Source organism: Stieleria marina, assembly GCA_007741555.1.
GTDB lineage: Bacteria > Planctomycetota > Planctomycetia > Pirellulales > Pirellulaceae > K23-9.
The window spans coordinates 7,035,922-7,151,264 of sequence record CP036526.1; the positions used below are offsets into that span (position 1 = coordinate 7,035,922).

General features: G+C 54.7%; 84 protein-coding genes (2 of these 84 only partly in view). 41 read left to right on the top strand and 43 right to left on the bottom strand.

Annotation, left to right across the window (positions count from 1 at the left end; translation table 11 throughout):
• A protein-coding gene (locus K239x_RS24940) for a sulfatase family protein (RefSeq protein ID WP_145421027.1) crosses the window boundary here: on the bottom strand, positions 1-958 show its 5' portion. The gene continues 494 nt to the left of window position 1, outside the view; only the first 958 of its 1,452 coding nucleotides appear in the window; the start codon lies at positions 956-958; the stop codon falls past the left edge of the window.
• Positions 959-1,088: 130 nt separating this feature from the next.
• Here K239x_RS24940 and K239x_RS24945 point away from each other — a divergent pair, with 130 nt between their 5' ends.
• The 4 genes from K239x_RS24945 to K239x_RS24960 all read left to right on the top strand — a co-directional run bounded on the left by K239x_RS24945 (position 1,089) and on the right by K239x_RS24960 (position 6,951).
• Positions 1,089-1,889, top strand: a complete 801-nt coding sequence (locus K239x_RS24945; protein ID WP_145421028.1) for a GDSL-type esterase/lipase family protein — start codon at positions 1,089-1,091, stop codon at positions 1,887-1,889.
• Between the two features lie 284 nt (positions 1,890-2,173).
• Positions 2,174-5,416 (top strand): LPS-assembly protein LptD, encoded by a 3,243-nt coding sequence (locus K239x_RS24950; RefSeq protein WP_145421029.1) that lies wholly within the window; start codon positions 2,174-2,176, stop codon positions 5,414-5,416.
• Complete coding sequence (locus K239x_RS24955; protein WP_145421030.1) at positions 5,416-5,835, top strand: diacylglycerol kinase; 420 nt, start codon at positions 5,416-5,418, stop codon at positions 5,833-5,835. The genes K239x_RS24950 and K239x_RS24955 overlap by 1 nt, the downstream gene beginning before the upstream one ends.
• 141 nt (positions 5,836-5,976) lie before the next feature.
• A complete protein-coding gene (locus K239x_RS24960; RefSeq protein WP_145421031.1) occupies positions 5,977-6,951 on the top strand; it encodes a sterol desaturase family protein in 975 nt (324 codons plus the stop codon).
• Between the two features lie 42 nt (positions 6,952-6,993).
• Here the strand turns inward: K239x_RS24960 and cutA are convergent, their stop codons facing one another.
• Positions 6,994-7,338: a divalent-cation tolerance protein CutA gene (cutA, locus tag K239x_RS24965; RefSeq protein ID WP_419189368.1), complete on the bottom strand. Its 345-nt coding sequence runs from the start codon at positions 7,336-7,338 to the stop codon at positions 6,994-6,996.
• A 235-nt stretch (positions 7,339-7,573) separates the two neighbouring features.
• Between cutA and K239x_RS24970 the strand changes: the two genes are divergently transcribed.
• Entirely contained in the window at positions 7,574-8,515 is a 942-nt protein-coding gene (locus K239x_RS24970) for an efflux RND transporter periplasmic adaptor subunit (RefSeq protein ID WP_145421033.1), read from the top strand.
• 45 nt (positions 8,516-8,560) lie between these two features.
• Here K239x_RS24970 and K239x_RS24975 read toward each other — a convergent pair whose 3' ends face one another.
• Positions 8,561-11,365 carry a TolC family protein gene (locus tag K239x_RS24975; RefSeq protein ID WP_419189369.1) on the bottom strand — a complete coding sequence of 935 codons (2,805 nt, stop codon included), beginning with the start codon at positions 11,363-11,365 and terminating at the stop codon, positions 8,561-8,563.
• Between the two features lie 308 nt (positions 11,366-11,673).
• Between K239x_RS24975 and K239x_RS24980 the strand changes: the two genes are divergently transcribed.
• The 8 genes from K239x_RS24980 to K239x_RS25015 all read left to right on the top strand — a co-directional run bounded on the left by K239x_RS24980 (position 11,674) and on the right by K239x_RS25015 (position 23,615).
• On the top strand, positions 11,674-15,192 hold the full coding sequence (locus tag K239x_RS24980) for an ABC transporter permease (protein WP_419189370.1): 3,519 nt from the start codon (positions 11,674-11,676) through the stop codon (positions 15,190-15,192).
• 42 nt (positions 15,193-15,234) lie between these two features.
• On the top strand, positions 15,235-15,957 hold the full coding sequence (locus tag K239x_RS24985; RefSeq protein WP_145421034.1) for a lipoate--protein ligase family protein: 723 nt from the start codon (positions 15,235-15,237) through the stop codon (positions 15,955-15,957).
• An 86-nt stretch (positions 15,958-16,043) separates the two neighbouring features.
• Complete coding sequence (locus tag K239x_RS24990) at positions 16,044-17,441, top strand: UTP--glucose-1-phosphate uridylyltransferase (protein WP_145421035.1); 1,398 nt, start codon at positions 16,044-16,046, stop codon at positions 17,439-17,441.
• A gap of 273 nt (positions 17,442-17,714) precedes the next feature.
• Positions 17,715-19,631 (top strand): efflux RND transporter periplasmic adaptor subunit, encoded by a 1,917-nt coding sequence (locus tag K239x_RS24995; RefSeq protein ID WP_419189371.1) that lies wholly within the window; start codon positions 17,715-17,717, stop codon positions 19,629-19,631.
• A complete protein-coding gene (locus K239x_RS25000; RefSeq protein ID WP_145421036.1) occupies positions 19,631-20,458 on the top strand; it encodes an ABC transporter ATP-binding protein in 828 nt (275 codons plus the stop codon). The genes K239x_RS24995 and K239x_RS25000 overlap by 1 nt, the downstream gene beginning before the upstream one ends.
• A 15-nt stretch (positions 20,459-20,473) precedes the next feature.
• Entirely contained in the window at positions 20,474-21,805 is a 1,332-nt protein-coding gene (locus K239x_RS25005; RefSeq protein ID WP_145421037.1) for an ABC transporter permease, read from the top strand.
• 50 nt (positions 21,806-21,855) lie between these two features.
• The gene (locus K239x_RS25010; RefSeq protein WP_145421038.1) at positions 21,856-22,731 is read left to right on the top strand and encodes an endonuclease/exonuclease/phosphatase family protein; all 876 of its coding nucleotides are present in this window, start codon (positions 21,856-21,858) and stop codon (positions 22,729-22,731) included.
• Positions 22,728-23,615, top strand: coding sequence for a DMT family transporter (locus K239x_RS25015; protein ID WP_145421039.1), 888 nt, complete (start codon positions 22,728-22,730; stop codon positions 23,613-23,615). Before K239x_RS25010 ends, K239x_RS25015 begins: the two co-directional genes overlap by 4 nt.
• Before the next feature lie 182 nt (positions 23,616-23,797).
• Here K239x_RS25015 and K239x_RS25020 read toward each other — a convergent pair whose 3' ends face one another.
• Positions 23,798-24,661 carry a formyltransferase family protein gene (locus K239x_RS25020; RefSeq protein WP_145421040.1) on the bottom strand — a complete coding sequence of 288 codons (864 nt, stop codon included), beginning with the start codon at positions 24,659-24,661 and terminating at the stop codon, positions 23,798-23,800.
• Positions 24,662-24,807: 146 nt separating this feature from the next.
• On the opposite strand from K239x_RS25020, the gene K239x_RS25025 reads away from it, so the two are divergent.
• The 4 genes from K239x_RS25025 (at position 24,808) to K239x_RS25040 (ending at position 28,870) form a co-directional block, all read left to right on the top strand.
• Complete coding sequence (locus K239x_RS25025; RefSeq protein ID WP_419189372.1) at positions 24,808-25,272, top strand: YkgJ family cysteine cluster protein; 465 nt, start codon at positions 24,808-24,810, stop codon at positions 25,270-25,272.
• Between the two features lie 111 nt (positions 25,273-25,383).
• On the top strand, positions 25,384-26,712 hold the full coding sequence (gene hisS / locus K239x_RS25030) for a histidine--tRNA ligase (RefSeq protein ID WP_145422570.1): 1,329 nt from the start codon (positions 25,384-25,386) through the stop codon (positions 26,710-26,712).
• A gap of 12 nt (positions 26,713-26,724) precedes the next feature.
• Positions 26,725-27,240 (top strand): CinA family protein, encoded by a 516-nt coding sequence (locus K239x_RS25035; protein WP_145421041.1) that lies wholly within the window; start codon positions 26,725-26,727, stop codon positions 27,238-27,240.
• Positions 27,241-27,301: 61 nt separating this feature from the next.
• On the top strand, positions 27,302-28,870 hold the full coding sequence (locus K239x_RS25040; RefSeq protein ID WP_145421042.1) for a sulfatase: 1,569 nt from the start codon (positions 27,302-27,304) through the stop codon (positions 28,868-28,870).
• A gap of 14 nt (positions 28,871-28,884) precedes the next feature.
• Here K239x_RS25040 and K239x_RS25045 read toward each other — a convergent pair whose 3' ends face one another.
• Complete coding sequence (locus K239x_RS25045) at positions 28,885-30,774, bottom strand: serine/threonine protein kinase (protein WP_145421043.1); 1,890 nt, start codon at positions 30,772-30,774, stop codon at positions 28,885-28,887.
• Between the two features lie 142 nt (positions 30,775-30,916).
• On the opposite strand from K239x_RS25045, the gene lnt reads away from it, so the two are divergent.
• Positions 30,917-32,626 carry an apolipoprotein N-acyltransferase gene (lnt, locus tag K239x_RS25050; RefSeq protein WP_145421044.1) on the top strand — a complete coding sequence of 570 codons (1,710 nt, stop codon included), beginning with the start codon at positions 30,917-30,919 and terminating at the stop codon, positions 32,624-32,626.
• A gap of 5 nt (positions 32,627-32,631) precedes the next feature.
• Here the strand turns inward: lnt and K239x_RS25055 are convergent, their stop codons facing one another.
• On the bottom strand, positions 32,632-34,662 hold the full coding sequence (locus tag K239x_RS25055; RefSeq protein ID WP_145421045.1) for an ATP-dependent DNA helicase: 2,031 nt from the start codon (positions 34,660-34,662) through the stop codon (positions 32,632-32,634).
• Positions 34,663-34,927: 265 nt separating this feature from the next.
• On the opposite strand from K239x_RS25055, the gene K239x_RS25060 reads away from it, so the two are divergent.
• On the top strand, positions 34,928-35,836 hold the full coding sequence (locus tag K239x_RS25060) for a hypothetical protein (protein WP_145421046.1): 909 nt from the start codon (positions 34,928-34,930) through the stop codon (positions 35,834-35,836).
• A gap of 29 nt (positions 35,837-35,865) precedes the next feature.
• On the opposite strand, the gene pgl is transcribed toward K239x_RS25060, so the two are convergent.
• Positions 35,866-36,567, bottom strand: a complete 702-nt coding sequence (pgl, locus tag K239x_RS25065) for a 6-phosphogluconolactonase (protein WP_145421047.1) — start codon at positions 36,565-36,567, stop codon at positions 35,866-35,868.
• Between the two features lie 27 nt (positions 36,568-36,594).
• Entirely contained in the window at positions 36,595-37,398 is an 804-nt protein-coding gene (panB, locus tag K239x_RS25070; RefSeq protein ID WP_145421048.1) for a 3-methyl-2-oxobutanoate hydroxymethyltransferase, read from the bottom strand.
• A 340-nt stretch (positions 37,399-37,738) separates the two neighbouring features.
• Here panB and K239x_RS25075 point away from each other — a divergent pair, with 340 nt between their 5' ends.
• Together K239x_RS25075 and K239x_RS25080 are read left to right on the top strand one after the other, a co-directional pair.
• A complete protein-coding gene (locus K239x_RS25075; protein WP_145421049.1) occupies positions 37,739-38,578 on the top strand; it encodes a hypothetical protein in 840 nt (279 codons plus the stop codon).
• Positions 38,579-38,897: 319 nt separating this feature from the next.
• The gene (locus K239x_RS25080) at positions 38,898-40,058 is read left to right on the top strand and encodes a TlpA disulfide reductase family protein (RefSeq protein ID WP_145421050.1); all 1,161 of its coding nucleotides are present in this window, start codon (positions 38,898-38,900) and stop codon (positions 40,056-40,058) included.
• Positions 40,059-40,119: 61 nt separating this feature from the next.
• Here K239x_RS25080 and K239x_RS25085 read toward each other — a convergent pair whose 3' ends face one another.
• Positions 40,120-41,847, bottom strand: a complete 1,728-nt coding sequence (locus tag K239x_RS25085; protein ID WP_145421051.1) for a hypothetical protein — start codon at positions 41,845-41,847, stop codon at positions 40,120-40,122.
• Entirely contained in the window at positions 41,844-42,692 is an 849-nt protein-coding gene (locus K239x_RS25090) for an ABC transporter ATP-binding protein (protein ID WP_419189373.1), read from the bottom strand. The genes K239x_RS25085 and K239x_RS25090 overlap by 4 nt, the downstream gene beginning before the upstream one ends.
• A gap of 302 nt (positions 42,693-42,994) precedes the next feature.
• Between K239x_RS25090 and K239x_RS25095 the strand changes: the two genes are divergently transcribed.
• Positions 42,995-44,164 (top strand): MFS transporter, encoded by a 1,170-nt coding sequence (locus tag K239x_RS25095; RefSeq protein WP_145421052.1) that lies wholly within the window; start codon positions 42,995-42,997, stop codon positions 44,162-44,164.
• 10 nt (positions 44,165-44,174) lie between these two features.
• On the opposite strand, the gene K239x_RS25100 is transcribed toward K239x_RS25095, so the two are convergent.
• The 5 genes from K239x_RS25100 to K239x_RS25120 form a co-directional block, all read right to left on the bottom strand.
• On the bottom strand, positions 44,175-45,638 hold the full coding sequence (locus K239x_RS25100; RefSeq protein WP_145422572.1) for an ammonium transporter: 1,464 nt from the start codon (positions 45,636-45,638) through the stop codon (positions 44,175-44,177).
• Positions 45,639-45,957: 319 nt separating this feature from the next.
• Positions 45,958-47,295 (bottom strand): ammonium transporter, encoded by a 1,338-nt coding sequence (locus K239x_RS25105; RefSeq protein ID WP_419190117.1) that lies wholly within the window; start codon positions 47,293-47,295, stop codon positions 45,958-45,960.
• Positions 47,296-47,522: 227 nt separating this feature from the next.
• Positions 47,523-48,947 (bottom strand): ammonium transporter, encoded by a 1,425-nt coding sequence (locus tag K239x_RS25110; protein WP_419189374.1) that lies wholly within the window; start codon positions 48,945-48,947, stop codon positions 47,523-47,525.
• Between the two features lie 518 nt (positions 48,948-49,465).
• The gene (lepA, locus tag K239x_RS25115; protein WP_145421053.1) at positions 49,466-51,265 is read right to left on the bottom strand and encodes a translation elongation factor 4; all 1,800 of its coding nucleotides are present in this window, start codon (positions 51,263-51,265) and stop codon (positions 49,466-49,468) included.
• A gap of 8 nt (positions 51,266-51,273) precedes the next feature.
• Positions 51,274-52,341: an ROK family protein gene (locus K239x_RS25120; RefSeq protein ID WP_145421054.1), complete on the bottom strand. Its 1,068-nt coding sequence runs from the start codon at positions 52,339-52,341 to the stop codon at positions 51,274-51,276.
• 125 nt (positions 52,342-52,466) lie between these two features.
• Here K239x_RS25120 and K239x_RS25125 point away from each other — a divergent pair, with 125 nt between their 5' ends.
• Positions 52,467-53,765 (top strand): glycosyltransferase family 4 protein, encoded by a 1,299-nt coding sequence (locus tag K239x_RS25125; RefSeq protein ID WP_145421055.1) that lies wholly within the window; start codon positions 52,467-52,469, stop codon positions 53,763-53,765.
• A gap of 106 nt (positions 53,766-53,871) precedes the next feature.
• On the opposite strand, the gene K239x_RS25130 is transcribed toward K239x_RS25125, so the two are convergent.
• The 5 genes from K239x_RS25130 to K239x_RS25150 all read right to left on the bottom strand — a co-directional run bounded on the left by K239x_RS25130 (position 53,872) and on the right by K239x_RS25150 (position 58,165).
• A complete protein-coding gene (locus K239x_RS25130; protein ID WP_145421056.1) occupies positions 53,872-54,330 on the bottom strand; it encodes a TadE/TadG family type IV pilus assembly protein in 459 nt (152 codons plus the stop codon).
• Between the two features lie 58 nt (positions 54,331-54,388).
• Positions 54,389-55,432, bottom strand: coding sequence for a vWA domain-containing protein (locus K239x_RS25135; RefSeq protein ID WP_419189375.1), 1,044 nt, complete (start codon positions 55,430-55,432; stop codon positions 54,389-54,391).
• Positions 55,429-55,857 (bottom strand): TadE/TadG family type IV pilus assembly protein, encoded by a 429-nt coding sequence (locus tag K239x_RS25140; RefSeq protein WP_419189376.1) that lies wholly within the window; start codon positions 55,855-55,857, stop codon positions 55,429-55,431. The genes K239x_RS25135 and K239x_RS25140 overlap by 4 nt, the downstream gene beginning before the upstream one ends.
• A gap of 62 nt (positions 55,858-55,919) precedes the next feature.
• Positions 55,920-56,369 (bottom strand): hypothetical protein, encoded by a 450-nt coding sequence (locus K239x_RS25145; RefSeq protein ID WP_145421057.1) that lies wholly within the window; start codon positions 56,367-56,369, stop codon positions 55,920-55,922.
• A gap of 269 nt (positions 56,370-56,638) precedes the next feature.
• Positions 56,639-58,165, bottom strand: a complete 1,527-nt coding sequence (locus K239x_RS25150; RefSeq protein ID WP_419189377.1) for a sulfatase family protein — start codon at positions 58,163-58,165, stop codon at positions 56,639-56,641.
• 264 nt (positions 58,166-58,429) lie between these two features.
• Here K239x_RS25150 and K239x_RS25155 point away from each other — a divergent pair, with 264 nt between their 5' ends.
• The gene (locus K239x_RS25155; RefSeq protein WP_145421058.1) at positions 58,430-59,323 is read left to right on the top strand and encodes an alpha/beta hydrolase; all 894 of its coding nucleotides are present in this window, start codon (positions 58,430-58,432) and stop codon (positions 59,321-59,323) included.
• A 22-nt stretch (positions 59,324-59,345) separates the two neighbouring features.
• Here K239x_RS25155 and K239x_RS25160 read toward each other — a convergent pair whose 3' ends face one another.
• On the bottom strand, positions 59,346-60,563 hold the full coding sequence (locus K239x_RS25160; protein WP_145421059.1) for a 3-keto-disaccharide hydrolase: 1,218 nt from the start codon (positions 60,561-60,563) through the stop codon (positions 59,346-59,348).
• Positions 60,564-60,811: 248 nt separating this feature from the next.
• Between K239x_RS25160 and K239x_RS25165 the strand changes: the two genes are divergently transcribed.
• Positions 60,812-61,744 carry a sugar phosphate isomerase/epimerase family protein gene (locus K239x_RS25165; protein WP_145421060.1) on the top strand — a complete coding sequence of 311 codons (933 nt, stop codon included), beginning with the start codon at positions 60,812-60,814 and terminating at the stop codon, positions 61,742-61,744.
• Positions 61,745-61,832: 88 nt separating this feature from the next.
• On the opposite strand, the gene K239x_RS25170 is transcribed toward K239x_RS25165, so the two are convergent.
• The 3 genes from K239x_RS25170 to hmpA are packed head-to-tail and all read right to left on the bottom strand — an operon-like array spanning position 61,833 to position 65,669.
• The gene (locus K239x_RS25170) at positions 61,833-63,104 is read right to left on the bottom strand and encodes a hypothetical protein (RefSeq protein WP_419189378.1); all 1,272 of its coding nucleotides are present in this window, start codon (positions 63,102-63,104) and stop codon (positions 61,833-61,835) included.
• The gene (locus tag K239x_RS25175; protein ID WP_145421061.1) at positions 63,101-64,405 is read right to left on the bottom strand and encodes a hypothetical protein; all 1,305 of its coding nucleotides are present in this window, start codon (positions 64,403-64,405) and stop codon (positions 63,101-63,103) included. The genes K239x_RS25170 and K239x_RS25175 overlap by 4 nt, the downstream gene beginning before the upstream one ends.
• Before the next feature lie 31 nt (positions 64,406-64,436).
• Entirely contained in the window at positions 64,437-65,669 is a 1,233-nt protein-coding gene (gene hmpA / locus K239x_RS25180; protein ID WP_145421062.1) for an NO-inducible flavohemoprotein, read from the bottom strand.
• A gap of 173 nt (positions 65,670-65,842) precedes the next feature.
• Between hmpA and K239x_RS25185 the strand changes: the two genes are divergently transcribed.
• Positions 65,843-66,268 (top strand): RrF2 family transcriptional regulator, encoded by a 426-nt coding sequence (locus K239x_RS25185; RefSeq protein WP_145421063.1) that lies wholly within the window; start codon positions 65,843-65,845, stop codon positions 66,266-66,268.
• A gap of 234 nt (positions 66,269-66,502) precedes the next feature.
• On the opposite strand, the gene K239x_RS25190 is transcribed toward K239x_RS25185, so the two are convergent.
• Positions 66,503-69,559 carry a protein kinase domain-containing protein gene (locus tag K239x_RS25190; protein WP_145421064.1) on the bottom strand — a complete coding sequence of 1,019 codons (3,057 nt, stop codon included), beginning with the start codon at positions 69,557-69,559 and terminating at the stop codon, positions 66,503-66,505.
• Positions 69,560-69,879: 320 nt separating this feature from the next.
• Here K239x_RS25190 and K239x_RS25195 point away from each other — a divergent pair, with 320 nt between their 5' ends.
• Complete coding sequence (locus tag K239x_RS25195; RefSeq protein WP_419189379.1) at positions 69,880-70,491, top strand: RNA polymerase sigma factor; 612 nt, start codon at positions 69,880-69,882, stop codon at positions 70,489-70,491.
• Positions 70,492-70,529: 38 nt separating this feature from the next.
• Positions 70,530-72,116: a sulfatase family protein gene (locus K239x_RS25200; RefSeq protein ID WP_145421065.1), complete on the top strand. Its 1,587-nt coding sequence runs from the start codon at positions 70,530-70,532 to the stop codon at positions 72,114-72,116.
• A 79-nt stretch (positions 72,117-72,195) separates the two neighbouring features.
• On the opposite strand, the gene K239x_RS25205 is transcribed toward K239x_RS25200, so the two are convergent.
• From K239x_RS25205 to K239x_RS25250, 10 genes are all read right to left on the bottom strand, one after another.
• Positions 72,196-72,648: a hypothetical protein gene (locus K239x_RS25205; protein ID WP_145421066.1), complete on the bottom strand. Its 453-nt coding sequence runs from the start codon at positions 72,646-72,648 to the stop codon at positions 72,196-72,198.
• The gene (locus K239x_RS25210) at positions 72,645-73,196 is read right to left on the bottom strand and encodes a prepilin-type N-terminal cleavage/methylation domain-containing protein (protein ID WP_419189380.1); all 552 of its coding nucleotides are present in this window, start codon (positions 73,194-73,196) and stop codon (positions 72,645-72,647) included. Before K239x_RS25210 ends, K239x_RS25205 begins: the two co-directional genes overlap by 4 nt.
• Positions 73,193-73,954, bottom strand: coding sequence for a golvesin C-terminal-like domain-containing protein (locus tag K239x_RS25215; RefSeq protein WP_145421068.1), 762 nt, complete (start codon positions 73,952-73,954; stop codon positions 73,193-73,195). The genes K239x_RS25210 and K239x_RS25215 overlap by 4 nt, the downstream gene beginning before the upstream one ends.
• A gap of 148 nt (positions 73,955-74,102) precedes the next feature.
• Positions 74,103-74,579: a competence type IV pilus major pilin ComGC gene (locus K239x_RS25220; protein WP_145421069.1), complete on the bottom strand. Its 477-nt coding sequence runs from the start codon at positions 74,577-74,579 to the stop codon at positions 74,103-74,105.
• Positions 74,576-75,673 carry a type II secretion system F family protein gene (locus K239x_RS25225; RefSeq protein ID WP_145421070.1) on the bottom strand — a complete coding sequence of 366 codons (1,098 nt, stop codon included), beginning with the start codon at positions 75,671-75,673 and terminating at the stop codon, positions 74,576-74,578. The genes K239x_RS25220 and K239x_RS25225 overlap by 4 nt, the downstream gene beginning before the upstream one ends.
• Positions 75,674-75,746: 73 nt before the next feature.
• Positions 75,747-77,507: a GspE/PulE family protein gene (locus K239x_RS25230; RefSeq protein WP_145421071.1), complete on the bottom strand. Its 1,761-nt coding sequence runs from the start codon at positions 77,505-77,507 to the stop codon at positions 75,747-75,749.
• Between the two features lie 70 nt (positions 77,508-77,577).
• Positions 77,578-78,165 (bottom strand): hypothetical protein, encoded by a 588-nt coding sequence (locus tag K239x_RS25235; protein ID WP_145421072.1) that lies wholly within the window; start codon positions 78,163-78,165, stop codon positions 77,578-77,580.
• The gene (locus K239x_RS25240) at positions 78,162-78,704 is read right to left on the bottom strand and encodes a GspMb/PilO family protein (RefSeq protein ID WP_145421073.1); all 543 of its coding nucleotides are present in this window, start codon (positions 78,702-78,704) and stop codon (positions 78,162-78,164) included. The genes K239x_RS25235 and K239x_RS25240 overlap by 4 nt, the downstream gene beginning before the upstream one ends.
• Positions 78,705-78,745: 41 nt before the next feature.
• Positions 78,746-80,221, bottom strand: a complete 1,476-nt coding sequence (locus K239x_RS25245; RefSeq protein WP_145421074.1) for a hypothetical protein — start codon at positions 80,219-80,221, stop codon at positions 78,746-78,748.
• A 202-nt stretch (positions 80,222-80,423) separates the two neighbouring features.
• On the bottom strand, positions 80,424-80,864 hold the full coding sequence (locus K239x_RS25250; RefSeq protein WP_145421075.1) for a type IV pilin protein: 441 nt from the start codon (positions 80,862-80,864) through the stop codon (positions 80,424-80,426).
• A 281-nt stretch (positions 80,865-81,145) separates the two neighbouring features.
• Here K239x_RS25250 and K239x_RS28950 point away from each other — a divergent pair, with 281 nt between their 5' ends.
• The 3 genes from K239x_RS28950 to K239x_RS25260 all read left to right on the top strand — a co-directional run bounded on the left by K239x_RS28950 (position 81,146) and on the right by K239x_RS25260 (position 86,437).
• A complete protein-coding gene (locus K239x_RS28950; RefSeq protein ID WP_419189381.1) occupies positions 81,146-81,310 on the top strand; it encodes a hypothetical protein in 165 nt (54 codons plus the stop codon).
• A gap of 106 nt (positions 81,311-81,416) precedes the next feature.
• Positions 81,417-82,661, top strand: a complete 1,245-nt coding sequence (locus tag K239x_RS25255) for a metallophosphoesterase family protein (protein ID WP_145421076.1) — start codon at positions 81,417-81,419, stop codon at positions 82,659-82,661.
• Complete coding sequence (locus K239x_RS25260; protein WP_145421077.1) at positions 82,658-86,437, top strand: AAA family ATPase; 3,780 nt, start codon at positions 82,658-82,660, stop codon at positions 86,435-86,437. Before K239x_RS25255 ends, K239x_RS25260 begins: the two co-directional genes overlap by 4 nt.
• A gap of 165 nt (positions 86,438-86,602) precedes the next feature.
• On the opposite strand, the gene aspS is transcribed toward K239x_RS25260, so the two are convergent.
• Positions 86,603-88,378: an aspartate--tRNA ligase gene (gene aspS, locus K239x_RS25265; RefSeq protein ID WP_145421078.1), complete on the bottom strand. Its 1,776-nt coding sequence runs from the start codon at positions 88,376-88,378 to the stop codon at positions 86,603-86,605.
• Positions 88,379-88,563: 185 nt separating this feature from the next.
• Positions 88,564-90,078: an MFS transporter gene (locus tag K239x_RS25270; protein ID WP_145421079.1), complete on the bottom strand. Its 1,515-nt coding sequence runs from the start codon at positions 90,076-90,078 to the stop codon at positions 88,564-88,566.
• A 223-nt stretch (positions 90,079-90,301) separates the two neighbouring features.
• On the opposite strand from K239x_RS25270, the gene K239x_RS25275 reads away from it, so the two are divergent.
• From K239x_RS25275 to K239x_RS25320, 10 genes are all read left to right on the top strand, one after another.
• Entirely contained in the window at positions 90,302-90,889 is a 588-nt protein-coding gene (locus tag K239x_RS25275; protein ID WP_145421080.1) for a glutathione peroxidase, read from the top strand.
• A gap of 266 nt (positions 90,890-91,155) precedes the next feature.
• The gene (locus K239x_RS25280; protein WP_145421081.1) at positions 91,156-92,478 is read left to right on the top strand and encodes an adenylosuccinate synthase; all 1,323 of its coding nucleotides are present in this window, start codon (positions 91,156-91,158) and stop codon (positions 92,476-92,478) included.
• Positions 92,479-92,758: 280 nt separating this feature from the next.
• Entirely contained in the window at positions 92,759-93,487 is a 729-nt protein-coding gene (gene uppS, locus K239x_RS25285) for a polyprenyl diphosphate synthase (protein ID WP_419190118.1), read from the top strand.
• A 6-nt stretch (positions 93,488-93,493) separates the two neighbouring features.
• The gene (locus K239x_RS25290) at positions 93,494-94,549 is read left to right on the top strand and encodes a phosphatidate cytidylyltransferase (protein ID WP_145421083.1); all 1,056 of its coding nucleotides are present in this window, start codon (positions 93,494-93,496) and stop codon (positions 94,547-94,549) included.
• 117 nt (positions 94,550-94,666) lie between these two features.
• Positions 94,667-95,653: a PhoH family protein gene (locus K239x_RS25295; RefSeq protein ID WP_145421084.1), complete on the top strand. Its 987-nt coding sequence runs from the start codon at positions 94,667-94,669 to the stop codon at positions 95,651-95,653.
• A 33-nt stretch (positions 95,654-95,686) separates the two neighbouring features.
• Complete coding sequence (locus tag K239x_RS25300) at positions 95,687-98,110, top strand: HD family phosphohydrolase (protein ID WP_145421085.1); 2,424 nt, start codon at positions 95,687-95,689, stop codon at positions 98,108-98,110.
• A gap of 29 nt (positions 98,111-98,139) precedes the next feature.
• Positions 98,140-98,724 (top strand): rRNA maturation RNase YbeY, encoded by a 585-nt coding sequence (gene ybeY / locus K239x_RS25305; protein WP_419189382.1) that lies wholly within the window; start codon positions 98,140-98,142, stop codon positions 98,722-98,724.
• The gene (locus K239x_RS25310) at positions 98,721-100,007 is read left to right on the top strand and encodes a hemolysin family protein (RefSeq protein WP_145421087.1); all 1,287 of its coding nucleotides are present in this window, start codon (positions 98,721-98,723) and stop codon (positions 100,005-100,007) included. Before ybeY ends, K239x_RS25310 begins: the two co-directional genes overlap by 4 nt.
• A 159-nt stretch (positions 100,008-100,166) precedes the next feature.
• Positions 100,167-100,736: an RNA polymerase sigma factor gene (locus tag K239x_RS25315; RefSeq protein ID WP_145421088.1), complete on the top strand. Its 570-nt coding sequence runs from the start codon at positions 100,167-100,169 to the stop codon at positions 100,734-100,736.
• Positions 100,733-105,847: an MG2 domain-containing protein gene (locus K239x_RS25320; protein WP_145421089.1), complete on the top strand. Its 5,115-nt coding sequence runs from the start codon at positions 100,733-100,735 to the stop codon at positions 105,845-105,847. Before K239x_RS25315 ends, K239x_RS25320 begins: the two co-directional genes overlap by 4 nt.
• 54 nt (positions 105,848-105,901) lie before the next feature.
• Here K239x_RS25320 and K239x_RS25325 read toward each other — a convergent pair whose 3' ends face one another.
• The 6 genes from K239x_RS25325 to K239x_RS25350 form a co-directional block, all read right to left on the bottom strand.
• A complete protein-coding gene (locus tag K239x_RS25325) occupies positions 105,902-107,521 on the bottom strand; it encodes a sulfite reductase subunit alpha (RefSeq protein WP_145421090.1) in 1,620 nt (539 codons plus the stop codon).
• Between the two features lie 156 nt (positions 107,522-107,677).
• Complete coding sequence (locus K239x_RS25330) at positions 107,678-109,507, bottom strand: NirA family protein (protein WP_145421091.1); 1,830 nt, start codon at positions 109,505-109,507, stop codon at positions 107,678-107,680.
• Between the two features lie 135 nt (positions 109,508-109,642).
• Positions 109,643-111,922 (bottom strand): molybdopterin oxidoreductase family protein, encoded by a 2,280-nt coding sequence (locus K239x_RS25335; protein ID WP_145421092.1) that lies wholly within the window; start codon positions 111,920-111,922, stop codon positions 109,643-109,645.
• Positions 111,923-111,953: 31 nt separating this feature from the next.
• Positions 111,954-113,711 carry a DmsC/YnfH family molybdoenzyme membrane anchor subunit gene (locus tag K239x_RS25340; protein WP_145421093.1) on the bottom strand — a complete coding sequence of 586 codons (1,758 nt, stop codon included), beginning with the start codon at positions 113,709-113,711 and terminating at the stop codon, positions 111,954-111,956.
• Positions 113,712-113,744: 33 nt separating this feature from the next.
• Positions 113,745-114,566 carry a GAF domain-containing protein gene (locus tag K239x_RS25345; RefSeq protein ID WP_145421094.1) on the bottom strand — a complete coding sequence of 274 codons (822 nt, stop codon included), beginning with the start codon at positions 114,564-114,566 and terminating at the stop codon, positions 113,745-113,747.
• Positions 114,567-115,343: the 3' portion of an ABC transporter ATP-binding protein gene (locus K239x_RS25350; protein WP_145421095.1), read on the bottom strand. Its footprint extends 81 nt past the window's final position; 777 of the gene's 858 nt are visible here — the last part of the coding sequence; the start codon falls outside the window, past its right edge — the gene reads right to left on this strand; it ends in the stop codon at positions 114,567-114,569.

Below are 115,343 nucleotides of genomic sequence, written 5' to 3' on the forward strand. Positions count from 1 at the left end.
TCGCGTTTGCATCAGCAAAAGTTGGCAGCAAGCTAACGCCCTGCAGTCGTGGAGATTTGTCCAAGCCAGCCAATTCAAGAATTGTGGGACCAAGATCGACGTTAACGCTGACAAGCGAGGTCGACACGCTGGGCTTGATTTTTCCGGGACAAAAAATGATCAGCGGAGATTTGACACCTGAATCGTAAAGCCTTGTTTTACAACGCGGGAACGGGCGACCGTTGTCGGACATGTAAATGACATACGTGTCACCCACAATGCCTTGGTTCTCCAATTCTTCGCGGAGCTTCCCGGCGTACGTGTCGCTCCGACTGACTTCGTGGTAGTAGTCGGCCAGATCTTTGCGAGTTGTCGGACTGTCGATCAAGTACGGTGGAACTGGAATCGAGCGGGGGTCGAACTCGGGCGCGTCATCAGTGATTTTCCAATCGCGATGAGCGTCGCTGGAAGCAAACCAGAAAAAGAACGGCTTGTCCTTGGGACGCTCTTGCAAAAGCGTCACCCAATCCTCCTGCTTGCCCGGGCCTTTGCCTTTGGAGATTGTGTCAAACGCATGATCAACGTTCTTGCCCATGTGGTGCTTGCCAGACAACGCGGTGTAGTAGCCTGCAGCCTTAAGAGCTTGAGGAAACAGGAAGTGTCCCTCCGGCAGTGTAGTATGCAATTCGCAGGCACCGGTATTGTGCGGATAGCGGCCTGTGATCAACGAACACCGACTCGGGCTACAAGAGGAACACGTGAGGTAAGCATTCGTGAACCGCAGGCCTTCGGCAGCCATCTGATCCAAGTTCGGCGTCTTGGCGGCAGCATTCCCATAGCAACCAAAGTCTTCCTGGCTGATATCGTCGGTGATGTACAAAATAAAGTTCGGCCGATCGGCGGCAAACGAAGGCGACTTGATTTCACCGGAAAAAATCATAGCGACCAGGACGACGGCGATTGTGCGGTACTTGTACATTTGTTCGTCGAGCAGGAGAGGGGAGAGATCGTAACGGCCACACTTCTTGGACGCGCCAGACTATGCTAGGCGACGCGGCAGAGCGCCGCGTTCTGGTAAGCAACACTGTTTCAACTTGGCGAGTTTTTCGATGCGTCCGACCATTCTACTCCTTTGCTTCCACTTGTTGTTTTCCGATCAAGTGATCGCTCAAGAATCAACAACCGCCCCGTCCGAAGCAGGGCAAACCGACATTCTTGCACCGTACCGAGATGCCGCAGTCAAACGTTGGCAGAAAACGATCGACGAATTTGATCAGCAAAACCAGACGGCACAGAATTCCTCGGATGCGGTCCTCTTTATCGGCAGCAGTAGCATCCGACGGTGGGAGTCGATGGAGACCGACATGGCCCCGTTTAAAACCATTCGCCGGGGATATGGCGGTGCCAAATTCACGGACATGGCAATTTTTGCAGATCGTTTGATCCAGCCGCATCAGTACCGGGCGTTGGTGATGTTTGTGGGTAACGGCGTGAACGGGAAACCAGACGACCACTCGCCTGATTTGATCGAAGCACTCACGCGACAGATCGTTGCCAAATCACACGCTCATCAGCCTGACGTTCCCGTCTTTTTGATTGAAATTACTCCCTGCAAGAAACGGTTTGACGCTTGGCAAAAGATCCGCGCCGTCAATGCTCGGCTTCGCGAAGTCGCCCTTTCGACCCCGCATACGTATTTCATTCCTACTGCCAGCCACTACCTCCGGCCTGACGGGACTCCCCGAACGGAACTGTTCGTCGAAGACAATTTGCACCTCAACGCCGATGGCTATCAACTCTGGTCGACGCTGATTCGCAGGCGTCTTAGCGACGTGATTCGCCAGATCGCTGGCACGACCGCCAGCGACCATGCCAAGTTAGTTTCCGAAGCTACGAATGGCGAAAATTAAGTTTCACAATCACAATTTTGTGTTCCACGAAAACGAAATCACGGAACGTCCTGTTTTAGAGACCTTTCGCTACGTTTTCGCGGTTGTGACCGCTTGAAATCAATTCGTACACTCTCGGCACTTCGCAGATACTGCGAATGGACCACTAACGGAGGGAAGCTGCGCACTTGGTCGGCAACAAAGCCACCGCTGATAGGCGATTTTCAAAGCGAGAGCCTTGGAACAACCGGACCGCTGCGCACCTACGGATCGGCCGGCGGATTGCCAAGCAGCTGATTCCAAACGTGGCTCGAATCGCGATCTTCTTCACTGCACTCGCGGCCATTAGCCACCGAGCCGCCACCCCATGTGCTGCCCAAGAAATTAGCGACAAACAAGTTCGCGCCAGCGGTGAAACGGTCTACCGCTGGAACATTGGCGACGCTCAAGCATCGCTCTTCGAAGGCAATTGCACCGTGGAGCACGATGGCAAGAGTGCGACCGCGCAGTCGGTTTTGATCGTCTCCGATGGGCCTCCCGGCCGAGTACGCATTCGTGCAGTGATCGACAAAGGCCGATCCAACGCAAACCAAAAACCCAATGTTGTCACTTTCCTGACGGCCGACGAACCGCGTCTGAATTCGCGCGGTTATCGTGGCGCGCCCAAGGAAACCCCCGATCTACTTCGCTACTTGCCGGATCTCAATCCGCAAAACTCGCTCGCATCCAACGCTCCTGCGGATGCGAAATCCAGCGGCATGGTCGCACCTGCGTTTCAAGCCACTCCGTCGCCACGGGGAACAAATCCTGGTGGCATCGCGCCGGGCAACGGCCCGTCCAACGTGGCTCAGGTGCAATTCGAGAGCACCGCACCTCTTGAAGGCGAAACGCTTCAGTACGCCATTCCACTTGAACCGCCCGCGCTATCGATGCCAAATCTGCAGGCACCGATTCGATCAGGCGGATCGATTCAGAATAGCTTCGCGCCACCGATTTTGTCCGCGCCCAACAGCGGGCTGATGATCGATACGCCGCCGAATTCTCCAACCACGTTTGCCGACGGTGCGACGACAGGTGGATGGCTCTTTACCGTCGGGGGAGGAACCCGAAGTGTCGAGATTTTGGCTCGCAGCGCTTCAATGCCGCCTCAAATCACCGCCACCAATCGCCCCGAATCCAACGAAACGATCGTGGTCGCACGTGGCGGCGTGACGGTTCTGGTCCGTGACGTGACAGCGCAGGCGCCCGACGGTCGAATGATGGATCTGGGGACGATATCACTGTCCGCCGATCGCATCGTTGCCTGGATGCCAACCTTTGCCGATATCCTGCGAAACAATGAACAGCTGTCACAGTCCGATGGCGAACTGTACTTAGAAGGCGACATCGTTTTCCGGCAAGGAAACCAGATCATCTATGCCGAATCGATGTATTACAACGTCAGCCAAGAGAAAGGCGTCGTGCTGGATGCGGAAGCGATTATTACGGTGCCTGAGTACGAAGGTGTCGTGCGTTTGAAGGCAGACGTGATGCAGCAGATTGCCAGTGGCGATTTCGTGGCATTCGATGCGGCGTTGACCAGCAGTCGATTGGGAGTTCCCCGTTACTGGTTGCAAAGCCAGCAACTGCGATTGAATCAACGTTCGCGCACCATCGTCGACCCCATCACGCGGCAGAGCAGTGTCAAACGCGAATCGTTTGTTTCCAGCAACGATAACTTTGTCTACTTTGGCGGCGTGCCGATCATGTACTGGCCACGGTTTGCCGCCAAGCTGGAGATCCCAACGTTCTATCTGACGGACGCAAAAATCCAAAGCGACAGTGCGTTTGGCGACCAGGTGCTACTGGACTTCAATGTCTTTCAATTACTGGGTATGGAGGGAGCGCCAGACGGATTGGAATGGGAGCTTTCGACCGACTACTTCAGCGACCGCGGTCCGGCAATCGGCACCAATTTTCAGTATCGCACGCCCGGTTTCCTTGGTGTTGCTGGTCCCACCAACGGCTTCTTTGACGCCTGGATTATCGACGACAAAGGCAAAGACCGACTGGGCCTCGATCGGCTGGCCTTGGAACCTGAAAAGCAAACTCGCGGCCGGGCACTTTGGCGCCATCGCCAGTACTTGAAGAATGATTTCGAGATGATCGCCGAACTGGGTTGGCTCAGTGATCGAAATTTCCTGGAACAGTATCTGGAAAACGAGTGGGACCAAGAAAAGGACCACGAAACTGCGGTTCGGCTGCGCAAGTACTTGGGCAACAACTTGATCGATCTGTCCGCCCAACTGCAAGTCAACGACTTCTATACCGAGACGGAACAACTGCCCTCACTGGACCACTACTTGATCGGTGGATCACTTGGGAATTTGATCAACTGGAACATGCACAACCGCGTTGCGTACGCAAAATTGAACGTCGCGGACGATCCGACCAATGCAGCCGAAGCGGCCGAGTATTCTGCGTTGCCAGGCGAAACCGCGGCGAAAGGTGTGATCGCGTCGACGCAGCACGAAATTTCGATGCCGCTACCGGTGGGTCCTATCAACATCGTGCCCTTCCTGTCCGGCGAAGCATCGCATTATGGCGAAGCGGCCGATGGCGAATCCTTGACTCGGCTATTGGGCCAAACCGGAATCCGCGCCAGTTTGATGATGTCCAAGATTGATCCCACGATCCAAAGCAGCCTGCTCAATGTGCGCGGTTTGGCGCACAAAATGGAATGGACTGCAGAGTACTTCTACGCAGACAGCGATACGGATTTAGACGAATTGCCGTACTACGATCCGTTGGACGACAACGCCCAGGAACAATTTCGGCGTCGGTTCATCGGCGATACTTTTATGGCCGCCGCGCTGCCGTCACGCTTTGATCCGCGAACCTATGCTTTCCGCCATGGCTTGCAACGCAACGTGACCAATCCCAGCGACGTGATCGCGGATGACTTGCAACAGATGCGACTCGGAAATCATCAACGCTGGCAAACCAAACGCGGACTCCCCGGACGCGAACGCATTGTCGATCTGATGCGTTTCGATACGGATTTGATTCTGTTCCCCGATGCCGACCGCGATAACTTTGGCGAAACCATCGGCCCCGCGCTTTACGATTTTCAGTATCACTTGGGCGATCGATTTTCGCTGCTGAGTGACGGCTACTTCGATTTCTTCAACGATGGATTGCGATCCATCAGTGCCGGTGTTCGCGCAAGCCGACCAGGCATGGGGGATTGGTATGTCGGACTACTTTCGCTGGAAGGCCCCATCAGCAGCACCGTGCTACGCACATCGATGGACTACCGCGTGAATGAAAAGTGGATTCTGTCGGGAGCCACTGCCTATGACTTTGGTGAAGCCGGCAATATCGGTCAGTCGCTGGGGATCACCCGAATCGGCGAATCGCTCCTGGTCCAGATGGCACTGAATATCGATACCGGCCGCGACAACGTCGGCGTTGGATTTTCAGTGGAACCACGATTCTGGCCGGGCAAAAAGCTAGGCCGACTGGGCGGCCAATTGATACGGCCTCCGGGTGTCGAGGGGCTGGAGTAATGTCCAGCGAGCCTGAACCAAACAACCGCATCGTCACAGCTTGGCGAAACAAGTTTGCTTGGGCGATCGGCGGCGCGTTGTGGGCATTTCGCACCCAGAACAGTTTCTGGGTTCATATTCCAATCACGATCATCGTTTTTTCGCTAGCGGCATTCTTGAAAGTTGCGGCTTGGCAGTGGACCGCGATTGTGATTGCAACCATGGTCGTCTTCGCGGCCGAATTGCTTAACACGGCGATCGAGCAACTTGTCAAAGTCGTTCACCCCGAGCACGATCCACGTGTGGGCAGAGCACTTGATGCCGCTGCCGCGGCAGTCCTGGTGACAGCCATCGGCGCCGTGGCTGTGGGATTGCTGACTCTGGGCCCGCCACTACTACAGTTCCTATTGCCGGCACTTTGGCCGCAGGCAGCGGGCTGATTTGCAAAAGAGAAGTTTTCCGCACCGCAACTTTTCTGCGACGCAGGGCGATTTTGGATTATTCTGATTCGGCCCGAACAGTTGCCCGCTCAAGAATGGCTAGCAACGTATCTAAATTGATTTGCCGATAGACTTTTGCGAGTGGAATCCAGCGTCATCTCTACCGACCACGTATCCGTTCCGCCCGACTTGAGCAGCTACGACCATCGATGGCCGCGGCGTTTGATATTTTTGGCAGTCCTGATCTCTACGATTGGTTTGCTTGGAACGCCCGACTTTGTGTCTTCGGTCGTCGAATCGTTGATCCGGCGGGAAGGCTCGGGCGGACTCTTGCACCCAGCGATCCTGATTGCGTCAGTGTTGATCTTTTTCTGGGAAAGATACTGGCCCGTTGGCGACCGCCAAGTAAGTGGTCCGGCTCAACTGACAGACCTTCTGTGGTGGCTGACTAATGCAACGATGGCCGTCGGCGCCCCCTTCTTGGCGGCGAACTTGATGCAGAAAACCACGGCGGCTGTCACAACCGAAACAGAGCCTTTTGATTCCTTAGGCGGGTTGCCTTGGGTTATGCGGTACACCTTCGCGATCCTGACGGTCGATTTGGTCCGTTACGCGATCCATGTTTGTCGTCACAAGGTGCCGCTGCTTTGGCGTTTTCACGCAACTCATCATTCGACCCGTGAACTGAATCAGTTTAGTGCCTATCGAATGCACCCCGTCGACTACGCTTTTTCCGTCGCGGTTGCCGCCATCCCATTTAGCCTCTTTCAAATTCCCGTCGAAGGGTTTGTGATCTATCAAGTCATCACCGGTGTCCTGGGGCGAACTCATCATGCTGCCGTCAGTTGGCGTTGGCCCATTTTGAACCGTGTGCTAGTGAGCCCTCAAGCTCACCGCGTCCACCATTCGATCGACGAAAGCCACTATCACAAAAACTATGGGCTAACGTTTTCGCTATGGGACCGACTGTTCGGCACTTACCATGATCCCGAGCCTGACGAAGTGACGCCGATCACGGGAGTGCCTGGCTTTGCATCCCCCGAAGCCAAACGCTATCGCGACATCCTCTACGTCTACGTGCACCAACTGATTGCGCCGCTACGAAAGATGAAGTAGCCTGAGTTGTTCGCAGCGGTAAATGGTTCGACCGGAAGTGGTTTAGGTGCCATCATTGGTTTGCGAAATCACCCAGTCTCGGTATCCACTGGTCGAATCTCGAACCGGGACCAAAATGATTTCAGGTTCTTCGTAGGGGTATATCTTTTGGATGCACTCTTTGAGACGCAGCCACGATACGGCGACCGTCTTGATCATCAATCGGTATTCGTCGTCGCAGTGCGTGGCGCCATCCCAGCGATAGTGACTTTGAATCGGCCCATCGATCTGAATACACGCAGCCAACGATAGATCGAGTAGTGTTTTCGCGATCGATTGAGCATCGGCAAGGCTGCTGGTCGTCGTCATGCAGATGACAAGCTGGTTGTCGTGACTGGTATCTGGCATCGAAATCATCGGTGGAGTGCGGTCGTTGTTGTCTCTGCGAAAACCTTTCAACCGGCACAATCGGTCCTAGATGACCTTTGATGCGTCGCGGGACGTAGTTGCATCTGGCAGGCTGATGGGCGCCAATTAGTTTGAGATAGCTTACCGTGGTTGGGCTCCCCAATCGCCCTATTGCCCCTTCAAAGCAGTTGCTTTCGCAGCGGTTCCTCCCTTCCGTACCTGGCGACAAACGACAATGACCTTCTCCCCCCGATTCATCGTCCCAACCCTGGCTTTACTCCTCGGCAGCTTGGTACCGAGCGGGGTGGTTCTTGGAGACGACGTCGACAAAGCGGCCAAGACCCAAGCGACAGAGATTCAAGCGGCAAAAGAGAAGATCATTTTGCGAGTTGAGGAAGCTCAGGTTTCGCTCATTCAAAACGCATTCATCGCTGCTCCGATGGCAGGCGTGGTTGCCAAAGTCGACGTCAGCGAGGGCGATGATGTGCAGGCGGGTTCGCGACTGGTGCTCTTGAAAGACGATCAAGCCCGCAGCGAACTGCAAGCCACCAAAGCTGCCTACGAAGCGGCTCGGTTGGTCGGCGACAACGATGTCGACAAGCGTTACGCCGAACGAACACTGGAAGTTCGCCAACGCGAGTACCAGCAAAGCCAGATCGCAAACAACAATTTCCCCGGCACAATCAGCGCGACCGAGCTCGAAAAACTCCGGCTGGTGGTCGACCAATCTCAATTGGCAATCGAACAAGCGGCCCATGACCTGTTGGTCGCGCGGGCTACCGCCGCCGAAAAACAAGCGGCTGTTAACATCGCCCAAGAGCGTCTCAATAAGCACGGCATCGAAACGCTAGTGCCAGGATTCGTCACCGAAGTGGACGTCGAACCGGGCGAGTGGGTCGAAGCCGGAAAGCCGATAGTCCGTGTGATCTCGATTAACCCCATCCGCGTCGAGTGTTTTATCGACGGCAATGATCACGGGGCGGAACTGGTCGGACACAGCGTGCGATTTGTCGCCGCTGCTTGGGAAGATGATGAGGCCGTCAAAGGCAAAGTGACGTTTGTTTCTCCCGAGATGCATCCCGTGACCGGACAGGTCCGATTATGGGCCACGATTGAGAACCCCGACCGAAACCTTCGCTCAGGAATGCGTGGCCAGCTGGAAATCATGGCCAAGTAGCAAGCATCAACAATGATATACCTCTCAGCGTTTGCCAGGTAGCTCCTACGATTTCGGAGCAGTACGAAACAGACGCGGCAACTTGAAGCGGCTCTGACTACTAGTAGTCGGCGGTTTCTTGGTCCACGATTCGGACGTGGGCAGTTTGGGTTTTGCCAGCACGCGCGGCTTCGTCGTTGCGCTGCCATCGTTGGCAATCGATGGCGGCTCCGACAGCTGTATCTGACTCGCCGGTTTTTCGGTGACTTTGCTGGCTGCACTTTTGAAGAAGCTGACACTGCGCGAAGGTACTTTACTGAGCGAAGTGCTGACCGGCTTGTTGAAAAACTGCTTCAACGACGGTGCCGGAGCGTTGATAAGCGATTCAGGCAAACTCTTCTTCGGTGCGGGCTGTAGCTCTGGAATCGGGGCATCGTTACTCTCGTCACCACGGTTATCCGTCTCGGGTGCGGCCGGCAACGGCTCCGGCAGTTCACCATCGTTTTGGATTGCCCCCGGACGATCCAATGGCACTGAGCTATTCAATGGCGTTGGCACCACAGGTTGCTGTGTCGTGGCGACGTCGCTGTCGGCTTGGAAATAGTGAACGTGAGTACCGCATTTGCTTTGAGCGATGTTCACACCGATGTCACGCAACAGGGTGCCGCTTGTGTTATTGATTTCGACCAAAGAGAGCGAGTAGCGTGCTTGGTCAGAAGCGAGCTGCAATTCGGCACGCAACAATTCTTCTTGAGCATCCAGCAAGAACTCAATTTGGATTTTGTCCGCACCAAACAAGGCCTCGGATGCCTTCAGCCGCTCTTGTGAAGCGGACGCCTGCTCCGTGGAACTCTGCATCGCATGGTATGCCGATGAAACTTCAGCGAACGCCTCACTCATTTCATGCCGGACCATCCGTTGCTGCTCGCAATAAATGACCTGTTCTCGCGAGAGTTGAAGCTTTGCATTCCGCACGGCAGCGTGGGCTTGGCGGCGACCAGCCGTGACGCCCATTTCGACGCCGAACTCCCATTCCTGATGGTCTAGCGATGCGAAATCGTCATACGCACTGTTAAACCGCGGGCCGGTTCCCGCCAAATCGTCTCCGAATCCTCGCAGCCGATAGCGACCGATCAGATCCATCTGTGGCAACAGAAAGTTTTTGGCCGCGATTAGTCGCAGCTGCTGCTGGCGAATCTTTGTGTTCTGACGTCGCAGCTCCGTTCGCCCGCTCATTGCCCGCGTCACCAGGTGATCGTAGTTAAAGACGTACTTGGCCGAGACAGGTTTGTCGGTTGGCTGCAACAACTGACCGTCCACCGCAGGCAGACCGATCAACTGCCGGAGCTGACGTTCGGCGCCGTACATCCCACTGCGCCCGCTGTCGCCTCCCAACGCAATCTGAACTTCACGCCGATAGCTGTAGTACTTCGCACGAGCCTGAGCTTCTTTGTTTGCTTCGCCGCCTTCCAAATCGGCTTTGCCTTTCGCCAGAACGGTTTGCCAAGTGTCGTAGGCAAGTTCTTGCGACTGAAGCACGTTTTGATAAACGGTGTACTGCCGCACCAATTCCCAGTACGCCGAATAAAGGTCACGGACGTAAGAACGCAGTGAAATCTCGAAGTCGGCTTGGCTGATCTGATTGTTCATCTGCGCGATCACGATACCGTTGCTAAAATTAAAGCCCGGCTGTGCATTGGGTCCAGCGATCCGATTGAATTGCCGTCCAGCGCCTTGCAGCAGTGGTTGACGCACGCCGGCTTCGAGCTGAGTTTCCCAGTAGTTTGAGAAACTGTTTCCGGAACGATTGTTGTTGTCGTACCCCGTCAGCGAATTGATCTCCCAAGTGGCACCGCTCATCGTGCGTCGCTGCCAGCCTGCATTTACGTTGACCAAATCCTGCGTCAACTCTTGCACCTGTCCGCCCAAAGTGGCGTTGTTAAAGACGCGATCATTGTTTTGCGAATTCAAGCTGGCACTCAACACATCATCGAATTCTGCCAATGCAGCGTTGGGGCCAAAGAAGGGATCACTCTCGTTGATCGCGACGTCATAAATCGTCGTCGCCGCCTGTGGGTTATCCAAAATGCGGATGCCAAGCGAACGCAAAATCGGGCTGCGTGACAGAGCGAGATGCAACATCTCCGATTCGCTGATACTACGAAACTGATCGGGCTGCGAGTTCGCATCACGCGGCTGCAACACGCTTTGGACATCGGTGCCGTCGATCATTTGGCTGTCGCCAAGCGGCATGGAACCAGCGCGAGCAAACGCATCTTGAACCTCTTCGCTGGCGTCATCGATCAACGCCATTGTGTCGGAGTGCGAATCGCGATTGCGCCAATCGGGAGATTTTTCGCCAGCACCGTTTTGATTTCCGTTGGGTTTTGCCGCATCCAACCTGTTCTCGATTGGCTTGGCGAGCTGCAGGTTTGCCTTGGGAAATTGCATCGCGCGCTGATCGCCCAAAACCTGACCGGTACTCTTCTTACCAGTCTGTGTCGGCGTCGCTTGTTTGCCGGTGGACGCCAAGCGAAATTGGCGCGGTGATTTATCGGATTTGTCGTCGCTGAACTTCGATGCAAAGGTTGGTGTATTGACGGTGGGCAGCTTGAATTGAGGGGCTTTCAATTCTGGCACCTTGAACTCCGGTAGCTTCATCTCCGGAAGATTCATCTTGGGAACCGCTAGCTTCACGATTGCCGACTGAGGTTTGTCCAGCGACAGAAAACTCGGTCGCGCTGTTTTCAAAGCCGTGCAACCGACAACGCCTACGAGACAGCATCCTGCAGCACAACCCATCACCATGCGGATGAGTGCACGGCGGAGCGTTACGCGGCGGATCGATGGCCGAGAGAAGGGCAATAGCACGGGGTCTTCCTTGAACCGCGTAAATCAACACGAACGCAAGAATCCATTCTCACGCATGTTGTTTGGATCGGAACGATTGGTCGCAAGGCACCAATCTTGCATGCGGACTCCACACACGTCTCATAATCTGCATGAGTGGGCAGGAATCGATGGTGTTGTGACCCTGCATCTTTGTCACCAGACATATCATCGTTACATTCAACACAAGAGTGTTAAACTGTCCTGAAGGATCGGTATTTGATGGTTCGTTCGGTTTCGCGTCCTACCATGTCGATTCATTTCGTTGACTCGTATCAAAACCAAGCCCCGTGCCTCAATTAGACAGTCGTCCGTCGACCCCACCTGTCCCCTCAGCTTTTTCGCTCGCGCGGATGGTTGCCGCTGGGGTGCGACACAATTGGCGTGTTTCCGCTGCTGTCGCGTTGGGTGTTGCGACCGCGACCGCGGTGATCGTCGGTGCGTTGCTAGTCGGTGATTCGATGCGAGGCAGTCTGCGAGCGCTGACTGTCGAACGTTTAGGAAGCATCGATTCGGTATTGATTCCCGGCGCGTTTTTTGAATCGCAGGGCATTGCCAAGGACGACGTCGACCCGGTCGCGCTGGTGCTGTTTTCGTCCGGAGTGGTCGAATCTTCCGACCAAGACGATTCCACGCAAACCATTCGCCGCGCCGGCAACGTTCAGATCGTAGGTTGCGACGATGATTTTTGGGAACTGGATAACAGCGGCATCCGACCGAAAGCACTGCCCAAAGACAACGACGTGGTTTTGAACCAATCGACCGCGGCCGAACTAGGCGTTTCGGTGGGTGACCAAGTCACGGTGCGGTTGCCGGTGGAACAAGCAGTTCCGGCCGACAGCCCGCTCGGCCGCCGTGATATCCAAACCGAAGGACTGCCGCGAATGAAGGTCGTGGACATTGTCCCCGACCGTGGACTCGGAAGATTTTCAATCACGGCCAGCCAAGCATCTCCACAGAATATTTTTGTGTCGCGAGCGACGATCAACGACGCGCTGGATCGCCAGGGCCAAGCGAACGCTCTGTTGTTTTCTGAACCAATCGACTCCGACCAGTTGAACGTCGACCTGGACGACTTGGGACTGCAGCTCAAACGCGTTCGCCAAGAATTTCAACCGAAAGCATCCGAAACCAGCGAAACCATTTTTGATTACTACTCGCTGAACAGCGACCGGCTGCTATTGCCCTCTGCGGTGGCTCAGCGTGTGACCCAAACTTTGCCGGCCGATTCAGTGACGCCCGTCACAACGTACTTGGCCAACGCACTGGAAACGATCGACGCAATAGGAGACGTCGCGGCAACGGTGACGTACAGCACGATCACGGCGATGGATTCAACGGATGCGTTTCCGCTGGACTACACCATGCCGCCGGGGGCCGATTCGAATCGCGTTCCGCTGGTGGTCAACAACTGGACGGCGGACCGACTGAGTGTTGAAGTTGGCAGCGAAATCCGTGTTGCGTATTTCGAGCCCGAAGTTGAAAAAGGCAAAGAGATCGAACGGTATTTTGATGCGGTCGTGACAGCGATTGTCCCCATCACCAAGCCATCGAAACGCTACTATCGCAGTCGCCCGGCAACATTCGACAAAGCGCCGACGATTTACAACGATGCAAATCTGACGCCGAGTGTTCCCGGTGTCACGGATCAGGATTCGATCAGCGACTGGGATCTGCCGTTTAAGTTGGAACGAACCGTTCCCACTGAAGATGACGTTTATTGGCAGGAGCATCGACTGACGCCAAAAGCTTTCTTGCCTCTGAAAATTGGCCGTCGCCTATTTGGTAGTCGGTTTGGCGACACCACCGGAATTCGAATCGCTTTGGACGCAGCGCCAAGTGTCGAATCGCTCGAAAAGGACATTCGTTCTGCTTTAAGCGATGATCTAGCGGACCTGGGCTGGAGTGTTCATCCGATCAAAGCTCAGCAACTTGCGGCGTCCAAAGGAACGACTCCGTTCGATGCACTTTTCCTGTCGCTCAGCTTCTTCGTGATCTTTGCGGCCGTCATGTTGATCGCAATGCTGTTTCGTCTGGGATTGATTCAGCGATTGCACCAATTCGGCACACTGCTGGCCGTCGGATGGACGCCGAAACGGTTGACAAAACTGACGCTTTGGGAGGGCCTGACTGTGGCGGCGTTCGGCGTTGCGTTGGGCATTGCCGGTGGTGTGATCTACGCCAAATTGGTGCTGTGGGCGCTGCGAACTCTGTGGGTCGGTGCCGTAACGGTTCCCTTTTTGGAATTTCACTGGACTCCGACGTCGTTGCTGATCGGATGCGTCACAAGTTTCCTGGTGTCAGCCGCGACGCTCTGGGTTTCGATTCGATCGATCACCAAAACCTCGGCTCGCGCGCTGCTGACGGGGCGCGACACTGATCAGCAATCAAGTTCCAAAGCGGATCCGTCAGTTACAGCCAAACGAAGCCGCCTGCCAATGGTCGCTGCAATCACGGCAATCGTGGCAGTGCTGATCGCGCTCGCTGGCGCGATTGCCGGCGGACAAGCTTCGGCCGGTGGTTTTGTCGGCGGTGGAATGCTTCTGCTGGTGGCCATCTTGACGTATGTCTATTTCACTTTGAAAGAACCACGCCACATTGCCGACAGCAGCGATACGACGGCGACGTTTTCTACGACGACGCTGGCAGCACGAAATGCGTCGCGGCATCCACTGCGTAGTACGTTAACGGTGGGACTGATGGCAACCGCGGCCTTTCTAATCATTGCCATCACTGCGTTTCGGTTGCAACCAAGTGATCGAGGGGCTGGCGGATTTGCTCTGATCGCACAAACTGCTCAACCGTTGTTTCGCGACTTGAATGACAGCGACATGCAATCGGACACGTTTGGCCCGGATCGAAAACTGTTTTCCAATGCGTCGATCGCTTCGCTGCGGATGCGTGCTGGCCAAGACGCCAGTTGCAACAATCTTTACCAAGCCAGTCGCCCCACCGTGTTGGGCATTCCTGAATCATTCAGTCCGCCGCTGGATTTTGACTGGGCGGCGTCCCAGTCGGTCACGGAGAATCAGTCCGTGTGGGATCTGTTGAAAGAACCTGCCGATGGAACATTGGAAGATCCTATCCCGATGATTTTGGATCAGAACACTGCCATGTGGAGTTTGCAAATGTACGGCGGCGTCGGTCCCAAAGCAGTGCGTTCGTTTGAATACGAAGATGGAAAGCCGGTTTACTTTCGCGTCGTCGGTTTGCTACTGAATTCAATTTTGCAGGGACGACTGATGATTGGCGAAGAGAATTTCCAGAAAGCTTTTCCAGACATTAGCGGCTACCAGTTTTTTTTGATTGGAGGCGATAACGACGACCAAGATGCCATCGCGTCAACGCTGGAAAATCGTCTCGGCGATGTCGGCATGGACGTGTCGGATACAAAAACGGTTCTATCGGGAATGCTGGCCGTTCAGAATACGTACCTACGTACCTTCCAAAGTCTTGGTGCGTTGGGACTGCTGCTGGGGACGATCGGTCTGGCAGTTTCCCAATTGAGAAGCATTTATGAACGCCGCCAAGAGTTGGCCGTGATGCGAGCGTTAGGATTCTCGCGGCATCGACTGGCCATGATTGTGATGGGCGAGACCACAACGCTGCTGTTGCTAGGCATCGGTTGCGGCGCCATCTGTGCGGTGTTGGCCGTACTTCCTTACGCCCTGCTAAGCGGGATTGCGCCGCCGATTGCCGAACCACTTGTGATTGTCGCGGGGATCATTGTGTTTGGGATGATCGCTGGCCTGGTCGCTGTGACCCGCGTGCTCCGGATGCCGCTGATGGACTCGCTGCGTGCCCAGTAGTATTCTCCCCTGGTTCGGACTGCCTTCGTATCGATTGCTGCCATGACACTGACGACCGAATCAATCACCAACCCATCGGATCACTTGTCGCTGGACGAAGCTGCGCTGCTGCTAGCAGATTCCGACGAAATCGGCGAGTCGTTTCGAGTCTGGGAATTTGCCGAACCAACGGTCGTAGTCGGTCGCTCCACCAAAGTCGGCTACGAGATTAACCGGCAGTACTGCCACGACAACCAAATTCCGATTCTACGCCGGTGCAGTGGTGGAGCGAGCATCGTCGGTGGACCAGGTTGCATGATGTACAGCGTCGTGCTTCGTTTGGATAGCGACAATGGCCTTCGACAAATCGATGCGGCGCATCGTCATGTGATGCAGCGTGTGCTGACAGCGGTTCAGGATCAGATTCCGCAGGCAAAGCTCCAAGGCACATGCGATTTGACTTATCGCGACCGTAAATTCTCGGGCAACAGCCTGCGAATCGCGCGATCACACCTGCTGTACCACGGCACGATTCTTTACGCTGCGGACTTGGATCGTGTCGCAAACTGCCTCGCCGACGCTCCGCGGCAACCAGATTATCGACTGGGACGCACCCACGAAGACTTCGTGACGAACGTTGCGATCGACTCTGCCGTATTGGCTTCGCGATTGTCCGATGTCTTTGGCATCGAACCACCTCGACTTACGTTACCCGTCCGAGAAGAAATGCAGCGACTTAGGACGGAAAGATATGACAATCCCCAGTGGCATTTTCGCCACGAGTGATCACGATGCATTTCTTGGAAATGCTCATTCGCGATGGGCCTCTTCTAAAGTTCATCAACCGTTTTTGAAAAACGAGCACTGTTTAAATGAGTTTTCAACAATTGCAATCGAAGCTTCAGCAACACGGCCAATCGCACGTCCTGCGTTTTTGGGAAACGCTAGATTCGGACCAGCAAGATCGGCTGCAAACGCAATTGGACGATATCGATCTTGAACAAGTAGCGTCGCTGGTTGCAGGCGCAGACGAGCCCATCGATTTCGCGGCGATGGCCGCCCGAGCGACTCCGCCACCCGCGGTAAAAGCCGATGGAAGCGGCGCCGCGTGGTCAAACCAGGACGCGCGTCAGCGAGGCGAGCAAGCTTTACGCGATGGCCAGATCGGCGCGGTGCTGGTCGCTGGGGGACAAGGCACTCGCTTGGGATTTGATCAACCCAAAGGAATGTTCCCGATAGGTCCAGTTTCCCAGCGCACGTTGTTTCAGTTCTTTGCGGATCGTTTGATTGCGATCGGAGAACACTATGGCGTCGACATTCCGCTTTACATCATGACCAGCGAAGCAACCGACGCTGATACCAAAGCGTATTTTGAAACCAACGATTATTTGGGACTGAATCGCGACAACGTTCGGATTTTCAAACAAGGCACGATGCCCGCTGTCGACGCGCAAACCGGCAAACTGTTGATGGCATCCCAAGACTCACTTGCCCTTAGCCCCGATGGCCACGGCGGCACCGTCAAAGCGCTCGCCAAAAGTGGTTCGCTGGACGACGCTGAATCACGCGGCATCAAGCACCTCGCGTATTTCCAAGTCGACAATCCACTGGTTGGGTTGTGTGACCCGACGTTCATCGGACACCACCTGATGTCGCAAAGCGAAATGACGTCTCAGGTTGTTCGCAAGCGATACCCGATGGAAAAAGTCGGCAACATGGTAGTCGTTGACGGCCAGATGCAGATCATCGAGTACAGCGATCTGCCACAATCAGCCGCGGAAGCCGTCGACGACGAGGGGCAAACGCGGATCTGGGCCGGCAGCATTGCCGTTCATGTCTTGGATTTGGCGTTTTTACGCCGAATGAGCCAAAACGCTGACGCATTGCCATTCCACCGGGCCAACAAGAAAGTTCCGTTTGTCAACGAATCCGATGTACTCGTCGAACCAGACGCCCCCAACGCAGTGAAGTTCGAGCGGTTCATCTTTGATCTTCTGCCATCAGCCAAGAATGCATTCGTCGTCGAAGCCTTGCCAAGAGACGCGTTTGCACCAGTGAAAAACGCCGATGGGGCCGAAACGGACACTCCGAAGCTCTCTCGCCAAGCCATCTCCGACTTGCATGCCAGCTGGCTTCAGAAAGCGGGCGCGACACTGGCTCCGGGCGTGATGGTCGAAATAAATCCCCGATATTCGCTGTTCCCCGAACAACTGGCAGAGAAGTTAAACGCAAATTTACAGATCTCGTCGGACCAGTATTTTGACGTTTGAGTAGAATAACGCGTGAATCATCATTTCTGTAACAGAATGGATTGCCGATTCCGGTTGATCAGACGTGATTGACCACCAGCAGCCTTCGAGTTTAGCGCCCCAGTGCCATGGTTCGCTATTTCGTAGAACGTCGGCAATTCAGGCGACAAACCACCCCTGACGTCCGCATATTCGCGGCACTGATTGGCAATGTCACCGAAACCTTACGTCTCCATTCGGTTTCAAACAGATAGCCCACCTACTTCCCCCCCCTCCAACGCCTACCGCACTCGTATGAATTTCAAACCAATGCACCGCTGTGCCGATCGTCGTCGCGGCGGAATGATGGTCGGATTGCTTGTCTGCCTCGTTTTGGTCGGTGTGCTCGGCTGGCTTGGCTACACGTTCATCTTTGCCAAAGACAGTGGCGTTTCCCAAAGCCAACTGATTACCCAGAAGGTCAAACGCGGCCCGTTTGACCATATCGTCCTGGAGCAGGGAGAAATCGAAAGTAGCAGTAACACCGAAGTCATCTGCGAGGTTAAATCGCGTGGAACCGGTGGCGGCATCGCGATTTTGTGGGTCGCCGATGAAGGCACCCGAGTCAAAGAAGGCGACAAACTGGTCGAGCTTGATTCGTCGCAACTGGAAACGCAGGTCAAAGAGGACAAAATCCAAGTCATCATGGCAGCAGCCAACGTGACGACCGCCGAAGCCACGTTGGAACAAGCCAAGATTGCTCGCGAAGAGTACCTGGAAGGCATCTACAAGACAGACGAAAAAGCGATCCAAAGCGAAATGGCGATTGCTGAACAAGAGTTACGCAAAGCGAAGCTGGCACTGGGATCTAGCCAGCGTTTGGTCGCAAAAGGCTTGGTCAAATCGTTGCAACTCGATGCCGACAAATTTGCCGTTGCTAACGCGCAAAATCAACTGGAATCGGCAAAGGGCCGCTTGAAGGTTTTGCAAAACCTGACACGCAAGAAAATGTTGGTGCAGTATGACAGTGACATCGAATCGGCTTCGGCTCAACTGGCCGCCTACCAGAGTGAATTGGCCGAAGAAGAAACCGAACTTGCCGAGACCGAGGCACAAATTAAAAAGTGCGTGATGACGGCTCCTTCCTCCGGGGTCGTAGTTCATGCAAACCGTTACAGCAGCCGCGGCGGGAATGCTGAATTTGTTGTCGAAGCGGGATCAACGGTTCGTGAACGCCAAGCCATCATCCGACTGCCGGACCCGTCGCAGATGCAGATCAAATGCAAAGTCAACGAGTCACGAATCACGTTGATCTCCGAAGGCATGCCAGTGAAGATTGCGGTCGACGCGATTCCAGGCATGAAACTGCAAGGACGCGTCAGCAAAGTCAATCGTTATGCGGAACCGGGCAGTTTCTTTAGCTCGTCGATCAAAGAGTACGCGACCATCGTCGAAGTTATTGATCCTCCCGAATCGATTCGAACGGGAATGACGGCCGAAGCCCAAATTTTTGTCGAGCAATTGGAAGATGCTCTGCAGATTCCGATACAAGGCTTGTACGAACATGGCGACAAGATGTATTCGCTGGTGCAAACAGGGCCCCAGTCCTTCGAAACACGCTTAGTCAAAATCAGTGCAACCAATGACACGATGGCAAGCATCACGGAAGGTCTGGAAGCCGACGAAACCGTCGTCCTGAATCTGCGAGAGCATTTGACACTGATGGATTTGCCCGATGTAGTTGTCGAAGACAATAGTGACATGCGAAAACTGGGCAAAAGCAAAATGCCAATGTCCCAGGGCACGGCAGTCGAGGACGGCCCATCCGCGGGCGGGCGTCCACGAGGAGCCGGTGGGCCCGGAGCCGGAGCGGGGCGCCCTGGCGCCGGTGGACGTGAAGGCGGTGGACGCCCCGGAGGCGCGAGTGAAGGCGGTGGTGGACGACCTGGCGGAGCGGGTGGACGCCCCGGTGGTGGCGGTGGACGACCGGGTGGCGCAGGCGGACGCCCCGGTGGCGCAGGCGGACGACCTGGTGGTGCAGGCGGACGCCCCGGTGGACCTGGTGTTGGAGCAGGCGGAGGCAGGCCCGGTGGCAACGCGAACCTGCAACGCAGCGGAACCAATGCGATCATTGCACAAGTTCGCAGCGACTTGGAATCGGTTCATACGGATGGCACTGCCACTGAAATGAAACTAGCCGTGTCGATCCAAAAACGCGTGGGCGGCATCTAATGAGTATGGCCGACGCATACGGATCCCATGACACTACCGACGAAGGTGACTCAACGGCGGTCGTCAACACGCCACGGCGACTGGCGACGGCGATCCGAGATCTCACCAAAGAGTACGTTCTCAAGAGCGAAACAGTGCGCGCGCTACGCGGCGTTTCGTTTGATGTTCCTGAAGGCGATTTCGTCGCGATCATGGGGCCGTCCGGGAGCGGCAAAAGTACACTGCTTAACTTACTGGGCTGTTTGGACAAACCAACCACCGGCAGTTTGCTGCTGGGCACCGATGACATTGCATCGATGTCCGACGATGAACTGGCCGACATTCGTTGCCAGCGGATCGGATTCGTTTTTCAATCGTACAACTTGATCCAGCAACTAAGTGTTGTCGAAAACATCCAAGTTCCGTTGTACTACCAAGGCAAACTAGGATCCGACGAGCGCGAGCGTGCCGTAAAACTGGCTGAGCGTGTAGGGCTGGGGGATCGATTGGATCACCGGCCTTCGCAACTTTCTGGTGGTCAACAGCAACGTGTTGCGATTGCGCGTAGCTTGGTCAACGACCCCTTCTTTGTGCTTGCCGATGAAGCCACGGGTAATCTCGATTCGGTGACTACCGAAGAGATCCTGACGATCTTTGACGAACTAAACGAAGAGGGACGAACGATCATCATGGTGACGCACGAAGACGATGTCGCAGAACGCGCCAAGCGAATCATTCGCTTGAAAGACGGGATGCTGCATTTGGACGAAGTCGTTAGTGAAGAACGTCGCAGCGAAGCCCGTCGGCTGCAACGCGAAAACGTCGTCGAACTCTTGGCGAGAGAGTAAAAGGCTATATCGATCATGCTTTGGCTAAGAACTTGGCGACTCGGGATCAAAAGTCTCGCTCTGCACCCTCTACGAACCATGCTCACCATGCTTGGCATCTTGATCGGTGTTTGGGCGGTGATTGTGTTGACTGCGATCAGCCAGGGTGCAAGCGATCAGGTCCAAAAACAGATCGAATCGCTGGGTGCAAATACGATTATCGTACGCAGCCAAAAACCGCCCGAAGAGAAACTCGCAGGAATGAGCGCGTCGCAGTATGGACTGAAACGCAGCGACCTGGACAAGATCTTGGGCGGCGTACCAACGATCGAAACCGCCATTCCGATCCGTGAAATCCGTCGCCAATTCACCTTTCGCGATCGCATTGTCGATGGACGATTGGTTGGCTGCACGCCGATGTACGCGGATGTCAATCATTTGAAAATCCGCAATCGTGGTGGACGTTTCCTCTCCGATGCGGACGGCATGAAATCGGAAACCGTCTGTGTCGTTTCTGCAGGTGTGGCCGAAAAGCTGTTCCCGTTCGAAGATCCGCTCGGCAAACGACTCTATGTGCCTGAGAGCACGGATTACTACAAGATCGTCGGCGTGTTGGAGCATCGCAATGCGTCAGCGGCGATCGGTGGATCATTGGATTCACAGGATTTTTCGGCAGACATTTATGTGCCGATCGAAACTGTACGCAGTCGCATTGGTGACACAATCGTCACGCGACGGAGCGGACAATTTCAGATGGAAATCATGGAGCTGAATCAAATCACGTTGCAAGTTGGCAGTGTGGACCAAGTGCGCACAACGGCGGCAATGATCGAAGCCATTTTGGCACAGGATCACGCGGCAATGAACGACACAGTGGTCGTTGTTCCCCTGGAACTACTGGAGCAAGCTCGGAATTTACGCCTGATGTTCTTGGGGATCGGAATTCTGATCGCTTGCATCTCGCTGATTGTCGGCGGCATTGGCATCATGAATATCATGTTGGCCAGTGTGACGGAGCGGACGCGTGAAATTGGCATTCGTCGCGCCTTGGGCGCAAAACGAGGCGACATCGTGCGTCAGTTTTTGGTCGAAACGCTCGTGCTTAGCTTCACGGGAGCAACACTTGGAATCTTACTGGGCTTTCTTGGACCAGCGATGTATTCCGTGCTGATCTGGGGTGTTCGCAAAGGCTTTCCCGAAATGTTCGCGGCCCTTCCGGATGCCATTCGCGAAGCTCAGCCCACGATCGTCTACGAGACGATTCCGCTGGCAGTTTTGATCGCGGTTGCCGTTGGTTTGGTCAGTGGGTTGTATCCGGCGATTCGCGCAGCGAAAATGAATCCAATCGAGGCACTTCGCCACGAGTAGTAGCCTGCCCTTTCTAGCAATCAAACTTACGAGCGCGGGAAATTTTTGCCATGCGACTTTTTCTGACCGTCGTCGCGACGGTTATGCTGCCAGTGTCCTGCCTGTTGGCAAATGAAGCGTCATCCGACAAGACGCTGAGCGTCGTTTCGTACAACATCCGTTACGCCAGTCCGCGAGACGGAGAGGACGTGTGGCCCAACCGCAAAGACGCGGTGGGCAAGTTTCTTTCTGACCACGATGTCATTGGATTGCAGGAAGCAACTTACCCGCAGATCAAAAATTTGGTTAAACGGTTGCCGGATCACGATTGGTACGGCTTAGGTCGTGACGATGGCAAAGAAGGTGGCGAAGCAGCACCGATTTTTTATCGTCGAGATCGACTGACCGTTGAATCGAAGGGCACGATCTGGCTATGCGAAACACCGGACGAAGTTGGCAAGAAGGGATGGGATGCGGCGTTACCGCGGACCATGACTTGGCTGCTACTCAATGAGACCGCGACCGGACGTAAACTGATCGTCGCCAACACCCACTTTGATCATCGCGGCAGCAAGGCTCGTCACGAGAGCGGCAAACTCATTCGCAAGTTTCTGGCGAATCAGCATGGGCAATATCCCGTCGTCCTCCTGGGCGATTTCAATTGCCTGGCTGATTCGGCGCCTTATCAAGCAATCACCAGCGGAAACCAACCGCTGGCTTTGAAAGACGCGCGGACTCAGAGCAAGATGCCTGCATCGGGCCCCGAGAGCACTTGGAGCGGCTTCAAAGCAATTGCTGCAGGTCGGATCATCGATCACGTGTTCGTGCACGGCGACATTGACGTTTTGAATCATGAAGTCCTGGATCCCAAAACGGAATCTGGAAGATTCGCCAGTGACCACTTGCCTGTTCGCATTCGCATCCAATTCCAATCGCCTAGTCCGTGACATCGCGGAATCGCGCACGGTGGCTGATCGTCTTGGCTGCGTTACTCTGGAGCACCAGCGGTTTTTTTGCCAAGGCACCGTGGTTTGACGACTGGCCGATGGAAACTCGCGGCGTTGCGTTGACCTTTTGGCGCGCCGTGTTTGCGGCGTTAACCGTGCTGCCTTTTGTACGTCGGCCAACGTTTCGGTTTGCAATGATCCCGATGTCGTTGTGCTTTACGGCGATGGTCTATTCCTTCATCGTCGCGATGGTTGCGGGGTCCGAAACGACAACGATTTGGCTGCAGTACGTCGGTCCCGCATGGGTCGCAGTCGGGGGCCTACTGGGATTGGGCGATCGCCCCACCCAACGCGATGCCGTGATGCTCGGTTTGTCGGTGGCCGGAATTTTGGTCATCGTGTCGATGGAATTCACCGTTGGCGGCGGTTCGGCATCCAGCTGGCCCGTCGGATTAGCGTTGTTCTCCGGATTGATGTACGCCGGTGTGATGCTGTCGATCCGAAAATTGCGGGGTGTCAACGTAGCGTGGATCGGAATGGTCAATCATGTCGTGTGCATCGTCTTATTGGCTCCGATGGTGATCGGGCAAACGGTTGTACCGCATGGATTTCAGTGGATTGCACTCTTTGCTCTAGGAGCCGTTCAACTAGCGATTCCCTACATGCTGTTTGCCTGGGCCGTTCGAGAGATCGACAGCAACGAAGCGTCCTTGATCACGCTGCTGGAACCGATGGTCGTGCCGCTGTGGACTTTTCTGGCTTGGCGAAACCACACCAGCTACCGCTATCCCGACTGGTGGGTGGTGATCGGGGCGGGGCTAATCGCGGTGGGATTCATTTGGCGATACCAGATCGCAAAAAGAACGATGACTCAGAAACCGTGACGCAGAAACAATGTCGCTGCAGCGATGACTTGGACGCTGCCGATGAAGAGTTTCATCGGGCAAACGAAAGTTTGCCCAAACAAGAACAAGCTCGCGCCGCAGTCAGCACCACCAAGACCTCGCACTCGACTCTCCTACAAAAAAGCACAGACGACTAAAGAGCTGTCATCATACCAACACGGCTAGGCTCGAGGTTTTCGGGCGACGACGCGATGAAAGTGAAGGTAGATCTCGCGATCAACCACACGCCGAACGCCTTCGATCAGACAGCGGGGTTCGTTCTGTGATTCTCCTTGCGCAATGATTTCGTCGAGCGGAGTACCAGGAGCTACGGAAAAGGTGCTCTGATTGATCGTTTGATTCCCGGCGTCCAATTCCGGAATGATAAAATGACATGTCGCGCCATACGTCAGCATCCGTGAACTGTGAGCATCATGGTACGGCCGAAAACCGGGAAACCCTGGCAGCAATCCGTGATGCAAATTGATGATTCTGCCGCCGGCAAACTGCCAGCACGTCGCTGCCGGTAGGATTCGCATGTAGCGTGCCAGCACGACATAGTCGACATCGAATTCATCCAACACGCTGACCATCTCGTTGTCGTTTGCAACGCCGCTTTCTTGGCCGATCATGCGGAAGGGCACATCGAATTCATCCGCCAGCTTTGACAGTTTCTTTCGATTGGAAATGACAACCGCTGCTTCGGCGGCAATCACATTGTCGCTGATCGCTTGCAGCACGGCCCTGGGCGTGTGTTCGACGAAGGTGCCACAAACTGCAATCCGGGGACGATGCTGACGACGTTCACTGCTCCAAACCCGAATCGCGAGCCCAGTCTTTTCACCAACCTGACGCATGGCTTCGGAAAGTGGCGCGAACTCATCCGGCGGGATATCCATTCGGCAGAGCATCGCAAATAGCTGCTCTTCGTCGTGGTCGTACATCTGGATTTCGGCGATTCGGGCGCCACGGCTCGTCACGTGGTGAATGATCGGATCGGCCAATCCCACATTATCGGGACCAAGTGCGGTAATGACGACTTCCATTGAAACAGTTCTCTGATCAAGCTATTGAGCCACTCCGATACCAGTCGAAGCCCCCAATAATCGGATTGGTAGATGACGCCGTCAACTTAGACGATGCAGCCAAATCCTCCCAGATAGCCGATTCTCCTCTCGATCGATTCATCGCCGTGTCAGTAGCCACTCCTCCCGTCAAACGCCGCCGAGATCAAGTCCCCAAGGGAGCCAATCTGTGCGACTATTGCAGCGCCAAGTGCTGCCAGTACTTTGCGTTACCAATGGAGCAGCCCGTCAATCGCAAGGACTACGATTTCATTCGCTGGTACCTATTGCACGATCGCGCCAGCTGCTTTGTCGACGACGACAACTGGTACTTGCTGGTCCACACAACTTGCAAGCATTTGCAAAGCGACAATCGTTGTGGCATCTACGAAACGCGTCCGCAAATTTGCCGCGAATACACCACCGACGAATGTGAATTTGACGACGACTGGTGTTACGAAATGTACTTTGAAACGCCCGAACAAATCGACGAATACGCCGATGCGTTGCTGGGCCCGCAGTTTGTCGATCCCAAGGCATCGAAACGCAATTCGCTCCGGAGCCGACGTCCAACGGCGCTCCCCATGGCTTAGCGAGGTTCACACACGGACTTCCATCACGGAAACGAACCTGTACCCTATTTGGTTTGTCTGAAGCCCTGAAACAATTCTGACCAACCGCAAACATCCTTCATTATCATGTCACTGATCAAGCCACGCACGCTGAGCGGTTTTCGCGATTATCTGCCTAGTGTGATGATCCCGCGTGAAGCTTTGATGCAGACAGCTCGCGAAGTTTTTCGCAGCTATGGATTCGCGCCGATCGATACACCGACGCTGGAATACTTAGAAGTCCTGTCTGGCAAAGGCAGCGACGAAACCGACCGCCAGATCTATCGGTTCCAGGACAACGGCGGTCGTGAAGTTGGCATGCGTTTCGACTTGACCGTACCGCTAGCACGCTTTGCTGCGCAGCACATCGGAGTACTGGGCACTCCCTTCAAACGGTATCACATCGCGCCAGTGTGGCGTGGCGAACGTCCACAGAAAGGTCGCTACCGTGAATTTGTTCAATGCGATTTTGATACGATTGGAACCGAATCGGTCTTAGCGGACATCGAAGCCGTCGCAGTGATCAACGGTCTGCTCCAAGCAATCGGTTTTGACCGATTCACGATCAGCATCAACAACCGCGCGGTGCTAACCGGTCTCTTGGAACACTTGGGCTTGGCTGACAAATCCGTGCCGGTTCTGCGTTCGCTAGACAAACTGGCCAAGATCGGCCGTGAAAAGACTGCCACCGAGATGTGCGAAGCAGCCGAAATTGATCCATCGCAAGCCGAAGCGGTGCTGAAACTTGCCGAGTGCGATGGTGACGCTGAATCGATTTTCTCTCAGTTACCCGAAGTGACAGGCGGCAACGAATTGGCCGCCAGCGGGATCGATCGGTTGCAACAGATCTATCAAGGCGCCGTTGCGTCGGGTGTTCCTGCCAACCGGCTAAAGGTCGACGTTTCGATTGCCCGCGGCTTGGACTATTACACCGGCGTCATTTTTGAAACAACGCTCGACGACCTACCGACGATCGGAAGCGTTTGCAGCGGTGGTCGCTACGACAACCTAGCGGGGATCTACACCAAACAGCACTTGCCCGGCATCGGCGCATCGCTGGGCCTTGATCGCTTGTTGGCGGCGATGGAGCAGTTGAACCTGTTACCGACGGCGTCGACACCGGCCCCGGTTTTTGTTGCGTACTTCGACAAAGACTTTCGCGACGATTATTTGCGATTAGCTGCGAACCTGCGAACCGCTGGAATTAAAACGGAAGTGTATCCAGATGCAAAGAAATTAGGTGCACAGCTCAAGTACGCTGACTCGCACGGATTTACGGCCGCGATCATCGCGGGTGGCAATGAATGGAATGAATCTCGCGTGCAAGTCAAAACCCTGGCGACGCAAGACAAGCAGGACATCGCGTACAGCCATGAGTCGCCTGACGATTTGGTCGCCGCTTTAAATGCAATTGTGAACTAGATCCAGAGCAACATGCGACAACAATTCCTCGATTCGCTGATCGCCGCTTCGACGCGAACGGCGCAGCTTCTGGCCAGTACGGATTCAAAACTGGTCTTTGCCGAAAGCTGCACATCGGGATTGCTCGCAGCGACTCTTTCACAGCTCCCCGGCATCTCCCAGCACTTCTGCGGTTCGTTTGTCACTTACCGCGAATCAATGAAGTCCGATGCGTTGGGTGTCCCCCCCGCGATAATCAAAATCCACACTGCGGTAAGTCGCCAGACGACCGCCAGCATGCTGGAAGGCGCATTGCAGCAAAGCAGCGAGGCTACCGTGGCTCTTGCGATCACGGGGCATCTAGGGCCCAACGCCCCAGCTGATCTGGATGGACGCGTTTTCATTGCCTGTCAACACAAAAACGGCGACGCCCCCACCGAACTGCACTTGAAGTTAGAATCTTCTCAGCGTACTGATCGGCAACACGAAGCGGCAACCGCAGCATTTGTCGAACTCAATTCGCTACTTGAACGGATGATCCGCACGTAGCCAATTTCAACTGGGCCAATTTCAACTGGCCAAATTCCTTTTTCCAACACGAAGCAACGAAATGCATTTCGCAAAACCACTTGCTTGTTTCTTGATCTTGTTGCTGGCTACGCCATTGGCTTTCGCTGATGAAGCAAAGCAGCCAAACGTTGTGCTGATCCTGATTGATGACATGGGCCTTCATGACCTGTCGATCGAAGGCAGTACGTTCTACGAGAGCCCGTACATCGACAAACTTGCTCGAGGCGGAATGCGTTTTACGCAAGGCTATGCAACCTGCCGCGTTTGCAGCCCTTCACGAGCCAGCATTCAACTTGGACAATTCACCGCGCGTCACGGAATCACGGACTGGATTGGCGCTGCTAGCGGAACGGATTGGAAGCGGGACGATCGCGTCTTGCCAGCCGAATATGTGCACCATTTGCCCGACGAAGACGTCTCGCTGGCGGAAGCCATGCGTGAGGGCGGCTACCGGACATTCTTTGCCGGAAAGTGGCATATCGGTGGCGAAGGATCATTGCCAACGGACCACGGATTCGACGTCAACAAAGGCGGCCACCATCGCGGCAGTCCTCCGGGAGGCTATTTCTCCCCGTACAAGAATCCTGTTTTGGAAAATGGCCCCGCGGGTGAATCGCTCCCTCTCCGATTGGCTGACGAAACGGTCCACTTCATCCAAACCAACAAAGACAATCCGTTCTTTGCCATGCTATCATTCTACAGCGTGCATGGTCCCGTTCAAACGACGAAAGAGCTCTGGGCCAAGTACCAAGCGAAAGCTTCGCTCAAGACGGCGCCGACCGAACGTTTCAAAATCGATCGCACCATGCCAGTCCGTCAGGTGCAAGACCATCCGGTGTATGCAGGAATGGTACAAGTAACTGACCAAGCTGTCGGCCGCGTGATGGACGCATTAGACGAACTGGGATTGGGCGACAACACGATCGTGATCTTTACCAGCGACAATGGAGGTGTTTCGTCGGGCGATGCATTCGCGACCAGCAACCTGCCTCTACGCGGGGGCAAGGGCAGGCAATGGGAAGGCGGCATTCGCGAACCGTTCTACATTCGATATCCATCAGTCGCTCCAGCGGGATCGACCTGCGATACGCCCGTGACCGGGGCCGATTTTTACCCCACGATTTTGGAATTATGCGGATTGCCAAGTCGCCCCAAACAACACGTCGACGGAGTCAGTCTGGCCCCGCTGCTCAAAGGTGACACCATCGCTGATCGTCCTCTGTATTGGCATTACCCACACTACGGAAACCAAGGCGGTGAACCCGGGTCTATCATTCGCAGCGGTGACTGGAAACTGATTCACTACTACGAAGACGGCCGAAACGAACTCTACAACTTGGCAGTGGACCCCAGCGAAGAAATCGATGTCTCCCTGCAGTACACCAATCGGACCAGTCAACTTTGGGGCCAACTGGATCAGTGGTTAAATTCGGTCAATGCCAAACGGCCCAAACTGGATCCGCGATTTGATCCTGTCAAACACGAAGCGAAAACTGTTCGTCAACACACGCAGCAAAAGCAGAAGCTAGAAAAGACTCACGCGCAAATGCTTGAAAAAGACTGGCAGCCCAACAAAGACTGGCACGGCAGCTTGATCACCAAGGATTAACCCAAAGCCTGCCTTCATTCCATCGCGTCAAGTTTTTCTTGGGCCAGCTTCACCGCGGGCCCAGCCCATTCATCATCGCTGTAAAGGTCGATAACGCCCTGGAGCAACGCGACCTTTTCATCGGTACCAAGTTCGTCCGCCGTGCGAATGCGATCGATCAATTCACGGTTTCTTCGATCTTCACCTACCTTGGGGTCTTCCTGTTCCAGGCGGTCCATCTCGAACGCTACCAACACGGCGATCTGTTTGCGTGAATCGTTCGCGTGCGTCGTCGAATCGACAAACACGTCCAACCACTGCTGCAATTTCTTTCTCGCAGTCGACCGGTCGACGCTACGCAATTCCATCGCTTCTAAAAACGCTTGCTCATGCGGAGCCAGTGTGCGGCCGGGGAGTTTCGTCTGAAGCTGCAAACGCCGAATCACGGCATCGCGCTGGAGCGACAAATCCATCGCGCTTACATCGCTGAATCGCTCGTCGTCTGGATAGAGTTTCAAAAACTGATCGATCTGCGGACGAGCGTCTGACAAGGCACCCGTCTCCGTCACCGCGATGATCTCGCTGTACAGTTCCTCCGCAGTCGGCTTCTTGATCGAGTACACGATTAGCAGACCGCCCAAAACAAGCAACCCAACGATGGCGAAGGCTGACAGCATTTGCGTCAACTGGTTGCTTGATTCAGATTGGTGCTGAAAGATGCCGCTCTCACTGGCAGATTGGTCAACCGTTTGAAAGTGTGTCGAACGCGGTTCCTGGACGCCTGAACGCTCCGCTTCCATTTCAGCAGCAGGCAGCTTATCGGCAACGATCGTTTTGTCGTCTTGGGCAGCACCTATTTGCTTGATCGTTCCAGCAGAGTGATCCACATCAAGCTGCTGGTCGGTCTTTGGATGCCACTCTGACGATGTCGTTATTTTGTCGAGCGGCCTGGCCGCTTGCTCGCCGCCCGAAAAATCCGTCCCTCGACTGCTGCGGGCTGGAGTATCGAAGTTCGACAACTCTTCCGCGCCAGGGCTGTCAGACAGCGCGGGTCCGTTTCGCACTTGGGTGTTTTCATTTTCTTGGTTGATCGTCTGTTCACGCAGCAATCCGTTGCGCATTGCTTTCAGTCGATTCATCACTGCCAATGCCGTTGGGGGGCGATCTGCGGGATTCTTTTCCAGCAAATGATGAATCAGCTCAACAAGCGATCCAGGCAATTCGGGGACGATTATCTCCAAAGGAATCGGCTTGTCACGCTTGAGTGCGGCAATGACTTGCGTGAGCTCTTTGCCTTTGAACGGTGCGCGCCCAGCTGTCATCGCGTACATGACGCTGCCGAGTGCATACAAATCCGATCGCAAAGTAATTCCATCACCCATCGCTTGCTCTGGCGACATGTAATCGGCTGTTCCTAAAACAGATCCAGCAAGCGTCTGTTCGCCGAAGCCAAAAATTTTGACGATTCCAAAATCGACGAGCTTGACTTCGTCATTCGCCGTCAAAACCAAGTTGGCTGGTTTCAAGTCGCGGTGAATCACCCCAAAGTCGTGGGCGTGCTTCAAGGCAGAACAAATCTGCACGGCGATATCGATGGTGGGAAGCCAACCAAGACGCTTCTCACGGCGGATACGTTTTTGAAGAGGCTCTCCATCGACCATTTCCATGGAATAGAAAAGCTGCCCGTTTTCTTCACCATAGCCGATCAACGAAACGATGTTTTTATGACGCAATCGCTTGAGCGATTCTATTTCAGACTCGAAACGTCGCCGAAATTTCATGTCATCCGCAACGTGGGCGGCAATCAATTTGACGGCAACTTGCTGACCAGTCTTGACGTGTTCGCAGCGGTAAACTGTGCCCATGCCTCCACGACCAAGCATTTCGCCCACGCGGTACGGACCAAGGAATTCAGGGGTGGACATAAAACGGGGCTTGCAAGCTGGTTGGAAAAGACAGATCCATTGTAGCGAAGGGTGATGAAAATTGCCCCGCCAGCAGAACGCCGCGATACGGCTGCTAAAACTGGTCCTGCCCGACATTAGGGGATGCCGTAGACTATGCGGCATGAATGGAATCAATGACCCAATCGACCGGCCACCCAATCGCTTGGTGGCAATTCTTGTTGCCGCTGGCGTCGCCCTTCAGTGGCTCTGCCAGCCACCACTGGGATGGTGGCCTATCGCATTTGTGGCAATCATTCCCTGGCTGATGATTGTCCGCTACGACGATCACTTTGAAGGCCGTGATCAACTGATCATTTGGCTGGCTGGACTGGTTTATTGGCTACTGACACTGCAAGGGCTGCGACACGCCCATCCTGCGATCTACGTTGGCTGGTTCGCACTGGCGGCCTATCTGAGCGTGTACGGCGTCTTATTCGTGGCGTTGTCGCGGCGGATGGTTCGATTGGGTGCACCGCTTTGGGTGACGGCTCCCGTGGTCTGGGTCGGACTCGAATGCGTGCGCAACTACTTTGCGACGGGAATCTCCGCCGCCATGCTTGGCCACACGCTCGCCGACGTTCCAGAGCTAGTTCAAATCGCTGATCTGTTTGGCAGCTACGGCGTCAGCTTCGTAGTCGTCGCTGTAAATGTCGCAGTCTACGAATTGATTGCTTCTCGTTTGCCCTTTCTTTCGACGCCAAACGCTGCCGTCAGTCGCCCTACCCGTTCAAGAATTGTGGCCGTTGCGGCCGCCATCATCTGGGTCGCTTGCACGATTGGATACGGGCGATTTCGATTGAAACAAACGGTCGGCGAGAAAGATCTTGCGACGTTTGCTTTGATCCAACGCAGCGAAGTCGTGGAGTTTCCGCAGGGACAAAAACGCGATGTCGATATTTTCTACAACTACGCGCGTCAAACGGTCACCACCCTCGAAAGCACTTCAGAAAAAATCGATGCCGTTGTATGGCCCGAATCGATGTTCTCGGGCGGCAAGTTCTGGGTCGCCGATCCCGCCGTCGCCGTCGTCCCAGCGGAGTTCACCGGCAACGACGATGAGTTTCGTGAGTGGATGGACTATGACCGCCAAGAGTTCTTAGTCCGCGCAGCGGATCTACAGAACGCATTTGCCACCAGCAACACAAACAACCACCGACCACAGATCATCGGCGGCTGCGGTGTCATTCGCTATGCGGCCGATCCGCAGATGTTTAGCGGAATTGTCCAAGTCGATTCGGATGGCCAAGTCACCAACTGGTATGGCAAAACGCACCGCGTCATGCTCGGGGAACACATCCCGATTCTCTCGTCGATAACCGTATTGCGACCGTACATTCCCTTGGGGCTACGTCTATCCAAAGGACCAGGCCCGACGAACTTTCAAGTTGGCCAGACGAATGTTTCACCGAACATTTGTATCGAGACCGCTGTCGAACGCGTCCCCGTCGATCATCTTTCCCAGCTTCGGCAAAAGAACGCTCTTCCCGACGTCATTTTGACAGTGTCCAACGATGGTTGGTTTGACAACTCCAGCGTCATCGATCATCACCTGCGTTGCGCACAAATGGTGGCGGTCGGTTGCCGTCGACCGATTCTGTCTTCATCCAACAATGGACCAACGGCGTGGATCGATAGTCGCGGTCAAATTGTCCAACGATTGGCAACCGGCACCGAAGGAGCGATTATTGCCAAGCCCGAACATGACAGCCGCGTCAGTGTCTACGTCACCATCGGAGACTGGCCCGCTCGTGTGCTGGCAATTGTCTGCCTGGGGCTGATCGCCGTCATCGTGAAGGAACGCTATTTGGCCAAGCGTCAATCAAAGAACTGACCGCGCTATTTCTTCTTTCCTCGCGGCACCGTCGATACGAAATGGACGGGCAATTCCGGCAACGATGTCAGAAACAACTTTCCATACTGCTTCGTTTTGATGCGTGGGTCCAACACAACCACCATCCCTTCGTCGGTGCGAGTCCGAATCAGTCGCCCAAACCCTTGCCGAAATTTGATCGCGGCTTCGGGTAACTGGTAGTCGCGAAACGGATTGCCACCGCTTTCCTTGATTGCCTCCAAGCGGGCTTCCAGCAGCGGATGATTCGGAACAGAAAACGGCAGTTTGGTAATCAGCACGTTGGTCAGCGCTTCACCAGGCACATCGACACCCTGCCAAAAGCTATCGGTGCCAAACAAAACCCCTTTGGGATTTCGACGAAACGCATCCAACAGCTGAGTCCGGTTTTGCTTGCCCGCTTGCGAGTACAGCTGCAGATTCCGCTCCGCTAACCAAGGCATCAGCGCGGCAGCCGATCGGCTCAGTAAGTCGTAGCTTGTGAACAAGACAAAGGCATGCCCATCGGTGTGACCAACAAATCGTTTGATTTGCTCGGGCAGTGCTTTTTCAAAAGCAGCTTTCTCCCCCGATGGATCGGGCATGTCGGCCACGACAATCAGCTTCGCCTGCTTCTTGTAGTCAAACGGACTGCCCACGCGGACGGACATACCGCCGCTTAGTCCAATCCGTGATCGGTAAAACGAAAACTTGTCGTCTTTGCCAGTTGCCAACGTTGCGCTTGTCATCACCACACTGCGAATTGATTCGCTTTGAAACAACTCTTTGCGGAGCGATTTGCCAACATCGATCGGTGACGCCGCCAACGTGACTCGGTCGACACCCCGACGCGATCCCGTGCGTTCGATCCAGTACACAGCGTCTTCGATTTCGTGCCCCAGCCATTGCCGAAGCCCGCCCGCCAAAAGCAGCAGTCGGTTGTGTGCCGATTCAAAATCAATGCGGTCCGCTTCGTTCTCCTCACCGTCGGCTTGCTGTTTCATTGCCCGCGCCAACTTCTCCATTGGATCGCTTAGCGAATTGGCAACCACATCCGGAGCCGACACGCGGCCGTTCTCTGGGCCGGAATCTTCCAGCCATAACATGACCTCCGAAAACATCGACGACGCTGCAAACCGACAGCGTTCGACCTCGCGTTGCAGACCCTTTAAGTCCTTTGCAACCAGCAGACCTTTTTGCGTTTGATCGTTGTAAAGCTTGTTGAAGAGATAATCGAACTGCCCGCTCGTCAGCCGGATGCCCAAGTGATCGCCGGCGACCGATTCGATCGTATGGCATTCATCCAACACCACCGCGTCGTAGTCAGGCAGCAGCGACACGCCCTGACGTCGAAGTGCCAAATCGCTAAAGAACATTGCGTGGTTGACGATCATCAACTGAGCATTCTGTGCTCGCCGTCTCGCCTTGAAATAGAAACAATCTTTGAAGTGCGGGCAATTGTTACGCAAACAGTTGCCAGTATCGCTGACGATTTCATCCCAGACTTCGGCATCCGGCCGGACGTTCAGCGTTGACCGAGAACCATCGTTAGTATCCTTGGCCCACTTTTGGATAATCCGCATCTGCGAAAGCTGTTCGTCGGACGACAACAGCGAGGTCATTTTGCCGAGCGTGCGGTTCATCCGCCGCAGCGACATGTAGTTGCCGCGGCCTTTGACAAGCACCGCCGAAAATTCGCGGGGAATGATGCTATTCAGAAACGGCACGTCTTTGGAAATCAATTGCTCCTGCAAGCTGATCGTATGAGTGGAGATCAACACGCGCGGTTTCCGCGGACCGTCATCGGTTTTCAGCGGCGGAAAGTCAGTCGTGGCGTGCAGGATCGCGGGCACCAAGTAAGCAAAACTTTTGCCAGTCCCCGTACCGGCTTCCGCGATCAGGTGCTTGCTTTTGGATAGCGCCGAAGCCACCGCCCGCGACATTTCTAATTGCTGCTGGCGTGGTTCGTAGTTTGATAGACGACGCGAGATCAACCCGCCGTCACCCAATATCGAATCGACCGTTAAATCGTCGCTCAAGTGAATCGTCGCTCAGGTATTGGGTCGATCAGGGACAGAGTCGACACCGCGACCACAAACCAATGTCCGCTGTTAAACGTCAGTGTTGACAGAAATTTCAAGATACCAGCACGGCCGCGAGTCGAACATGCCGAATCAATTTGCGTCGCTGCCGATCAAGCACTTTGCCCACGAAAAAAAGCAAATCGGTTACGATCTGGGTCCGCCCAGAGCGGATCATGCTACTGAAATGAAGTGCCGTTGTTCTTGCTGGAATCGTAATTGGATGATGTCCACCTTGTTGCAAACCTGTCCCGAATGCTCCAGTTCGCTGGAACTGCCGTCCGATTCTGTGGGTCGATTAGCAAAGTGCCCGACCTGCCAGGCTACGTTTCGAATTGGCGAGACTGAAACCGAACCAGACGCGACGGAGGATCGATTCCAAGTCGCCCAAGTCGCCATCGAAGAGATCGTCGCTCCTACGTGGGCTTTATTTCGCAACAATTGGCTCCCTTCCATTATTTCGGGCCTGATCGTCGGTGCCGCCGGTGTCGTTTTTTTGGGTTTGCCGATTTGGGTGCTATCGACCATGGCCGGAGGAAACCAACAGTTGTACGCGGTGATCGGCGTCATGCTGATGATCCCTTATTCGCTGTTGATCAGTGCGTATGCTTTGGTGGGATTGTGCCGAGTGCATTTGGCCATCGCACGTGGCGAGAGCGAACCGCTAAAAGAAATCATGCCGCCAAGCGAATTGGTGCTTCGTTTTTTACCCAGCTACCTAATGATCTCGCTCGCGATCGCGGCCATTTTCGGCGTCGGAATTGGGGCGGTTGTCGTTGCCGCCGCAGCGAACCAACCGCAACTGGCCAACCTAATCGGCATCATTGTCGCGTTCGCGCTGATGGTCGTCGTAACCGTGGTCCAGTGGTATCTCTGGGCCTGGATGCTGGCGGCAAGTGACGGCAAATGCACGGCGTTGGGATCGCTAAAAGTCGCAGTCAGTATCACACTGCGAAACAAGCTTTCGTCGTTTCTGATCGTAATTATCGCCGTCGTCCTTTCGCTGGTCGGATCGCTCGCGTGCTATGTAGGGCACGTCGTTACGTCCCCTTTGACACTGCTTATGTTCGCCGTCGGATACTTGCTGACAACGAATCAGCCCATAGCGCACCCTGACGAATTGTCGTCTTGAACAACAGCCGTTTCAGATTCTTCGCCGGATCAAGCGATGGCGTCAGCACAAATGAACCATCGCGACGGTGTGACCAATTGCGACGGATACAATTGCGGTTCGTGTTGATTGGAAAACACCTTTGCCAACGCGTCTTGCTTGTTCTCGCCAGCAATCAAAAACCATGACTGCGCTGCAGAATTGATCGCCGGCGCGGTCAGTGTGTAACGAAACGCATCAAATTTTTCGACCCAGTTTTCGACAAACCATCGCTCCGATTCGTTCAATGCATCCGTCTGGGGAAAGAGCGAAGCCGTGTGCGCATCGTCGCCCATGCCCAGCAAAGCCAAGTCCCACTGCGGAAACGTGTCACCCTCAAAGTAAGTTCGCAAAGTCGCTTCGTACTGCTGAGCGGCCGCTTTGGGATCGTCGACATTGACAGGCACCGGATGCACATTTGCTTCAGGAACCGGCACGTGGTCCAGCAGCGCTTTGCGAACCATCAAAAAATTGCTGTCACGGTGATCATGCGGCACATTTCGTTCGTCGCCCCAAAACCAGTGGATGTGCTGCCAAGACAAATCCCGCTGGGCCAACATTTCGTAAATGCGTTTGGGAGTGGAACCACCCGAGAGCGATACGCGAAAGCGTCCCGTCGTCGAAATGGTTGATTCAGCCAGTTCGCAAAACGCATCGACAACCGTCTGATGCAAGTTCAGCAGATTCGGAAACGGCTTGATATCGTCGAGCATGTATAGACCAGAGGGATGAGACAAGAATCAGAAGGTTTCTTTTTTACCGGGAAACGAACCATCATCGATGGCGTCCCGATAGTCAGTGACGGCTTTGCGAATCGTGCCACGAACATCGGCCATCTGACGCACAAATTTTGGCAGATAGCCCGACGTCAGCCCAATCAAATCGTTCGTCACCAAAACTTGGCCATTCGTATCGGGGCCGGCTCCAATGCCAATCGTGGGCACACTGACGGCATCAGTAATCGCCTTGCCGATCTCCCGCGAAACGCACTCGATCAAAACACAGAAGGCACCCGCACTTTCTGCGGCCAATGCGTCTTTGACGAGTCGGTCGGTGTCTTTTTGAACGCGGTAGCCTCCATCAACTAAGACATTTTGAGGTCGCAGCCCGACATGTGCCATCACGGGAATGCCCGCGGTCACCAGCGCGCCGATTCGCTCCGACTGTTCAGCGCCGCCTTCCAGCTTGACGGCGTGGCACTCGGTTTCTTTTAAAACTCGAGCACCGCATTGCAATGAATTCTCAATACTCAACTGACCTTCGGGAAACGGCAAGTCGACGACGACCATCGCACGACGCGCCGCACGCCCAACCATTTCGGCGTGATAGATCATCTGATCCATCGTGACGGGCAGGGTCGTTTCGTGCCCCTGCACGACCATCGCCAACGAATCTCCCACCAGCAGCACATCGATCCCTGACTCGTCCAAAACCTGTGCGGTTGGGTAGTCGTAGGCCGTCAGCATCGAAATTCGTTGCCCGTCGCGGGCCATGCGTTGAAGCGTTCGCGTTGTGATTCGCTGCGGAGCGGTAGAGTCGGACATGGGATCGTTGGTTGGAACAGCATCAGCGTGGGACGGGACCTTTCGGCTTAAGCCAGTCATTCTACGCCCGAGTCAGGATTTCGACGCGGGGTGCAAACGCAAAAGCGGGCTGCAAACGCCAAAGTTGCCCCACGACGTGCAAAATCAGCCTGATTCAGCTGGACAACCTTCTGACACACTACCGCGACGCAGCTTCTATAATGACGGGAACCGCATTCGTGTCCGTACGAATGAACCTGCCTGCCCAGCAGAACGCCTTTAGAACTTTGGTTGTCTTATGCATCCGTCGCCGTATTTACAGAACCTGCTCCAATCCGCTTGCCGATTCCCGTTGAATGCGGTGAAACACAGCCCTCGCGCCGTGCGATTGATGGCGTGCGGCATCGCCGTCATTTTCATTGCCGCTGGCAGCGGCCCCACCGTTTTGGCCGATGAAGCCGCCGGTTTCGGCAAGGCCGCAAGTGGTGCATCAGCCAATGAAGTGGCCGAATTCAAAGGCAAGCTCAAAGGGTTTCAACGTGGCGTATTGCAGGTAACCAAAGAGGACGGCACCGATGTCATGGTGCAACTGCCCGCGACGGCAGCCGGCTTCACGTTTGTCGCCGACGCGAAGATCCCGTTTCTGACGCGAGGTATGCTGGTGAGATTCAGCGGCACGTTTGCTCCCAACGGCGCGGCCGCGGTACCGATCGACAAGGTCGAGATTTTTCAGCCAATCAATCTGCAAGGAATTCCCGGACACTCGCGGGACCGGTTCGTACCGGGCGTGCATCCGGCCGACAAACGGGCCGCGAAAAAGCCAGTGGGACTTGGCAAATACACGATCGTCGGCAGCTTGGTGGGAATTAACGGCAATGGAGCGATCAGGGTTCAAGCCGGCAAGATTCCGGTGGTTGCTCCGCTCGCTCAAGATGCGACGTTTCAGATTCGGTTTAACAATCTGAATCTTGCCAAGGAAGGAGATACCGTCAGCGTGGCCGGTTTTTACAATCCGCCCGATGAGACCCGCATTCGGGGCGAGGTCATTACGATCACAACCGACCGAGTTTATGGCGAGCCCAGCGAAGTACCGCAGCGAAGGTCCCGTCGTACTTCGAAACGAGCCAGTAAAAAAGCCGACGCCGAGTCGCCAGCGACCTCAGAACCCGCGGATCCTCTGGAAGATTCCGCCAAAAGCTAAGCAAAACAGACAACTTCGGCGAAGAACTCTCGATGATTTCCGGCGGAAAAACGCGGCGTTTCGCTATTTAGTATCTGTAGGATCTCCCAAATCACATTACCCCAGTTATAAACCTGAATTTCCTTCGCGCGGCAAGCTTGGCCGCGTACCTCAACCGGCGGAATACATCTGGGACAAAGTGCCCCGAATTGCTTAGGATGCTGGTTAAGATGTCGCTGGATATTCAGTCCATTCCGACTGTTTCGCTCGATGTGAAAACATCGACCACCCGCCTGTGTCCAGCTCGAAACCCACCTCCGACAAACCCCGATCAAAAATCATGTTGCGCGCGTTATTCTTCGTCATTTGCTCACTGGCCTTGCTGGTTGTTCATCGCGCGCCTGCGGTCGCCGAACAAGAACTGACCATCGGTTCCCCGGCACCTTCCTTAGATATCGAGCATTGGATCCAGGACGGAAACGGTTTCTTCAAACCGGTCAAGAAGTTTAAAAAAGATAAAGTCTACGTCGTCGAATTCTGGGCGACCTGGTGTGGGCCCTGCATTATGAGCATGCCGCACTTGGCCGAAACACAAAAAAAATACCGTGGCCGCGGGGTGCAGATCATTAGCATCTCGGACGAGTCTCTTGATGAAGTCGAAAGCTTGCTTTCGCAGGAGCATCCTCAAGCCGGAAAAGGCAAAGGGGCTCCAGCAGCAGGCTCCACTTTCGCCGACATTACTTCGGCGTACTGCTTGACGACTGATCCGGACCGATCGGTGCACGAATCGTACATGGAAGCCGCCAATCAGAACGGGATCCCAACCTCGTTTATCGTCGGAAAATCAGGCCAGGTCGAATGGATCGGACATCCGATGGAAATGGACGCTCCTTTGGAAGCGGTTGTCGAAGACACGTGGGACCGCGTCAAGTTTAAAAAACAGTTTCAATCGGCTGCTGAATTTGAAACCAACATGCAAAAGCTATCGATGCTTGCCGGTGCAGGCAAATTCGACGATGCGATTGCGTTCGCCGAAGCTCAAATCAAAAAATCCAAAGCCGACGAACTCGACGAGATGGTCATTCAATGGACCGACATTCGTTTTTCGTTAATGATCTCGACTGGAAACATCACCGACGACGTGGTCACCTATTACCGTGATCACATCAATACGATGAAAGACAATCCCATTCAATTGGCGCAGTTCGGGTACTCGCTTTACGACGCTTTCCAGCAAGGCGGTGACTTGGGACCGCTGGACACGGATGTCATCAAAGCCATCACCGCAAGTAGCGACAAGGCGCCTGCTGACGCGGTCCCATTCCTGCAAAACACGATCGCCCAGCTCTTCGCTGCCGACGGCCAGTTGGAAAAAGCCATCGAAGCCCAGAAGAAAGCCGTCGACGCTGCGGATGAACGCCAGAAACGCCGACTGGTCCCATTCTTGGAATCATTGCAGGGAAAACTGGCCAAGGAAAAGAAGGCCAGGGACGACAAGTAAGACCCAAATCAGCCATCCGACGGCTGCGGTTAGCCGATGCAAAGCATCGGCACCGCAACGGCTACTCGGGTGGAATGTCGTAGGACAAATCGAACCGCCGCCAACACCAGGCGGCGGTGGCAACCGATGCAATCGCGATCATCCAAGTGGTCAGCACGGCGCCGGTTACAAAAGCAATCTGATTGAATGATGGCGAGACGATGTTTTTGCAAATGACTGCCCAAGCCACCAGCGCTCCCAATGATCCAGCGATCACGGCGGCTTTTCCCAGGAATGTCAACTTCGCACGAATCATCATGCCGATCCCTTCGGCCCGTTCGTGGTGCGGGTAGGCCAAGAAAAGTGCGTTTTCAGCTGCAAACGTAAACACTGCCAGTGCCGACAACATGCCGGTCCACAGCACGCACTGAAACCACCCGGGCTGTGTCACCAAGGCTGCGATCACAATCGTGATCCACTGAAAAGCCAGTGTGATCAATAGCGGCAGCGCAAGTTGCCCTAGCACCATCGACAGCGGCCGAACCGGCAGCGAACGCAGCAACTGCATGCGACGCAAGTCACGACGAAAATCGATTCGCAAAGCAGGTGGCGCCAACAGCATCGTGCACATAGCAATGCCACCGACTACGTAAAACCATTGTTCGGTAATCTGTCCGGTGGCCAGGGGAGAAAGACACAAGAGCGTCGGCACGATAAAGCTAAAAATGATCGTGCCACGGTATCGGTTCACACTGACACTTTGGCGAGCAACCAAATGAAGTGCATCACGCACGACGGTCGAACCAAAGCGATTCGCGAAGCGTATGACGCGATCACTCAGCACAAACGATTGATCAGTCGACTGATTGCGAATGTCGGAGTTGGCAAGAAAGCTTCGGTCCTGTAATCGTTCCTGCTCTCGACGATGACGTGCCGCCTGGGACCAAGCGTCCACACGAACCAACGCTGCGATCGAAACCGGAATCATCAACAATGACACTGCCAGTTGCGCGAACGTCATCAACTGCATGTCGGCAGTGACGGCCAATCGGGCCGATGAAATCCAAGGCAATGCCAGCCACTGAATCGTATCGCTGGCTGCAACATCACCAATCGCACTGAACCCAGAAATCAAGTATTTCCAGGTGGGAGATCCGATTGGCGTCCCAGCCAAGACCCTTGCAATGACTTGCAGCGCGACAGCACCCGCGATCGCAGTAACACCCCAGCGCAAACGATTTCGCGAGTTCTTGGAAAGTCCTGCGGTCCCTCGCTGTACGACTAACCGTGAAATCTCCAGAACCACGAGCGACGAAAAGACACCGATCAACAGCAGCGAGAAGTGCGAAACGTCGCAGGCCAGCACCACGGCCAACAAAAACGTTTTCATCACGGCCGCGACGACGATATTGTTGACGTGATAAAGTGCCAGTGAAGACCGCCGCACTGGACCACCGCCCAACCAGAGCTCTTCCGCACGACTCATTTCCAGATCAGCAACTTTGCTAGTCCAACAACAGCGGACGAGGTGGTAGAGCAAGTAAATCACCATTCCGCCCGATAGCCAGAGTTGCAATCGGGCCGGATCGGTAGGCGTGCGTGCCGAGAGTACAAAAACTCCGTTGGCGATGTAGATCGCAAAAAAGACAAGAGCCAACGTCGTTGCGATCAAACGCCGAGGCGATCGCAATCGTTGAAGCAAACGAATGATCCGAAACTGACCACGACGAATCGTCAGAGCAGCCAATTCTCGGTGAACGCGAGGCGAGTCCCAGGTCGACGATTGATTTGGCACCGAGGAAAGCATCACAGCGACGCCTCGCCAAGAGATTCGCTGCGAGGCAAAGCAAGATGATCGAGCGTCGGTTCCGTCAAATCAGAGGCCATGTTTTTGATTTCCAAGACTTGATCGAGCGCCGCAGACTCCGGCAAGCCTGACTCATTTGATGTTGCCGCAAAGTAGGCTTCCTCAAGTGTTTTTGCATGGGGAAATTGCGACCGCAAATCCGCTGCTGCTCCAAAATACTGCAAGCGCCCTCGCTGCATCACCAGCAAGTGCGTGACAACATCATCGATCATCGCCAGCAGGTGACTGCTAATGACAACGGTCGCCCCTGCATCAGCACGCTTGCGAACCGAAAGCAGCAACGACCGAATTCCGGGAGGATCCAATCCAGTCAACGGTTCGTCCAGCAACAGGACTTGCGGGTCAAAAAGATACGCACAGCAGATTGCCAATTTCTGACGCATCCCACGAGAGAGCGTTGTAGCCCCAGCGTTGATTTTGCTAAGCAAGTCAAACTGCGACAGCAAGCCGTTTGCCTTAGTGCGATGATCATCCACGTTGTAGAGCCGCCCAATGAATTCCAGATGCTGCCCAACCGTAAGGTCATCAAACAAAGGCGGATCATCGGGCACGTATGCCAAACGCTGTTTTAATTGCAACGAATCGCCACTGACGTGACACCCCGCCACGGTTAATTCGCCGCGGGTCGCTGGAATCAGCCCCGCCATGCATCGCATAGTCGTTGTTTTGCCCGCACCATTGGGGCCGATTAGACCGCAGATTTTTCCGGCAGAAAGTTCAAACGAGAGTTGATCGACCGCAAGATGGTCATCGTAGAGTTTTGTCAGTTGGTCGATCTGTATCATCATCGAGTCTCGTTGCAGCCGTTTTGCAAAATTGTTTGCGTGGAATAAGCGTCCTGCGGAAGCCTAGGTCACAATCTCTGGCATGCGTTTCGCTTTATAAGCGTCGTACCGATTGAAACGGCAGATGTCCCCATTGGCACTCAGATCGCGCGCTGTCACGCTATTTCGCTTAGTCCCATAACGCGATTGATCTTCGAGCCTTCGTTTTGCCGCCTCGCCAGCCAACTCCCTCCGCATCTGCTGATTCCCCCAGCGCCGACGGTGCTAAGCCGGACCAGTCCCCTTGGTCACCGCTACGCACACCGATGTTTCGCGCGTTTTGGATTGCGTCGCTGATATCCAACTTTGGCACTTGGATCCACGAAGTCGGTGCAGGATGGTTGATGGCTAGCCTGGATTCGTCGCCAGAGATGGTCGCTGCAGTGCGGACGGCAATGGCGACGCCCATCGTGTTGTTGGCGATCCCTGCGGGCGTGGTCGCGGACCGTGTGGACCGACGACAACTGCTGATCATCACGCAGCTCATCATGTTTGCAACGACCGCCACGCTGGCGACGATGACTTACACCGGCGTCATTACCTCCTGGATGCTGCTGGCGTTGACGACTGTCATGGGCATGGCATTGGTGCTGCATGTTCCCACCTGGCAGGCCTCCATTCCGGAACTCGTCCCGAAACACCAAATGTCGCGTGCTGTTGCCCTGGGCAGCATCAGCTTCAACTTGGCCCGAACAGCGGGACCCGCCGTTGGCGGACTGCTGATCGCAACACTGGGCAACTGGGCTCCCTTCGTCGCCAACGCTCTGTCGTTTGGTGGCGTGTTGGCGGTACTGATTTTCTGGCGCCGCGAAAAAACCGAATCCTCACGAGGTCTATCGTTTCGAATCTCGCTCTATCAAGGCGTGCGCTATGTCGCACGCAAAAGCAGCATGCGCAATGTGATGCTGGGAGTTGCGTTCTTTATCTTGCCCGGCAGTGCGCTCTGGGCGCTTTTGCCGTTGGTCGCCAAACAGCGACTGGACTGGGACGCCAACGGGTTTGGACTTCTGGTTGCCTGCGTAGGAGGCGGTGCGTTACTGGCATCACAGACTTTGTATCGACTGCAGTCACGCTTTGGCAGTGATCGCACAGTAGCGGGCGCGATGTTGGTGTTTGCGGGGGGTTTGTTTGTGATGAGCCAAAGTACAACGGGATGGGTGGTGGCGGCCGCAACCATCGTCATGGGAAGCGGATGGATGACGACGCTGACCACGCTCAACGCGACGGCTCAAGTCACGCTCCCAAGCCAACTGCGCGCACGCGGAATGTCGTGCTACTTGACCGCGATGGCATTGTCGATGTCGCTTGGATCATTCGTGTGGGGACAAGTTGCAGGCTGGACGGATTTGTCGACCGCGCAAAGCATCGCGGCCGCCACATTGGTTGTGACGGCCACGATCAGTCTTCGATTCAAGCTAGGCAAATCGCTCGTCTAGCTATTCAAGGCTAAGCGAACATGTAACCTTCTTCGCCGTGATCCGACTGGTCCAAACCGCGCTGTTCTTGAACACTTGGGACTCGCAGTCCAATTGTAAAATCAATGAGCTTTAGCAAGATAAAGCTGCCAACAACGGCAAAGACAAACGTGATCACGACGGCAACGATCTGACCGATTACCAGCGAGGGATCTCCCGACTCCAATAGTCCGATCGCGATGCCTTCTTCGGTCACATCCCAGCAAGCACGTGTCGCAAACACACCGGTCAGAACAGCACCGATGATCCCGCCGACACCGTGAACACCGAATGCATCCAACGCATCATCGTACTTCAGCGCGTGTTTGATTTTACTACACGCCAAGAAGCAGATGACACCTGCACAGGCTCCCATAAAGAGGGCCGGCATCGGCTGGACGAATCCGGCCGCCGGTGTGATACAGACCAATCCCGCGACCGCACCACTACTGGCGCCCAGTGCAGTTGGCTTTTTCAAAACAACCCACTCGGTCAGCGCCCATGCCAGTGCGCCAGCAGCAGCCGAAAAATGAGTCACTGCAAAAGCGCTGCTAGTAATTCCGTCGCTTAGCAATTCGCTTCCCGCATTGAATCCAAACCAACCGACCCACAACATGGCCGCGCCCAGTACGGTGTACGTCAAGTTGTGCGGCTGTAACGGTTCTTTCAAATATCCCATACGTGGACCCAGCAGCAGAGCTGCCACCAGAGCCGATGCACCACTGCTGATATGAACGACGGTTCCACCGGCAAAGTCCAAAGCGCCTCCCATGATGCTACCCTCGCCGTAGGACAAGGGGCCCGAATCCCAAACCCAATGACACAGCGGGCAGTAAATCAATGTCCCCCACAGAATCGAAAACACGACCATTGCGCTGAACTTCATGCGTTCGGCAAACGCACCGCAAATCAGGGCGGGCGTGATAATGAAAAACATTCCCTGGAACAACATGTGCACCAACCGAGGAATGTCACCTTCCATTGGAGTCACCGCTGCGCCGTTTTCGCCGATGGAAGGATCCCATTCGCGTTGAACTCCGTTCATCATCACGTACTCCGTGTTGCCAATCCAACCACCCGAACCGCCAAAGGCAAGCGAGTAACCGTAGATCGCCCAAATGACTGTCATCAGCCCCATCAAGAAGATGCACTGCATCAATACGCTCAGCACGTTCTTGCGCCGAACCAGTCCACCGTAGAACATCGCCAAACCCGGCGCGGTCATGAACAGCACCAGAGCACAACACGTCAGCATCCAAGCGTTGTGCGCCGGATCGATCTCGCTATCGACGACGGCGCCTTCGGTTACTCCGGACGGCGCAACGGTTTCTGCAGCGGCGACCGTCTCGGTCGATACCGTCTCCTGCAACTCAGTTGCCTGCCCATCGGGCGACGAAGCATCTTGGGCGACAGCAACGGGGACGATGACAATCAGAGACAGCGCGATTGCCATCATCGGAACATGGATCAAACGAATCACGGATTCTTTCCTGAAGACGGGGGATGATATAGACGAACGACACCGGACCACTGAAAGTGATCATATCGATCGCGATTGTTTGAGCCGCCTTGGCCCCAATTCAATGGGACACCCAAACAACGCATCCGGCATCAACGGAGACGATTTCGCCGCCAATTCGGCGTGTTTCCGGTGACGAAGATACGCCAAACAGCTACCAATGGACAGCCGGTGCTACTGCCAGGCGATCGGCGACCATTGCGCCGCCGAACAACGTTTCCACCTGCACTACCTGGCACAGGCAGCGAGAAAATTCTCAAGAAAGAATATAGCCGCGTTCCTCGTGCTCCGCCAAATCCAGTCCGCGATCTTCCGCCGATCCATCTACGCGAATACCGATCGTCAGCTGAATCAGTTTCAAAATGATGTAGGTAGCCAGCGCGGTGTAAATCGCGCAAGACACGGCGGCCATCAATTGGTATTTCAGTTGACTAGCGATTCCGGCATCGACACCGCTGCCACCGAATTGCTTGGCCGCAAAGACACCACACATGATCGTACCTAGGAAGCCGCCGACCCCGTGAACACCGAAAACATCAAGCGTGTCGTCGTAGCCAAATTTTTGTTTGATCTTGGTTGCGAAAATGAAACAGATCAGTCCCGAAGAGCCACCAATCGCGATTGCACCGACTGGGCCAATGAAGCCGGATGCTGGCGTCACGGCGGCCAATCCAGCAATCGCACCGGTTGCTGCTCCCAGCACACTTGGTTTTCCAAGTTTAATCCACTCGATGGCCATCCAAACCAACGTGGCGACCGACGCGGAAAGATGCGTCACAAAAACGGCCATCGCGGCCGTTCCGTCAGCGGCCAACTGGCTTCCGCCATTGAAACCAAACCAGCCCACCCACAACATCGCGGTGCCTGTCAGCGTCATGGTCAAATTGTGCGGCGGATCCAAATGACCGGGGTAACCTGAACGGGGACCAATCATGATACAGGCTACCAGCGCGGCAATACCGGCGGTGATGTGAACAACAATTCCACCCGCAAAATCTTTGACACCCCAGTCAGCGTATAGACCACCATCGCCCGCCCAAGTCATGTGGCAAATCGGGCAGTAAACCAATAGCAACCAGACGGTCGAAAAAACCAACATCGCCGAAAACTTCATCCGTTCGGCAAACGCACCGACGATCAGCGCGGGCGTAATCACTGCAAACGTCATCTGAAATACGGCAAACAAGATTTCGGGAATCGTTCCCTTCATCGACTCGGCCGTCACGCCACTCATCATGACTTTATCAACGCCACCGATGAAAGAATGAAGGTTGATCGTGCCTTGCTCCATCCCGCCGGCATCAAACGCCAAGCTATAGCCAACGACAACCCAAACGACGCTCATCAGCGCAGTGAGCACCAAGCACTGCATCAGCACTGAAAGCACATTTTTGGTGCGAACCAGACCGCCGTAAAAAAGTGCGAGAGCGGGAATGGTCATGAAAAGGACCAAGCCGGTGGCGATCAGAATCCAAGCGGTATCGCCAGAATTAATGGCGCCCGCTCCGCTTGCCGCGGCCGCAGGCGAGCTATCGAACAAGCTGCCAGCCAAGAAGAGAAACATGCCGACAAACAAACGCTTTGAAAATTGCATCTTCAACACGAGCAAACCGCTCCTCTTTTCTACCTGTTACCGCCTAGTCCAAGTCTGCGAAAGATTAGCCGATCAGCGCGTCAGAGGGAATTAGAGGCACCTCGGTTCAAAACCAATGCCCCCCTGAGTGGGACTTATTTCGCAGCGATGCAAACAAAAAACGGCCGCCGCAAACTGAGTTTGCGACGGCCGTCGAAATTCAAAGATCTAAGACAGATCCGTGCTTATTAGCCTGTGTAGGCTTGCGCACCGTGCTCGGAGAGATCCAAGCCTTCCATCTCTTCTTCGACGGTTACTCGAATGCCCATGATCAACTTCAGAATAAAGAAGACAACCAACGAGAACACAAAGGCAAAGGCACCGATGGCAAACGTTCCGATTGCTTGGGTGACGATGTTGTGAGCAGCGGTTCCGTCCTCATTGACTGCGAAGGAGAAGATTCCGACTGCAAGCGTTCCCCAAACACCACAAACTCCGTGTACCGAAACGGCACCGACTGGATCGTCGATCTTGATACGGTCAAAGAACAAGATCGATCCGACCACCAAGACACCAGCAACCGCACCGATGATGACGGCAGAGAATTCGTCGACGACGTCAGCACCTGCCGTGATACCTACCAGGCCGGCCAAAATACCATTGAGTGCCATCGAAACGTCTAGTTTCTTGATCACGACCCATGAGGTCAAAATGGAGGCTACTGCACCGGCACAAGCACCCAAGCTGGTTGTGACAAAAACGTAGGAGACGGCTTTGGGGTCAGCTGAAAGTGCTGATCCACCATTGAATCCGAACCACCCCAACCAAAGCAAGAAGACACCGATGCCAGCCAAAGGCATGCTGTGACCAACGATAGGTCGGATGCCTTCGGGTGTGTACTTTCCGGTACGAGGGCCCAAGATCAGGACACATGCCAATGCAGCGAAACCGCCGAAGGCATGCACCACGCTGGAGCCTGCAAAGTCGTAGAAGCCCATCGCGTCCAAGAATCCACCGCCCCATTTCCAACCACCTGTGATCGGATAGGCGAAGCCAACTAGCAACATCGAAAACAGCATGAATGTTGGCAATTTAACGCGTTCAGCAACTGCTCCCGAAACAATCGTTGCACCTGTCGCTGCAAACATCGCTTGGAAAATGAAGTCACCCCACCAAGTGTATCCGGCGTTGTAACCAGCCGATGTAAGTGACGTGTCGTTGAGGCTACCTCCGAACCAACTGCCTACGGCAAAAACGCCGTCGACCGCCCATTCGCCAGGATACATCGCGTTGAATCCCCAGGCCGCGTACAGCAGGATACCCGTGCAAAGGATCCAAACATTCTTGAAGATAATGTTGACGGCATTCTTCTTTTGAGTCAGACCACTCTCAAGTGTCGTGAACCCAAGGTGCATGATGAACACCAACGCAGCGGAAATACAAATCCAAAGGTTGTTGACAGTGAAGCCCTCGACGGTGCTTCCCGCGGCAATCGTGGCAGCGTTGTCATCATCCGTAGAGTAAGCGTCTTCACCATCGCCTTCGGCGACAGCAACTTCGGGGGCAGCATCCTCAGCGGCGTCCGCTGAAGTAGTTTCGACCGCAGTATCAGTGTCTGCGGCATCTTGAGACCACGCGGTTTGCATGGGAGTGACCGCGCACGAAATGAGCATGGTCAGAAGTAAAAGGCGCGAAATACGACTCACAATTCTCTCCTAGTAAGGATAGAAAAACAACGAAAGCGCATCACGACTGGTTAATGCAGGTGTACGTCCGCCTACGCAATTTGACAGGCCGCCTTTGGCTCCGGAGTCTACGGAGCACCCATCAATCGCACCAATCTGTGCAGTGAAAAACTTTTTGAAATCAGTTTGTGATTCCGGTTAAAAGCGAACATAGATACGAATCGGACCATTTGAAAGCTCTTGTTTTCAATCTTTTACTGCAAGTGTCGGTCGGCGTCGCTAATAGAAACTGGGGGAAGAAAAGTTGCCTTAGAGACAACCGCGGTCGACGTCGCACACACCGGAACCAGTGCCGCGCGGCGAGCAAACGGCGGCCTGCTGACGGCGAACTTCCACACGAATCGATGTTGCAACGACCATGCAGCTGATCACCGGATCATCGCGATAAAACAGTGAGAAAACCAACCAGACAGAGATCCTAATTGGGATAAACTGGCGATCCTTTCTTAGCCCTGCTCGCCATCGCTGAGCACTGCCATAAACGCTTTTTGGCTGATTTCGACGTTGCCGATCGCCTTCATGCGTTTCTTGCCCTCTTTCTGCTTCTGAAGCAGCTTTCGCTTACGGGTAATATCACCACCGTAGCATTTCGCTGTCACATTCTTTCGCATCGCCGGAACCGTCTCACGAGCAATCACACGACTGCCAATGGCGGCTTGCACAGCGACCTCGAACATGTGTCGCTCGATCTCTTTCTTGAGTGTTTTGGCAACCGCGCGACCACGACGATCCGCGTCCGCTTTGTTGCATACTACGCTCAACGCGTCGACGCGATTTCCATTGACCATGATGTCCAATCGGCAAAGATCAGCCGCTTCGTAACCGACCATCTCGTAGTCCAATGTCCCGTAGCCGCGCGTCGCGCTCTTGATCTTGTCATGCAAGTCATAGACGACTTCAGCCAGCGGGATGTCGTAGGTCAACATCGCTCGGCCCGCCGCCAAATACTCTTGGCTTTGCTGGATGCCGCGACGCTCTTGACATAGTTTCATCACTGCCCCAATAAAGTCATCGGGCACGATCACATTGCAGCGCACGATCGGCTGGCGAAACTCTTCGATGTCACCCGGATCGGGAACATCTTGCGGTTTGTGAATCGTGATCGTCTCGCCGCGTTTGTTGATGATCTCGTAAGTCACGTTTGGCGCGGTCTGAACCAAATCGACATCCGATTCCTTTTCCAAACGTTGTTGCACGATTTCCATGTGCAGCAGGCCCAGGAATCCGCAGCGAAAACCAAAGCCCAACGCGTCGCTGGTTTCCGGTTCGAATTCAAAACTAGGATCGTTTACCGCTAGTCGTTCGAGCGCATCGCGAAGTTCGCTGAAATCTTGTCCATCGCTGGGAAACAATCCGCAGTAGACCATTCGCTTGGGACGCGAATATCCCGGCAATGCTTCGGCCGCTTTGTCGCCGGGGATGCTGATCGTGTCACCAATGTGCACATCCCCCAGACTCTTGATGTTACAAATCAAGTAACCGACTTGTCCCGCGGCAAGCACATCGGTCGACTGACGCTGAGGTGCAAAGCGACCGAGTTCAACCACTTCGTGAGAGGTACCCGAACGCAGAAACGCGATCTTTTGACCCTTTTTGACGGTGCCCTGCATGATTCGCACGTACGTGATCGCGCCGCGATAATCGTCGTAGTTTGAATCAAACACCATCGCTTGCAACGTGGCTTTGGGATCTCCAGTTGGCGGCGGAATGTGTTCGATGATTGCATCGACCAATCCATCGACACCTTCACCCGTTTTGGCGCTGACACGCACGCATTCATCGGGATCTGTGCCCAACGAATTCATCATTTCTTCGGCAACTTCGTCCGGTCGTGCGTGCATCAAATCGATCTTGTTGATCACCGGGATGATCTTCAAATCATGCTCCATCGCAGCGTAAGCGTTCGCAACAGTTTGAGCTTCGACGCCCTGAAACGCATCGACCAACAGCAGCACACCCTCGCAACAAGCCAGCGAACGGGAAACTTCGTACTGAAAATCCACGTGGCCAGGCGTGTCGATCAGGTTCAGTTCGTACTTTTTGCCGTTACGTTCAAATTGCATCACGACCGCGCGCGCTTTGATCGTGATGCCGCGCTGACGTTCGAGCTCCAGATCGTCTAGCAACTGCTCTTTCATTTCACGGTTGCTGACCGTGCCGGTGTGTTCCAGCAATCGATCCGCCAGCGTGCTTTTGCCGTGGTCAATGTGAGCGATGATTGCAAAATTGCGAATATGAACGGACATCGATTCTCTTAGGATGCTTCCGACGCAATTCGCGTCTTGAGTTGTTCGTCGAGGTATTCTTTGCGAGCGTAACCAGCGACGCCCAAGTAGCCAGCGTCGGCGCCTAGCGAGGCAAAGGTAATGGTCGTGCCATCGAAGACATTGGGAAAAGTACGTTCGCGAAAAGTCTCTGAAATTTTGCTTCGGAACCGCTCGCCGATGGGATCACCAGGGCCACCAAAGTTCATTGCCCCGCCCAGCACCACGCTGCCGGGGTCCAACGTGTGAACCAAAGTCGTGATTCCAATGCCGAGCCAAAAACCTGTTTCGTCCACGATCTCCAAAGCCAATTCGTCCCCAGCAGCGGCCGCTTCGTAGACTCGTTTGGCAGTCAGTTCTCGGTCGGTGCCACCCAAGTGCCCCCGCAGCACGCTTTGCGATCCATCGGTCAACCGTCCGTGGGTCCGCTGCACAACACCACTAGCCGATGCGTAGGCTTCCAAATGACCGCGACCACCCCCCCAGACACAAAGCTGGGCTGTCGGCGACGGATCAACCAAAATATGACCGCATTCGCTACCGCAACTATTTACACCGTTGACCAGTTCGCCGTCGACGATAATTCCACCACCAACACCGGTACCAAGCGTCAACAGCACCATCGATGGCTGGCCCTTGGCACTACCGAGCCAAAATTCTCCGTACGCCGCCGCGTTTGCATCGTTGAGAAACGACACTGGCCGACCGAGCAATTCGGCCACCGTGTCGCGAATCGGGTAGTCCCACCAGGACGGTAGCTGCGGAGGCGCGACCAAGTATCCACGCGGTAAATCCATCGGTCCGGGGGCTCCCAAACCAATGCGTGGGATGTCGGCTCGGATCCCCAGCTCTTGTTCGGCATCCGTGATAACTTTGGCGACGTGCTCCATCGCGGCCCGGGGGCCTTCGGATTCGCGAGTCGGAATGCGATGATAGGAAAGAGTCTGGCCAACATTGTCGACCAAACCAATTTTGATTCCCGTTCCCCCGACATCGATGCCCCAAAATGACGGCCCCTTGGCGTCGGCGGGACTGGTCAATTTTTTAGAATGCGACATGGAGCGACTAAAGTGCGTAGACGATGGCGTTAAGAGTAGTCGGAGTATAGGAGCGGCCCTGAATTGCCACAACGAGCGTTTTTACTTACCAAAGCGTGGCTGCAATGCAGCGGGAGCCTGAACCGGTGAAGATTGTTTATTTGACTGCGGGAGCCGCCGGGATGTACTGCGGTAGCTGCATGCACGACAACCAGCTAGCTGGCGCCCTGCGCGGCCGCGGAGTCGACTGTGTATTGCAACCGCTCTACACCCCCATCCGCACGGACGGAAAGAGCGTCGCACAGGAAAACGTCTTTTTTGGCGGGATCCAGGTTTATCTGCTTCAGCAAATGCCGTGGCTGCGATTTTTGCCAACACCCTTGCTCCGTATGCTTGATTGGCCACCTTTGATTCGATGGGCCACCGCACGGGCAAGTTCGACAGATGCGGCCAAACTTGGTGCATTGTCGGTTTCGATGCTCCAAGGCTCTCATGGTTACCAAGCCGCTGAAGTCCGGCGACTGACCCACTGGATGGCCAACGAAATGCGTCCCGACGCAATCGTGCTCACCAATCTGCTGATTGGCGGCGCGTTGCCCGAAATCCGATCTGCCTTGCCAAACACAAAGATCGCGGTCGTCTTACAGGGCGACGATATTTTCTTGGATCATCTGCCGCCGAAATTTCGCGACGAAGCAATCTCGCTTTGCAGTGGATTGATTCAAGAGATCGATCACGTGATCGTCAACAGCAAGTTCTACGGCGAAAAGATGGGCGCGATGTTGTCGATTCCCAAAGAGAAGATCGTGGTGACGCCTCTCTCCATCGACCTGGCGCCTTTCGATTTTGCTCCGCAGAATGCAGAGCCTGTTCAGAGTAACGCTGACGATGTTTTTCGCCTGGGATACTTGGCAAGAATTGCACCGGAAAAAGGACTGCATCACTTGGTCGATGCATTCGTCCATTTAGCAAGCCAGAAAAGTCACTCCGATCTAGAGCTTCACGTCGCAGGATGGCTGGGCGAATCAAACCGCGCGTATTTCGATCAACTGCAAACGCGAATCGCAGATGCTGGTTTGGCGGATCGTTTTTACCACCATGGCAGCCCCGATCTAAACGAAAAGATCGCGTTCCTTCGCAAGCTGGATTTACTAAGCGTGCCCACGGACTACGAAGACCCCAAGGGGCTGTTTGTATTGGAGGCACTGGCTGCTGGTGTGCCGGTGGTGCAGCCCAATCATGGCGCGTTTGGTGAACTGATTCAATCGACCGGCGGTGGCGTCACCTTCACGCCCGGCGATGCCGCGGAACTGGCCGGTGCCATTGAAAAGCTAAAACTGGATATCGACGAACGCCTGCGTCTCGGACAAATAGGGCACGCGGGTGTGCATGCAAGACACTCCATTGAAAACGCCGCCCAACATCTGATCGATGTATTGGACTGATCCACAGAACTGATGCACTGGACGGCTTGCCTGGTCAGCAACTTGCAAAAGAGTGGGGGTTGTTAGGTCGTCGCTAGATAGACACCAGACCTCTGCGGCACAACGATCAGCTTGCGGTGTTATCGCGCCGAACTCCCTCACGCCTCATCGTCAGTTCGCGGTCAACCGACCGGCCCGACGTAAACACATGCGGAATGAAGCTGTTTTGGTCCAGCGGAATTTCTGCGCTGACGGTGACTTCTTCCGTGGTTCGATCGATTGTGTTCGGCGTAACGGTCACGGTCACGTTGTTCAGCCCCAACGAATTTAGAATCAAGCGGGCTTCGGCTTCAGCTTCGGCCGCGGTAGCACCCGGAATAATCGCCACTCGAGCGCCTTCGTACACGGCATTGTCAGCGGTGTGCCGGATCATGTTGACGCGGCAAAATTCGAATGCGGCAAAGAAAAACAGGAACAAGATCGGCGCAACAATAGCAAATTCGACCATTGCCGCACCCTGGCGATTCTTTGCACCGAGTCGCTTGACCGGCCGGTTTTGGCGGAAATTCTTGACGTGTAATTTCATTTTGAAAAACGCTTATTAGTTTTCAGTTGTGTCGACAACGCGGGAACGTGACTGGTGGCTATTCCGTCATCACGGTGCTGAGAGTCAATGCGATTTCGCGGTAGATGTCACGAAGCTGTTCGCCAGTCAAAGCGTGGAAGTGTTGTCCGCCGCCAATTTGGGCGACTTCACGCATCCGTGGTTGATCCGCGTCGGCACCAAAAGTAATCGTGTGAATCTGCACCCCGTCAGCAGCCAACTGAGTCGCAACAGTCCGCGGCTCGGGGCCACGATTGTGACGACCATCGGTCATCACGATAAACGTCCGTTCGACAAACTCGGCACCACGACTGGCGTCCATCAATGTCTTTCCGGCGGACATGCCGCGAGAGATACTGGTAAATCCGCCAACAGGCAAACTGGCCATCGAAGTCGAAATCAAATTCAGGTCGGTCGTCAAAGGAACATCCGCGGTTGCCCGATCGTTGTACGATGCCAATCCAACGCGTTCCTCCACAGCCGTTTCTGCCAGCGTGTTGTTGAACACATCGATCGCGGAAACTAAGTCTGTAAATTTCTGTCCTAGCATCGATCCACTACGGTCCACGACCAACACGATGTCGCGTTCGATATAAGTAGCAGCTGAAAGCGCCGATGGCTCAAAGAACTCGACCCCCATGATATTGCCAAAGAACAATGGAACGGGTCCGGACGCCGACCCAACCGTTCGCCGTCCGCTCACGCGTACGCTGTTGGTAGGAAACCGACTGTTATCAAACTGAAACTTCCCGGCTCCATTGGCCCGGGCGTTCCCAAATTCAAAGTCACCGGCGACCAGCTGCAGGGGATCCGTCGCAACGGTGTTCTGTGCAGCGATCGATTGTCCTCTGGCAATGGCCAAGTCGCGGTCTTGCGAAATCGAAAGCTCGATCGCAGCTGCCTTCGACGCAGCATCCGTGGCAGTGCGAAGTTCGGTCCGCGTCAAATGCATATGCGCAATGTCCACGGTAAAGGCGACGGTTGCCATGAATGCAATCAGCATGACTGCGATCAAGACCAGCATCGCGCCTTTACGATTGCGTTGTGCACGTCGGGTGTTCTGTAAGTTAATCAGGAAGTTCATTCTTTTACCATCACGACGCGGGCGGTTAGCAAACGGTTAGTCAAAAATTGTCCGGCCAACGGGCTGTTGGACTCGGTCGGAGCCGAGACTTCAATCACGACTTCTTCCCCCCGATTTGCATTCGCGACGTCTCCGCTGGGAAACGCGACCGCGAAGCCTTGTACATTTCGTGCGACCAAAATATTTTCGGCGCGATCCGTGGCATCGCCGTCGGTCGACCCCTTGCGGATCGCTTCGCGGATGCCTTCATAGGCAGCCACGTTGAGCGACTGTTTCAAAAAGATAAAGCTAGACGCTTCGATCGATCCAAACACAAGCAGGACCAGGACCGGCAAACAAACGGCAAATTCAGCAGCGGCCACACCGCGACGTCGCTTGGATTTGCTTTTACGCGAATGCTGGAGGGAGTTTGCGACTTTTGGCATCACGAACACTTTGATTGAGAGCTTTATAGAAACGATGCTACAGACTGAATCGAATCGCTTGACTAAGCGTTTTCGTTGTCTGCTTTTTCGACCTCAGTACCAAGATCGCTACGATCCACCAGGGCATTAAAATCGGTTGCAATGGATTGCCAGAAATCGCTGCCGCGAAAGTGCAATGGTTTGACTTCGCGTCCAGCTTTGGCATCCGCCAAAGCGCCACGCAAACGCATGATAGGACCCGCAAAACGATTGGTCAGCTTCAACGTGTCCAGCACAAACGCTGGAATCAATGCGGCCGTGATCACAAAGAACGGCAAGAATCGTCGCATCGTGTCAGCGAACGTTTGTCCCCAAGCAACATCGGGCTGCTCAAACAAACGAATCCAAATCATCAATGCAATCGCATTGCAGACAAAGAACAAGACCCAGTGAATCGCGATCTTGCGAAGAATCCCGCCCTGAACTTCAGGGTCGACCATGGACTTGGTGCGTTTGATGATGGTCAAAGACATGGAAGCTGCCTGCCGAAAGTATCGTTGGAATGTTGTTGTGCGCGAAAATCGTTCTCGCGACTTTTTTTCGCGAAACGAGCGAGCGGATCACAGATCCTCTCACTTTGAATCTACAACACTTTCAACGAATCCAACGCTCAGCTAAGAAAAACGGACAGCAAAGTCGACGCAGCCGCGCTGTCCGGCGCGACTATCACGTTTTGCAACGGATGATGCGATCAAGCAACCAACTGCGCAGCAGTTGCAAACGCTACAACCCGATCCACTGGCTACTTCACAAAGTACTCGGCTGGAAACTTCGCCTGCGGAGCCTTCGCGGGATCGCGGGCGGGAAATCTGGGACCGCGATCTTCCAATAGCGGCACTTCGCGACCACCACTTTCAAACAGCATCTTCCAAAGCTGCTGGTTCATCTGTTCGATCCGCTCAGCATGCTCAGGCACATCGATCAAGTTTTTCATTTCGCCTGGATCCGTTTCCAGATCATAAAACTCGTCGCGATCCCATAACCCGTGGACGCGAATGTACTTGTAACGTCCGCCAATGATCGCATGCAGCGTCGGCGTATGGGGATAATTGCGTTCCCAGTAGTACTCGTACAGCAGGTGTTTGCGTTTGAGCTGCGTTGCATCGCCCGCGCACAAAGCCTTCCAAAAACTGGTCCCATCGGCGACTGCCAATGGAGCTGCTCCGGCGGCTTCAAGCAGCGTCGGACCGATATCGATATTGCCGACCAAACCATCGAACTGAATGCCCGCTGGAATGTGCCCTGGAGCGGTAATCAACAGAGGCACTTTGGCACTAGCTTCATACGCTGTCCGTTTATCAATCAATCCATGATCACCAAACTGAAAACCGTTATCCCCCATGTAGACGACGATCGTGTTGTCGCTCAAGCCCTTTTGATCCAGAAACGCATTGAGCTGGCCGACACTATCGTCGACCGCCAAAAGTGATTCGCAGTAGCGACGGTAGTAGATCTCGGGGGAAAAGTTTTTGATGTTGTAGCCAAAGTCGACGCCATGTCGGCTGTTCCGCTGGTTTCGCAACCACATCGGTAATTTGCCCGCGTCCATTTCCGCCACTGACGGAGTCCGAATGGGAAGAACACTGTCTTCGTAGCGACCACGATGACGGTCCGCTGGCACAAAATCGGCATGCACGGCCTTGTGACTGACATAAAGGAGGAACGGTTTCTTGCTTTCCCGGTTTGTCAGCCAATCGATCGCGTACTCTGTCAATTCATCGGTGATGTATCCCTTCTGCGCGATTCGCTTGCCGTTGACATTGAACCCGTCATACGTCGTTTGCGGGACCTCGCGCGTCGTGCCATGCCCGTCCGGCCAGTACGTGCCTTGGCCTTTGAACGCGACCCAGTGGTCAAATCCTCGCTGCGGATCGTCGATGTCTCCGCCCATGTGCCACTTGCCAATGAACGCGGTCTCGTAGCCAGCAGTTTGCAATTGCTCCGGAAAGAAAACGAGCTTCGGGTCGACCGGATGGTAGTTGTCGACGACCCGATGATTGTGAGCGTACTGTCCGGTAAAAATCGACGCGCGACTGGGCGAACACAGCGAAGTCGTGACGTAGGCATGCGTCAACATTGCTCCGTCGCGTGCCAGCGCATCGATGTGAGGTGTTTCTAAGAACGGATGCCCCGCCGCACCCAGGCAATCAAACCGATGGTCGTCGCAAAGCACGAACAAAATGTTGGGCGGATTCTTCTCGGAGCCTCGTACTGAACCATGGAAAGGAACAAGCAATGCCAGAGCGAGGAGGGGAAGCAGTGTTTTCACAAGTAAGACCGATTTCGACAGGGGCGAGATAAGGCGGCGCACCGTAACGTTGGGTGGAAAACGGATACGAGACAAACGACAGCACACAGTCTATCGCACACGGCATAGGGTGCTACTTCGCCAGCCCGCACTACCCGATCGTCACGCTGCAATGAAAACCGCTGCATCGCAAGCCACGCAGATGCCACACCGAGATGCAATGTCGTGCAGCGACATGCAGCGGATGATAAACTGCGACGATTATCTTCACTCAGGGAATGTTCGATGCACCATGCTTTGTTTTGCTGCCTGTACGCTTCACTTGCCGTGACCAGCGTTGCTTTTTCGCAAGAATCCACTTCAAGCGACAACGCCACCCAATACGTGTGGCCCGATTTGGCACCGGGCGAAACGTCGCGCAGCCACGGAGAAACGCTGCCGATGCGACCGCAGGACAATCCACCAATCACGCGTGTCGAAAAGATCCGTCGACCGACGATCGCCGTTTTTCCCGCAACAAAAAACGCGAACGGTTCGGCCGTCGTGATCCTGCCAGGCGGCGGTTTCGGCCGCGTGGTGCCTGACATGGAGGGCAGTGAAGCAGCCAAGTGGCTCAACGAACTAGGCGTCACGTGTTTCGTGCTCAACTACCGAACCAACGAAGTAACGCCCAAGGACGAACCCTCTTGGAAACGCCCTTTGCAGGACGGCCAACGAGCGATTCGGTGGGTGCGTGCCAATGCGGCGAAGTGGAACTTGAAGCAAGACAAGATTGGCCTACTTGCCTTTTCCGCGGGCGGGCAAGTCGGGTCGATACTGATCACAGCAGACGAAGCGGCGTACGATGCGATCGACGACATCGACAAACAATCGTTTCGTCCCGATTTTGCGATGCTGGTCTACCCGTGGCGTTGCTACGACAAAGCAACGGACGCACTTTTGCCACAAATCAAAGTGTCACCAAAGACGCCGCCGACGTTTACCGTTCACACCAGCGATGACAATTCCACTTCGCTGGGCGCGGTCTATCTGTATGCCGATCTAAAGAAGAATAATGTGCCCGCCGAATTGCATGTTTATGAAAACGGCGGTCACGGCTATGGCACTCGTGACCGAAAGAATTCCAACATCGGAACTTGGACCGATCGCGCAACCGATTGGCTGGCGCGAAAGCTGTAGCGTCACTTGAAGACGGCCCGGACTACTTCTTGGGCGCTGGCAATGCCGCGTCTGTCTCGACTTCGACCTTGACTTCCGCAGCAAGCTCTTTAGCCGAAGCTTCTTCGGATTTCGGTTCTTCCTCCGACTCCGAAGCGTTGGTTGCCTCAGCAGCTAGCGATGCTTTGTCTTCCTCGGTTGCGATGACGGGAAACGCTTGCATCGGTGCCAACCCCCGGTCGACGATCCAGATGTTACGAAAACGAACCGGATCACCGTGATCTTGAATCCGAATCGGTAACAACAGCGGCTCCTCGGTTTTGCCGGCGCCCGTTTTTGATGGCAGAGCCACGTCGTCTTGCACCTTGACGCCGTTGATCCACGAACTGATGTGCGCGTCACGCAATTTTGACCCGTCGGATGCCCAACGTGGCGCCGTGAACTGCACATCGTAGGTTTGCCACACCAACGGCGGGAAAGCCATATTCAGATCAGGTGTCTTCATTCGGTACAAAGCACCAAGGCCGTTAAAAACAGGCTCGGTTCCGAACGAATCGAGCACTTGGCACTCGTAACGACTCTGCAAATAGAGTCCGCTATTTCCACGCTGTTGCCCATCTGCCAACGGCATGTAAGGCAAACGAAACTCGACGTGCAAGTTAAAGTCTTGAAACATGGGCTTGAAATCACTGCCCTGCATCAACAACCCATCTTTGGTCATTTGACCGCTGGTGAAATGGTCGATGTTCGTCCCATCAAACACTACCAACGCTTCCTCTGGCGGCTTTGCCCCCAAGGTTGGGCTGCTTCGTTCAACACGCTCAAGCGTGCCCGCCAGTGTGCCGTCGCGACCAACCAGTCGACACTCTTGCTCGTCGACAAAAATGGCCCAGGGTCCACCCGAGAGCACCAAAAAATCACCAGCACGCCGACCGATCATTTTGGTTAGCCCCGGCTTGTGACCTTCCTCGCCAGGCAGTCCACCAAAGTAGGACACTGCCTCGAAGTCTTCTTTGCCGGTCGGACGAACTTGGATCCCAAGGATCTGCTGCTCTGCGTTTTTGCCTTCGCCAGACTCCGCCAAAGTCACAGGCCCAACGAATTCGCCCATCAGCCGATAGCTGACATCCTTCTTAGGCGGTTCCGTGTAGGCAGGGCCTTTCTCGGGCTTCTTGTTGCCGTGATCCTGCGCGTGCGATTGGAAGGCAAAGGAAACGAACAGCGGTACGAAAGTAGCAAGGAAGAGCTGGCGTAGGGGCATCGAAATCCGATCCAAAAAAATTGATGTGTAGCACGGAGACGGGGGCTGGCCATAGATTAATCAGCCCCCACGCCAAAGGCGAGCAAATGACGCCGAATCCGTCTGCACGCGGCGAATTTACATCCGTACATCCCCGCTGGACCGCATGACCTCACCACCGCCGTTCGGTTCGATTTGCGATAAATTGGTAGAAACGACCGGGCAAACGCTCTGACCGTCGTTCCGACACCACGAATTAAGCCCAACCGATGCCCCTCTCCATTTCACGACGGCAAGCACTGACCACGGCCACCGCAGCACTTCTGACCGCGCGGACGGCAAGCCTCATCGCGAACGACAAAACGCCGCCGAGCAAAACCCATATCGCTACAAACACCTACCCTTGGCGAACGTTCGCACGGCGCGCGGGGCAGTCGTATCAGCGTCACACCGATCAGCTGTTGCAAAACATCGCCAGCACCGGCATCGTCGGTTACGAACCGATTATCGATTCGCCGACAGAACTGGATGGATTGGGCGACCGGCTAACGAAGCACGGGCTGTACATGCGTTCGATCTACGTCAACAGCGTGTTGCACGACACGGCCAAAGTAGATCAAAGCGTGGCAGCAGCAATGGCGATTGCCAAACGTGTTCGCGATCTGGGCACGTCCATCGTTGTCACCAATCCATCACCAATTCGCTGGGGAGGCGACGAAGACAAAGACGATTCCCAGCTGCGATTCCAAGCCAAGTCGCTCGATGAACTTGGCAGCGAACTACGCAAGCTCGGCCTGACCCTGGCCTACCACAACCACGATGCCGAACTACGAAACGGAGCTCGAGAGTTCCACCATATGCTGACTGCGACAAAACAGGAAAATGTCAAATTTTGTCTCGATTCTCACTGGGTCTTTCGCGGCTGTGGTGATTCCGAAGTCGCGGTTTTAGATGCACTGGACCACTACCGCGACAGAATTGTGGAACTTCATCTCCGCCAATCAACCAACGGTGTGTGGACCGAAGCGTTCGCAATGCAAGGCGACGTCGACTACCAGGCGATTTTCCGGCGGCTCCATGAATCCAACATCCATCCGCATTTGGTGTTGGAACAAGCCATCGAACAGAAATCGCCCAACAAGCTTTCCGCGACCCAGGCTCACAAACAAGGGCAACGCAATCTGACCAAGGCTATCAGCTGAACAGTGAAACGATCGCCGTCCCATCAAGCATCTGAAACGGATAGAGTCCTTGGCGGACGATGGCGCTAACGCCAACCCAACAGACCGACTAACTTTTCGCCCAGTCGTCTGCTAAGTCTGACTTTTTCGACCGCAAAATTTCAATGATCGCTTTACGTGTCGGTTCATCCAAGTGTTTGTATTTGGAAGCGTTGTTTTTGCCGGTCAAGACATCTGCCAGCTGCCGATAGATTTCCGCTCGCAGTGATTCATCCAATGCGTCAAACGACGACGAGTGAATCAGGTAGCTGCAGGGATAGCGAAACAACTTGGTTTGCAAATCAAAATCGCGAAGAGAGCGTTGTTGATCATCCTGAAGTCCGCGGCTGGTAAATTCGGTTGCGAACACGACGGAGCCTTTGACGGGTTCGTCCAAAGCGGCTTCATCACAGAAAAGCATGTAGTCGACGACCGGCTCAGCCGCTTGCTGAATCAGCACGGTTAGTTCCTGATCATCAAGCTGGTCGTGGCGATGTTTGCGAACGGTAAAATTCGCACGAACCATGGTGTTGTACATCTGCGTCTGATGCTCCAACACCATCAACGCGACGATATCGCTGTACGGCGTCAACCAATCAAACGATTCAAACTCTTCACGCAAACTAAGCAAATTGCTGCTTCGATCCGTATGCAGTTTGCCGCCCCGCAGCACGGCGTTGCCCATGTGCTTCGCATCACCGTGCCGGCCCGTCACGTACCATCCTCCCCATCGCTGCTCCAGGGGACTGGAGTGATCGGTCACGTAGGAAAGCAACTGTGAATCGATACTCCCGTCCACATTTGGCATCACACTCCGAACGGTATGGCCGGGAATCCCCTGGGTCATCGACGTCGCGTGACACGAAAGACAGTCATAGTCGGCGCGCTGCACATCGGCTTTCCAAGGCTTCATTTCGACCGTGTAAAAAGCTGCCCCCAGCTTGGGATCGTCCGTCGAAATCTCCATGATCGAACTTCCTCGAACCCAGCCGACGTAGGTGTTGTCGTTGAAATAAATCGCACGTGGATTTCGCTTGGAGATATAACGCACTTGCATGCTGGTTTTGGAAAAGACCAGCACCTGGGAAGACTCGCTGATATTGAGCTCGCGTAGCACCGACTTCAGGTAGCCGTGACTGCGGTCATAGTCCAGTTTCAAGTCGCCGGAATTCAGTCGATCGATCAACCGCGATACAACGTTGTCGTCCTTGGTGTCGCTGTACTTAATCGGGGGTTCTTCGATATCGATCGCCATCTGCGCTGATGCACGTGGAACATTCCAGCACATGATCGCCAAGACACCGGTTACCAGGCAGCGTTGAATCGTCAATCGAAATTTCATCGTGTGGCTGCCAAATGGTATTTTTTGAACTCCGGCTTTGTCGCGAGCAAAACATCGCGAATTTCGCTTCGCATTTCCGCCGTCAAATGCTCAAACGCTTCATCGTCGTCGTCACCGGCAAGGATCGCGGCAAGACGCGTCATGATCTGATCGCTCATCAAGGGCGGCAGCGCATCAAAAGCGGCTGAGTGGATCAAAAAGCTGCATGGATAGCGAAACAATCGCGTCTCCAGATCGAAGTCGCGAAGCGATCGTCCCTGCGTATCTTCTTTGCCACGAGAACGAAACTCCTCTGCAAATCCCGATGATCCTGTTACGGCGTCGGTCAGCTGAAACTCATTGCTCATCAACAAGTATTCCAAAACGTTGTCCGCTGCTGCCGTGATTCGTCGCTGCGCACTTTCGCTGACATGATCCGGTTCACGATCGAGCAGCTTGTTCATCTGATACGACTGATGGAGTGCTTGACGTGTTTCGTAATTGGCTGCCGCAATCGCGTTGTGCATCTGGGTTTGATGCTCCAACACCATCAAAGCAACAATATCACTATGCGGTGAAAGATAAGATTCGGCGCGAAAATGCTCTGACAAATCGACTTTGTTGGCACCAATGTCACGATCAAACTTGTACTCATCATCAATGCAAATTTGATTGCCCATGTGCCGCATCGAACCATGCTTGCCGGTCACGTACCAGCCACCCCAGCGATCGTGAAATTTGCTGGTGTGATCCGTCGTAAACGTCCCGCTGCCCAGCTTAGGGCGTCCCGCTCCATCAGCAAAAACGCTTCGCACCAAGTACCCCGGTACGTTCTGGGTGCGATTCGAAGCGTGGCAAGTCAAACAGCCTCCGCGGTCGCGAACAAATTGCGGCGCTCCTTCTTCGGATTGCTTCAATGTGTAAAACGTGGCACCTTGCTTGGGATCCGTCGAAGCAAACTCCAACACGTCGCCTCGCTGACAGAATCCAACATAAACGTCATCGTTGAAATAGAGTGCTCGCGGCAACCGCGGTGAAATGCGATGCAGCTGCAAGCTGGTTTTCGAGAAAACCAGCATTTGCGAACTGACGGGTACGTCCAGTTCTTTCAAAACCGATTTCAGATAACCAAACGTGTCGTCATAATCTAGCTTGGCTTCGCCACTTTCGATCTTGGCAGCCAATTTAGCGACCGGATCGTGGACCGGAGCATTCAAATAGTCGATGGGCGGCTGTTCAAAACCATTGCGTTGGGCATTGGCTAGTGGCGATGTCGCCAGCAGCACCAGAATGCCCAGAAGTTGGAATTTATTTGGATTCATGATTGATCCTCTTGAGAGCAAGCTGCTGCGTTCAAGTAGTTGCAGCCAAATCTTGGAGCGGCCCGAAAAACTCGAAATGGATTCGTGATTCATCCACGCCTAGTTCATTGAGAATGCTGGCCACATTTTGCATAAACGGTTTGGGGCCGCAAAAGTAAAACTGAGCGTCAGCGACGGGCGCCCATTCACGAATCAGATCCGTATCGATCAATCCGGCCGAGTCGCATTTGCCTGATGCGACATCGTCATCAAGCGGTTGATCGTAAATCACGTGAGTTTGCACGTTGCTGGCCGACGTTTTCAGCGATTCGACTTCTTCGCCTAACGCGTGAACACTGCTGTTACGTGCAGCCTGCATGAAATAAACCTGCGTTGACGGTTGCGATTGGACCAAAGATTTTGCCATCGACAACAGTGGCGTCACACCAATGCCGCCGGCAATCAAGACGACCGGCGTGTCAATCGACTGCGAAACATCCAGCACAAATTCTCCACACGGCGGCCCAATCTGCAACACATCGCCCTGTCTGACTTGATCATGCAAGTAACTGGAAATCAGACCGTCCGGCGTCGTGGCGTTCGTCGGCGATTCGCGTTTCACACTGATGCGATAATGCGATTGCCCTGGCGCATCAGACAGGCTGTAGTTGCGTGGTGACGTGGGAGTGTCGGGATGATCGACCTTCAGTGTGATGTATTGCCCCGGTACGAAGTCGCGAACCTGACCCCCGTCGGACGGTTTCAAGTAGAACGACGTGACAACATCACTTTCCTCTTGCTTACGTTCAACAAAAAAGTCTCGATACCCACTCCAACCGCCAGGCGCGTCTGCTTGATCGGAATACACATCAGCTTCGCGATCGATACAAACATCCGCAAGCAAACCGTAGGCTTCGGCAACTGCTTCGATGATTTCGTCGGTCGCTCCCTCGCCCATGACCTCCTTGATGGCGTCAATCAAATGCTTGCCGACGATCGGATAGTGCTCAGGCTGAACTCCCAGCGAGCAGTGTTTTTGGGCAATCAGTTCGACAGCAGGTCCTAACGCGTCCAAGTCGTCGATGTGCGTAAAGTAAGCGCAGATTGCGCCCGCTAGAGCAGACTGCTGGCCACCAGAATGCTGGTGTGCCTGATTGAAAAACGCTTTGACTTCTGGGTTGCCTGCAAACATCCGCTGATAAAAACAGCAAGTGATTTTCTCGGCGTTGGAAGCAACCGCGGGCGTAATCTCTTTAACGATCTGGATCGTTTTGTCACTCAGCATGAACGCATTCCACAGGTTGCGGGGAGAGGGGGGGTGAGGGCGGGCTTTGCAGTCCGTGACGTTGCCAAACCACTGCAGGGCAACTAAACTTCCTACATACACCCCAGGGTACAGATTACATATCTGCACGTCAACGTACACTATTTAGCCGAATGGCAAATTGAGCCAAAAAGATGCTTTCTAAGACCGCGGAATATGCTCTTCGAGCGATTGCCTGCATGGGCAGCCAAGTCGGAACGCCCGCTTCGGCAGACTATTTGGCTAAGCAAACCAAAGTGCCGCGGCGTTATCTGACTCGCGTTTTGCAAGACTTGGCAGCTGCCGGCTTGGTGCGGTCTCGTCCCGGCCCGGGCGGAGGTTACGAGCTAGACCAACCCACCGAAACGCTAACAATCTTGGACGTCGTCAACTCGGTTGCACCGGTCGAACGAATCCGAAGTTGCCCGCTGGGCCTGAAGACGCACACAAAGCTTTGCCCGCTCCACGCTGAACTGGACAAAGCGTACGCGGCGACCGAAACCGCCTTCCGAGGCGTCACCATCAAGCAGCTCGTCGAATCGGCCAGCCCGATTGTGCCGCTCTGCGAAAGCACTTCCTGACGCGACAAACCAGCGAGCGGCCCCAAAAGCAATTCTCGTTTCGGCGTTGTGTTGAACGTCATTGATACAGCTCTCGTGATGACGGAAAGTTGTCGGCGTATCGCTCGTGCCAAAAACTCATGCCGTGAGTTCGTGTCATTCGAGCTATACGTGGACAAGAACAATCCGCGCCCAGTTTTCCTCTTCAAGCTGACAACTCTTCAAGCTGACAATCTGTACGTTGAAAATTCGCACCTACTGCTTCAGCTTTTCACCGCCAGCTCGGGTGATCATTTTCTTCAGCTCCTCGGGGTCCAGTTTTTCTTTCTCAACCACACTGCCATCGGCCATCACGTAGAGCATTGGGTGAAAGAATTCCACGTCACCATCCAAGTCCTGCGGCTTCGTCCACAGCATCGTGTCTTTTGTTTCGACAAATAGCAAGGTATTGGACGTGCCATCAATCATTTCATGCATCTTGATTCCCGCTTCTTTTCCTAACGCACTTGCGCCAGTGGCGTAACCCAGATAGTTCGTGTGACCAGTTGGTTGGTCTGCATCGGCCCGCGGACTGCGGAAGACGGCTGGCATCTCTTCAAGCAATTTTAGGTTGTGCTCACTGTCCCAGGTTTCAGTGAAGTCGTATTTGTCATACACGTCTTGTCCGTCGATAAATGGCAGAATCGCCACTCGCCAACTGAATGGTTTGGTGTCTTTCGTGCCATTGCCAGCCGCTCCTTCTTTGCGATTCTGCGACCCCGGACAGATGTGATACTCGGTGTAAAAATTGTGAAAGCCAAAGGCAAGGAGCCGCAAATTTTTCCGCGATTCGTTGATGGCTTCAGCCGAGTGAAACTGTTTGAGCGATTGCACGCCTTGCTCCAATCCCTTCTTCTGTGCTTGGAGTAAGGGATTGAGCACCTTCATTTGATTTACATCTGTGATGCCGTCCGACAAAGCTTGAAGCTGCGAAGCGGAAGCAGGAATGTCTGCCACACGAGTCAAATTGACCTCAACGCTAGCGGATTCATCAACCAACGTGAGACGTCCGTTCTTGAGGAAACACTTCATATTCCACGGACGAGCACTACCGCTGACAACCAAGTCGAGCTTCCATTGAACATCGATAGGAATGATGGGCGCGAATTGCTTTGTCGGTTCAGTTGTGAACGTGCCCGAAACAACTGGCGGGTTTTTATTCGCTGCCAATGCCCCATATGCAAAATGGTCGCCGTCAAACATCCAGATTTGCTGTGGAGCTTGTGACATTCCAGCCAGTTCTAACCTTGTCTGCCAAATGCCTTGCAAACGCTCATTTGGCGACATTGGTTGGTTCATGTTTGTCGCCTGGTCATCCGTCGGAACGGCCGACGTGAAAATGTCATGCAACCGTAAACGCTCGTCATTGCTGAACTTGCCAGATATCACCAATCTGTTGCTAAGTGGGGACATGATTCTTGGAGCCTGGACGATCCGTCCGTCGGCAATGACCGCCAGTTCGCGTTGAATGTTATCACTAGTTAACTGTTTCATTGCATTACCAAGATCATCGTCGAATCGAAGATTGATCCCATTGTGTTCGTTTATCACGTCAAGAACGTGCCCCTCTATCTGAGACCAAGGCAGGCTGGATTCGGAATTGGTCTTCACCAACGCATACCGCAGGCCATCCTTGGTGCCTGTCACAGGTGCGTTAGCGTCATCGGCGATAGGCATCCAGCGAAGAGTCTGCTTTCCCAGTTCATACTTTCCGTTTCGCAACTGTGCCTTGGCGTCGTCGATATCCAAAACCTCAGTCGCTTTGACGCAAACGGCCAGCATCAGCCTGTCCGACGGTTTCAAGTTAGCCTTTGCGGTTTCTGAATTGCGGGGCAGCGTCTTCTGGTGAACATCCGCTTGCGAGCGAGAATCACTCTTGGCAGCGTCCGGCATCTCCCCATCATCAAACACGGCGACCTGCGCACCGTTGATTGGCAATTTGATTTTGGTCCCGTCGGGGTAGGTGATTTCGAGAAACAATCCCAGCATCAAACCAGCGATACCGCCAAAGAATCCCATTGCGATTGCGGCGGTGATTGGCACGCGCCGTTTAAACCACGACTGCGTTTTCGCGGATGTTGTCGATAGCAGCGGTGCCTTGGTGTTGGGCGACGATTCGGTCGCCGCGTTTACCAGTTCGATCAGCTCACTTCCGGCGGAGTGGTGCGACAAGATGCGGGCAATCTTGCTGGGTGACTGAGGACGACTGCTCAAATCTTTGGACAGCATACTGGCAAGCATTTTCTGCACTGGTGCTGGCACGTCGTCGCGAAAGTCCGCGATCAACGGCGCCGGTGTTGAAACATGCGCCGTCATCTTGGCAAAGGCCGTTGAGTGCTGTGCGTCGGCGAACGGTGCACTGCCAGTGAGTAGCTTGAACAACGTGCAGCCAAGCGAGTAGATATCGGCTCGCATATCAACACTGCGACTGTCGGTGACTTGTTCGGGAGCGATATAGTCGGCCGTTCCGATCGCTTGGCCGGTGCCCGTGATTTCTCGCGAACTGTCCTCGGAAAGCGCCAGCCGCGCCAGGCCTAGGTCCAGTACTTTTACTTCGCCAGTGCAGCTGAGCATGATGTTGGACGGTTTGATGTCGCGATGCACAAACCCTTGGTCGCTGGTGTACTGAAGCGCGGCGGCGACTTTGGCAATGATCTGGCAAGCGTCGTTGACTTTCAAAGGTCCAATCCGTGCGACCAGTTGCCCCAGATCAAAGCCGTCGATGTATTCCGTCACCAAGACCGCCGTGCCATCCACTTCGCGTGCGTCGTGCGCGGTGACAATGTTTGGATGGCTCAAGCGTCCCACGGCTTGCATCTCGGCATCGAATCGCGACTTCATTTTTGCATCGGCCAAGCGATGACTGGCCAAAACTTTCAACGCAACTTCGCGGCCCAGCTTCGTATGACGCGCCAGATAGACATGGCCCATCCCGCCTCGACCAATCGGACGAACGATTTCGTATTCACCAATTGTTGCTGGAAGCTGAATCTCGGTGGCGGTGATCGAGTCGGTCGCCTGGGCAAGCGCCCCGAGCGCTTTGGCCAAGGCCAATTGGCAGTCAGGCTCCTTTTCTAAGCCAATCAAATCGTCGGGGGCTCGAAGCGAACTGATCAACGAGTCTTCGCCATCGTCGATCGTTTCAAGTTCCGATTGGCAGTCGTCGCAGGTTTGCAGGTGCGAAAGCAAGTCGTCGCTTTCGTTTACAGCCAAACACCCCAGCGAGAAGGCGCGAAGTCGATCGGCGGTCGGGCACTGGGTTGCAGTCATCATCTTATTCTCGCTTGTAAAAGTGTTCGCGTCAGGCCCTGGTGGGCTGTCATAGCGTTTGCTTATGTCAGCCGCGGGCGCTAGCCACGGGAATTCTGCGGCATTCCCATCCGCATCGCCTAGCCGTTTTCTGCGGTGCAATCGAACATGCTCTGCATCAAATAAATTCACATTCTGGGTAAATGCCCGTGGCTAGCGCCAGCGGCTCACTGAAGGGGTCGCTACCAGATGAACGCAGGCGTCTGACACGACTTTTGCAGAATTTGTTTTCGAGCGTTTTTTCCGGCAAATATCGCTGGATTCGCTGTGCTACGATATCGTCCATGAACACACACTCGTCTGATCCGCCTCCCGCCGAACACCCGACTTTGTCGAGCATGTTTCTTGAAGGTGTACAGACGATGCAGCCAGAATTTTGGAGCCGTCTGGTCCATACGTTTGGTCCAATCGTCTATCGCTGGTGCCGTTCATCGGGGGTGAGCGAGTCCGATTCGCCCGATGTCGTGCAGGAAGTCTTTGCTTCGGTGGCGAGAGGCATTTCGGATTTCCAGCGTCAAAAAGAGTCCGGTAGTTTTCGGTCTTGGCTGGCCACGATCACGCGGAATCGAGTTCGTGATTACTTTCGCCGTCAAGCACGTCAGCAGTCGGCGGCCGGTGGGACCGAGGCGTTCCAATTTTTGCAACAACAAGCCGACGTGATCGACGAATCAATTTGCGGTGATTCGATTGACAGCCCATTGGTGCGTCGAGTTCTCAAGAGCGTGCGAGTCGAATTTGAAGAAACCACATGGAGAGCGTTTTGGCTGACCACGATCGAATCACAGTCGCCAAGTCTTGTTGCTGATTCGACGGGCCTTTCCGTCGCCAGTGTTTACCAAGCCAAATCCAGAATCCTTCGGCGGCTGCGACAGGCGATGGCTGAGTTACCCACCTAATGTTGCTGCGACACTCCACCCTTCCTTCGCGAATTGCTATGAATACACGACTGATCTTCGCTGCCCTTTTCTTGCTCGTTGGTTTCACATCGACTCAAGCGGAAACGAAACAACCGCCCAACATCGTTTTTATCTTTACCGATGATCACTGCCAGCAAGCACTCAGCGCGTACAACGATGCACGCATCACGACTCCCAATATGGACCGCATCGCCAAAGAAGGCATGCGGTTTGATCGCTGCTACTGCACCAACGGCATTTGCGGTCCCAGTCGGGCTGTCATCCAGACCGGCAAGTACAGCCACCTGAACGGTTTCATTCGCAACGGAAACAAATTCAATGGCGACCAACAAACCTTTCCCAAGTTGCTGCGAGCCGCTGGATACCAAACCGCTGTGATCGGCAAGTGGCATTTGGCGACCACGCCGCAAGGCTACGACTACTACGACGTCTTGAAAGGCCAAGGCCCGTACTACAACCCGCCGATGATTACCGCAGGTAAAGATGGCAAACCGATCACCAAGCCACACGTCGGGTATACGACCGAGATCATCACCGAAAAGACACTGGACTGGTTGAAAAACGATCGGGACGCCGACAAACCATTCATGGTCATGTATCAACACAAGGCGCCGCATCGAAATTGGCAACCCGCGCCCAAATACTTGAACTGGCTGGACGACCAAACCATCGCAGAACCTGAAACTCTCTGGGACAACTACAACGGGCGGACTCGATCAGCAAAGCGTCAAACGATGACGATCAAAGATCACTTGACCGCGTACGATTTAAAATTGGCACCACCGCGCGGTTTCAATGAAGATCAATTGCAAGCTTGGAATAAAGCCTACGGACCAAAGAACGAAGCTTATGAAAAAGCCAAGCCGTCGATGACGGAAAAAGAAATCATTCAGTGGAAATACCAACGGTACGTCAAAGACTATTTGCGCTGTGTCAAGAGCGTGGACGACGGGATCGGTGAAGTGTTGGATTACTTGGACGAAGCCGACTTGGCGGACAACACGGTGGTGATCTATTCCTCCGACCAAGGCTGGTACTTGGGCGAACACGGTTGGTTCGACAAACGTTGGATGTACGAAGAATCGCTTAAATGTCCGTTGTTGGTGCGTTGGCCCGGCCAGGTTCAACCGGGCACCACTAACGAAGACATCGTGTCGAACTTGGACTTTGCCGAGACCTTTTTAAGTATCGCCGGCGTGGACGTCCCCAATGACATGCAAGGCCGATCTTTGGTGCCGATTTTGCAAGGCAACACACCTGCTGATTGGCGAAAGACGTTTTACTACCACTACTACGAAAACCCGGGCGGTCACAACGTCGCGCGGCACTATGGCGTTACCGACGGCCAACACAAATTGATCCGCTTTTACGCACTCGAAGGCGAAAAGATCGACGACTGGGAACTGTTTGACCTAAAGAAAGACCCTAACGAATTGGTCAACATCTTTGGCAGCACCGAAGTGATGGGCATTGAATCAAAGTTGTCCGGTGAACTAGAGCGACTGCGTCAGAAGTACGCCGTGCCGGAAGACAACGATCCCGGACGTGCCAAGAAACCAAAGCAAAAAAAACAGCCGGCTCGCGCACTTAAGAAAGCCAGCTAGTGTTTTGTACATGATTGCGAAACGAGTGTCTCATCAGTCATTAGTCCGCGACTCATGCAAACCAGAAAGCCGAGCTTGCTTAGAAACTGGCTGGCAGTTCAGTTAACCCTACCGCGCCCGCGTCAGGCACTGCATTGACAGTCCACTCGGTTGCCACGTTTGAGTAGCTGATGCGGTACAGCGTGGGGACGCCGTTGACGATGTGTTCGTACCGATACTGGATCGGAGCAGGCGGGTCGCCGGTTTCCATTCGCGAGCAGGCGACGGCGAGAACCGAGACAGGCCCGCGACGATGCTCCTCACTTAAGATCCGAGCTTGCTCAATGCGTAATGCAGCGCTCAGGTTTCGCTGGTGAACAGCGACGAATGCGGATGAGCTAAGGATGATCACCATGACCAAGATCATCGCATAGCCACGACGCTTGGTTGCCGTTCGGCTGTTCCGGATTTGATTGCGCTGAATTTGATTGCGTTGAATTTGATTGCGTTGAATTCGACTGCACTGAGCTCGGCCGCGTTTAGCAGTACTCATAGGATGTCCGAAGTCGCAAAGGTGTATGTTTCAGTGAAGTTGCCGGCTTCAAAATCAATCGTGATTATGATTTCGTTCACGCCGACGTTGAAGTCGATGTCATTGACCCATCTGGCGACGGTATAGGTGTTGCCGGTCGTGGCGTCGGATCGAATAAGCTGGCCATCCCAAAGCGAGTAAATGATCACGCGGTCGGGTGCGACCCAATCGGCCGTCGCGTTTTGATCGGCGTCAAAACACAATCGCAATTCCTGCGAATTTGGAATCATTCGACCAACGAGACGCCATTCCATTCGGTCGCCCGTCAAGTCATCTGGGCTGGCACCGGCAAAGTCGCGGCGAAACGATTCGATCGCTAGCCGCGCTTCCGCGGTGACTTGTGTTTCGACGATATTGGCTGCCATGTGCCGGCTGATGTCGACCGCGACCCCCGACGCCATCAGGACCAAGATCGCCGAAATGATGGACGCAATAGTGATTTCCAAAAGGCTAAACCCGCGACGGCTCGATCGAGTTCGCTTCTGGTCTGTAGTTCGATAATCATTCACGGCACTTTCTCCAAAACTGCCGTCGCGCCACCGTTGGCATCCCGCGTGATCGATACGACATCGAGCACCCGCTGCGAAGAAATCAGAATTGCGTCAGCGAGGATGTAATTTGAACAACCAGGTCCATCGGTAAGCCTGACGCGAAGCTGCCCCGAGTCGATGGTGTAAACGCCCAAGCTGTCAAACATGCGACCGCCATAGCTGGTACCCGAGGTACTTTGCGTTTGGTCGACGTTGACGGTCCCAAGAAGCGTCGTTCCATCGTAAATCTCATACGGGACCGCATCGCCCAGGCTGGAGAAAGACGGATGGGTCACCAAGACCTCATAGTTTCCCGGCAGCAATCCATTGGATTCAAACTGGCACCACGAACCAACCAGATCGGTCGAACGATGGTAGTGCGCGTTACCGTTGTACGTATATGAATGAGTCCAGCTGATCCAGCTATTTGGATCACTGGGCTCTTGATAAAACGTAAATCCCGGCGCCCCGTCTTGATTGTCGACAATCGTTTCGCCATCTGTTCGAGGCAGCACGGGGTCTGCCGGAACGACCGCGTCGTCTATGGTTGCGTAAACGCCCAGTTTGCGCTGCCAAACTGTCGGAGCCTGATTCAGAGCGGCAACGTCGGCGGGCGGTAAACTGTCTCGCAAACGATTGGCCTGGCGAGTCTGCACCACCGTCATCGAGTACAGCCCAGCCATTCCGACGGCCAACATCACCATCGCCACTTGGACTTCCAGGTAGGAAGACCCCATGCGTCGGCGATTCGATTGGGCGGAAGGACAATACATTGCAACTAAACCGGATGGCATGCACGGTTGGCGAGAGCAGGGGACACGAGCTACTCAAACGTAGGTCATAGAAAAATCAAAAGCAGCGACAAATCGCAACCACGATCAAATGCTAAAACGCCGGTGTCAGCACGGGAATCGAACTGTCGATCGGGCTAGGATTGCCTTGAACGGACCCAACGATCGTGCCGGCTTCATCGATGGTGAAGTTGCCTTGCCAAGCACCGTTGTAGACGGGTTGGCCGAGACCATCGAATTGTCGTCGACGGGCTTGTGCCTGGAAGCTGGACGCGTCGGCAGCTGTGATCGAAAACTCGTATCGTGGCGCTGTCAGGTTCAGATCGTTGTCGACCAAACCGGCATCAATCAAGGCCTGCATGTTGGGCGCGTACGTGCGGTTTTCCAACCAATAAAAGCGCTGCGCCGTATTGACCATTCGCAAACCCGCCCCCGCCATGTCGGCGTGCGATTGTTCCATGGTGCGCAAAACGCTGGGAGCAGTCAGCGAAAGCAAAATCGCCATGATCGTCATGGTGACAATGATCTCGATCAGCGAAAAACCGCTTCGTTTTTTAACTGTTTGCATCATCCTACGTTCCCAGCCATCTCGAACATTGGAATGTAAATTGCCAACATGACGACGCTGATCACGCCCCCCATCACCATGATGATCGCGGGCTCAGCCAACTTGGTGACACGGCTCATGAACGCCTGTGTTTTCTCGCGGTAATAGGGCGCCAGCTCTTCCATGACGGGACCAAGCTGTGCGGATTCTTCCCCCACGCGAACAGCATTGACCATCATGGACGTAAACAAACCGGTTTCTTCCAGTCCGTCGGCAAGCGAACGACCGGCGGCCATTCGATTGCGCGCATGATGGAGTGCGTCGCGGTAGGGCGGCTGGCCTTTGAAAACATCCGCGACCGTGTTCATTGTCTCCAGCATCGGCACACCACTTCGCAGTAGCAGAGCCAGGTTGGACGAAAAACGGTACATCGATGACTGGATGACCAAATCACCGACAACCGGAATCGCAACCAAAACACTGGTGATGCGACGCATGCCAGGTTCTGTCTTGGCCCAGCGGCGAAAGAAGAACGTTCCCACAGCCAGACCGCCAAAAACGTACAAACCATAGTTGGCCAAGTAATCGCTGCAGTCCAAAACGAAAACGGTGATGTCCGGCAATTCGGCTCCCATGTCCTTGAACATGTCGCCAAATGTTGGCACCACGAACCAAAGCATGACGACCAGCACCAGCACGGCGACAAAAACCAGCACGCAGGGGTAAATCATCGATCCGATAAATTTGCTGCGCGTGTCCGCGGCTTCGCGGATTTGGCGATTCAAGTCAACCAACACTTCGTCAAGCTTTCCGGTCGCCTCACCCGTCGCGATCATGGCGACCCAGTGAAGCGGAAAGAGGTCGCTAGCAGCATCGTTGATGGCAACGTTCAAACTGCTACCCGACGCAACCCGTTCGCCGACTTCTTCCATCGTCGCTTGCAGCTGCGTGCTCTGATTCTGTTCTGCAGAAATCTTAAGCGCACGTAGCATCGGCGTGCCGGACGCCAAAAGCGATCCGAACTGCTGAAAGAAACTCATCTTGTCGTCCAAACTCACGCGCGAATGTCGTTTTGCCGACACGCGTGCGTGAGAGAGGAACCAAGATTCAAGGGACATGACAATTAATGGGTTAGGGGGCTTTTGTTATTCGTTGTCTTTGCGTGGCAGGACGTAGCGGCAAAGTTTTGATTTAGTGGCTTTCGCACAAACTAAGTGCTTCTTCCAAACTGGTTTCGCCTGCGACAACCTTGACGACGGCACTTTGAGCCAGCAATTTCATTCCATCATCGACGGCAGCTTGCTGCATCTCGCCGACCGTGGCACCTCGCTGAATCATCTCGCGAATTTCGCGGTTGATACGAATCATCTCGAACACCGCGACTCGGCCCTTGTAGCCAGTGTCACGACAGCGTGCGCAACCGTTGGCTTTGAACACCACGGTGTCCGCCGGAACGTCATAGCGAGCAGCTGTTTCGGCATCCAATTGACAAGGTTCCTTGCATTCGGTGCAGAGACGTCGCAGCAAACGTTGAGCGACCAAAAGTCGCAACGTGCTGGCCAACAAGAACGGCTCGATGCCCATGTCCTGCAGACGTGTCACACTGCTCAGGGCATCATTGGTGTGCAGCGTGGAGAACACAAAGTGTCCCGTCAAAGCGGCTCGCATGCAGATGCCAGCCGTTTCACTATCACGAACCTCACCGACCATGATGACGTCGGGGTCTTGTCGCAAAAACGATCGCAACGCATCCGCAAATGTCAGTCCGACTTTGCTGCGAGTTTGGACTTGGTTGATTCCGCTAAATTTGAATTCGACCGGGTCTTCGACCGTGCAGATGTTCGTTGCGTGATCATTCAGCGCATTGAGACACGAGTACAAAGTCGTACTCTTACCGCTACCGGTCGGGCCAGTCACGAGCATCAAACCATGCGGGCTGCGGATCGATTCGGTCAGGTCTTTGTACTGACGTTCGTCCAGTCCCAGCATGCCTAGGTTGTGCGGTAGCGCGCTCTTGTCCAGAACACGCATCACGATCTTTTCGCCGTAGACTGTCGGGCAAGTGTTGACACGCATGTCGACGCGGTGGTCGCCGCTGCGTAGTCCAATGGCACCGTCTTGCGGAACACGTTTTTCGGCAATGTCCATCTTGCTCAAGACTTTCAGACGACTGATGACTGCGTTGAGCATGGCCATCGGTGGCGGAGTGATCTCGGCCAAGACTCCATCGATTCGCAGACGAACCCGACAAGCTTCCTCGTACGGTTCGATATGAATATCACTCGCACCGGTTTGCAAAGCTTGTTCAAAAATCCCGTTGACGTACCGAATGATCCGGCCATCGCGTCCGGGAGGTGGAGCTTGGTCTAAGTGAACAATTTCGCCGGTTTCTTGGGACTCTTCGTCATCCAATTCTTCGGCGTCTTCGACTTCTTCAAAACTGGCCGTATTGGCCGACGTCACTGCGTCGGTCCACGATCCGTCGTCGTACAAAACGGCCAACAAACGTTCGATCACCGACAAAGGTGCAAACAGGGGACGCATTTGACGTCCGGTCAACAGTTTGATTTCATCGGACAACAGCAACGAATCAGGCGCGAATACGGCGACCTCCAGCGTCTGGCCATCGTCGCTCAGGGGCGCAATCAAGTGATCGCGGCAAAGTCGGCTTGGCAATACCGATGCAATCGATGGATCGACTGGCGGAGGCGAATCCGCGGGAGGATCAAACAACGGCATCAAGTAGTGATTGGAGTACGCTTCGGCGATCTGGCGTTCATCGGCCAATCCGTGTTGGATCACGTTCTCTTCGATCGTGATTTCGTCACGATTTGGCGAACTCCAAAGGTCCATCAACCGATCCGGATCAAGCTGATCCATTTTCTGGATCAGACGAATGATCAGCGGATCGCTGGCGGTGATTGGATTGACCGGTGTGATCGTGGTAGCCATGGTTCGTTCCTAGAAACTTAGGAGTGAGTGTTTTGGTAGGAGGCAGTCATGCCTGGGGCGGGGCGACCGATTAAGTTGACGACGGCGGTGGGGCAATTACCGGCAGACTCGACGAGTCAGAACGGTTTGAAACGGGTGTTGCGACGGGAGGACCCGCCGCGGAACTGGAGGCACCAAAAGGCTGCGCCCGAATCTCTACGATCGTTTCTTCACACGCGATGACGGCGTGGTCGTTTTCGATTCGTACGATTTTGCACAAAAGGTGATTGGCATCGTTGGTCTTCAGCGTGTCACCGGGCAAACGTGGCTTGCCATTGATGACGGCCCACTTTCGGCCGCCCATGCTGGCGATCCCCGAAAGCGATAATCCGGCTCGGACTTTTGCAGGATCCGGGCCCGATGGTTTGGTTGCGACGACCAACTTGCCGGTATCCGGTTCGACTTCCATTTCTTCACTGGCAACCAAGACTTCATGAAAAGGATTGGCCGCCGGCTTTGTAATCACAGGTGGTTTCAGGTCGTCTTTTTTCCAACGCACGGCACTTGCCCGGACGATGGATTCACCTAGGTCCAGCGGCGCAGCTGGAGGCATTCCCAAGTAGAGAGCTGCCCCGAGGACCACGGCTGGCGGTGCGAACTTTTGGGCGATTGCAATCATGACTTCTCCTTCAGCATTAGCAGCGACAGTTGCATCGATGGTGTTCGGCGATTCCGTTCGGCGGGTTTGATCGAAACGCTTTCGATGCGTAGCAGATAGACGCCGCTTTCGAGCTGTTGCAGCAATCGACTGAGTGAATCAAACGATCCCGTGACATCCATGCTGACGCGAACTGATTCCAATGGTCCCATTCGCGACGGTGCTTCGGTATCGATTCTCATCAAGTCGACGGACTCGCCTCGAACCAGATCGATTAGGTGCGAAGTGATTGCGTCGTTGCTATCGCCGGCCATGATGCCAGGTTGAACCGCTTCCAAATGCGCACGTAGCAGAACCACCTCTTGGGCGACCTTGGCGGTGTTTTCCAAATCAGCCAGTTCACGCTTTTGCTTCTTCATGCGACCGTGAAGCGGTTCGCTTACGGCAAAGAACATGATTGCCAACGCAACTCCGGCGACTGCCATACGCATTCGCAGCGGATTTCGAAGGTGTTGGGCGACTTGTTGTAATTCTGCTCGCCAGTCTTTTTCTTTACTCATCGTCGTTCGCTATTCACCTGAGGACAGATGCGGCGTTTCGCCTAGCGACCTCCCTTGGTGTCATTTGTCAAAACGATGGAGAATTCGGCTCCAGCAACGCCAGTCTCTTGAGACCGCGTTTGACGAATATTGCTAAGTTCAACGTGCTCAAACGATCGTGCGACCGAAGAGATTTGCTTGATCGATTCGGCGAGCGAGTCCAACGAAGTAGGCATGTCACCGTTTTCGTTCAGCGCTGCTTCGGCCTGCAGAACAAGTGTTGCCGGCACGACCTTGGCTTTTTTCTTGCGTGTCGAGGACATCGTGGCTGATCCGCGAATTCCGGTCAGACGCATGCCTTCGGGAATCGAATGCGTAATGTCGGTCAACATGTCACTCCAGCGAACCCGGTCGTGGAGAAACTGACTGACCGCGGTTGCACGAGCATTCAGCTGGGTGCGTTCTGGCTTGGGGTCGGTCCCATCGCCTACCATCGGTGGTGCGCTGGCAAGGATGGCCGTTCGCTGGTGATCCAGTTTTCCGCTACGCAACCACAGCACGCCAAACAACACGGCCGCCGCCATCACGTACGCGACGATTTCTTTGTAGGGAACAACCCGGCGCAGCTGAAGCGGATCGCGGTGCTGTCGCACAAAGTCAAATCCTTCGTCGTCGTCACTCAAAAATTTGTCGGCGAGTGCTTTGGCAACGTCTTGACCTGCAAAGTTGGGCGATTCGACCCAGCGAAGGTCCGCGCCGGTGTTTTCTTCTAACCATTGCTGATCCATCAACGCGTGTAGTTCGCGTCGACCGTGCAAAACGACATGGTCGGGTGTTCGGTCAATTCCGCAGGCTTGGCTGGCCGCGTCCAACGATCGGATGGCCGATACGATGCCGGTGGCTTCATCACCCGTTGGCAGTGGCAAACTTTGCCAATAGATCGGCAAGGTTCCACGGCTGGTGGCGGCTAAAAGTCGATTTTGGCCCAGAATGACACGGGTCGTCAAACTGCTGCGCCGTTCGCGGCCTTCGGACTCCGGCGCCGCGCCAATCAAGCAGGCTGCAGCTGGTTCCAGTCTTTGCAACGAATGACCTGTGGCGGCAACCGATTCACGGATCGCTTCGATACGGTCGTTCGGTGCGGCGACGATGCCCGCGACAGTCCTTTTGTCGGGCTGCCAATTGATGACGTCGATCGCCATCTTGTCGAGTTGTGAATTGCTGCTGCGAAGCGATTCTCGAAGGAGTGCTCGCGGCGACGCATTGGCTGCGCCCGAAGCGGTCGGGCGAGTTGCAAAATAGCATTCATCGGTTGGGATGGCTGCCACAATGGGCAGTCGGGAGGTCGACGCGTTGAGTTGATTCAGCAAATCTGCGAGTGCGGCGTCGGTGTTGTTGTTCGCGCAAGCAGCTTTGGCGTATTGATAATGGACGATACCGAAGACAGATCGCGAAGCGCGGCAGCCGTATAGATAGTCGCGTGCGAACATCACGCCGATGGCGTCGTTGCTCGATCGTACATCGCCTTTGGTTGTCATGATTTGGTCCCACCCGTGTAACGTCGATCATTCGCTCATGCGGAAGCGAACAGTCCATAAAAAGGGGCGGCTCGTCGTTTTTTCGATCGAACCGCCCAATACTTTTCTTTTGAAAGCCGTCCACTCAGGATCGGTTTCCGGTCGAGACGCCAGCGGCCAAAACTCTTGGCCGCTTGGTCTCGTTTTACTCACTGACCTAGGATTAGGTGCTTTGTGGGTTGATCTCTGAGTCGATCGTGCTGTTGCCCGAGTCATAGCCGGCTTCGGAGAACGTCACGGTGTAGGCACCGTAGCCACTGCTTGCACCACTACGAGTCAAAGTCAAAGTCCACGAATCTTCCAAGCTGCCGGTTGCACCAGCTGCGGCTGCACCAACGCTGAAGTAAGTAGGAGGAGTCTGTGACATGTCCAACTCGGTCAAGTCAGCTGCGTAGGTGCCCTGACGAGCCTGGAAACGCTCTTGAGCAGCACGAACGCTGGCCAAGTACTTGAATGATTCAGCTGCTTTACTTCGCTCGACTGATTGCAACAGACGTGGAACGCCAAACGCAGCCAAAACGCCGATGATGATCACCACGACGGACAATTCGACCAATGAAAATCCCTTGCGGGCACGAGCTGGAGTGTTAGATGTGCGAGCCACGATAGGGCCTCCGAATGACAAACTTATTGAGTGATGTGATGTTTTTGCTTTTGCTCGCGAGGTTTCAGAGGCAAGGCGCCAATGATTGAGTCGCGAGAAAATCCCGTCAAACGAACGGGTCAATCAAGCAATAAGACATTTCTACGGACCGTGACTGAGAATCACGGCTGAATTGGCGACTCACCTGGGCAAAGCATGCAAAGCTTGCTGATCGTGCGGATGATTCCGCCTACGCTGAACCAGCCGGTCACGTAGTGGATGAGTGTCAACTGAACGAAACCATGATGTTGCTATCAATGTTGCGGGCAGAAAATGGTGATTTTGGACCGATTGGCAGTTTCACACGTGAAATACGACTTGGCCCGAATTTGCAACTTTCGTTAAACTCACGAGCCTACGCAGCCGACGCGCGAGGTCCGCTGGCGAAAAAGCGTTACACGATGTGACACTTGCCAGCTTGTTGGTTCATCGACCTGATGGTTGATCGAACAGCTCTCCCGCGAACAGCTTTGACCCAGGTAACAACGCACTAAGCGTTCAGGGAGGGAACCGATGCCGGGCGAATCATTCCGATTTATTCATGCCAGCGATTTTCATTTAGAAAAACCGCTGAGCGATCTCGATTCATTGCCGCCGCATTTGCACGAAGCGATGGCAGGCGCACCGCGCGCCGCAGCCAAGGCCGTATTGGACGCCGCGTTGGTCGAAAACATCGACTTCGTTGTTCTCTGCGGCGATCTGATCAGCCCCTTGGCAGCTGGCCCGTACGGCATGTCCTTGCTGCTGGACTACTTTGATCAACTCAACGAAAACAACACGCCGGTGTTTTGGGCCGCCGGAGTCGTTGACGACCCGGCCAACTGGCCCGACTCGGTGCCACTTCCTCCCAACGTGACGTTGTTCCCCAAAGATCGCGCCGTTTCGGTTCCTGTCGAACGTGCCGGTCGTACGATCTGTCACGTCATCGGGCGAAGCTGCGATGGCCGGCCAACGATTCACGTGCCCAGCTACAACATGGATCTAACCGACGGGTACACCGTGGCGGTTGGACATGGATCTGCTGACGCAGGTGCCCTGGCCGAAGGCCGATTTGACTACTGGGCCCTGGGTGGCAAACACAATCCCGAAACCATCACCGGCGCGGCCGAACAAGGTGCCGACTACTGCGGTTCACCTCAAGGACGTGACTTAACCGAATCCGGCGCCCACGGTTACACGATCGTGGACGTCGATGCCGAAGGCCAAACGCGAACCCACCAAATGCAGTGCGACACCTTTCGCTACTGCCACGTCGAAATCGATGCCGCCGACATTGCCATGACCGGCAACCTTCGCAATCTAATGGGCGAGCGGGTTGTGCGACTGCAACACGAAAATGGCGGCCGACATTTGATCCTCGGCTGGGACATCAGCATCACCGACGGTGAAATGTTGCATTCGATCGGCGACACACAAGAACTGCTTCAGTGGGTTCGATCGGAGTATGGACACGGCAGCCCATCGGCTTGGACGGCACAGTTGACCGTTCGTCCGCCGCAGGACTATCCCAAGTCTTGGCACGAAGAAGAAACCATTTTGGGTGACTTCCTTCGCATCGCTGCCGAGCATCGCAAATCAGATGGCCGCGAAATCAGTTTGCTGCCGTTTACCGAAGAACACAAATCGCTGGTCACAACCAGTGCCAATCTTCTGGCCGAAGTTTCCGCCGCCAGTCGAAAAGACACGCTTGATCAAGCAACGCTCTTGGGCGTCGAACTGCTCCGCGGCGGGAAGCCTAACTTGGTGCAAAAATCATGAAAGTCAAAGACATCCACATCGACGGGTTCGGCGTTTGGACCGGACTCTCTGTCGACTCATTGCCTGAAGGCATGACGTTGTTTTACGGCCCCAACGAGGCCGGCAAGACAACGCTGATGCAGTTCATGCGGGCGATGCTTTACGGCTTCACTGACGAACGTCGCGAAAAGTACTTGCCGCCCATTTATGGCGGAACCCCTGGCGGAGCGGTCCGCGTGACCGGCCCCGGTGGTGGATACGAAATTCGCCGTCGCCATCAACTGACCGACAAAAGTGCCGTCGGGCAGTTGTCAGTGACCGGTCCCGATGGCCTGTCCCAAGGCCAACATCGACTGAGCATGCTGCTGGGTCAGATCGACGAGCCTATCTTTACCAATGTGTTCGCCATCGGGATGCGCGAACTGCAAGAACTGAGCACGCTGGACGACACCAAAGCCGCCGACGAACTGTACAAGCTCTCCAGCGGACTGGACCGCGTTTCGTTGGTCGATGTGCTTCGTAACCTGCGCGGTGGTCGCCAAGAACTGATCGGCAACACGCGCTATGAAGACGATCCGGATGCAAAGAAACTAGCCAGCTTGATCAAACGTCGCGAAAAACTGCGTGACGAGGTTCAATCGCTGACCAGCCAAGGTCGCCGCTGGAGCGAATTGGCGTCGCAGCGTCGGACGCAGCAACAAGAGATCGCGCAGCTAACCGACCGAATGGGCGTCTGGGAACGCGAGGCGCGTGGCGTTGAAGTCGCGACCAACGTCTACGATTCCTGGCAAGAGCGTCTGAAACTTCAAACCACGATCGAAGAGAACGAACGAGAGGCTCAACCGCCCGACGAGGCTCCCGGCCAACTCGTTCAGATCGAAGCGATGATGCAGGAGCGTCGCGAAAAACTAGAAGAAGTCAAAAGCAAACGACGCGCGATACGCGACAAAGCCGAGCAACTGCCTGTCAGTCGCCGCATGCTGGATTTGCAAGGCCGGATCGAAGCAGCGACAGAACAGGTGACGTGGGTCGAAGCTCTCGAAGAGCAGATCGAACGTTTGGACCAGCAGATCGAAAAAGCACGCACGCAATTGGGTGCCGATGCTGATCGTTTGGAATTGGACGCCGAAGACCGCGAGGCTTTGGTTGAAGGCGAGTCGATGGAGATGCCCGATCTGTCGCGGCAAACATTGGCCGCTCTGTCGGGGCCTGCTAAACGCGTCAAAGAGCAAGCCTTCTTGCTAAAGCAATCTCGCAATGAAGGCATGGAGCACAAGCAGCGTAGCGAAAAGCTCGGTGACCAGCTCAAAGAAGTTCTTGATCGTGCGCACGCGTCGAATCTGCAACAAGCCATTCGCCGCGAAAACGAAATGATCAACACGCTACGCCATCGTGCACAGCTTGGCGAACACCTCGACAAACTCAAAAAGCACTACCGTGGACTCGAAGAGGAGTCGGTCAACCTAACAACGTCCGAAGCGTTGCCACTGGATCGATTGTTTCTGCTGTCCGTGCCGTTCATCTTTGGCGGTCTCGCGTTGACCTATGGGTTTTCGCATATCTTTGGCATCGAACTGTTCCTCGATCGAGAACCCGATGCGTCGCGCGGTCTGATTTGGTTCGTCTTCGGCCTGATGTCGATGATGCTGTATTACTTCGGCCGACAGTACGGCCAACGTTCGTCGCTGTTGGATCTGGAAGATTGCGATCGCCAAATCGATACGATCCGTCGTCAGATTCGCGACGCTGAAGCCGAGCGAGAGGAAGTCGATTCGGGATTGCCCAATAGCACCCAATCGATCGAAATGCGATTGCGTGAGGCCGAGCAATTGCTGGTCGAATTGGAATCATCGCTACCCACCTACCACGCTCACGAAGCATCTTTGCAAGCGTACAAGTCCGCTCGTTCGCGTGCCAGTACTGCGGCGGACAGGCTCAAAGAAGCTCGCAGTGGTTGGGCCTCCACGCTGAACCGGTTGGGTCTAAGCGAATCGATGTCACCTACTAGCATTCGCAAGCTGGGCGACAACTACGAAACCTTGCAAAACAGCCGACGCCGATTGGTCGAACTGCAAGCTGAACGCGAGCAACGTCAACGCGAGCGACAAACGATTGCCAAACGCATCGAGATGCTTTATCTGGAAGCGCTGGAGCTTAACGATGAAGCGGCACAACAATCGGACGAAGATTCCGAAATCGAAGTCTCCGAAAGCCCCGTGCCACGTCGTTCGCACAAAGGACCGTTGGAACAACTCAACCACTTGCACGAAGAACTAGCTCGCGCACAGCATTGGATCAAACGTCGTCGCGACTTGAAAGAACAGGACAGTCAGCTGAAACGTCAGCAAGCTGGTCATCACCGTGCTCTGGAACGTGGCGAACAACAACGTCGCGCCCTATGGGCCAAGTGTGGTGTGGCGACTGCCGATCAGTTCTACCAAATGGTCGACACCAAAGCTCGGCTTGTCGAAACTCGCAAACAACGCGATGACTTGGATCAACAGATTCGGTCCATCATAGGTACCCACATCGACTACGACGATGTGGCCCGCGAAATCGACGGCGCCAAATCCAGCGATCTGGAAAAACGCTGGGAGTCATTGACGACCCGCATGACCGAAACCGAAGCTCGGATCGCTCACCTGCGAACGCAGCAAGGCGAACTGGCTGCCGAAATGAAACACTTGGGCGAAGACGGCCGACTATCAGCTGCTCAGCTGGAACTAGGCTGCGTCCAACGCAAAATCGATTCAGTCGCGCAGCGATGGCAAATGCTTGCCATGGCAAGCTACTTGATGGAAGACGTTTGCGGTACGTTTGAGCGAGAACGACAACCCGAAACGCTGCGGGAAGCGTCTTCGTTCCTTAGCCAATTGACGGACGGCAAATACACTCGCATTTGGACGCCACTGGGCACCAACGCATTGAAGATCGACAGCCACGAAGGCAACGCACTTCCGCTGGAGGTCTTATCCCGAGGAACTCGTGAAGCGGTCTTTATCGCGCTGCGACTCTCATTGGCTGCCGCCTACGCTCGGCGTGGTGTCATGCTGCCGCTGATACTGGACGACGTGTTGGTCAACTTTGACGGTGACCGGGCAATCCATGCCGCCCAAACACTGAAAACATTCGCCGAACTGGGGCATCAAGTCATGATGTTCACGTGCCACGAACACATTGTGCGAATCTTCCAAGACATCGACGTGCAAGTGCGACTGATGCCGCCACAAGGCGAACCCGGACGCGCGGAAATCCTGGAACCAGAATATGAACTGGAAGAAGAGCAAGAGTACGAAGAGGAAGAACCTGAAGAAGAGTACGTCGAAGAAGTAGCTGAAGTCGTCGAAGAAATTGAAGTGGCGCCCGAACCGGAACCTGATCCTGAACCTGAACCGATTGTCGTGGTTCAGAAAGCTCCGGAGCCGAAGATCATCTACGTCGAAAAACCTCGGCCAGAACCGAAACGTAAACGGAAGCCAAAACCCAAACCGCAGCCGGTTTACATTGAACGCGAACCGGAGCCCGAACCAGAGCCGCAGTATGTCGAACCGGTCTACTTGGCTCCCGCTCGAGTCGAACCAGAACCGGAGCCACAAATCGGCTGGGCGTGGTTTGAACGCGAGCCGCTGACGTCCGAGATCCCAACCGAGCAGCGAGCTGCCGAGACACTCTCAGCAGCCCAAAGAGCTCTGGACAGCGAATGGCTGGGTGACCAAAACGCAAGTGAAGACATGCCCGAAGACGTCTGGAATCGCAATGATTCCTGGTGGGACGGCAGCCAAATCACCGTCAAATAATCACGGTAATAGAGAGCACTGGACTACCGCTCTACAACGAGAGCTCGGCAGAGCTCTAAACCAGCAGTGCAACCAGCTTTGCACTGAGCGACTTGCCACCCACCAAAACCGAGGCTAGTCGGCATCAAGCAAGACGCTTTCGCGAAGGCAATCCTTCGTCCAGTTTTAGGACTTTGTCTTGACCGTCTTGAGATGCAACTCGGTCAGTTGAGCTGCGTCAACTTCGCCCGGTGCATCGGTCATCAAGTCGCTGGCTTTTTGCGTTTTGGGGAATGCGATGACTTCGCGGATGTTCTCCAGTCCGGCAAACAACATCACCCAGCGATCGACACCCAACGCGATTCCGCCGTGCGGTGGTGCACCAAAGCGAAGGGCATTGAGCAGAAAGCCGAAACGATCTTCAGCGGTCTTTTCGTCGATGCCTAGCAGCCCAAAGACTTTCGATTGTATTTCGCTGTCGTGGATTCGGATTGTTCCGCCGCCCGCTTCGCTACCGTTGATGACCAAGTCATAAGCCTGAGCACGGCAGCCAGCGGGATCTGATTCCAACTTGGGCAGGTCCTCCGCCAACGGCGCGGTGAAGGGGTGGTGCATCGCGTGCCAGTTGCCGGTTTCTTCGTCCTTGTCGAACATCGGAAACTCGGTGATCCAGCTGCAGTTCAGTGCATCGGCATCGTAAAGTTTCATCTCCGCACCAAAGCGTTTGCGAAGCGCGTAAAGTCCTTTGCAGGTGGTCTCCCACGTGTCGGCCAAAAAGACCAGCAAGTCACCTGGCGTACCGGCGAGCAGCTCTTTGATTTCGGCCAAATGTGCTTCATCAAAATTCTTGGCGATCGGACTGAACAACGATCCGTCGTCTTCGACGCGGAACCATGCCAGGCCTTTGGCTCCAAACTCTTTGACAAACTCGGTCAGCACATCGATCTGGCGGCGCGAGTACTGCTTGGCTCCACCAGGGACTCGCATCCCGCGGACAAAGTTGCCTGCATCGGCGGTGCCGCGGAAGACTCGAAATTCTGTTTTCTTAGCAACCGGTGTGACGTCGACAATTTCCATGTCAAATCGCAAGTCCGGCGCGTCGTGACCGAAACGACGCATTGCTTCGTCGTACGTCATTCGGGGCAGCGGAAGCTGGATGTCTTTGCCCAACACTTCTTTGGCTGTTTCAGCGACTAGCCCGTCGATCATCCCGATGATGTCGTCGCAATCGACAAACGACATTTCCAAATCCAACTGCGTGAACTCGGGTTGTCGGTCGGCGCGAAGGTCTTCGTCACGAAAACACTTTGCGACTTGAACGTAACGGTCGAAACCAGCGACCATCAAAATTTGCTTGTACAACTGCGGCGATTGGGGCAGGGCATAAAAGTGTCCCGCGTGAACTCGGCTCGGAACCAAGTAGTCGCGTGCTCCTTCGGGAGTACTACGTCCCAGAATGGGAGTCTCGACGTCGATGAAGTCGCGTTCGGCAAAATAGTCACGCATCTTCTTGATGATCTGGCTTCGACGAACCAGAGCTTCCTGCATTTCGCTGCGACGAAGATCCAAAAAGCGATACTTCAGACGCAGGTCTTCACCGGGCAGGTCGCTCTGGCCGGGAGTGAATGGCGGCGTTGTGCAGGCGTTCAGAATTTCGTAGTGATGACAGCGAACTTCGATATCGCCAGTCTCCAGTTTGTCATTGGTTTTGCCTTCCAACCGGTCGGCCACTTTGCCTTTGATCAGAATCACGCTTTCGGCAGGCACCTTACTAGCTTCGGCGATCAATTCCGGGTTGGCCTCGGGAGGACCAAGCACGACTTGAGTCAGACCGTAGCGATCACGTAAATCGATAAAAACAGCTCCGCCATGGTCACGCTTGCTTTCGACCCAACCGCAAAGGGTAACTTCGGTGCCAATGTCAGATTTTCGGAGTTGTCCGCAGGTGTGGGAGCGTAACACGATCGATCAGGGGTTAAGGGGGTTCGTATAACAGACTTCAGTCGGCTGCTGTCTGAAGAACAGGATTCTATGAAAACTCGGGCGTTTCGTAGAGGCGCCCTATCGAAACGAAAAAACCGGTGCCTGGCGACCATTTGGGTCATCAGACACCGGCGATGCGTCCATATTCGCGGAGTGTCGCGAAACTACAACTCGGTTCCGGGAGCCTCATCAGCAAGCTCAGGATGCCCGCCTTGCTTGGGAGCCTTGAAGGCAAGGATCAAGATCAGGTACAGCACTGCCATCGCGGCTGGCACCAATGCCGTCATTCGCAACGCCATTCGGCTACCGTGAAGCGTGGCTGCTTCGACAGGTGCCGCGTCTGTCGCAGCAAATTCCTTGTTGGCGTTCCACCAGTCAGCTTGTTCCTTCAAGCCTTTGAAACTCTCTTCATTGATGGCTTCACCGGCGATCGCGACGTCCGAAAGAACCTTTTGGCCGTTGTCTTCCAGCATTCCTGCCTTGGCACCGTCGATGCCCGTGATACTTGGAAATACCAAAAACTTGTTCTCATTCGGAGCCTTCACACGCTCGTACGTCTCAGGGTTGTTTTCCTGGATGTACTGGGACGCGTAATAGTCTTGCTTGTATCCAATGCCGGGGCCGCCCAGCAAACCTGCCGACGTCATTCCAGCAAAACCCATCAATGCCATCGCAACGGTAGCACTCTCTGGAAAACGTTCGCCGACAACACCCAACATGGTTGGCCATAGAAACGTCTTGCCAAGTGCATAGACAGTCGCTGCAAAGAACATGAAGGGAATACTGTCGCCGATGCTAATCAGATACAGGCCCAAGGCGCCAATCACAGCACTGCAAAGCAGCAAGCCAAGCGAAGAAATTTTGTGAACAATCGGGCCAGCAAAAAATCGCAGTCCGGTCATCAACAACGATGTGTAGATAAACAGCGCGGTACCTAGTTCGGCACTGCTAAGAATCTTGCCAGTGATCTTATTGATCCAGCTGTCCGTTCCCAATTCGACGTAACCAACGCAAGCGTGCGTGATTAACAGGATCAAGAAGAACGGTCCGATCAATTTTGCAAACATTCCGCCGTACGAAATGTTGCCTTGCTCGGCAGCCGTTTTGGGAAACGCTTCCTTGACCGCAATGAACCCGTACATCAGCACGGGGACCAAGAAGGTCGCCATCAGGATTTCCCAACTGACGTAATCCTTGGCAAAGACGATCAAACCACCGATGACCAAACCAGCAGGCCAACCTGCGTGCAGGATATTGAGGTAGTGCGTTTTGGCTTCGGGGTAAATTGTGGCGGTCAACGGATTGATGACGCCTTCGCAAATACCATTGCCGACCGCAAAAATAAACATCGAGATGTACAGCAACATGTACACCGCGTCCTTTCCTGACGCATTGAACACCGGAGTTGCCGCGAACAGCATGACGGCGGAAACCACGTGACAAAGCAACGCGATCATCATCAGGTTCTTGTAGCCGACCAAGTCGATCAGGAACCCGGCGATCAGGATTACCAAGCCGAATCCGAGCAAACCACCACCGGTGATTTGACCTAGTTCGGTCATCGTGAAGCCGTATTTGTTGGACCAAATATCAAGCAAACCGCCACGAACGGCGAAGCCGATTCCGGCAGCAATCAGGGTCAGAAACCCTGCGGTTAGAAGTCTTTTTCGGTTTTCCATGGTCCGCCGGTTGGTTGCGAGGGAAAGAGGTGTGGGAAAGAGGCCAAGCCAGATGCTGCCAGCGTCAATTTGTCTCGTCAAGTTGCTAGCGACACATCTGAGCAAAAGGAGAACGTAATTCGTCAGGCCTCTCGTTGCCACTGTCACGCTCCCTATACTCTCTTTAGAAGTCAAAATTTGCCGCACTTAGCGGCGTTCACCTCTGTTTTGGAGCCAGTTTTCCATGCGTTTGTTTCTTTCGGCCGTTGTCGCCCTGGGAGTTTTTGTCACTGTGAGTAACGCCGACCACCACGAAAAGCACGAAAAGCACGAAAGCGAGTGTGCTTTGGACTACAAGATGAAGACCATCGACGGCAAAACGGTCGACCTGGAGGACTACGAAGGCAACGTCGTGTTGATCGTCAACACCGCCAGCGAGTGCGGCCTGACAGGTCAGTACAAGGGTTTGCAAAGCTTGCACGAGAAGTACAAGGACAAAGGGCTGGTCGTCATCGGATTTCCTTGCAACCAATTTGGCAGCCAAGAACCCGGTAGCGACGCGGAGATCGCCAAGTTCTGCAGCAGCAACTACAAAGTCACGTTCCCGATGTTCAGCAAGGTGGACGTCAATGACGACGGTGCGGCGCCGATCTACAAGTTTTTGACCGCTCAAGACGTCAAACCAGCCGGCAAGGGCCCTGTGAGCTGGAATTTCGAGAAGTTTCTGATTGACCGCGAAGGCCACGTCGCCAACCGATTTTCGCCGCAAACCAAGCCTTCGGACGGCGAATTGGTCAAAGCAATCGAATCGCAGTTGCAGCAGAAAAAGTAATTTTGAGCCAGGTTCGTTAGCCGCAGGCGATAGCCACGGGCCCTTACCGGATCCCGTGGCTACAGCCGTAATCGTCAACTCGACGCTAAAATCGGCCAATCTTTGATGGTCAGCGGTTTTGGAATGCTGGAAAAGGACCGTCGCTAGCACCAGCGGCTGACAACAGAATCCACGGGTTTGCACCACCTCGTCCAACGCCTACGCTCTTGCGTTTGCGCGGCAGGATATCTGCGGCGATTTCCTATTCGTTTAGCGGAGTGATTCGGGTGTCTGGAACCTGTGTGATTGGCCTTCAGTGGGGTGACGAAGCCAAAGGCAAACTCGTTGATCTGCTCGCGCCGCAATTTGACATGGTCGTTCGTTACCAGGGCGGTGCGAACGCGGGCCATACCGTTGTTGCCGGTGATGAAACTTACAAGCTGCACCATATCCCCAGCGGGATTCTGCACAAACACGTTCAGAACTTCATCACGCCCGGTGTCGTCATCAACCCCGAGACGATGCTGAACGAAATCGATGGCCTGGCAAAACGCGGCATCAACTGCGCCGACAACATGCGAGTCAGCGAGCGCGCTCACTTGGTCATGCCATGGCACATTGCCGAAGACCGTCGGATCAACGCAACGGAAGTTCGCGGCGAATCGATCGGCACGACCAATCGCGGGATCGGCCCTTGCTACCGAGACAAAGTGGGACGAACGCATGCGATTCGCATGACGGACCTGATTCAACCGCATCGCGACGATCGCATCCGCACCGTGGCGGAACAAAAGATCGAAATCTTGAAATCGATGGGCGCGACGGACGAAGAACTGGAATCCATCGCTCCTGACAAAGTCGTTGCGATGGCGACCGTGTGGGCCGAACGTCTAAAGGACATGATCAGCGACACCACGGATACGTTGCTGGATGCTGTCGAGGACGGCAAGAAGCTTTTGTTCGAGGGCGCGCAGGGCGCGCTGCTGGACCTTGACCACGGCACTTATCCGTTTGTAACCAGCAGCAACAGCAGTGGTGTTGGTGTTTGCGCCGGTGCTGGCGTACCGCCACGCTGGATCACCAATGTGCTGGGCGTCTGCAAGGCGTACAGCACACGAGTCGGCGGTGGTCCGTTTGTGACAGAACTCGAAGACGCGACGGGCGAAAAGATTCGCAAACTAGGCAACGAATTTGGAACTACCACGGGTCGACCGCGACGCTGCGGTTGGTTTGACGCAGTCGCTGTTCGCTACACCGCGCGACTAAGCGGCGTGACACGTTTGGCATTGATGATGATGGACGTGCTTGCTCACTTCGAGGAACTGAAAGTCTGCGTTGCGTACGAACTGGACGGACAGCGCATCGAGCGATTCCCAAGCCACGCCGATGAACTGCGGCGATGCAAACCGATCTACGAAACTATCGCAGGCTGGAATCAGCCGGTGGACGATGTTCGCCGCGTGGATGAATTTCCTGCCGGCGCGTTGGCTTACGTCAAACGCATCGAAGAACTGGTCGGCATCCCGGTTGGTGTTTTGTCGGTCGGCCCTGATCGAGCTCAAACGATCTTTACCGAAGAAGCTGCCGAGCTGGAATTGGAAGCGATCTAGTTCATCGTCACCGGCCAATTGACCGCTGGCACTAGCCGCGGGCCGCTGCCAGCGTCCCTGTAAAACCCAGACACGACTGGCACTGAATCCATTTCAAGTCTCCCAGCTGAAGCAACGACCGTCACCACATGTCTGATAAGCGCCCGTGGCTAGCGCCAGCGGCTGACAAAATTGCGTTTCGCCGTGTGATAATGCGCTACAATGTAGCTCTGAGAGCGAGTGAGAAATCCCGTTACCGGACTCTCCAAGCATGACCAAACCGTCTTCCCTTGCCGACACTTTGTCCGACGTTCCGCCAGCGGACCGCCCCGCACACATTGCGATCATCATGGACGGCAACGGCCGATGGGCCCAGGCTCGTGGGTTGCCTCGCATCGAAGGCCATCGGCGTGGAGTCGAATCCGTGCGCGTCGTGAGTGAAACCTGCACGGAATTGGGAATCGAAGCAGTCACGCTTTATTGTCTGTCCAGCGAAAACTGGAAGCGTCCCCAAGCAGAACTCGACTTTCTGATGCAGCTGCTGGAGCAGTATTTGGTCGAAGAACGCAAAACGATATTGGACCAAGGCTTGAAGCTACAAGTCATCGGGCGCCGCGATCGTTTGCCGCCCGGCGTGATTGCCGAGATGGAAAAAACGCTGGAGCTTTCCAAAGACAACTCCGGCACCAAGCTAGTGTTGGCGATCGACTACGGTGGCCGCGACGAAATCACCCGTGCCGTCCGGTTGATCTCCCAGGACTTGGCCGACGGAAAAATCTCTCAGTCTCAGATCACCGAAGAACTGGTCTCCAGCCGACTCTACACCGCCGGGTTGCCAGAGATCGATTTGATGATTCGCACCGGCGGTGATTTGCGAGTCAGCAACTTTTTGCTTTGGCAGCTGAGCTACGCGGAGCTCTGGGTCACCGAAAAATGCTGGCCCGATTTTTCACGCGATGAATTTCTGAAAGCCATTCGTGAGTTTGCCAATCGCCAACGTCGCTTTGGCGGCTTGAACGTCAATGAGTAGATTGCCTTGTTAAAAGACCGCTTAAAAACTTCGGCCGTTCTGATTTCGATCGTCGCGTTGTTAATTTGTCTGGATGTCCGATTCTCCAGAGAAGGGGCCGAGGGACTTTTTCTGGTTCCGCTATTGTTGTTCTTCGCGCTCGGCACCGCGTCGGACATCTGCAACTTGCTAATCAAAAGCGATCGGCCAATTCGTTACGGTTCGACGTTGGTCGCGACGGGCATGATTACGCTGTCGGCATGCCTGCCTCTACTGTGGCCATTGTTCGGCGAAACCTATCCGGTTGGCTGCAGCGTCGGACGACTGGGCTGGATCGTGATTGCTGGTGTTGGAGCGATGTTTTGGATTCTGCTGGGCGAGATGCGGACGTATGGCACGGCCAAGCACAAACCAATTTCCGATGTATTATCGGGCACAATTGAGAGAACCTGTTCCGGATCATTCGTGTCGCTCTATGTTGGACTGCCGATGGCATTGCTGGTCGCGCTAAGAAGCATGAACAGCAGCACGCACGGTGGCACGTGGGGATTGGCCGCTTTGTTGACGATGATCATCGTGACTAAGTCGACCGACGCGGGAGCCTATTTTTCGGGCAAAGCCTTCGGCGGAAAACTACTCGGCAGCAAGAAACTGATCCCTCGACTCTCCCCAGGCAAGACGCGCGAAGGCGCTCTTGGCGGGATCATCATCGCGACGATCGTTGCATTCCTTTGTTTGAAATGGCTTTTCCCGTGGATCATTGCACTCACGCCCTCTGATACTTCCCCAGCCGACCAAATCGCCGGCCAAATCGTTGGCCAGTTCGTTGGCCCATCAACCGATTCGCAACCAGCGATTGCTACTTTGGCAAATCCGCTATTTGGTGCGTTGTTGCTTGGCCCACTTTTGGCAGTGTCCGGAATGATCGGCGATTTAGCGGAATCGCTGGTCAAACGTGATTCTGGTGCAAAAGACAGCGGCAATTGGCTTCCTGGCTTGGGGGGCGTCTGGGACGTCACCGATTCGCTGATTGCAGCGATTATGCCAGCATTTTTGTGTTTTGCCGCCGGAGTTGGGGCGTAAACAAAAATCGAGGCGCTGGTTTACGGCGTCCTAGATTGGAATGTCCCCGTAGCATGAAACGTATAGAATCCCCTGGTCAGACACCGCGTCAGACTTTTGACACACACAGGCTACTCAATGACTGAAGCCACCCTGTCGATTACGAATCCCGACGAGATGCTGACCTTGTTCGGCCCACGTGATTCGCACCTGCGCAAATTGCGAAAACTCTTTGACGTGACCATCACGCAGCGAGACGGGCGAGTCCGTATCTCGGGCGAAGAGGAAGGTGTGCAGCGAGCGACACGCACTCTCGAAAAACTTCGCAACCTGCTTCGCAAAAAAGGTGAACTCAGCACCGCCGACATTCACACAGCCGCTTCGGAAGAAGGCGCTGTGATCGAAGGCGACCAGTTCCAAGGCGCCGATGCCAAGCTCTCTGGCGAAGAGATCGACATTCAACATGCCGGTCGACGCATCAAACCGCGCACACCCGGGCAAGCGCTGTACGTCCAAGCGATCCGCAGCCACGACCTGACCTTTGCGACAGGTCCCGCCGGTTGTGGCAAAACGTACTTGGCCGTCGCGACCGCGGTCGAAGCACTCAAGGCTGGGCATGTTCGCAAAATTGTCCTGGTCCGTCCCGCTGTCGAAGCCGGCGAGAGCTTGGGTTTCTTGCCCGGTGACTTGCGTGCCAAATTGAACCCATACTTGCGACCGCTAATGGACGCACTCGGCGAGATGGTCAATTACGACCAAGCACGTCAGCTGATGGAACAAGATGTGATCGAAGTCATCCCGCTGGCTTACATGCGTGGCCGCACACTCAATGATGCTTTCATCATTTTGGACGAAGCCCAAAACGCAACCATCGCGCAAATGAAAATGTTTCTCACTCGGATGGGTGAGCGAAGCAAGATGGTGGTTAGCGGAGACATCACTCAACAAGATTTACCACGCGGGGTGACCAGTGGACTCAAAGATGCTCTTTGGCGTCTAGGCCGGATCGAAGCCATCGGCAAAGTGCGACTGAAACCCAGCGACATCGTTCGACACCGACTGGTTCAAGAGATCGTGGCAGCGTACGAAGAATCCGATTCCAATAACTCCAATGGAGACCGATAGGAAACACGGGTCAGTACCTAGTGTTCCTACGCCATGAGCGGCGCAAGTAAAAAACGCACCAGCCAAGAACGAATCGAATCTTTGGGCATTCCCAAACCTCGCTTCGTTCAGTGGTGGCAGCGCAGTGACAAAGCGGACTGGGCAATCCGAGTCAGCATGGCGGTCGCCGCTGCGCTAGCGCTGTTGATCCTGTGCCAGACTTGGAAACCTCCGTTTGCGTACCGAACAAGTGAAATTCCCGCGCGTGACATCATCACACGCGTGGACTTCAGCCAAGAAGACACCGCAGCGACCGAAGCAGCTCGTTTACAAAAACGTCGCGAAGTTCCTGCGCGTTACCGCAATCGCCCCAAGCCGCTGACTCAATTGCGATCCGCTTTGAAAAGCCAACTGGTGTTGGTGATCGGCGCGGAGTCGTACGACACTCTGCAAAAAAGCGAAGAAGAATTCGCCGCTTTCTCAAAGTTCAATGAAGCCAGCAAGGCCGCGCGAGCCGTCGAAAAAGCAAAGAATGCCGATGAGACTCCGGACCTGACTCCCGAGCGTCGATTCGAGCTTCTAAAAAACGTTCTGGCAAATGACAAGGAACTGAAGAAGGTTGATGCGGCGGTTGGATTTTTGTTTCAAAACGAGTTTGAGCATGGGCTACTGAAAGCCCTGCAGCATGAACCGCAACAGGGGAGCCAACAGCAGATCGCAGTGTTCGAATCGGGACAATCCGGCGATGTACAGTTTGTGCAAGTCGACGAAGTGCAAATTGGTTTGGTCGAAAGCCGAGTCGATCCGAACTTGGCCGAACCGTTTCGGGTTCAGTTCGATGGTGACAGCAGTTCTCCGGAAGACGTGCGGACGGTCGCCCGAATCATCGCCGACTGGATTGTTCGCGAATTGCCCGCCTACGAAACGCTTCAGTATGATGACGAAGAAAGCGAAATGGCTCGCATCGAGGCTGCAGCGGCGATCAAGCCGATCATGAAAAACTACTACGCCGGCACGACGAAACTGGCAAGCGCCGGCAAAATCCTCGATCAAGAACAAATCGCATTGCTACGCCTGGAACGCGAAGCTCTGGCCAAGAAGATGAGAATCTCCGACCAACTCGCCCGGATCATTGCGTACGCCGGCATGATCGCAGCAATCTATCTGCTGTGTGGTTCGTACATCTACTTTGTCGACAACCGACAAATCGTGCTCGACCGCTGGCAACTGGGCAAACTGCTGGCTCTCTGGGTGCTGACTATTTCCCTGGCATACTTAGCCGCTCGCGACGAATGGCGCAGTGAGCTGATTCCATTGGTACTCGCTGCGATCACGTCCGCCGTCGTCTACGGTCGTCAGCTGGCGATGCTATTGGCCGCGACGTCCTGCATCTGCCTGGCCTTGCTACTGGGTTCGGGCATCGCCGAAGTCGTTGCGACTGCATCGGCATGCATCACCAGCATTTTGTTTCTCGATCGCATCCGTAGCCGCACCCACTTGCTTTACGTCGGAGCGGTCGCGGCGGCAGTCACCATCGCCACCGTCGTCGGCGTGGGGATCGTGACGGAAACTTCGCTGTCAGCCGTCAAAGTCGGCGCTGAAGCGGAACTGGAACCGATCTACCAAGGCCCGATCTTTCACGACGTGCTGGCAAGCCTAATTAGCAAAGCCACGTGGGCGGGCATCTGCATCATCGGTTCGGCGCTTGCCATGACAGGTTTGCTGCCGCTGGTCGAACGTGCGTTTGGAGTGCAAACCGACTTGAGCTTGCTGGAGCTAGGCGACGCAAGCCATCCGCTGCTGCGTCGACTCGCACAACGCGCTCCGGGAACCTACAACCACTCCATCAATGTCGCTTCGATCGGAGAAGCGGCCGCCGACGCGATTGGCGCAAACGGGTTGCTGGTTCGTGTCGGCGCGTATTTCCACGACATCGGCAAGATGTTTAAACCGGAATACTTCATCGAAAACCAAAGCTCCGGTGTCAATCAGCACGACACTCTGCAACCGGCGATGAGCACGCTTGTGATTATTGCGCATGTCAAAGACGGCGCCGATCTTGCCCGCAGCCACCATTTGCCTGAACCGATCATCGATTTCATTCTGCAACATCACGGCACTACCCTGGTTGAATACTTCTATCGCGAAGCCGCCCGACGCAGCGAAGAAGACCCCAATGGCGAAGCCGTCAGCGACAAAGATTTTCGCTACCCAGGGCCAAAACCACAAACGCTGGAAGCTGCCGTCATGATGTTGGCCGATACGGTCGAAAGCGCAAGCCGAACCCTCGTGGATCCGACCCCTTCGCGGATTCAAGGATTAGTTGATTCGATCGCCCAAAAGAAGATGGGTGATGGTCAGTTTGATGAATGCGGACTTACCTTTCGGCAACTTGATCGCGTACGTCGCAGCTTGGTTAAATCGCTCACTGCAATTTACCATGCACGGATCAAGTATCCTGGACCGCAAAACCCATGATCAAACAGAGCTCTCGAGCACGTTTTCTCATGCCTTTCACTTTGCCGTCCAGTTTTCTCAACTTAATGTCGCCCACTCCTGTGCTTCCATCAAGTATCGATGACGAGGAACCTCCGTCGTCCCTCTGCGATATCAGCGTCGAATTGATCGTCGACGACTCTGTGTCCGCTTCGCTTGATGAGGACGCAATTCGATCCACGGTTCTTTCCGCTGTTCAGACCGCAGCAGTCCACCGGGGATTTTCCAGCGGAACCGTTGGCGTGCGGATCACCGATGATGCCGCCATACGACAGCTCAACGCAAAACACCTGGGACACGATTACGCGACCGACGTAATCAGCTTTAGCTACGAAGCCGATCCGCCACACCTCGAAGGCGAATTGGTTGTCAGTGTCGACACCGCTCGCCAAAAAGCATCGGAAATAGGCTGGCCCGCGGAATCCGAACTGCTGCTCTACATTGTTCACGGTGTACTGCACATCACTGGTATGGACGACCACGAACCAACCGATCGACGGGAGATGCGTCAGGCGGAAGAATCTGTTTTTTTAAAGCTTGGCATTCGCGAAATTTCTCGCTGCGGCGCCGACATCCAGCCGGAGGATTCCCAATGAGCGAATCACTTCACTGGATCCTGTTGTGCGTCGGCGGCTTTCTGCTGAGCAGCATCGGCGGTTTAGGCGGCGAACTCTTGGATCGATTCGCAGGCCGTTCGCTGGAAGCCTACTGCCGACTGAGAAAGAACCGCGAACGCTTTGGCGCCGTGCTAGATCATCAAGACGCAGCCATTCGCGGCAGCGAGTACCTTCGCTTGATTGGCACGGTCATCTTCTTGCTTGGCGGCACCGCGGTGTTTTTTGTGGGTGATCCGCCCACCTACGGAGAAGTCACGCTTTGGGGAATCGGCGCAACGCTTGTGCTGATGCTGATGCACGTCTGGCTGCCTGTCGCGGTGACGCGATTTGCGTCGACCAAAGTGCTCTATCACACGTGGCCATTCTGGCGATCGCTCACGTCATTTATGAGCCCGCTAGCCGCGCCGGGAGAATTTGTCGAAGTACTGACTCGCCGAATCGCTGGCAAGGAAGAAACGGACGACGAAGACGAAGAACAACTCGAGGACGAGATTCGCACGATCGTCGCCGCGGGTACACGCGAAGGCTACTTTGGTCCTGGCGTTCGAGAAATGATCACCGGCGTGATGACACTTCACGAAGACACGGTGGGGCACATCATGACCAACCGCGACAAAGTCGACGCGATCGATGGGGACGCGACGTGGGACGAAGTGATGAAAACGATCGTCTCCGCTGGCCGTACTCGCTTTCCGGTTTACGAAGGCAGCTTGGACACGATTATTGGCGTGCTCTACGTCAAAGATTTGCTGCCCTATCTGCAAACTCGCGAAGCCCCCGATCAATCACTTCGCGATATCGTGCGACGCCCCTGGACCGTGCCCGTCGACCGCAGCGTTGAACTTCTGCTGCGAGAATTTCTGCACAGTCGATCACACATGGCGATCGTGCTGGATGAATTTCAGCAAACCGTCGGCGTCGTGACGATCGAGGACGCGCTTGAGGAAATCGTCGGCGAGATTGTCGATGAATCCGACGAAGAAGAGGAATACCAGATCACGGTGATCAACGAGTCCACCGTGGAAGTCGACGGACGAGTCATGATCGACGACTTAAACGAATTGCTTGCCTGGGATCTGCCAGAAAGCGACGATTACGAAACGATCGCTGGCTATGTCTTGTCCAATACGGGTGTGATTCCCGAGACCGGTCAGCAATTGACAATCGGCGATGCTGAGATCGAGATTCTCGTGGCAAGCAATCGCAAAATCGAATCGATGCGAGTGCATTTGCCCAATCTGCATGATCAAAAAGTCGGCTAGAAATCGACGCGAGGACTCCCAAGCAGCGTTCGCGGTCGGTTTCTGGCAAAGTGTGCCGTCGGCCCTTTGCCCGCAAAAACCTTGGTAAATTGCCTTTCTTGGCATTCTCGCCTTTCCGCAAAATCTTTGCGCCGCGGTTTGTCGTCTTACAGGTAGACCATGAATAATCCGCCCCCGAATTCCGAAGCGTTGTCCGAGGACGCGTGCGATTCGGCGGATGCTGGCCAGCGGCTGGTATCTGTGTTTGATGATGCGCGCGGGGAGATTCTAGGGACGTTGTTTTACTTGGTCGGCAACATGGAAGAAGCGCGGGATGTGCTGCAAGAGACGTTCTTGAAGTGCTGGCGAAACCGTCAGCAAATCCAAACCGTCGATAACTTGAAAGCTTGGATATTCCGCATCGCACTGAACACAGGTCGCGACGCTCGCAAAACGGCATGGAATCGTAGGCGAGAGTCCTTCGCCGAAAATTTTGCCGAGGAGGCAATCATGGTTTCCACCGCCGATGGCCCCGATGCGGGTCTGATGAAAGACGAAGAACTCCAGACGCTGCAGATTGCTGTTTCGCAGCTTCGCCCCGAAGAACAATCCGTCTTTCTACTTCGGCAAAACGGAGATCTCACTTACGAACAAATTGCACAGGCCACTTCGCTGCCCATCGGCACCGTCAAAACACGGATGCGAACCGCCATCCGCACTCTTCGCCAGTCGGTCGGAGGTCAGTCATGAATCACTCAAGCAATAAACCTAACGAAACGCCCAGCAGCGAACTAAGTCAATTGCTGCTGGAACTGCACTACGATCTGCTGGACGATGCCGAAGCCCGGCATCTGCGCAGTCGCATTGACAATGAACCGCATGTTGCGGCGGCTTGGACCGATACGCTACGCCTGGCCAGCAAAATGGCCAGTGCAGCCAGAGTCGATGGCACTTCGGTGCCGCCAGTAACGATCCCGGTCACTACACAATACGCGAATGATCCGAACGCTTTGGCGACCAATGCAACGGCTGCTGATCCCACCTCAGGTTCCACAACGACGCCACATGTAAATGGACAGAGATTCTGGATCAGTGCGATCAGTCTACTTGCTACCGCAGCGTCGATTGGCTTGATGGTATTGGGCAACCGCTACGTGCAGCAGTTGCCACCGCGGCCTGACGCGGTCGTTCGCTTGGACGCGCAAGCTACGGTCGCACATCGCGCGACGGCAGACAACCAATTCGAGATCAAAACCAGCTTGGTCGACGGTACAAATGGTATTGCTGGCGGATTTCAGGTCGTGCCGGCAACGATTTCCTTTTCGATCTTTTCTGGCGACTCAATCCTATTTCGCGGGGCGACCCAGACCAGTGATAGTGGGGGCTGCATGGTCGCGGTGCCGGACGACTTGGTCATTCCCCCCGGATCGAAACTTTCGGTGACAGCGAATCCCATCGGCTCCAACGCCAAAGCCACCACACTCCAAATCCCGCTGGAACCCACTCGATGCCTAACTTATGTCAAAACGGATCGCCCTGTTTATCGCCCCGGTGAAACTGTCTACTTCCGATCAGTCACGCTGAATCGTCGCTCTCTTGCATCACACGTCGATGTACCGATTCACTACGAATTGGTTGATCCCAGCGGTGCCTTGGTCGATGGCGCCATGATCGAAGGCGTGACAGAACGTGGCGTTGGCAATGGTTCGTTCACGATCGCATCGACCGCCCCCGGTGGCGCATACCAACTGGTCGCCAAGAGCATGGATGGGTTCTTTCCCGACGAGAAAGTTGATTTCCAAGTTCGAGTCTACCGAGTCCCGCGATTCAAAAAGGAACTGCAGCTCCATCAACGCAGCTACGGCCCCGGTGATCAAGTCGAAGCGGAGTTTTCTGCCCAACGTGCCGAAGGCGGTCCCGTGGCGGGTGCCTCGGTTCGAGTACAAGCAATGATCGATGAAGTCCCCGTTTACCAATCCACCGCAACGACATCCGCAACTGGCAACCTATCGATTGAATTCACTCTGCCGCAGCACATTGAAAAAGGCATTGGTCAGTTGTCAGTGATGATCGACGATGGCGGCACTCTAGAAACACAGATCAAAACCATCCCCATTCAATTGGGACGCGTGGAGGTCGATTTCTATCCCGAAGGCGGTTACCTAGTTGACGGCCTGAAGAACCGCGTTTACTTCACTGCCCGAAACACACTGGGCGATCCGATCCATATCGCAGGGGAGATTCAATCGCGAAACGGCACCGCCGTGGCAACGATCGAAACCGTGCGTGACGGCATGGGACGATTCGAATTCGTGCCGCGTCATGGTGAACGATACTCGGTGAAAGTCACGTCACCGGTAGACATCACCAACCTTCCCGCACTACCTGCCATCGTCAAGTCATTACCGGTTCTTGAGACAGGAAAAGGTGTGTTCCAGCACGATGATCCTTTGACCGTGACCATCCGACATACGCGGCCGATGAAAGGCATCCTGCGCGCCGTTTGCCGTGGCCAACTGGTCGGCCAGAAAGAGATCGATGTGCAGCCGGGAAGCATGGATGTTCGGCTGCCCCTTCGCGCGGATGCAGCAGGCGTAATACGTTTGACTGTCTTGGATGCATCAACGACGCCCGCACAGCCCTTGGTCGAACGACTGGTGTATCGACGCGAAAATCGCCGGCTCAACATTTCCGTTGTCGAACCAGAATCAGCATTGCAACGTTCACCCGGCGAACCGATGCGATTGACGCTGCAGGTCACCGACGAAAACGGCAACCCAACACCAGCTGTGCTAGGCGTGCGAGTCGTCGATGATGCCGCACTTAGCCTGGATGAAACAGAACGCCCTACTTTGCGGTCCCATTTTTTGCTGACCAGCGAAGTCGAATCACCGGAGGATTTGGAGCACGCAAACTTCTACCTGAGCGATGACGCAGAGGCAGCCGAGTCGCTGGATTTGCTGTTGGGGACCCAAGGCTGGCGACGATTCATCAGCGGTTCGCCCGATCAGCCACAAATGGATTTCCGCCAACAACTGGTGCGTCTACTGGAACTCGATGGCACTTCTGCGGCGAAACCGAAACCGCCCATCAGCAACGCGTCAGTATTTGTCGACGACTGGACTGATTACCGTCGCGCGGTGGCAGTGGCTTGGCGAAGCTTCCTGCGCCAAACCCGTATTCTGGCATTGGTTCTGGCGGGCGCCTTCATGCTCCTGTTTCTATATCGCTTGCGGCACTCATCGCTCACAACGGCAATGATCTGGCTGATGGTCGCATCGGCTACGCTGGCAGTGATCGGCTGCGGCAGCAGTCATGAAACGACAGTCGTGGGCAGCTTCCAAAGTGAATCTGCCGATTCTGCCGAGGACGACATTGGAAACCGTGCCGATTATGCGCCCCAAGCGACTCAGAAAGAGGACGCGGCAGAATCTTCAGCACGCGTCGCCATGGGCGCGGAGGATGAAATGGGAATGACCAGTCCGCCCACGATTTCATCGCAAGCCGCGGCGAACAATCGATTCGCCAATCCTGACGCGATCGTTTTTGACGCCAAAGCAAAGCAGACAATCGCAGTCGCAAAGGACATTGCAGCCAGTCGTTCGCTATCGCAAGAAAAGCTGCAGCGATTCCTGGCTGCACGCGGTTTGGATGCCGAAGCATTAGCGGATCAATTGCTCAGCGACCTTCGTTTTCCTATCCGTCAGTATGCTCATCGGCATCAAAAAACGGCCGCTGGAACCAGAAGCGATTTCGCTGAAACCCTCCTATGGCAGCCTCTGCTGGTCACGGATTCAAAAGGACAAGCCACGATCCGGTTTGATCTCAGCGATAGTGTCACGTCGTACCGCGTCGACATCGACGGGCACAATTTTGACGGCAGAATTGGCAGCGGAGTCGACACCATCACGTCACGAATCCCGTTTGGAATTGAACCCAAACTGCCACTGGAAGTGACCACAGGAGATCGCATCGACTTGCCCGTGGCCGTAATCAATGCCACGCAGGACGACGTATCGGTCAGCGTCGATTTGGACATCGGTCCGTCGCTTACACGAACTGACACGCAGCCCGTTTCGACCACGGTTGCAGCCGGCCAGCAAACGCGAGTGTATTTCCCACTTGACGTCGTCCAGGGTGAAAGCGAACAAGTCGTGCCCATCACTCTGCAAGGTTTTGCCGGAAGTGTTGACGGTAAATGGTCCGATCAAATCCAGCGAATGCTGCAAATTTCGCCCGCCGGATATCCTGCCCGACGTTCAATCGCGGGCCAAATCAATGGACGCGAGAAAGTCACCTTACCCATTCCAGATGACTTGGTCCCAGGATCGTTGGCGGTAACACTTCGTGCCTATCCGTCGCCAGTAGCCGACTTGATGGCGGGTGTGGAGAGCATTCTCCGGGAACCCCACGGATGTTTCGAGCAAACTTCGGCGACGAACTATCCCAACACGATGGCGCTGCTGTATTTGCAAAAGAACCAATTAGCGAAACCCGAGTTTTCGCGACGAGCGCGAACGCTGTTGGACAAAGGCTACGGGAAACTAACCAGCTTTGAATGTGACCGACGTGGCTACGAATGGTTCGGCAAAGACCCTGGGCACGAAGCCTTGTCGGCGTTTGGATTGATGCAGTTTAGTGACATGCAAAACGTCATGAATATCGACGCGGGAATGGTAACACGAACGCGAACATGGCTAATGAATCGCCGTGATGGTTCGGGAGGCTTCAAGCGAAATCCGCGTCACTTGCACGTGTGGTCCGTCGATCAAACCATCGTCAACGCCTATGTCCTGTGGGCAATTACAGAAGCCGACGTGGCTACGGGACAACCTCAACGCACAGCGGCCGAACTTGGAAACGAACTGCAACAACTAAACAATGTCGCGCAAAAGTCCACGGATGCCTATCTGGTCGGACTCTCAGCCGCTGCTTTGCTGAATGCTCAGATGACTCGGGAGGGCACATCGCTGCTGGACAAACTGGCCAAGCAACAGGCCGCGGACGGCAGTCTGGATGGCAAGACAACGGTCACATCAAGCGGCGGAATTTCTCGGCAAGTTGAGACAACCGCGATCGCAACTCTGGCGTGGCTAAAGAGCAAACGACACATAGAACAGGCTCAAAAGGCCGCGAAATGGCTGACGACTCATCGCCAGGGATCCGCAGGGTTTGGTTCGACGCAAGCGACTGTGTTGGCGCTCAAAGCACTCGTCGCGTTTTCGGATTATACCCAGTCATCCACCGGCAAAACCATTTTGATTAAACGGCGTCAGGAAACCATTGGCAAAGCAACACTTCCGCAAGATCCTCGTGGCGGTGAGGTCGTCGAGATCCAGGTTTTGGCAGACGCCCTGAACGACTTAGTCGGCGACATCGAGGTTGAATTGGTTGCCAACGGCAGCAACGGTCTTTCGTACACAATCGATCTGTCCTACCACTCGATCACACTTGATAGTGATCCGAAATGCCCTCTCACGCTGACGACCCAGTGGCAAGGCGACCAGAGCACAGCCCGAGCTGGCGAACCTATCGGCGTAAGAGCGTCGGTAACGAACAAAACTCGCGATGGTTTGCCAATGACAGTCGCAATCGTCGGTTTGCCTGGGGGTGTCGAACCCAGAGCCGAGCAGTTGGACGAATTGCGAGACGCAGAGCAGTTTGACTTTTACGAACTGCGTGGTCGCGAAGTGGTGTTCTACTGGCGAACGCTGGAGCCGAACATCACAAAGCAGATTGATTTTACAGTCACAGCAACCGTCCCCGGAAAGTACACGGGACCAGCGTCGCGTGCGTATCTGTACTACACCGCCGAACAGAAAGCTTGGGTCCAACCGCTAGAACTAGCGATTGGACGCTAGTCGAAGTTCGACAAGCCGCGTCGGGAAAGCTGCTACCAAGATCACCTGTTTTAGCTAGTAAACGTCGCGGACATATCGTTTGTCGTCGACTAGTTTTTTGATGTATGCCTTTGCTTCGGCGGCTGACAACTGTCCTTCGTTTTCGACAATCGACACGAGTGCTCGGTCCACGTCAGCAGCCATGCGCGAAGCGTCTCCACAAACGTAAAAGTGCGCTCCCGATTCCAGCCACTTCCATAGTTCAGCAGCTTGCTCTCGCATTCGGTCTTGGACATAAACCTTGACGTCGCCATCACGGCTAAACGCGGTATCTAGCCGACTCAGCAGACCGGATTCGGCGTAAGATTTCAGTTCTTTTTCATACAAAAAATCAAAAGCTTCGTGTTGATCTCCGAAAAGCAACCAGTTGTCGCCAGGTGACTTGGCTGCATCGCGTTCTTGCAGAAATGCCAGGAATGGCGCGATTCCGGTGCCCGGTCCGACCATGATCATCGGAGTGCTGGGATCACTGGGCACGGTGAACCCACCGTGATTTGGCTGGACAAAAACTCTGACTGTGCCACCTTCGGTGACCCGGTCCGCCAACATCGTGCTAGCCACGCCCTTTCGGACACGTCCTTCGCGTTCGTACACGACTTTGCCCACCGTCAAATGGACTTCATCGCCGACAGACTTCATGCTGCTGGCAATCGAATAAAGTCGCGGGTTCAGTGGATCCAAAGCTTCCAGAAATTCGGTAGCGGTCAATTCGCTGCAGTCAGTTAACTCCAACACGTCCAAAACATCAAAACCATCAGGCACGCCGTCTTCCAAAAATGACGTTAGTGTTGTCTTGGTTTCCGCATCAGTCGCTCTTCCCAGAACCGATTCAAGTAGTTCATCCGAGGGCTCTTTTAAACAGTAGTCATCGCTCAAAGCTACCCGTAGCGATTTGGGTCCTGTTGGTGACGTGACTGGCAACTCGCTATCGGCTCCGATTCGATCGATCACCTGGGCAACCAGTTCGCCGCAGTTACGGGGAAAGACCCCAAGCGCATCTCCGACTTCGTACTGCAGTCCTGAACCTGCTAGGTCGATCGCAACGTGCCGCGTGTCCTTGGCTGACCCTTCTTGGTTAAGCGATCGCGATTCGATCAGGCTTGCGACATACGGGTTCGATCTGCTGAACGGAGACGCTGATTCTCCGTTTGATGCTGCAAAACCGTTGCTTGCTGTCGAGCCGTTGCTTGCAGGCTTTCCGTTGGCCGATGCACCACCACCGCCTTCTTCCTTGAGCAGTTTCTTGACCATCTGTTTCGTTTCTTTGCCACCGGGACTGCAGAGCGTCAAGTTTCCTTCATCGCCCGCCGCAATCGCCTCGGCATACGTCTGACAAATGTACCCACAGGAACCGCAGTCCAACTGTGCCATGGCCGCCATCAATCGCCGCTGAATAGGCTTGCCATCGGCCAATTCCATCCGATCGACGATGGGGAGGCTATCGTCGTGCCAAGGAAAATCTTCTTCCTCGGCTGTTTCTGGTATCGGCAAGGTCGTACCAGACAGGCCGGCGGCACCCATGACGGCGTTCGGATTCTGGCCGTCCTGAATTCCCATTAGGCCGGAGAAGAATCCATTTAGCCAAGCACGTTGATCTTCGTTGAACGGTGCGGTTTCGGGGATCAGGCTGGACATAGTCAATCTGCGTTGGTGGTGGATGATGAAGTGTTGTTGCACTCCCATCTGGGAGCGGCGTGTTGCTCAATTTCAAAACGAGGTTCCCGTCCGCCTGGCAAAAGGGCGAAACCGGTGTATCGTCAAATTGTGTTGCTGATGGAAATTCGCACCCGGCTACGCATGGCTAAACTCTTTCGCCGAAAGTGCAATCAGTTCTTCGTCGCTGTAGCGCTGAGTGAACTGCGTAAAGGATTCACCCTCCTTGCGTTCTTCCAAATAGCCGCCGACGACGGCAACGATCTTTGCGATGACTTGCTCGGTTGGCATGGGATCAAAGAGTGCTCTGCCAATCGCTTGGCTACTCCCCCAACCGCCGCCGAGATGAAGCTCGTATCCTTCGACCATGTCGTCGCCAACTTCGACCTGAAATCCCTTTAGGCCGATATCCCCGATGTAGTGTTGGGCACAACTGTTGTGGCAGCCAGTGACGTGAATATTGATGGGCTGGTCAAGCGTGAACTGTGATTCCAAGGCGGCGGCAATCGCCATCGCGTCCCGTTTGGTGTTGCTGGCAGCAAATTTGCATCCGGCGCTTCCCGTGCACGCGATCAGCCCGGCGCGAAATGAGCTTCCGTCGTCATCGAGCCCCATTTCGGAGATGGCTGCTCGCACCGTTCCGATGTCTTCATTGCGAATGTTCGGGATGATCAAATTCTGCCAAACGGTCAGCCGAATTTCGCCATTCCCATAAGACTCAGCGATGTCGGAGACTGCTCGTGCTTGATCGCTGGTCATTCGTCCAACGGGCAACACCAAACCAACGTAGTTTCGGTCAGTCAATGGCTGCTGATGCCAACCAACATGTGCCATTCGATCTTCATGATCCGGAATCACGATGCGATCAGCAGGCACACGACGAAGCTTCTTGCCCATGTCCTCCTCGACAGCTTCGACAAACCTGTCAAATCCCCAATCATCCAAAACGTATTTCAAACGCGCCTTTTTGCGGTCAGTGCGGTCGCCGCTTTTGACAAACACACGGACGATCGATCCCGCGACAGCCACACACTCGCCGGGTTTTAGCAGCACGCCGGTCGGCCGCGCAAAATCCTTATGGCCAGTGATGCCACCAAGCGTCAGTTGAAAATAGACACCGGCGGGTAGGTCGTCCGAAGCCTGTTCGTCAGTCACTGAAACAGCGTGAAAACCGATGTCATTAGTATCGTCCAAGGCACTGATCTTGCCGCCACCATCAAACGCAATGTTGAATTTGCGAGGCAATCCGTACATTTCGCGATGATTCAAGATGTGGTGATGCATCCGTTTGGCAAGCGGAATCGTTTGAATCAATTCCAATTCGTCGATTCCCGACAATGCGCTTGCCGTGCAATTGCGGATATTGTCCCCGCCGCTTCCGAGAGGAATCACATCCAATTCGCGAAGACCGTATAGGATGTTCATGGCTTGATCAGCAGGAATTTCACGGTACTGCAGATTGGCTCGCGTTGTCACATCGATAAAACCACCGGCGCTGGCATCCGCCAAATCGGCGATACCACGCATCTGCCACGCGTGCAAAATTCCACCGGGCAGTCGCATCCGGCACATGTAACTGTCTTGAGCCGGCGCAACGTAGAACAGCCCATGAAACTTGGTCAAAAACACATCGGTGCCTTTTGGGAACTCTCCCGCGTCGCTTCGGGCCTGCATTTCGTCCCACATATCGAGCGGGTTCTTATCCTGTTTGGCAAGCTCCTCTTTGCACAATTTCTTACCGGCATCCGTTGTTTCTTGCTGCGCGATCAACGCGATTCTCTCCGGAACAGCCGTCAGCACTTTGCCGTCAACGGTCGCCGCGCCACCGCCCACACTGACCTGGGATCCGCCGGGCGATGCACTACCGCTGATGACAGGCAATCCCGAGACAGCTCTGGCGACATCAGATCCAAAAGTGAATCCAGAGAGAAACTGTTTTTGTTCTTCGGTAAAGGCATCATCAGACATGGCTTCGCTCTCAAAAAAAGTAGTCCTGCGACGCCGCGGGTAGGACACGGACGAATCGAAGACGGTATCTAAATTCGTTTCCTTGAAAAACAAGGAATGCCTGCAACGACGTCGCAGGACAACGGGATATTTCTCTTACACCGAATCGATCTTGGTGATCTTGACGGCGCAATCTTTGTAACTGGGTTGACCGCTATGCGGATCGAAATGCGAGAGTGTCAATTGGTTAGTTGCTTCATAGTGCATCGGCATAAACGACTGTCCTGGCGACACCGTTGGTACCACCATGGCGTTCGCCACAGCTTCGCCACGCCGCGACTGGATTCGCACTTGGTCACCATTGACGACATCCAAATCGCCAGCATCTGTCGGGTGCAATTCGATGTAAGGTTGAATGGGATAGAGTTTCCGCAGCACGGGACTCTTACTCGTCCGCGTCTGCGTATGCCATTGGCTGACCGTCCCGCGGCCTGTCAGCAACCAAGTCGGATAGTTATCGCAAGGTGATTCAGGAGGTGGTGTAATCTCGTCTACAATCAATCGAGCGCGACCATCCGGATAGGGAAACTTCCCGTCTTCAAACAAACGACGTTGCTGCGGCGGGTCGACGTCATCGGCAGCGGCTGATTCAGACCAAGGCCATTGGATTCCTCCACAACGATCAATTTGCTCGTAGCCATCGATTCCAGTGATATCACACCATTTGTCACGGCTGAGCGATTGCATCAAGCTAAAGACTGCTTCGGGATCCGACCACTGAGCGAACATTTCTCCCACGCCCCAGTAGTGGGCGACAGCTTTAAAAATATTGAAATCCGAGAGAGCCTCGCCTGGGGCCTTGCGAACTTTTTTCAGCAAGCCGTAGCGGCGTTCACTATTGATAAACGTGCCGTCCTTTTCTCCCCAACCGGACGCTGGCAAAATCAGATCGGCATGGCGTGCCGTTTCCGTGGAATGATACATGTCTTGCACGACCAAGAAATCCAACTGATCCAGCAGTTCGCGAGCGTCACCCTGATTGATCCAAGAATGCGCAGGGTTGGTCGCAATCACCCACAACGCCTTGATCTCGCCTCGGCGAATCCCTTCCATGATCCGATCGTAGGCCCAGCCTTTATCGGCGGGAATGTTTTCGACTGGAATCGAAAGCGTCTCGGCAACTTTACTGCGATCTTCGGGCGACGCAAAATCGTGATGACCAATCAGATTGGTTGTGTTGCTCCACAGTCGTGACCCCATCGCATTGCACTGTCCCGTAATGCTATTGGCTCCCGTACCTGGGCGGCCCATGTTCCCGGTAATAAGCGCGAGGTTAATGATTGCCTGAGCAACTCGAGTGCCTTCGTAGCTCTGATTGACACCCATCGTCCACCATAGCGACACCGCACGACCACGACCGATAGAGTCAGCGACGGATATGATTTGTTCTGCAGAAACCCCCGATGATGCTGCGACGGTATCGAGTGAAAATCGCGAAACGTGCTCAGCAAGCTGATCGAATCCGCTGGTGCTGGCAGCTACATACGATTCGTCGACGTAGCCGCGCTGGATGACTTGGTCGGTGATCGCATAAAGCAGTGCCAAATCGCTCTTGGGAGTCAGCTGCATGTGCTGCGAAGCCGCCATCGCAGTTTCCGTACGGCGCGGGTCGATGACAATGATCTCGGGGTTGTTGGGATTGCGTAAAACTCGTTCCCACTGAATCGGGTGCGCGATGCAGGGATTCGCTCCGACAAACACCATCACGTCGCTTTGTTCGTAATCATCGTACGTGTACGGCGGAGCATCAAACCCGAACGATTCTTTGTAAGCAGTCACGGCGGTCGCCATGCACTGCCGTGTGTTGCCATCCCCGTGGATAAATCCCATGCCAAATTTGGCCAAGGCGCCCAGAAACGCCATTTCCTCGGACGGAATCTGACCGGTACTCAAAAACGCAACCGATCCCGCACCGTGCTGATCCATCGTGTGTTTGAATTTTTCGGTAAACTCCTTCAGTGCGTCGTCCCAAGAAACTGCATGAAATCCTCCATCAGGGTTTCGCTTCATCGGCGAAGTCGCACGGTCGTCGCTCTCCAAAATCCTCAAAGCTTCCCAGCCTTTGGGACAAGCCATTCCCAAGTTGACCGGATAGTTGGTTTCTGGCGTTAAACCGACGGCTTCCCCATCGCGAACGTGCAAGCGCAGACCGCAGCCGGTGCTGCAGTAACCGCACGTCGCGGTCGTCGTTGTGTCGGCAGCCATCGGCTCAGGCGTCATGCCCAAACCATGTTCTCCGGGGGACAGCAATAGTTCGCGAGTCATCTTTCCATCGCGAGCCTGCAGCAATTGCGGAAGCTGAAATTTCGACGCATCGCTCCGCTGAGTGAGCGACGTGGTGTCTGTAGACTTGGTTTCGGGAGTTGTCGTACTCATGCCGTCAATTCCTTGAATGCGAGAAATTTTTTCATCGGAACGTCCCCGGCATGCGGTCGTAGACGACACTGGTGAAGTACAGTAAGCGTTCGCCAAGTTCACCTGCAGATACAAGCACCGCGCCCACTGCGATCAGTGCACATCCAGTGGTCCCGGCAAACAGAGCGACCAATCCCCCAATTGCCAAAACCAGTCCACCGATCACGGCGGTGCCAGAGCGGGCTTGAACCAGTCGCCAGAGATCTTTTCTAACGAGCGTTTTAGACCGGGCATCGAAACGAGCGAACTCATCTTCATCGTCTGCCTCGGGTTCGCGTTGCACAAGAATGCGATGTTCGAACAACAGCTTGGCGGCCAAAAACATCGTTGCGGACAACGCGATTAGGAAAGCAACGGTCGTGTTGCCGCCAGCCGCGTAGACAGCTGCGGCGAACGCCATACCTGAAATGACCGTGGTCCCAATGAAGCGGATCAGTGTGCGACTGAACCGCCAAAGTTGACGGCGAGTCGCGATGTAAATCATCGCACTGCAGTACAGACCAGTGAGGCCTACGGGGATTGCTAATGCGAGCGTCACACTGCCTGCCCGAGCGGGAATCAAGTTCGTCACAGCCTCTGGAACCCAGTCGGCAAACATCGGCATCCAAAGCAGTGAGACGGCAACGCTTAGCAAACCAACGTATTTACCAAGCACGACGGCTTCGCGGCTAAGCCAGCTTGTACGCAGCCCCAAAAACACTCGCCAAGCTCGCAGTGGTTGCCCTAAGTGCAGCGACGCCAAATTCAAACCGACAATGCCGATTACCAAGGCCAACGTTGAGTTCCAGCGGACCACGGATGCATCGACCGAACCACCAGCAAGGTACAACACCGCGGAAAAGATCCTTTCGACTGCAATCATGCCCACGCTGACTTGGGTTGCGACCAGCATGACAGCCAGAGGCCAGTGACTCTCTGCGACTTCGTCGACGCCAGCATCTTGCGGAACCGAAGTGGCCGCATTCATTTCACGACCGACGTAGCGTGTAGTTGGCTTGGTAATCGTCGATACAGGGGCACCCGGCGCGATTCGATCGCCTTGGACAGGTTCTTGGATGCGTGGAACAGTGCGAATCGCAATGGCTTCGTTGGGGCACGACTGAACACAAGCAGGAGCCTCGCCAACGCTCAAACGCTGATGGCACATGTCGCATTTACGAACAATCCCCAAGCGATCACTGTACTGCGGAACTTCGTAGGGACACATCATCGTGCAATACTTACAACCGATGCACTGATCGTCCAAATGTCGCACAATCCCCGTCGCAGGGTCTTTCTCGTACGCTCGAACGGGACACCCATTCAGACAGCCCGGGTCTTCGCAGTGATGGCATGCGGTGGTGACATGCTGGATCATTGGCAAGATCGGTGCCGTTTCTGCCAACGCCTGTGGCACTGCCGAATTTGGGATGGTCGCTTCGCTGGATGGAACACCAATCGTGACTGTGCCGACCCGGCGCCACGACTCTTCTTCCTCCAAACCATTCATGGTGTGACAGGCCACAACGCAGGCTTTGCACCCACTGCATTTGTCCAAGTCAACTTCAAACGCAAACTGTTCTTCTGGCGACGGTGGCGAAGCCGGCAACAGATCGCGGTAGTATCGTTCTTGAGCCGGACCGTCGGGAGCAATTTTGCCGGTTTCATGCAGAGCACTGAATCGCTCCACCGCGGTCAACGACTGCTGGTCGTCGATCAAGGCAGAGATAAAATCCGGCCCTGCTGCGGTCTTTGTGGATGCGATCGACATGTTTTTTTCAAACTCTTGTTGTGCAAAGGGACTCTAAAACAGCAGCTTGGTGACGGAAGCGATTTTTCCATCGATATAACTTGGGATGGCCAAGCCCGATGAGAACGCTTTCCAGCCATCGCGATCAGCCATTAGTGTGTCCGAGTCGGACGAAGTCACCGCACCTCTGTGTTGGCAAACCAGTTCAAGCAATCCGGTCTCCGGCGACAGCGTGTGCCCAATGTCGAACTGAGATTCATCGGCAAACGGCTGATAAACGGCCGACTGCAATTCAAACTGATCACCACTTCGTCCCCACACTTCGCAGGCAGTTGCGACGGGAGCTTTGACCGATCCGATCAAGACCACGGTCGCGATAAAGTGGTCTGAGAAAACGGGAATGCCAATGGCCGTTTGCAACGAACCCGCCGAAGCTCCCGCTGCACGCAAAAAACCGGGGTGATTTGCTAAGTCGTCGTGGATCACACTTTGACCGGTTTCCCAAACCTGACCGGGCAGACCGTTGCCTTTTTCAAAACGCACAAACGAGCTAACGTTCTGAAATCTTTCCAATGGACCAAATGAACCCGCCGCCAGTTTCACCTCTTGGTAGGGTGCAACGGGTTCCCAAATCTCTGTGACGCCGACGACATCGCTAGGTTCACCAATTTGCATGGAAACCACTGAAAGCAAATCGCGAGAGTTGAACACCGGAAACAGCAATCTTTCGGTCTGTCCGTCGGTCGAAACAAGCTGCGGTGCGTTCAAGCGCACCACAGCAGCTAGCCCCGCGTCACCGGCGAAGCGATTCTGAATATCGACTGCGTCGTACACCACGACGTCGCTAAAATAGGTTTTGGTTCGAGTGGCAATCACTTAAGACACCGTCTCCTCGGTTAGCGTGGATTCGGATTCTGTTTTCATTGCTTCAAGCTTGGCAGCATCAGCTTTCAGCTTTTTGTGGTCTTGATCTTCTAAGAACTGGATCATCTCGCCACGCAATTCGTAGTACTCGGGATGCTCCAAGACGTCGGCGCGGACGCGAGGCCGATCAAACGGCATGTGAGAAACCATGCCAACTCGAGCGCGCGGGCCATTGGTCATGATCACGACACGGTCGCTCATAAACAGAGCTTCATCGACGTCGTGGGTAATCATCAGCGTGGTCACTTTGTCACGCATCAGAATTTCAAGCAGGATCTCTTGCAGTTCCATTCGCGTGAGCGAATCAAGCATGCCGAACGGTTCGTCCAGCAGCAACATCTTGGGTTTCAAAGCGAACGCGCGTGCGATGCCGACCCGCTGCTGCATGCCTTGGCTAAGATCCTTGGCCCGTTTATTCAGCGAACTGCCAAGGCCGACCAATGTCAGATAGTAGGCGGCGATGTCATGTCGCTGGGCGCGAGTACCATGTGAATAGACTTGGTTGACGCCCAGAAGTACATTGTCCAAAGCCGTCATCCATGGCATCAGACACGGCGACTGAAAAACAACCCCGCGATCAGGGCCAGGGCCGTCAATTTCACGATTGGCCACTACGACACCGCCGCTGGTGATCGGATTCAGACCAGCAACCATCGAAAGCACAGTGGACTTTCCGCAACCGGAGTGACCGAGCAAGCAAACGTATTCGCCCTTCGTCATGTTGAGATT

Coding starts and splice junctions, on each gene's coding strand:
- lnt (WP_145421044.1), top strand. CDS start 30,917: ATGAATGGAATCAATGACCCAATCGACCGGCCACCCAATCGCTTGGTG.
- K239x_RS25040 (WP_145421042.1), top strand. CDS start 27,302: ATGCATTTCGCAAAACCACTTGCTTGTTTCTTGATCTTGTTGCTGGCT.
- K239x_RS25215 (WP_145421068.1), bottom strand. CDS start 73,954: ATGGGGTCTTCCTACCTGGAAGTCCAAGTGGCGATGGTGATGTTGGCC.
- ybeY (WP_419189382.1), top strand. CDS start 98,140: ATGCCTTTCACTTTGCCGTCCAGTTTTCTCAACTTAATGTCGCCCACT.
- K239x_RS24945 (WP_145421028.1), top strand. CDS start 1,089: ATGCGTCCGACCATTCTACTCCTTTGCTTCCACTTGTTGTTTTCCGAT.
- K239x_RS25230 (WP_145421071.1), bottom strand. CDS start 77,507: ATGGCTACCACGATCACACCGGTCAATCCAATCACCGCCAGCGATCCG.
- K239x_RS25220 (WP_145421069.1), bottom strand. CDS start 74,579: ATGATGCAAACAGTTAAAAAACGAAGCGGTTTTTCGCTGATCGAGATC.
- K239x_RS24985 (WP_145421034.1), top strand. CDS start 15,235: ATGACACTGACGACCGAATCAATCACCAACCCATCGGATCACTTGTCG.
- K239x_RS25190 (WP_145421064.1), bottom strand. CDS start 69,559: ATGATGACTGCAACCCAGTGCCCGACCGCCGATCGACTTCGCGCCTTC.
- K239x_RS25045 (WP_145421043.1), bottom strand. CDS start 30,774: ATGTCCACCCCTGAATTCCTTGGTCCGTACCGCGTGGGCGAAATGCTT.
- K239x_RS25240 (WP_145421073.1), bottom strand. CDS start 78,704: ATGAGTAAAGAAAAAGACTGGCGAGCAGAATTACAACAAGTCGCCCAA.
- K239x_RS25000 (WP_145421036.1), top strand. CDS start 19,631: ATGAGTATGGCCGACGCATACGGATCCCATGACACTACCGACGAAGGT.
- K239x_RS25105 (WP_419190117.1), bottom strand. CDS start 47,295: ATGCAATTTTCAAAGCGTTTGTTTGTCGGCATGTTTCTCTTCTTGGCT.
- K239x_RS25170 (WP_419189378.1), bottom strand. CDS start 63,104: ATGAAATTTCGATTGACGATTCAACGCTGCCTGGTAACCGGTGTCTTG.
- hmpA (WP_145421062.1), bottom strand. CDS start 65,669: ATGCTGAGTGACAAAACGATCCAGATCGTTAAAGAGATTACGCCCGCG.
- K239x_RS25310 (WP_145421087.1), top strand. CDS start 98,721: ATGAGCGAATCACTTCACTGGATCCTGTTGTGCGTCGGCGGCTTTCTG.
- K239x_RS25335 (WP_145421092.1), bottom strand. CDS start 111,922: ATGAGTACGACAACTCCCGAAACCAAGTCTACAGACACCACGTCGCTC.
- K239x_RS25275 (WP_145421080.1), top strand. CDS start 90,302: ATGCGTTTGTTTCTTTCGGCCGTTGTCGCCCTGGGAGTTTTTGTCACT.
- K239x_RS25130 (WP_145421056.1), bottom strand. CDS start 54,330: ATGAAATTACACGTCAAGAATTTCCGCCAAAACCGGCCGGTCAAGCGA.
- K239x_RS25315 (WP_145421088.1), top strand. CDS start 100,167: ATGAATAATCCGCCCCCGAATTCCGAAGCGTTGTCCGAGGACGCGTGC.
- K239x_RS25060 (WP_145421046.1), top strand. CDS start 34,928: ATGATGTCCACCTTGTTGCAAACCTGTCCCGAATGCTCCAGTTCGCTG.
- K239x_RS25175 (WP_145421061.1), bottom strand. CDS start 64,405: ATGAATCCAAATAAATTCCAACTTCTGGGCATTCTGGTGCTGCTGGCG.
- K239x_RS25160 (WP_145421059.1), bottom strand. CDS start 60,563: ATGCCCCTACGCCAGCTCTTCCTTGCTACTTTCGTACCGCTGTTCGTT.
- K239x_RS25080 (WP_145421050.1), top strand. CDS start 38,898: ATGTTGCGCGCGTTATTCTTCGTCATTTGCTCACTGGCCTTGCTGGTT.
- K239x_RS25110 (WP_419189374.1), bottom strand. CDS start 48,947: ATGCTCATTTCGTGCGCGGTCACTCCCATGCAAACCGCGTGGTCTCAA.
- lepA (WP_145421053.1), bottom strand. CDS start 51,265: ATGTCCGTTCATATTCGCAATTTTGCAATCATCGCTCACATTGACCAC.
- K239x_RS25260 (WP_145421077.1), top strand. CDS start 82,658: ATGAAAGTCAAAGACATCCACATCGACGGGTTCGGCGTTTGGACCGGA.
- K239x_RS25035 (WP_145421041.1), top strand. CDS start 26,725: ATGCGACAACAATTCCTCGATTCGCTGATCGCCGCTTCGACGCGAACG.
- K239x_RS25300 (WP_145421085.1), top strand. CDS start 95,687: ATGAGCGGCGCAAGTAAAAAACGCACCAGCCAAGAACGAATCGAATCT.
- K239x_RS25270 (WP_145421079.1), bottom strand. CDS start 90,078: ATGGAAAACCGAAAAAGACTTCTAACCGCAGGGTTTCTGACCCTGATT.
- K239x_RS25155 (WP_145421058.1), top strand. CDS start 58,430: ATGCACCATGCTTTGTTTTGCTGCCTGTACGCTTCACTTGCCGTGACC.
- K239x_RS25095 (WP_145421052.1), top strand. CDS start 42,995: ATGTTTCGCGCGTTTTGGATTGCGTCGCTGATATCCAACTTTGGCACT.
- K239x_RS25325 (WP_145421090.1), bottom strand. CDS start 107,521: ATGTCCAGCCTGATCCCCGAAACCGCACCGTTCAACGAAGATCAACGT.
- panB (WP_145421048.1), bottom strand. CDS start 37,398: ATGTCCGACTCTACCGCTCCGCAGCGAATCACAACGCGAACGCTTCAA.
- K239x_RS25090 (WP_419189373.1), bottom strand. CDS start 42,692: ATGATGATACAGATCGACCAACTGACAAAACTCTACGATGACCATCTT.
- K239x_RS25135 (WP_419189375.1), bottom strand. CDS start 55,432: ATGAACTTCCTGATTAACTTACAGAACACCCGACGTGCACAACGCAAT.
- K239x_RS28950 (WP_419189381.1), top strand. CDS start 81,146: ATGATGTTGCTATCAATGTTGCGGGCAGAAAATGGTGATTTTGGACCG.
- K239x_RS25005 (WP_145421037.1), top strand. CDS start 20,474: ATGCTTTGGCTAAGAACTTGGCGACTCGGGATCAAAAGTCTCGCTCTG.
- K239x_RS25120 (WP_145421054.1), bottom strand. CDS start 52,341: ATGTCGCATTCTAAAAAATTGACCAGTCCCGCCGACGCCAAGGGGCCG.
- K239x_RS25140 (WP_419189376.1), bottom strand. CDS start 55,857: ATGCCAAAAGTCGCAAACTCCCTCCAGCATTCGCGTAAAAGCAAATCC.
- K239x_RS25330 (WP_145421091.1), bottom strand. CDS start 109,507: ATGTCTGATGATGCCTTTACCGAAGAACAAAAACAGTTTCTCTCTGGA.
- K239x_RS25200 (WP_145421065.1), top strand. CDS start 70,530: ATGAATACACGACTGATCTTCGCTGCCCTTTTCTTGCTCGTTGGTTTC.
- K239x_RS25295 (WP_145421084.1), top strand. CDS start 94,667: ATGACTGAAGCCACCCTGTCGATTACGAATCCCGACGAGATGCTGACC.
- K239x_RS25100 (WP_145422572.1), bottom strand. CDS start 45,638: ATGATGGCAATCGCGCTGTCTCTGATTGTCATCGTCCCCGTTGCTGTC.
- K239x_RS24990 (WP_145421035.1), top strand. CDS start 16,044: ATGAGTTTTCAACAATTGCAATCGAAGCTTCAGCAACACGGCCAATCG.
- K239x_RS25320 (WP_145421089.1), top strand. CDS start 100,733: ATGAATCACTCAAGCAATAAACCTAACGAAACGCCCAGCAGCGAACTA.
- K239x_RS25010 (WP_145421038.1), top strand. CDS start 21,856: ATGCGACTTTTTCTGACCGTCGTCGCGACGGTTATGCTGCCAGTGTCC.
- pgl (WP_145421047.1), bottom strand. CDS start 36,567: ATGCTCGACGATATCAAGCCGTTTCCGAATCTGCTGAACTTGCATCAG.
- K239x_RS25235 (WP_145421072.1), bottom strand. CDS start 78,165: ATGATTGCAATCGCCCAAAAGTTCGCACCGCCAGCCGTGGTCCTCGGG.
- K239x_RS25020 (WP_145421040.1), bottom strand. CDS start 24,661: ATGGAAGTCGTCATTACCGCACTTGGTCCCGATAATGTGGGATTGGCC.
- K239x_RS25145 (WP_145421057.1), bottom strand. CDS start 56,369: ATGTCTTTGACCATCATCAAACGCACCAAGTCCATGGTCGACCCTGAA.
- K239x_RS24995 (WP_419189371.1), top strand. CDS start 17,715: ATGAATTTCAAACCAATGCACCGCTGTGCCGATCGTCGTCGCGGCGGA.
- K239x_RS25185 (WP_145421063.1), top strand. CDS start 65,843: ATGCTTTCTAAGACCGCGGAATATGCTCTTCGAGCGATTGCCTGCATG.
- K239x_RS24955 (WP_145421030.1), top strand. CDS start 5,416: ATGTCCAGCGAGCCTGAACCAAACAACCGCATCGTCACAGCTTGGCGA.
- cutA (WP_419189368.1), bottom strand. CDS start 7,338: ATGCCAGATACCAGTCACGACAACCAGCTTGTCATCTGCATGACGACG.
- K239x_RS25165 (WP_145421060.1), top strand. CDS start 60,812: ATGCCCCTCTCCATTTCACGACGGCAAGCACTGACCACGGCCACCGCA.
- K239x_RS25205 (WP_145421066.1), bottom strand. CDS start 72,648: ATGAGTACTGCTAAACGCGGCCGAGCTCAGTGCAGTCGAATTCAACGC.
- K239x_RS25340 (WP_145421093.1), bottom strand. CDS start 113,711: ATGTCGATCGCATCCACAAAGACCGCAGCAGGGCCGGATTTTATCTCT.
- K239x_RS24970 (WP_145421033.1), top strand. CDS start 7,574: ATGACCTTCTCCCCCCGATTCATCGTCCCAACCCTGGCTTTACTCCTC.
- K239x_RS25225 (WP_145421070.1), bottom strand. CDS start 75,673: ATGTCCCTTGAATCTTGGTTCCTCTCTCACGCACGCGTGTCGGCAAAA.
- K239x_RS25195 (WP_419189379.1), top strand. CDS start 69,880: ATGAACACACACTCGTCTGATCCGCCTCCCGCCGAACACCCGACTTTG.
- K239x_RS25245 (WP_145421074.1), bottom strand. CDS start 80,221: ATGACAACCAAAGGCGATGTACGATCGAGCAACGACGCCATCGGCGTG.
- K239x_RS25255 (WP_145421076.1), top strand. CDS start 81,417: ATGCCGGGCGAATCATTCCGATTTATTCATGCCAGCGATTTTCATTTA.